The 113,142-nt window shown below is 71.5% G+C and carries 102 protein-coding genes and 3 rRNA genes (2 of these 105 only partly in view); 38 read left to right on the top strand and 67 right to left on the bottom strand.

Annotated elements, in window-relative coordinates:
• A protein-coding gene (locus Saso_RS21335) for a menaquinone biosynthetic enzyme MqnA/MqnD family protein (protein ID WP_189925452.1) crosses the window boundary here: on the bottom strand, window positions 1-603 show its 5' portion. The gene continues 246 nt to the left of window position 1, outside the view; 603 of the gene's 849 nt are visible here — the first part of the coding sequence; the start codon lies at window positions 601-603; its stop codon lies beyond the left edge, outside the window.
• A gap of 289 nt (window positions 604-892) precedes the next feature.
• Here Saso_RS21335 and Saso_RS21330 point away from each other — a divergent pair, with 289 nt between their 5' ends.
• The 5 genes from Saso_RS21330 to Saso_RS21310 all read left to right on the top strand — a co-directional run bounded on the left by Saso_RS21330 (window position 893) and on the right by Saso_RS21310 (window position 4,405).
• Window positions 893-1,096: a cold-shock protein gene (locus tag Saso_RS21330; protein WP_003974443.1), complete on the top strand. Its 204-nt coding sequence runs from the start codon at window positions 893-895 to the stop codon at window positions 1,094-1,096.
• Between the two features lie 130 nt (window positions 1,097-1,226).
• Window positions 1,227-1,901: a class I SAM-dependent DNA methyltransferase gene (locus Saso_RS21325; protein WP_189925454.1), complete on the top strand. Its 675-nt coding sequence runs from the start codon at window positions 1,227-1,229 to the stop codon at window positions 1,899-1,901.
• Window positions 1,902-1,953: 52 nt separating this feature from the next.
• Window positions 1,954-2,760, top strand: coding sequence for an alpha/beta fold hydrolase (locus Saso_RS21320; RefSeq protein ID WP_189925456.1), 807 nt, complete (start codon window positions 1,954-1,956; stop codon window positions 2,758-2,760).
• Window positions 2,760-4,055: a PP2C family protein-serine/threonine phosphatase gene (locus Saso_RS21315; RefSeq protein WP_189925458.1), complete on the top strand. Its 1,296-nt coding sequence runs from the start codon at window positions 2,760-2,762 to the stop codon at window positions 4,053-4,055. The genes Saso_RS21320 and Saso_RS21315 overlap by 1 nt, the downstream gene beginning before the upstream one ends.
• Window positions 4,052-4,405 carry an STAS domain-containing protein gene (locus Saso_RS21310; RefSeq protein ID WP_189925460.1) on the top strand — a complete coding sequence of 118 codons (354 nt, stop codon included), beginning with the start codon at window positions 4,052-4,054 and terminating at the stop codon, window positions 4,403-4,405. The genes Saso_RS21315 and Saso_RS21310 overlap by 4 nt, the downstream gene beginning before the upstream one ends.
• A 178-nt stretch (window positions 4,406-4,583) precedes the next feature.
• Here Saso_RS21310 and Saso_RS21305 read toward each other — a convergent pair whose 3' ends face one another.
• Window positions 4,584-6,518 carry an AMP-dependent synthetase/ligase gene (locus Saso_RS21305; RefSeq protein WP_189925462.1) on the bottom strand — a complete coding sequence of 645 codons (1,935 nt, stop codon included), beginning with the start codon at window positions 6,516-6,518 and terminating at the stop codon, window positions 4,584-4,586.
• Window positions 6,519-6,728: 210 nt separating this feature from the next.
• Entirely contained in the window at window positions 6,729-8,087 is a 1,359-nt protein-coding gene (locus tag Saso_RS21300) for an acetyl-CoA C-acetyltransferase (RefSeq protein WP_229901429.1), read from the bottom strand.
• Between the two features lie 101 nt (window positions 8,088-8,188).
• Here Saso_RS21300 and Saso_RS21295 point away from each other — a divergent pair, with 101 nt between their 5' ends.
• The 3 genes from Saso_RS21295 to Saso_RS38345 all read left to right on the top strand — a co-directional run bounded on the left by Saso_RS21295 (window position 8,189) and on the right by Saso_RS38345 (window position 12,292).
• Entirely contained in the window at window positions 8,189-9,538 is a 1,350-nt protein-coding gene (locus Saso_RS21295; protein ID WP_189925464.1) for a 3-oxoacyl-ACP reductase, read from the top strand.
• A 17-nt stretch (window positions 9,539-9,555) separates the two neighbouring features.
• Window positions 9,556-10,431 (top strand): MaoC family dehydratase, encoded by an 876-nt coding sequence (locus Saso_RS21290; protein WP_189925466.1) that lies wholly within the window; start codon window positions 9,556-9,558, stop codon window positions 10,429-10,431.
• 106 nt (window positions 10,432-10,537) lie between these two features.
• On the top strand, window positions 10,538-12,292 hold the full coding sequence (locus Saso_RS38345) for an eCIS core domain-containing protein (protein WP_229901430.1): 1,755 nt from the start codon (window positions 10,538-10,540) through the stop codon (window positions 12,290-12,292).
• A 28-nt stretch (window positions 12,293-12,320) separates the two neighbouring features.
• Here Saso_RS38345 and Saso_RS21280 read toward each other — a convergent pair whose 3' ends face one another.
• From Saso_RS21280 to Saso_RS21245, 8 genes are all read right to left on the bottom strand, one after another.
• Complete coding sequence (locus tag Saso_RS21280) at window positions 12,321-12,965, bottom strand: TetR/AcrR family transcriptional regulator (protein ID WP_189925468.1); 645 nt, start codon at window positions 12,963-12,965, stop codon at window positions 12,321-12,323.
• A gap of 48 nt (window positions 12,966-13,013) precedes the next feature.
• Complete coding sequence (locus tag Saso_RS21275) at window positions 13,014-13,334, bottom strand: DUF4229 domain-containing protein (RefSeq protein ID WP_189925470.1); 321 nt, start codon at window positions 13,332-13,334, stop codon at window positions 13,014-13,016.
• Window positions 13,335-13,421: 87 nt separating this feature from the next.
• Complete coding sequence (locus Saso_RS21270) at window positions 13,422-13,946, bottom strand: GNAT family N-acetyltransferase (RefSeq protein ID WP_189925472.1); 525 nt, start codon at window positions 13,944-13,946, stop codon at window positions 13,422-13,424.
• Window positions 13,947-14,003: 57 nt separating this feature from the next.
• Window positions 14,004-15,167, bottom strand: coding sequence for an aminofutalosine synthase MqnE (gene mqnE / locus Saso_RS21265; RefSeq protein WP_189925474.1), 1,164 nt, complete (start codon window positions 15,165-15,167; stop codon window positions 14,004-14,006).
• Window positions 15,168-15,275: 108 nt separating this feature from the next.
• Window positions 15,276-15,731, bottom strand: coding sequence for an Lrp/AsnC family transcriptional regulator (locus Saso_RS21260; RefSeq protein ID WP_054238669.1), 456 nt, complete (start codon window positions 15,729-15,731; stop codon window positions 15,276-15,278).
• 68 nt (window positions 15,732-15,799) lie between these two features.
• Complete coding sequence (locus Saso_RS21255) at window positions 15,800-16,456, bottom strand: UbiX family flavin prenyltransferase (RefSeq protein ID WP_189925476.1); 657 nt, start codon at window positions 16,454-16,456, stop codon at window positions 15,800-15,802.
• 66 nt (window positions 16,457-16,522) lie between these two features.
• On the bottom strand, window positions 16,523-17,425 hold the full coding sequence (gene mqnP / locus Saso_RS21250) for a menaquinone biosynthesis prenyltransferase MqnP (RefSeq protein WP_189925477.1): 903 nt from the start codon (window positions 17,423-17,425) through the stop codon (window positions 16,523-16,525).
• On the bottom strand, window positions 17,422-18,879 hold the full coding sequence (locus tag Saso_RS21245; RefSeq protein WP_189925478.1) for a menaquinone biosynthesis decarboxylase: 1,458 nt from the start codon (window positions 18,877-18,879) through the stop codon (window positions 17,422-17,424). The genes mqnP and Saso_RS21245 overlap by 4 nt, the downstream gene beginning before the upstream one ends.
• Window positions 18,880-18,967: 88 nt before the next feature.
• Here Saso_RS21245 and Saso_RS21240 point away from each other — a divergent pair, with 88 nt between their 5' ends.
• The gene (locus Saso_RS21240) at window positions 18,968-19,375 is read left to right on the top strand and encodes a PLD nuclease N-terminal domain-containing protein (protein ID WP_189925479.1); all 408 of its coding nucleotides are present in this window, start codon (window positions 18,968-18,970) and stop codon (window positions 19,373-19,375) included.
• On the opposite strand, the gene sigJ is transcribed toward Saso_RS21240, so the two are convergent.
• Window positions 19,357-20,313 (bottom strand): RNA polymerase sigma factor SigJ, encoded by a 957-nt coding sequence (gene sigJ / locus Saso_RS21235; RefSeq protein WP_189925480.1) that lies wholly within the window; start codon window positions 20,311-20,313, stop codon window positions 19,357-19,359. The genes Saso_RS21240 and sigJ overlap by 19 nt on opposite strands.
• Before the next feature lie 147 nt (window positions 20,314-20,460).
• Here sigJ and Saso_RS21230 point away from each other — a divergent pair, with 147 nt between their 5' ends.
• A complete protein-coding gene (locus tag Saso_RS21230; protein WP_189925481.1) occupies window positions 20,461-21,561 on the top strand; it encodes an LUD domain-containing protein in 1,101 nt (366 codons plus the stop codon).
• A gap of 10 nt (window positions 21,562-21,571) precedes the next feature.
• On the opposite strand, the gene Saso_RS38340 is transcribed toward Saso_RS21230, so the two are convergent.
• Window positions 21,572-21,688: a DUF397 domain-containing protein gene (locus Saso_RS38340; protein ID WP_229901431.1), complete on the bottom strand. Its 117-nt coding sequence runs from the start codon at window positions 21,686-21,688 to the stop codon at window positions 21,572-21,574.
• Entirely contained in the window at window positions 21,651-22,565 is a 915-nt protein-coding gene (locus Saso_RS21225) for a helix-turn-helix domain-containing protein (RefSeq protein WP_229901432.1), read from the bottom strand. Before Saso_RS21225 ends, Saso_RS38340 begins: the two co-directional genes overlap by 38 nt.
• Window positions 22,566-22,692: 127 nt before the next feature.
• Here Saso_RS21225 and Saso_RS21220 point away from each other — a divergent pair, with 127 nt between their 5' ends.
• Window positions 22,693-23,109 (top strand): hypothetical protein, encoded by a 417-nt coding sequence (locus Saso_RS21220; protein WP_189925482.1) that lies wholly within the window; start codon window positions 22,693-22,695, stop codon window positions 23,107-23,109.
• A 21-nt stretch (window positions 23,110-23,130) separates the two neighbouring features.
• Here Saso_RS21220 and Saso_RS21215 read toward each other — a convergent pair whose 3' ends face one another.
• On the bottom strand, window positions 23,131-23,589 hold the full coding sequence (locus tag Saso_RS21215) for a nucleoside deaminase (protein WP_189925484.1): 459 nt from the start codon (window positions 23,587-23,589) through the stop codon (window positions 23,131-23,133).
• Window positions 23,590-23,735: 146 nt separating this feature from the next.
• Between Saso_RS21215 and Saso_RS21210 the strand changes: the two genes are divergently transcribed.
• Window positions 23,736-24,521: a CDP-alcohol phosphatidyltransferase family protein gene (locus Saso_RS21210; protein ID WP_189925486.1), complete on the top strand. Its 786-nt coding sequence runs from the start codon at window positions 23,736-23,738 to the stop codon at window positions 24,519-24,521.
• Window positions 24,522-24,621: 100 nt separating this feature from the next.
• On the opposite strand, the gene ccsB is transcribed toward Saso_RS21210, so the two are convergent.
• The 7 genes from ccsB to hemL all read right to left on the bottom strand — a co-directional run bounded on the left by ccsB (window position 24,622) and on the right by hemL (window position 32,530).
• Window positions 24,622-25,698 carry a c-type cytochrome biogenesis protein CcsB gene (gene ccsB, locus Saso_RS21205; protein WP_189925488.1) on the bottom strand — a complete coding sequence of 359 codons (1,077 nt, stop codon included), beginning with the start codon at window positions 25,696-25,698 and terminating at the stop codon, window positions 24,622-24,624.
• The gene (gene resB, locus Saso_RS21200) at window positions 25,695-27,455 is read right to left on the bottom strand and encodes a cytochrome c biogenesis protein ResB (RefSeq protein ID WP_189925489.1); all 1,761 of its coding nucleotides are present in this window, start codon (window positions 27,453-27,455) and stop codon (window positions 25,695-25,697) included. Before resB ends, ccsB begins: the two co-directional genes overlap by 4 nt.
• A gap of 3 nt (window positions 27,456-27,458) precedes the next feature.
• Entirely contained in the window at window positions 27,459-28,229 is a 771-nt protein-coding gene (locus tag Saso_RS21195; RefSeq protein ID WP_189925491.1) for a cytochrome c biogenesis CcdA family protein, read from the bottom strand.
• A gap of 1 nt (window position 28,230) precedes the next feature.
• Window positions 28,231-28,860: a TlpA family protein disulfide reductase gene (locus tag Saso_RS21190; protein WP_189925493.1), complete on the bottom strand. Its 630-nt coding sequence runs from the start codon at window positions 28,858-28,860 to the stop codon at window positions 28,231-28,233.
• Between the two features lie 66 nt (window positions 28,861-28,926).
• Entirely contained in the window at window positions 28,927-30,240 is a 1,314-nt protein-coding gene (locus Saso_RS21185; RefSeq protein ID WP_189925495.1) for a polysaccharide deacetylase family protein, read from the bottom strand.
• Window positions 30,241-30,431: 191 nt separating this feature from the next.
• Window positions 30,432-31,079: a histidine phosphatase family protein gene (locus Saso_RS21180; RefSeq protein ID WP_189925574.1), complete on the bottom strand. Its 648-nt coding sequence runs from the start codon at window positions 31,077-31,079 to the stop codon at window positions 30,432-30,434.
• Window positions 31,080-31,210: 131 nt separating this feature from the next.
• Window positions 31,211-32,530, bottom strand: coding sequence for a glutamate-1-semialdehyde 2,1-aminomutase (gene hemL, locus Saso_RS21175; protein ID WP_189925497.1), 1,320 nt, complete (start codon window positions 32,528-32,530; stop codon window positions 31,211-31,213).
• Between the two features lie 302 nt (window positions 32,531-32,832).
• Between hemL and Saso_RS21170 the strand changes: the two genes are divergently transcribed.
• Together Saso_RS21170 and Saso_RS21165 are read left to right on the top strand one after the other, a co-directional pair.
• Window positions 32,833-33,531 (top strand): hypothetical protein, encoded by a 699-nt coding sequence (locus tag Saso_RS21170; RefSeq protein WP_189925499.1) that lies wholly within the window; start codon window positions 32,833-32,835, stop codon window positions 33,529-33,531.
• A 323-nt stretch (window positions 33,532-33,854) separates the two neighbouring features.
• Entirely contained in the window at window positions 33,855-34,709 is an 855-nt protein-coding gene (locus Saso_RS21165; protein ID WP_189925501.1) for an SAM-dependent methyltransferase, read from the top strand.
• Window positions 34,710-34,728: 19 nt separating this feature from the next.
• Here Saso_RS21165 and Saso_RS21160 read toward each other — a convergent pair whose 3' ends face one another.
• The gene (locus tag Saso_RS21160) at window positions 34,729-35,511 is read right to left on the bottom strand and encodes a PaaX family transcriptional regulator (protein WP_189925576.1); all 783 of its coding nucleotides are present in this window, start codon (window positions 35,509-35,511) and stop codon (window positions 34,729-34,731) included.
• Between the two features lie 350 nt (window positions 35,512-35,861).
• Window positions 35,862-37,229 carry an MFS transporter gene (locus tag Saso_RS21155; protein ID WP_189925503.1) on the bottom strand — a complete coding sequence of 456 codons (1,368 nt, stop codon included), beginning with the start codon at window positions 37,227-37,229 and terminating at the stop codon, window positions 35,862-35,864.
• A 241-nt stretch (window positions 37,230-37,470) separates the two neighbouring features.
• Here Saso_RS21155 and Saso_RS21150 point away from each other — a divergent pair, with 241 nt between their 5' ends.
• Together Saso_RS21150 and Saso_RS21145 are read left to right on the top strand one after the other, a co-directional pair.
• Window positions 37,471-38,082: a LuxR C-terminal-related transcriptional regulator gene (locus tag Saso_RS21150; RefSeq protein ID WP_189925504.1), complete on the top strand. Its 612-nt coding sequence runs from the start codon at window positions 37,471-37,473 to the stop codon at window positions 38,080-38,082.
• A gap of 123 nt (window positions 38,083-38,205) precedes the next feature.
• Complete coding sequence (locus tag Saso_RS21145; RefSeq protein WP_189925505.1) at window positions 38,206-38,583, top strand: hypothetical protein; 378 nt, start codon at window positions 38,206-38,208, stop codon at window positions 38,581-38,583.
• A gap of 69 nt (window positions 38,584-38,652) precedes the next feature.
• On the opposite strand, the gene Saso_RS21140 is transcribed toward Saso_RS21145, so the two are convergent.
• The 4 genes from Saso_RS21140 to Saso_RS21125 all read right to left on the bottom strand — a co-directional run bounded on the left by Saso_RS21140 (window position 38,653) and on the right by Saso_RS21125 (window position 42,842).
• Window positions 38,653-40,050, bottom strand: coding sequence for a sensor histidine kinase (locus Saso_RS21140; protein WP_189925578.1), 1,398 nt, complete (start codon window positions 40,048-40,050; stop codon window positions 38,653-38,655).
• Between the two features lie 87 nt (window positions 40,051-40,137).
• Window positions 40,138-40,884: a response regulator transcription factor gene (locus Saso_RS21135; protein WP_307822239.1), complete on the bottom strand. Its 747-nt coding sequence runs from the start codon at window positions 40,882-40,884 to the stop codon at window positions 40,138-40,140.
• Between the two features lie 207 nt (window positions 40,885-41,091).
• Window positions 41,092-41,727 carry an FMN reductase gene (locus Saso_RS21130; RefSeq protein ID WP_189925507.1) on the bottom strand — a complete coding sequence of 212 codons (636 nt, stop codon included), beginning with the start codon at window positions 41,725-41,727 and terminating at the stop codon, window positions 41,092-41,094.
• Complete coding sequence (locus tag Saso_RS21125) at window positions 41,724-42,842, bottom strand: LLM class flavin-dependent oxidoreductase (protein ID WP_189925508.1); 1,119 nt, start codon at window positions 42,840-42,842, stop codon at window positions 41,724-41,726. The genes Saso_RS21130 and Saso_RS21125 overlap by 4 nt, the downstream gene beginning before the upstream one ends.
• Window positions 42,843-42,956: 114 nt before the next feature.
• Between Saso_RS21125 and Saso_RS21120 the strand changes: the two genes are divergently transcribed.
• Complete coding sequence (locus Saso_RS21120; RefSeq protein WP_189925509.1) at window positions 42,957-43,796, top strand: AraC family transcriptional regulator; 840 nt, start codon at window positions 42,957-42,959, stop codon at window positions 43,794-43,796.
• 323 nt (window positions 43,797-44,119) lie between these two features.
• Here Saso_RS21120 and Saso_RS21115 read toward each other — a convergent pair whose 3' ends face one another.
• A complete protein-coding gene (locus Saso_RS21115) occupies window positions 44,120-45,019 on the bottom strand; it encodes an NADP-dependent oxidoreductase (protein WP_189925510.1) in 900 nt (299 codons plus the stop codon).
• A gap of 133 nt (window positions 45,020-45,152) precedes the next feature.
• Between Saso_RS21115 and Saso_RS21110 the strand changes: the two genes are divergently transcribed.
• Window positions 45,153-45,560: a winged helix-turn-helix transcriptional regulator gene (locus Saso_RS21110; RefSeq protein ID WP_189925512.1), complete on the top strand. Its 408-nt coding sequence runs from the start codon at window positions 45,153-45,155 to the stop codon at window positions 45,558-45,560.
• A 42-nt stretch (window positions 45,561-45,602) separates the two neighbouring features.
• Here Saso_RS21110 and Saso_RS21105 read toward each other — a convergent pair whose 3' ends face one another.
• From Saso_RS21105 to Saso_RS21090, 4 genes are all read right to left on the bottom strand, one after another.
• Window positions 45,603-46,463, bottom strand: a complete 861-nt coding sequence (locus Saso_RS21105; protein ID WP_189925514.1) for a TIGR03943 family putative permease subunit — start codon at window positions 46,461-46,463, stop codon at window positions 45,603-45,605.
• Window positions 46,460-47,491, bottom strand: coding sequence for a permease (locus Saso_RS21100; protein WP_229901433.1), 1,032 nt, complete (start codon window positions 47,489-47,491; stop codon window positions 46,460-46,462). The genes Saso_RS21105 and Saso_RS21100 overlap by 4 nt, the downstream gene beginning before the upstream one ends.
• A gap of 7 nt (window positions 47,492-47,498) precedes the next feature.
• The gene (locus Saso_RS21095; protein ID WP_189925516.1) at window positions 47,499-47,972 is read right to left on the bottom strand and encodes a MarR family winged helix-turn-helix transcriptional regulator; all 474 of its coding nucleotides are present in this window, start codon (window positions 47,970-47,972) and stop codon (window positions 47,499-47,501) included.
• A 93-nt stretch (window positions 47,973-48,065) separates the two neighbouring features.
• Window positions 48,066-48,587 carry a hypothetical protein gene (locus tag Saso_RS21090; protein ID WP_189925518.1) on the bottom strand — a complete coding sequence of 174 codons (522 nt, stop codon included), beginning with the start codon at window positions 48,585-48,587 and terminating at the stop codon, window positions 48,066-48,068.
• Between the two features lie 134 nt (window positions 48,588-48,721).
• On the opposite strand from Saso_RS21090, the gene Saso_RS21085 reads away from it, so the two are divergent.
• From Saso_RS21085 to Saso_RS21070, 4 genes are all read left to right on the top strand, one after another.
• Window positions 48,722-49,060, top strand: a complete 339-nt coding sequence (locus Saso_RS21085) for a YnfA family protein (RefSeq protein ID WP_189925520.1) — start codon at window positions 48,722-48,724, stop codon at window positions 49,058-49,060.
• Window positions 49,061-49,123: 63 nt separating this feature from the next.
• Window positions 49,124-49,900: an SDR family NAD(P)-dependent oxidoreductase gene (locus Saso_RS21080; protein ID WP_189925522.1), complete on the top strand. Its 777-nt coding sequence runs from the start codon at window positions 49,124-49,126 to the stop codon at window positions 49,898-49,900.
• Window positions 49,901-49,929: 29 nt separating this feature from the next.
• Window positions 49,930-51,186 carry a tyrosine-protein phosphatase gene (locus Saso_RS21075; protein WP_189925525.1) on the top strand — a complete coding sequence of 419 codons (1,257 nt, stop codon included), beginning with the start codon at window positions 49,930-49,932 and terminating at the stop codon, window positions 51,184-51,186.
• A gap of 147 nt (window positions 51,187-51,333) precedes the next feature.
• Window positions 51,334-52,167, top strand: coding sequence for a hypothetical protein (locus Saso_RS21070; RefSeq protein ID WP_189925526.1), 834 nt, complete (start codon window positions 51,334-51,336; stop codon window positions 52,165-52,167).
• Window positions 52,168-52,200: 33 nt separating this feature from the next.
• Here the strand turns inward: Saso_RS21070 and Saso_RS21065 are convergent, their stop codons facing one another.
• Window positions 52,201-53,394 carry an RtcB family protein gene (locus Saso_RS21065; RefSeq protein ID WP_189925582.1) on the bottom strand — a complete coding sequence of 398 codons (1,194 nt, stop codon included), beginning with the start codon at window positions 53,392-53,394 and terminating at the stop codon, window positions 52,201-52,203.
• Window positions 53,395-53,624: 230 nt separating this feature from the next.
• Here Saso_RS21065 and Saso_RS21060 point away from each other — a divergent pair, with 230 nt between their 5' ends.
• The 3 genes from Saso_RS21060 to Saso_RS21050 all read left to right on the top strand — a co-directional run bounded on the left by Saso_RS21060 (window position 53,625) and on the right by Saso_RS21050 (window position 56,941).
• Window positions 53,625-54,449 (top strand): DUF3558 domain-containing protein, encoded by an 825-nt coding sequence (locus tag Saso_RS21060; protein WP_189925528.1) that lies wholly within the window; start codon window positions 53,625-53,627, stop codon window positions 54,447-54,449.
• A gap of 118 nt (window positions 54,450-54,567) precedes the next feature.
• Complete coding sequence (locus Saso_RS21055) at window positions 54,568-55,566, top strand: DUF3558 domain-containing protein (RefSeq protein WP_189925530.1); 999 nt, start codon at window positions 54,568-54,570, stop codon at window positions 55,564-55,566.
• Window positions 55,567-55,642: 76 nt separating this feature from the next.
• Window positions 55,643-56,941, top strand: a complete 1,299-nt coding sequence (locus Saso_RS21050; RefSeq protein WP_203833536.1) for a DUF2637 domain-containing protein — start codon at window positions 55,643-55,645, stop codon at window positions 56,939-56,941.
• Window positions 56,942-57,027: 86 nt separating this feature from the next.
• Here the strand turns inward: Saso_RS21050 and lysS are convergent, their stop codons facing one another.
• Window positions 57,028-58,770, bottom strand: a complete 1,743-nt coding sequence (lysS, locus tag Saso_RS21045; protein ID WP_189928654.1) for a lysine--tRNA ligase — start codon at window positions 58,768-58,770, stop codon at window positions 57,028-57,030.
• A 141-nt stretch (window positions 58,771-58,911) separates the two neighbouring features.
• Here lysS and argS point away from each other — a divergent pair, with 141 nt between their 5' ends.
• Window positions 58,912-60,681, top strand: a complete 1,770-nt coding sequence (gene argS, locus Saso_RS21040; RefSeq protein ID WP_189928655.1) for an arginine--tRNA ligase — start codon at window positions 58,912-58,914, stop codon at window positions 60,679-60,681.
• 112 nt (window positions 60,682-60,793) lie between these two features.
• Window positions 60,794-61,609 (top strand): DUF4253 domain-containing protein, encoded by an 816-nt coding sequence (locus Saso_RS21035; protein ID WP_189928656.1) that lies wholly within the window; start codon window positions 60,794-60,796, stop codon window positions 61,607-61,609.
• A gap of 18 nt (window positions 61,610-61,627) precedes the next feature.
• Here Saso_RS21035 and Saso_RS21030 read toward each other — a convergent pair whose 3' ends face one another.
• Window positions 61,628-62,947, bottom strand: a complete 1,320-nt coding sequence (locus tag Saso_RS21030; protein ID WP_189928657.1) for an aminotransferase-like domain-containing protein — start codon at window positions 62,945-62,947, stop codon at window positions 61,628-61,630.
• A 233-nt stretch (window positions 62,948-63,180) separates the two neighbouring features.
• Here Saso_RS21030 and Saso_RS21025 point away from each other — a divergent pair, with 233 nt between their 5' ends.
• The gene (locus Saso_RS21025; protein WP_189928677.1) at window positions 63,181-63,393 is read left to right on the top strand and encodes a hypothetical protein; all 213 of its coding nucleotides are present in this window, start codon (window positions 63,181-63,183) and stop codon (window positions 63,391-63,393) included.
• 22 nt (window positions 63,394-63,415) lie between these two features.
• On the opposite strand, the gene Saso_RS21020 is transcribed toward Saso_RS21025, so the two are convergent.
• Window positions 63,416-64,810: a helix-turn-helix domain-containing protein gene (locus Saso_RS21020; protein ID WP_189928658.1), complete on the bottom strand. Its 1,395-nt coding sequence runs from the start codon at window positions 64,808-64,810 to the stop codon at window positions 63,416-63,418.
• A 188-nt stretch (window positions 64,811-64,998) separates the two neighbouring features.
• Between Saso_RS21020 and Saso_RS21015 the strand changes: the two genes are divergently transcribed.
• Window positions 64,999-65,757 carry a DUF4232 domain-containing protein gene (locus Saso_RS21015; RefSeq protein WP_189928659.1) on the top strand — a complete coding sequence of 253 codons (759 nt, stop codon included), beginning with the start codon at window positions 64,999-65,001 and terminating at the stop codon, window positions 65,755-65,757.
• A gap of 52 nt (window positions 65,758-65,809) precedes the next feature.
• On the opposite strand, the gene hemB is transcribed toward Saso_RS21015, so the two are convergent.
• The gene (hemB, locus tag Saso_RS21010) at window positions 65,810-66,802 is read right to left on the bottom strand and encodes a porphobilinogen synthase (protein WP_189928660.1); all 993 of its coding nucleotides are present in this window, start codon (window positions 66,800-66,802) and stop codon (window positions 65,810-65,812) included.
• A gap of 259 nt (window positions 66,803-67,061) precedes the next feature.
• Between hemB and Saso_RS21005 the strand changes: the two genes are divergently transcribed.
• Window positions 67,062-69,371 (top strand): peptidoglycan recognition protein family protein, encoded by a 2,310-nt coding sequence (locus tag Saso_RS21005; RefSeq protein ID WP_189928661.1) that lies wholly within the window; start codon window positions 67,062-67,064, stop codon window positions 69,369-69,371.
• An 83-nt stretch (window positions 69,372-69,454) separates the two neighbouring features.
• Here the strand turns inward: Saso_RS21005 and Saso_RS21000 are convergent, their stop codons facing one another.
• From Saso_RS21000 to Saso_RS20980, 5 genes are all read right to left on the bottom strand, one after another.
• A complete protein-coding gene (locus tag Saso_RS21000) occupies window positions 69,455-71,161 on the bottom strand; it encodes a bifunctional uroporphyrinogen-III C-methyltransferase/uroporphyrinogen-III synthase (RefSeq protein ID WP_189928662.1) in 1,707 nt (568 codons plus the stop codon).
• On the bottom strand, window positions 71,158-72,114 hold the full coding sequence (gene hemC / locus Saso_RS20995; protein ID WP_189928663.1) for a hydroxymethylbilane synthase: 957 nt from the start codon (window positions 72,112-72,114) through the stop codon (window positions 71,158-71,160). The genes Saso_RS21000 and hemC overlap by 4 nt, the downstream gene beginning before the upstream one ends.
• Before the next feature lie 5 nt (window positions 72,115-72,119).
• Window positions 72,120-73,841, bottom strand: a complete 1,722-nt coding sequence (locus Saso_RS20990; RefSeq protein WP_189928664.1) for a glutamyl-tRNA reductase — start codon at window positions 73,839-73,841, stop codon at window positions 72,120-72,122.
• Window positions 73,838-74,602, bottom strand: a complete 765-nt coding sequence (locus Saso_RS20985) for a redox-sensing transcriptional repressor Rex (RefSeq protein ID WP_189928665.1) — start codon at window positions 74,600-74,602, stop codon at window positions 73,838-73,840. Before Saso_RS20985 ends, Saso_RS20990 begins: the two co-directional genes overlap by 4 nt.
• A 259-nt stretch (window positions 74,603-74,861) precedes the next feature.
• Window positions 74,862-75,134, bottom strand: coding sequence for a glutaredoxin family protein (locus Saso_RS20980; protein ID WP_189928666.1), 273 nt, complete (start codon window positions 75,132-75,134; stop codon window positions 74,862-74,864).
• 102 nt (window positions 75,135-75,236) lie between these two features.
• Between Saso_RS20980 and Saso_RS20975 the strand changes: the two genes are divergently transcribed.
• The 3 genes from Saso_RS20975 (at window position 75,237) to Saso_RS20965 (ending at window position 78,872) form a co-directional block, all read left to right on the top strand.
• The gene (locus Saso_RS20975) at window positions 75,237-76,184 is read left to right on the top strand and encodes an HAD family hydrolase (RefSeq protein ID WP_189928667.1); all 948 of its coding nucleotides are present in this window, start codon (window positions 75,237-75,239) and stop codon (window positions 76,182-76,184) included.
• 410 nt (window positions 76,185-76,594) lie between these two features.
• Window positions 76,595-77,374 carry an ECF subfamily RNA polymerase sigma factor, BldN family gene (locus tag Saso_RS20970; RefSeq protein ID WP_189928668.1) on the top strand — a complete coding sequence of 260 codons (780 nt, stop codon included), beginning with the start codon at window positions 76,595-76,597 and terminating at the stop codon, window positions 77,372-77,374.
• Between the two features lie 256 nt (window positions 77,375-77,630).
• Window positions 77,631-78,872, top strand: a complete 1,242-nt coding sequence (locus tag Saso_RS20965; RefSeq protein WP_189928669.1) for a DUF5667 domain-containing protein — start codon at window positions 77,631-77,633, stop codon at window positions 78,870-78,872.
• A gap of 109 nt (window positions 78,873-78,981) precedes the next feature.
• Here Saso_RS20965 and Saso_RS20960 read toward each other — a convergent pair whose 3' ends face one another.
• The 12 genes from Saso_RS20960 to Saso_RS20905 form a co-directional block, all read right to left on the bottom strand.
• A complete protein-coding gene (locus Saso_RS20960) occupies window positions 78,982-80,061 on the bottom strand; it encodes a lysophospholipid acyltransferase family protein (RefSeq protein ID WP_189928670.1) in 1,080 nt (359 codons plus the stop codon).
• Window positions 80,062-80,075: 14 nt separating this feature from the next.
• The gene (locus Saso_RS20955; RefSeq protein WP_189928671.1) at window positions 80,076-81,152 is read right to left on the bottom strand and encodes an NAD-dependent epimerase/dehydratase family protein; all 1,077 of its coding nucleotides are present in this window, start codon (window positions 81,150-81,152) and stop codon (window positions 80,076-80,078) included.
• Window positions 81,153-81,453: 301 nt separating this feature from the next.
• Entirely contained in the window at window positions 81,454-81,552 is a 99-nt protein-coding gene (locus Saso_RS20950; RefSeq protein WP_003948845.1) for a 30S ribosomal protein bS22, read from the bottom strand.
• Between the two features lie 179 nt (window positions 81,553-81,731).
• Window positions 81,732-81,944, bottom strand: a complete 213-nt coding sequence (locus tag Saso_RS20945) for a helix-turn-helix domain-containing protein (RefSeq protein WP_004984898.1) — start codon at window positions 81,942-81,944, stop codon at window positions 81,732-81,734.
• A 134-nt stretch (window positions 81,945-82,078) separates the two neighbouring features.
• Window positions 82,079-82,894: a phosphatase gene (locus Saso_RS20940; protein WP_189928672.1), complete on the bottom strand. Its 816-nt coding sequence runs from the start codon at window positions 82,892-82,894 to the stop codon at window positions 82,079-82,081.
• A 182-nt stretch (window positions 82,895-83,076) separates the two neighbouring features.
• Complete coding sequence (locus Saso_RS20935; protein ID WP_189928673.1) at window positions 83,077-84,249, bottom strand: acetoin utilization protein AcuC; 1,173 nt, start codon at window positions 84,247-84,249, stop codon at window positions 83,077-83,079.
• A complete protein-coding gene (locus tag Saso_RS20930; RefSeq protein ID WP_189928674.1) occupies window positions 84,200-85,465 on the bottom strand; it encodes an MFS transporter in 1,266 nt (421 codons plus the stop codon). Before Saso_RS20930 ends, Saso_RS20935 begins: the two co-directional genes overlap by 50 nt.
• A 75-nt stretch (window positions 85,466-85,540) precedes the next feature.
• Entirely contained in the window at window positions 85,541-86,254 is a 714-nt protein-coding gene (locus Saso_RS20925; protein ID WP_189928675.1) for a VC0807 family protein, read from the bottom strand.
• A gap of 92 nt (window positions 86,255-86,346) precedes the next feature.
• Complete coding sequence (locus Saso_RS20920; protein ID WP_189928676.1) at window positions 86,347-86,991, bottom strand: HAD family hydrolase; 645 nt, start codon at window positions 86,989-86,991, stop codon at window positions 86,347-86,349.
• A 92-nt stretch (window positions 86,992-87,083) separates the two neighbouring features.
• Window positions 87,084-87,200: ribosomal RNA gene (rrf, locus tag Saso_RS20915) — 5S ribosomal RNA — on the bottom strand.
• Window positions 87,201-87,285: 85 nt separating this feature from the next.
• Window positions 87,286-90,409 (bottom strand): 23S ribosomal RNA (locus Saso_RS20910).
• Window positions 90,410-90,724: 315 nt separating this feature from the next.
• Window positions 90,725-92,250, bottom strand: a 16S ribosomal RNA gene (locus Saso_RS20905).
• Together the 16S, 23S and 5S rRNA genes form the textbook arrangement of a ribosomal RNA operon.
• Before the next feature lie 847 nt (window positions 92,251-93,097).
• Between Saso_RS20905 and trpS the strand changes: the two genes are divergently transcribed.
• Window positions 93,098-94,135 carry a tryptophan--tRNA ligase gene (gene trpS, locus Saso_RS20900; RefSeq protein ID WP_189926877.1) on the top strand — a complete coding sequence of 346 codons (1,038 nt, stop codon included), beginning with the start codon at window positions 93,098-93,100 and terminating at the stop codon, window positions 94,133-94,135.
• Here trpS and Saso_RS20895 read toward each other — a convergent pair.
• Complete coding sequence (locus tag Saso_RS20895) at window positions 94,063-95,070, bottom strand: GlxA family transcriptional regulator (RefSeq protein WP_189926879.1); 1,008 nt, start codon at window positions 95,068-95,070, stop codon at window positions 94,063-94,065. The genes trpS and Saso_RS20895 overlap by 73 nt on opposite strands.
• A gap of 75 nt (window positions 95,071-95,145) precedes the next feature.
• Between Saso_RS20895 and Saso_RS20890 the strand changes: the two genes are divergently transcribed.
• On the top strand, window positions 95,146-95,733 hold the full coding sequence (locus Saso_RS20890; protein ID WP_189926881.1) for a cysteine hydrolase family protein: 588 nt from the start codon (window positions 95,146-95,148) through the stop codon (window positions 95,731-95,733).
• 42 nt (window positions 95,734-95,775) lie between these two features.
• Here the strand turns inward: Saso_RS20890 and proC are convergent, their stop codons facing one another.
• From proC to Saso_RS20860, 6 genes are all read right to left on the bottom strand, one after another.
• The gene (gene proC / locus Saso_RS20885; protein ID WP_189926883.1) at window positions 95,776-96,588 is read right to left on the bottom strand and encodes a pyrroline-5-carboxylate reductase; all 813 of its coding nucleotides are present in this window, start codon (window positions 96,586-96,588) and stop codon (window positions 95,776-95,778) included.
• Between the two features lie 100 nt (window positions 96,589-96,688).
• Window positions 96,689-97,504 (bottom strand): ABC transporter permease, encoded by an 816-nt coding sequence (locus tag Saso_RS20880; protein ID WP_189926885.1) that lies wholly within the window; start codon window positions 97,502-97,504, stop codon window positions 96,689-96,691.
• Entirely contained in the window at window positions 97,501-98,394 is an 894-nt protein-coding gene (locus Saso_RS20875; protein WP_189926887.1) for an ABC transporter ATP-binding protein, read from the bottom strand. The genes Saso_RS20880 and Saso_RS20875 overlap by 4 nt, the downstream gene beginning before the upstream one ends.
• 102 nt (window positions 98,395-98,496) lie before the next feature.
• Window positions 98,497-99,276 (bottom strand): class I SAM-dependent methyltransferase, encoded by a 780-nt coding sequence (locus Saso_RS20870; RefSeq protein WP_189926889.1) that lies wholly within the window; start codon window positions 99,274-99,276, stop codon window positions 98,497-98,499.
• Between the two features lie 573 nt (window positions 99,277-99,849).
• Window positions 99,850-100,437, bottom strand: a complete 588-nt coding sequence (locus Saso_RS20865) for an EamA/RhaT family transporter (RefSeq protein WP_189926891.1) — start codon at window positions 100,435-100,437, stop codon at window positions 99,850-99,852.
• 615 nt (window positions 100,438-101,052) lie between these two features.
• Window positions 101,053-101,370, bottom strand: coding sequence for an SH3 domain-containing protein (locus Saso_RS20860; protein WP_189926893.1), 318 nt, complete (start codon window positions 101,368-101,370; stop codon window positions 101,053-101,055).
• Window positions 101,371-101,551: 181 nt separating this feature from the next.
• On the opposite strand from Saso_RS20860, the gene Saso_RS20855 reads away from it, so the two are divergent.
• Entirely contained in the window at window positions 101,552-103,795 is a 2,244-nt protein-coding gene (locus Saso_RS20855) for a serine/threonine-protein kinase (RefSeq protein ID WP_189926895.1), read from the top strand.
• A gap of 90 nt (window positions 103,796-103,885) precedes the next feature.
• Here the strand turns inward: Saso_RS20855 and ilvD are convergent, their stop codons facing one another.
• The 4 genes from ilvD to Saso_RS20835 form a co-directional block, all read right to left on the bottom strand.
• Complete coding sequence (gene ilvD / locus Saso_RS20850; RefSeq protein WP_189926897.1) at window positions 103,886-105,739, bottom strand: dihydroxy-acid dehydratase; 1,854 nt, start codon at window positions 105,737-105,739, stop codon at window positions 103,886-103,888.
• A gap of 125 nt (window positions 105,740-105,864) precedes the next feature.
• Entirely contained in the window at window positions 105,865-106,470 is a 606-nt protein-coding gene (locus Saso_RS20845) for a TetR/AcrR family transcriptional regulator (RefSeq protein WP_189926899.1), read from the bottom strand.
• The gene (locus Saso_RS20840) at window positions 106,467-107,315 is read right to left on the bottom strand and encodes a sugar phosphate isomerase/epimerase family protein (RefSeq protein ID WP_189926900.1); all 849 of its coding nucleotides are present in this window, start codon (window positions 107,313-107,315) and stop codon (window positions 106,467-106,469) included. The genes Saso_RS20845 and Saso_RS20840 overlap by 4 nt, the downstream gene beginning before the upstream one ends.
• 327 nt (window positions 107,316-107,642) lie before the next feature.
• A complete protein-coding gene (locus Saso_RS20835) occupies window positions 107,643-108,575 on the bottom strand; it encodes a Ppx/GppA family phosphatase (protein WP_189926902.1) in 933 nt (310 codons plus the stop codon).
• A 135-nt stretch (window positions 108,576-108,710) separates the two neighbouring features.
• On the opposite strand from Saso_RS20835, the gene Saso_RS20830 reads away from it, so the two are divergent.
• Window positions 108,711-109,649 carry a hypothetical protein gene (locus Saso_RS20830; RefSeq protein ID WP_189926904.1) on the top strand — a complete coding sequence of 313 codons (939 nt, stop codon included), beginning with the start codon at window positions 108,711-108,713 and terminating at the stop codon, window positions 109,647-109,649.
• 59 nt (window positions 109,650-109,708) lie between these two features.
• Here the strand turns inward: Saso_RS20830 and Saso_RS20825 are convergent, their stop codons facing one another.
• A complete protein-coding gene (locus Saso_RS20825; RefSeq protein WP_413790180.1) occupies window positions 109,709-111,580 on the bottom strand; it encodes a BACON domain-containing protein in 1,872 nt (623 codons plus the stop codon).
• Between the two features lie 273 nt (window positions 111,581-111,853).
• Here Saso_RS20825 and radA point away from each other — a divergent pair, with 273 nt between their 5' ends.
• Window positions 111,854-113,142, top strand: partial view of a DNA repair protein RadA gene (gene radA / locus Saso_RS20820; protein WP_189926907.1) — the 5' portion only. The gene runs 121 nt beyond the window's last position; only the first 1,289 of its 1,410 coding nucleotides appear in the window; the start codon lies at window positions 111,854-111,856; its stop codon lies off the right edge, out of view.

The following is a 113,142-nucleotide window of genomic DNA, read 5'->3' as shown; positions in this document are numbered from 1 at the left end:
GACCGGCTCGCGCTCCAGGTAGTCGCGGCGCGCCGCCCACACGGCGAAGACGAACGGCAGGCCGGTCCACTCCTTCCAGAGCGCCCCGAGGTCGTGCACCTGGAGACCGAACCTGGGCCCGTCCAGCAGGTTGGCCCGCAGCGCGGCGTCGCCGATGAGGACGGCCGCCTCGGCCTCCTGCATCATCAGGCTCAGGTCGGGCGGGCAGGTGTAGTAGTCGGGGCGGACGCCGAAGCGGTCGGCCAGCAGCAGCTGGGCCAGGCGCACGGAGGTCCGGGAGGTCGAGCCGAGGGCGACCCTGGCGCCGTCCAGCTCCTCCAGCGGGACCTGGGAGACGATCACGCAGGACATCACCGGGCCGTCGCAGCCGACGGCGATGTCGGGGAAGGCGACCAGGTCGTCGGCGTTCTTGAGGAACTCGACGAGGGTGACCGGCCCGATGTCGAGCTCGCCCCGGACCAGCCGCTCGCTGAGCTTCTCCGGGGTGTCCTTCGTCAGCTCGAAGTCGAGGAGGGTGCCGGTTCTCGCGAGCCCCCAGTAGAGGGGCAGGCAGTTGAGGAACTGGATGTGGCCGACGCGCGGCCGGGTGCGAGAATTGTCCACATCGCGAGGCTAGACCCCATCGGATACGGTGGGCACTCCACCCCCTCGGTCAAGACCTTCCACCGATCTTCAAACATCCGGGTGACGTGATCTTGACCTCTGTTGCTTTCGGCTGCCCGCATGCTAGGCTCGCCCGCAAGTTGCAGTTTGGTTTCCCTTGCAGTACAGAGCCTGCGGAGCATGTAACCGCGGGCTCTCGTCGTTTTCAGACGTATGCAGTTGTGCGGCACTTGCTTTCACGCTTGCAGGGTTCTGGAGCAGGGCAACCCTTTGGGCCCAAGGAGGGCTTATGGCTACCGGAACCGTGAAGTGGTTCAACGCCGAAAAGGGCTTTGGCTTCATCGCCCAGGAAGGCGGCGGCCCCGACGTCTTCGTCCACTACTCCGCGATCAACGCGCAGGGTTTCCGCTCGCTCGAGGAGAACCAGCAGGTCTCCTTCGACGTGACGCAGGGCCCGAAGGGTCCCCAGGCGGAGAACGTCACCCCCGTCTGATCTCCACACCCTGAGATCGCAAGTCTGAGAGCAGTACCCAAGGAGCCCCGTGCCGTACGGCACGGGGCTCCTGCCTTGGGTCCGCCGGGCACGGCCGGCCTGTCGGTGGGCACCGCTAGGGTCCCCGCCCATGACCGACACCACGGACACCACCCCCGGTTTCGTCACCGCCACCCGCACCTTCTACGACGCCGTCGCCGAGGACTACGCCGAGCAGTTCCGCGACGGGATCACCGCGAAGCCGCTGGACCGGGCGGTCCTCACGGCCTACGCCGAACTCGTCGGGCCCGGCGGCCGGGTCGCCGACCTCGGCTGCGGTCCCGGCCGCACGACGGGGTTCCTCGCCGCGCTGGGCCTGGAGATGTCCGGGGTCGACCTGTCGGAGTCGATGCTGGCGATCGCCCGGCGCGAGAACCCGGGGATCCCGTTCGCCCAGGGCTCCATGCTCGACCTGGACCTGCCCGACGGCGCCCTGGCGGGAGTCGTCTCGTACTACTCCTCCATCCACACCCCCGTGGAGGAGCTGCCCGCCCTCTTCACCGAGTTCTACCGGGTCCTCGCACCCGGCGGTCATCTCCTCCTCGGCTTCCAGGTCGGCGACGAGCCGCGGCACTACGACCGCCCCTGGGGCCGTCCGGTCGCCATCGACTTCGAACGCCGGCGCCCGGAGCGGATGGCCGCGCTGCTGACGGCGGCGGGCTTCGCGATGGTCTCGCGCACCGTGCGGGAGCCGGACACCGAAGGCGGCGAGGCGGTTCCGCAGGCCCTGCTGATCGCCCGCAGGCCGGCGAGGCCGCACGCCTAGGGCGCACCACGTGCGAGGGGTACCGGCCGGGGAGTTTGCGAGGATGGGGGGCATGGACATCGCTCGCAGGAACAACGTCACCGTCACCGGCGATCCGGGCGGGCGGACGGTGGTGCTGGCGCACGGGTTCGGCTGTGACCAGAACATGTGGCGGCTCACGGCGCCCGCCCTGGTCGCCGCGGGCCACCGCGTGGTGATGTTCGACTACGTCGGCTCCGGCCGCTCGGACCCGTCCGCCTTCTCGGCGCGGCGCTACGCCTCCCTCGAGGGCTACGCCCGCGACGTGGTGGAGATCTGCGAGGCGGCCGACCTGCGTGACGCGGTCTTCGTGGGGCACTCGGTGAGCGCGATGATCGGGGTGCTGGCCCTCGGCCGGGCTCCGGAGCGCATCGGGGCCCTCGTGATGGTGGCCCCCTCACCGCGTTACATCGACGACGAGGGCTACCGGGGTGGATTCAGTGCACAGGACATCGACGAGCTGCTGGACTCCCTGGAGTCCAACTACCTCGGCTGGTCGGCGGCGATGGCTCCGATGATCATGGGAAACCCCGAGCGCCCCGAACTCGGCGCCGAGCTGACGAACAGCTTCTGCGCCACCGACCCGGAGATGGCGCGGGTCTTCGCCCGGGCCACCTTCCTGTCGGACTCCAGGGACGACCTGAAGCGGGTGGACGTGCCGACGCTGGTGCTGGAGTGCACCCAGGACGCCATCGCGCCCCGGGAGGTCGGCGCCTTCGTCCACGGGGCGGTCCCCGGTTCGACCCTGATCACCCTCGACGCCACCGGGCACTGCCCGCACCTGTCCGCGCCCGAGGCCACCAACGCGGCGATCACCGGCTTCCTGGCAGGCCTGCGGTGATGAGCCGCACCGGGCAGCAGCCCGGACCGGGCGATCCGGGGGACGCCGACGGCCGCAGGACCTCGGACGCCGCGTTCGCCGCGCTGCTGGAGGACAGCGCCGAGGACCTGTACGAGAGCGCGCCCTGCGGATACCTGTCCACGCTGATGGACGGCACCATCGCGAAGATCAACGAAACGCTGCTGAACTGGCTCGGCCTGGAGCGGGAGGCGGTGGTCGGGCAGCTGCGCTTCACCGACCTGCTGACCGTGGGCGGCAAGCTCTACCACGAGACGCACTTCGCGCCGCTGCTGCGGATGCAGGGCCGGATCGGCGGCGTCGCCCTGGAGATGAGGCAGACCGGCGGTGACCGGATACCCGTGCTGGTCTCCTCCGTGGTCAAGCACGGCGACACCGGCGAGCCGCTGCTGATCCGCACCACCGTCTTCGACGCCCGCGACCGCCGGGCCTACGAGGCGGAGCTGCTGCGCGGCCGCAAGGAGGCCGAGGAGGCCCGCCGCCGGGCCGAGGCCGACCGCGCCAGGCTCCAGGAGGCGCTGGCCGTCCTCCAGCAGTCGCTGCTGCCCGCCGACCTGCCGCCGGTACCCGGCGTGGAGACGGCCGCCTACTACCACGCGGCCTCCCCCGACCGGCTCGGCGGCGACTTCTACGACGTCTTCCCCGTCGACGGCAAACGCTTCGCCTTCTTCCTCGGCGACGTGTGCGGCAAGGGGCCGCAGGCCGCCGCCGTCACCTCGCTGACCCGCTACACCCTGCGGGCCGCCGCACTGCACGACCCCGACCCGGTCGCCGCCCTGTCGACCCTCAACAAGGTGCTGCACGAGCGCTACTCCGGCGGCGGCGACCCGCGCTACTGCACGGCCGTCTTCGGCGTCCTCGAACCCGACCCCGGCACCGGGCAGACGGCCGTCCGGATCGCCTCGGGCGGCCACCCGCCGGCCCTCGTCCTGCGGGCCGGCGGCACGGCCGACTTCCTGCCCACGCCGGGCGGTCTGCTCGTCGGGGTGCTGCCCGAGGCGCGCTTCGTCGGCGCGACCACCGTCCTCGCTCCCGGGGACACGCTGCTGCTCTACACCGACGGCCTCACCGAGGCCCGCACCGGCGCGGACCGCGACAGCCTCTACGGGGACGAGGCCCTGCGGGAGTTCGTCACCCGGCACGCCGGTCGGAGCCCCCGGGACGTCGTCACCGCCCTGACCGGACTGCTGGCCGGCTTCGGCGACGGCCTCGACGACGACACCGCCCTGCTCGCCCTCGGGGTCCCCGCCGGCCAGGCCGCGGAGGGCACCCCGTGAACACCCTCGGCATCACCACCCGGGACACCCCGGCCGGCCCCGTCCTCGAGATCCTCGGCGACCTCGACTACGGCCACGCCGACCGGCTGCGCGAACTGCTGCCCACGATCGCCCTGCGGCCGGGCCAGCGCCTCGTCCTGGACCTGAGCGGCATGGAGTTCTGCGACTCCAGCGGCATCACCGCGCTGATCGCCACCCACCAGCACGCACACGCCGCCCAGGCCGACATCGCCCTCGCCGGGGTCCCGGCGAACACCCTGCGCATCCTGCGCATCGTCGGCCTGGACCAGATCTTCCCCCTGCACCCCGACAGCGACAGCGCCCTCCGGGACGGCCGGCCGAGCCGCTGACGACGGCCCCGGCCCGCGGGCCGGACACCGGCACGGCGGCAGCCACAGGAGCGCCGGACAGGAGTTCGGGAGCACGGACGGGTCCGTGTAGTAGTGGTCGTAGAACTCGATGCCGTTCACGAGCCGTATGTTCCCCGTCCGGGGGCCGCCGCGCGAGCCGTTCGCGCGGCGGCCGCCGTCATCGGGTCTCGTGCGCGTACAGCCCTTCCACCTGGTCCGCGAAGTCCCGCAGAACGACCTCCCGGCGGAGTTTCATCGACGGGGTGAGGTGGCCGGTGAGTTCGGAGAAATCGGTCGGCAGGACGGCGAAGCGGCGGATCGACTCCGGGCGGGACACCAGTTTGTTGGCCTCGTCGATCGCGCGCTGGAGCACGGCGTGCAGTTCGGGGTCGTCGACGAGCAGTTCCGCCGGGACCGGGTGCTTGCCGTTCATCTGGCGCCAGTGGGTGAGGCCGTCCGGGTCGAGGGTGAGCAGGACGGAGACGTAGGGGCGGCCGTCGCCGAGGACCATGGCCTGGGAGATCAGGGGGTGGGAGCGCAGCCAGTTCTCCAGCGGGGCGGGGGCGACGCTCTTGCCGCCCGCCGTGATGATCATTTCCTTCTTGCGGCCGGTGATCGTGAGGTAGCCCTCGTCGTCCAGTTCGCCGAGGTCGCCGGTGGGCAGCCAGCCGTCGGGGGCGGCGGGGACGACTCCTCCCGCCGCCGGGTCCCAGTAACCCCTCAGGACGTGTTCGCCGGCGATCAGGATCTCGCCGTCGGCGGCGATGCGGATCTTCGTGCCGGGCAGGGGCCAGCCGACGGTGCCCAGCCGGGGCTTGAGCGGCGGGGTGACCGTGGACGCGCCCGTCGTCTCGGTCAGGCCGTAGCCCTCGTAGATCTCGATGCCCGCGCCGAGGTAGAAGGCGGAGAGGCGGCGGCCCAGGGGGGAGCCGCCGCAGATGGCGTGCCGGACGCGGCCGCCCATGGCGCCGCGGATCCGGCGGTACACGAGCGGGTCGTAGAGGGCGCGGGCCGCGCGCAGGGTGGCCGCCGGGCCTGATCCGGTGCCGGTCTTGTGCGCCTCCACCGCCTCGCCGTAGCGGCGCGCGACGCCGGCCGCCCGGTCGAAGGAGGAGAGCTTGCCGCTCGCCTCCGCCTTCGCCCGGGCGGTGTTGAAGATCTTCTCCAGCATGTACGGGATGGCCAGCAGACAGGTGGGTCTGAAGGCCGCCAGGTCCGGGAGAAGTTCGTCGGCCTTGAGGCTCGGGGCGTGGCCGAGGCGGACGCGCGCGCGGACGCAGGCGATGGCGACCATCCGGCCGAAGACGTGGGACATGGGCAGGAAGAGCAGGACCGAGAGGTCCTCGCCCTCCGACTTGAAGACCGGGTAGAGGAGTTCGATCGCGTTGTCGACCTCGGCGAAGAAGTTGCCGTGGGTGAGCGCGCATCCCTTGGGGCGGCCCGTGGTGCCGGAGGTGTAGATGAGGGTGGCGAGCGTGTCGGGGACCAGCATCCCCCGGCGGATCTCCACCTCGGCGTCCGGGACGTGCTCGCCCGCCTCGATGAGCCGGTCCACGTGCCCCTTGTCCATGACCCACAGGTGCCGCAGGTCGGGCAGCCGGTCGAGTTCGGGGCCGAGGGTCGCGGCCTGGGCGGTGGCCTCGGTGACCAGGGCGACCGCGCCCGAGTCGTGCAGGATCCAGCGGGTCTGGAAGACGGAGGAGGTCGGGTAGATCGGCACGGTGACCAGGCCGGCCGCCCAGGCCGCGAAGTCGAGGAGCGTCCATTCGTAGGTCGTGCGGGCCATGATGGCGAGCCGGTCGCCGGGGACGAGCCCTTCCGCGATCAGTCCCTTGGCCACCGCGTGGACCTGGGCGGCGAAGCGTTCGGCCGTGATGTCCGTCCACTCGCCGTCCGGGCCCTTGCGGCTGAGGACCACCGCACCGGGGTCGGCGGCCGCGTTGTCGTAGGGCAGGTCGGCGAGCGAGCCGTAGGTGACCGGCCGCGCGAACGCCGGTACGGAGGCCTCCCGTACCGCGCCGTCCAGCCGTCGTGTCTCGGGTTCCACCAGGGCGGGGGGAGCGTCCGGGTCGGCGTACGCCGGACCGGCATCTGGATACGACGGCGTGGACACGGGCGGCTCCCTGGGCGTGCAGCGACGAAACTGCTTGCTGCATGACGTACGTGCCTCGCGCACCGAGGCGTTCAACCGGGATGCCCCCGAAGACAGGGGTTACCGCCGGTTAGGTAGGGGATCGTACGGCGCGCACGTGTGGGGCTTGTGCGTGTTCGGGAATGTTCCGGGGCTGGGGATGTGCAATCTCGGGGGTTATATGAGGAATCTTCAGGTTCGTTCGAGGATCGCGGTCACGCCCTGCCCGCCCGCCGCGCAGATCGAGATCAACCCGCGCGCGGGGCCCTCCCGTTCGGCGAGCAGCTTGGCCAGGGTGGCCACGATACGGGCGCCGGTCGCGGCGAAGGGGTGGCCGGTGGCGAGGGAGGAGCCCGCCACGTTCAGCCGGTCGCGGTCCACCGGCGCAAGCCCTCTCTTCTCCCAGGCCGCCAGGGTCGCCAGCACCTGGGAGGCGAAGGCCTCGTGGACCTCGACCAGGTCGAAGTCCTCGATGCCCAGACCGGCCCGCTCCAGCATCCGCGGGACGGCGTACGCGGGCGCCATCAGCAACCCGTCCTCGCCGCCCGCCACATCGCCGCGCACGAAGTCCACGGCCGCCGTCTCGTACGCCGTCAGGTAGGCGAGCGGTTCCAGGCCCCGCGCCTCGGCCCACTCCTCGGAGGCGAGGAGCACCACCGCCGCCCCGTCGGTGAGCGGTGTCGAATTGCCCGCCGTCATGGTCGGTTCGGGGCCGTCGGTGCCGAACACGGGCCTGAGCGCGGCCAGTTTCTCCACCGTGGAGTCCGGGCGCAGGTTCTGGTCGCGGTCCAGTCCGCGGAACGGGACGACCAGGTCGCCGAAGAAGCCGCGCTCGTACGCGGCCGCGAGGCGCTGATGGCTCGTGGCCGCCAGTTCGTCCTGGTCCGCGCGGCCGACGCCCCAGGCGCGGGCGGTGACCGCCGCGTGCTCGCCCATGGACAGACCGGTGCGCGGCTCGGCGTTGCGCGGGATCTCCGGGATCAGATGGGAGGGGCGGATCCGTGCGAGGGCGCCGAGGCGGGCGCCCGTGGACTTCGCCCGGCGGGCCTCCAGCAGGATCCTGCGCAGACGGTCGTTGACGCCGAGCGGGGCGTCGCTCGCGGTGTCGGCGCCGCCCGCGATCGCGGACTCGGTCTGACCGAGGGCGATCTTGTTGGCCGCGGCGACGACGGCCTGGAGACCCGTGCCGCAGGCCTGCTGTATGTCGTAGGCGGGGGTGCGGGCGTCGAGCCGGGAACCGAGGACGGTCTCCCGGGCGAGGTTGAAGTCACGGCTGTGCTTGAGGACGGCTCCGGCGACGAACTCGCCCACGACGCCGGGCACGTCGAGCGCGTAACGGTTCACGAGCCCGTTCACGGCCGCCGTCAGCATCTCCTGGTTGGAGGCGGTGGCGTAGGGACCGTCGGAACGGGCGAAGGGGATCCGGGTGCCCGCGACGATCGCCACGCGGCGCACGCGGGGCAGTTCCGGGCGGGGCTGCGGCGCCGCGCTCCCCGCGACTTTCAGATGGCTGGTGCGCCGGCTCGTCCGTGACGGCTCCGAGGTACTCATCTCGACCTGCTCCTCACCCGTGACCTAGACTTACCCACGGTAACCTTACTTCAGAGTAAGCACCCGGTACGACGTGTGCGCCGAGCCCGTGGGAGATCATCATGGCCGACCGCTATCTGAGCTTCACCGCCACCGCGCCAGGCCGCCTCCTCACCCGGCGGCTCGGACTCCCGCAACCGGCGGCGCTCAGGCGCTGGACGCCCGAACACCCCACCCTGGAAGGCCACTTGCTGCACCTGACGGCAGGCGGCCCGTCGGCGCTCGACCTCGCGCCGGTCCTGGCCCGCACCGGCCTGCCCACCGGACCCGAAGGACCGGCGGCGCCGACGGGATCCCCGGCCGCCGTCGTCCTCGACGCCACCGGTGTCCGTGACGTCGACGCGCTCGCCGGGGTGCACTCGGCGCTGCACCCGGTCGTGCGGTCGGTGGCGGCCGGCGGGCGGATCGTCGTGCTGGGCGCCCCCCTGGACGCCTCGGACCACCACCAGGCCGCCGCGCAACAGGCCCTGGAGGGGTTCGTGCGGTCCCTGGGCAAGGAGATCGGGCGGGGCAGGACGGTGAACCTCGTCCGGCTGACCGACGCCCGGGCCGCCGGGTCCACCCTGCTCTTCCTCCTCTCCCCCAAGTCGGCCTACGTCAGCGGCCAGGTGATCACCGTGGGGGCCGCCGGGGCCGGGGGAACCGGGCCCGGGGACGACCAGGGGCCCGACGGCCCGTCGCTCCCCCTCGCCGGCCGCACGGCGCTCGTCACCGGCGGCGCCCGCGGTATCGGCGAGGCCGTCGCCGAGACGCTCGCCCGGGACGGCGCCCATGTCGTCGTCCTCGACGTACCGCAGGCCGAGGAGGACGCCCGCCGGGTCGCCGCGCGGCTGGGCGGCAACGCCCTGACCCTCGACATCACCGCCGCCGACGCGGGCGAGCGGATCGCCGCCGGGCTGCCCGGCGGACTGGACGTGCTGATCCACAACGCGGGCATCACCCGCGACCGGCGGCTGGCCAACATGCCTGCCGAACGCTGGAGTTCGGTCCTCGACGTCAATCTGGCGAGCGTGCTGCGGACCACGGACGCGCTGCTCGCCAAGGGCGTCCTGCGACCGGGAGGCCGGATCGTGGCCACCGCCTCCATCGCCGGACTCGCGGGCAACGCGGGGCAGACCAACTACGGCGCGAGCAAGGCGGGCGTCGCCGGACTGGTCAGGTCCCTCGCACCGCGCGCCCTCGCCGGGCACGGGGTCACGGTGAACGCGGTGGCGCCGGGCTTCATCGAGACGAGGATGACCGCCGCGGTGCCCCTGTTCATCCGGGAGGCGGGCCGCCGGATGAACTCCCTCGCGCAAGGCGGCCTGCCCGTCGACGTGGCCGAGACGACCGCCTGGCTCGCCCATCCGGCGTCCGGCGCGGTGAACGGCCAGGTCGTGCGGGTGTGCGGCCAGAGTCTGCTGGGGGCGTAGTGAGCGGCGTCGTGATCATGCTGTCCGGACCCCCCGCCCTCGGCGTGCGGCTCGCCCTCGGCGCGCTGCGCTCACCGCTGCGGCGGCCCCGGCCGGGGGTGCGGTTCGCGGGCGCCGGTGACCGGCTCGTCCTGCCCGGCCTGCGGGTGGACGTGGACCGGCTGGCCGCCTACGAGCGGGTGTGCGGCTTCCCGACCGGCGAGGACTCCCTGCCGCTCACCTATCCCCATGTCCTGGGCTTCCCGCTGGCCATGCGGATCATGAGCGGCCGAGGCTTCCCCCTCCCGCTGCTCGGTCTCGTCCACACGTCGATCGACATCACCCGGCACACCGCCCTGGCGGCCTCCGGGACCTACGAACTCACGGTGTTCGTCGACCGGTTGGCACCGCACCGGCGCGGGACCGAGGCGGTCGTCGTCACGGAGCTGCGGGACGGCGGCGCGCTCGTGTGGGAGTCGACGAGCACCTATCTCTCCCGGCACCGCACCGAGCCCGCCCCTGGCGACCCGGAGCCCGGCAGCGCGCCGGCGGCGCCGGACCCGTGTCCGCTTCCCGTGCTCGACGAGTGGCGGCTCGCCGCGGACGTCGGACGGCGCTACGGCGCCGCGTCGGGCGACCGCAACCCCATCCACCTCCACCCGCTCACCGCCCGCCTCTTCGGGTTCCCCCGGGCCATCGCCCACGGCATGTGGACCGTGGCCCGCTGTCTCGCGGCCCACGGCACGCCCCAGGCGGTACGGATCCACGCGGAGTTCCGGGCACCGGTCCTGCTGCCGGGGACGGTGGCCTTCGCGGCGGACGGCGCGCGCTTCGAGCTGCGCGGGACGGGCGGCGCGGCCCGGGTCCATGTGAGCGGCCGGGTGGATCCGCTCCCGGGCGGGCGGCCCCGGTGATCCTGCACGATCGGCCCCCGACACTGCCCTCCAGGCCCTTACCCCGGTCGCGTCCGGTCGAGCACAGTGGTGGGTTCACATGGATCCGTCGCTGAGAGGAGCGTCCATGCGCGCGCAGGACCAGGAGAACGACCTGGGCGGTATCCGCCGGCCCAAAGCCGGAAAGGGGCCGACACGGTCGCCGCTCCCGGGGCCGGCGGCGGGGCTGCTCGCCCTCCAGCGCTCGGCGGGCAACGCGGCGGTGACGCGAGCCATCGAGGAACAGCGGCACGAACACGGCCCCGGCTGCGGCCACGCGGACCGGTCGGTCCAGCGGGACGCGCGGGCCGCGGACACGGAGCAGGACGCGGTGCAGCGCCGGGTGTCGCTGACCGAGGTGACCGGCTCCGGCGGCAGCAGCCTGGACCCGCGCATCCAGGCCAAGGCCGAGCAGGCCTACGGGATGCCGCTCGGCCATGTGCGGGTGCACAACGACGCGACCGCCCAGCGCGCGAGCGCCGACTTCAACGCGCACGCCATGACCATCGGCCACCACATCGTGCTGGGCTCGTCCCGGGTGGACGACGAGACGATGTTCCACGAACTCGACCACGTGCGGCAGCAGTCGCAGGGTCCGGTGGCGGGCACCGACAACGGCTCGGGCGTGAAGGTGTCCAGCCCCGGCGACTCCTTCGAGCGTCAGTCGGCCTCCAACGGCCGCCTGGTGGCGCAGGGTTCGGCCCCCGACCTCTCGCTGCCCGGCTCGGCGGGCCGCGGGGCCCCGGTCCAGCGGGCGGCGGCCGGGACCGGTGAGCGGCAGAACGTGCAGCGGATGCCCAAGGAGGCGACCAAGTCCAAGGCCGGCCGGAGCGGCAAGAAGGCGACCGTGGCGCAGGCGATCACCAAGGCGCTGGTGCAGAACCACGGCTGGAAGGAGTACGGCGGTCAGCAGAACAAGACCGTGCACTTCCCCGTCGCCTCGGCGAACGCCCCCGCGCACGCGATGAGCGAGGGACTCAAGGGCGCCGCGCTGAGCGCGATGTACCACGGCACCGACAACATCAGCACGAAGCGCTCCTACGCCACGGAGCGCGCCGAACAGGCCCTGCGCTGGATCTCCACCGTCACCTTCGCCTACCTCAACGACCTGCGCAAGCAGCCCGAGGAGGTGCAGGCGGGCGTGAGCGGGGTCCAGCAGGACGGGCCGGACGCGGGCGCCGCCATGAGGTACCAGCTGTACATCTCGTCGAACAAGGACGGCGCCAACAAGGCCCTTTCCGACCTGTACGAGGGCAAGGACAACGCCAAGGCGTTCCTCGCCGCGGTCCTGGAAGCCGGCGAGCCGAACCTCTCCAGCCGTACAGCGCGCGAGCAACGGCACGCCCAGAAGGTGGCCTCACGTCTGCTGGCCGACCGGGCGGGCATGGAGGCCTACGGCACGGTTCTCCAGGCGCTGGGCGGCTCGGTGAACGTGCCCGCGAAGCAGGAGGACGCCGCCAACGACGGTCTGCACGCCGAGCGCCGCATCGTGGAGAGCGCCCCGGAGGGCAGCGTCACCGCGATCGCCGGGGTCAAGCGGCCCTGCATGGTCTGCTACATGGAACTCTTCGTCGGCGACGACTCCAAGCGTCCCGGCCCCTACTGGCCGAGCAAGGCCTCCAACATCGGCGAGTCCGACTACACCGTCGCGAACGCCGACATGCTCGCGCTGCGCATCCACACGGCGGCGGAGAAGGGCGGCGGCACGCACGTCAGCCTCCGGGTCGACTGCGAGGGGCAGGAGCGGGTGGACACCGGGTACGGCTCCGAGTCCGACACCTCGGCCTCGGACAGCGAGCAGGCCCCGGCGCTGATCCCCGCGGAGGCGATGGACCTGAGCTGAGGCGGTCGCCCGGGCCCGCCGGAGGCGCTCAGTCCTCCGGCGGGGTCCAGGACCGGCCGTCCATGAGGTCGCCGAGGCCGGCCCAGGCGAAGTTCATCAGGGTCGTCGCCGTCTGGCGGGCGGTGGTGCCCGCGGCGGTGTTGGCCCACGCGGCGAGGGACTCGGCGGCGCCGACCAGTGCCTCGGCGAGTCCGGCGACCTCGCGTTCGGGCAGGTCGGGGTCGCGGTGGGCCTCCCGGGCCGCGACCACGATCAGCTGGGTGACGAACGCGACGATCTCCTCGCGCATCGCCGCGACCTCGGCGGCGAACGGCTCCCCGTGGGTGCGGGCCTGGAGGTGCAGGACGGACCAGGCGTGGGGATGCTCTGCGGTGTGCGCGAAGAACGCCAGCAGGCCGTCCCACAGCTGCCGGTCGGCGGGCAGGTCGGTGCGCACACCGGTGCGCACCGCCGCGACGAGCGCCTTGGCCTCGCGCCGGATGCAGGCGGTGAAAAGGTCTTCCTTGGAGTTCAGGTACAGGTACACCAACGGCTTGGACACGCCCGCGAGTTCGGCGATCTCGTCCATCGACGCGGCCATGTACCCGCGGCGGCCGAAGGTCTCCACGGCGGCGTCCAGCATCTGCTGCTCACGGACCGCACGCGGCATCCGCTTGGTCTTCACGGCACCCATGGACACAGCGTAGTTGGGCCCGTCCGGGCCCGCGCCGCGCGATACGGGTCAGGAAGCCTGCGCCTGGCCCTGCGCCTGGCCCTGGGCGTGCGCCGCCTCGTCGGCGGTGGCGTCCTCCTGGGAGCGGTTGGCGTCCAGGTTGGCCTTCATCCGGTCCACCCGCTGCACGACCTGCACCGAGGCGCGGTCGCGCTCCTTGCGCAGCACCACGAAGCTGATCGGCGCGGAGATCACCAGCGACAGCAGCAGGATCCACATCAGGTTGGAGTCACCGAGGCCGCGGGGGACGACGCCCGAGTAGACGAGGCCCCAGACGACCACGAAGCAGCCGGCGAAGACACCGAGGCGCATCAGTGTGTAGCGGAGCATGTCAATCCACTCTTCCGATTCCAAAAGGGGCCAGCATCCAGTGAAGCACGCCGGGACCCCGATCTTGCAGCGGGGTGCGAGCGGGTGTCAGGCCAGCGGCAGCAGCATGACGACGTCGTCGCGGTCGTCCCCCGGCGCGACCCGGATGGCGCCGGGGATCCGTCCGACCTCCTTGTAGCCGCAGGAGCCGTAGAAGCGCTCCAGGCCGAGCCCGCCGCGGCAGGTGAGGCGGATCGCCTCGATGCCGTCGAAGGTGCGGGCCTGCTCGGCGGCGGCCGCCAGCAGGTCGCGGCCGTAGCCCTTGCCCTGGTGCCGGGGGTGCACCATCACCGTGTACAGCATCACCCAGTGGGTCTGGAGCCGGTGCGTGTTGAAGGTGAGGAACGCGGTCGCGGCGACCTCGCCGGCCGGGTCGTGCCCGACGAGCAGCCGGGTGCGGCCCTCGGCCATCTGGACGAGGTGGCGGACCAGTTCGGGCCGTACGGTCTCCCGCTCCACCGGCGGCACGAAGCCGACGGCCCCGCCCGCGTTGGAGACGTCCGTCCACAGGTCGAGGATGCCGTCGCGCAGCGCGGGGGTGACGGCGGGGTCGAGAGTGAAAGTAAGGGCCACGAAAGGATGGTAGTCCTTACGTGACCCTGGCTTCCAAGCCCCCGCCCCCGTGCGCGCTCAGACCCGCATCGGCTGCGGCGACTCACGGCGGGCCGGGTCGGGACCGTCGTACTCGCGGATGATCTCGTACCGCGTGTTGCGCTCCACCGGGCGGAAGCCGGCGTCCCGGATGAGGTCCAGCAGGTCGTCGCGGGTCAGCTTGTTGGGCGTGCCGTAGTTGTCGGCGTCGTGCGTGATCTTGTACTCGACGACCGAGCCGTCCATGTCGTCGGCGCCGTGCTGGAGCGCGAGCTGCGCGGTCTGGACGCCGTGCATGACCCAGAAGACCTTGACGTGCGGAACGTTGTCGAACAGCAGCCGCGACACCGCGAAGGTCTTGAGGGCCTCCGCGCCGGTCGCCATCTGGGTGCGCGCCTGGAGCCGGTTGCGGACCTTGCCGTCCTGCATGTCGACGAAGTCGTGCTGGTAGCGCAGCGGGATGAAGACCTGGAAGCCGTTCGTCTCGTCCTGGAGCTCACGCAGCCGCAGGACGTGGTCGACCCGGTGCCGCGGCTCCTCGATGTGCCCGTACAGCATGGTGCACGGGGTCTTGAGGCCCTTCTCGTGCGCCAGCCGGTGGATGCGCGACCAGTCCTCCCAGTGGGTGCGGTGGTCGACGATGTGCTGCCGGACCTCCCAGTCGAAGATCTCGGCGCCGCCGCCGGTCAGCGACTCCAGGCCGGCGTCGATCAGCTCGTCGAGGATCTCGGAGGCGGACAGCCCGCTGATCGTCTCGAAGTGGTGGATCTCCGTCGCCGTGAACGCCTTCAGGGAGACGTCCGGGAGCGCGGCCTTCAGCTCGCGCAGCGAGCGCGGGTAGTAGCGCCACGGCAGGTTGGGGTGCAGGCCGTTGACGATGTGCAGCTCGGTGAGGTTCTCGCCCTCCATCGCCTTGGCGAGCTTCACCGCCTCCTCGATGCGCATCGTGTACGCGTCCTTCTCGCCCGGCTTGCGCTGGAAGGAGCAGTAGGCGCAGGACGCGGTGCACACGTTCGTCATGTTGAGGTGCCGGTTGACGTTGAAGTGCACGACGTCGCCGTTCTTGCGGGTCCGCACCTCGTGCGCCAGGCCGCCCAGCCACGCCAGGTCGTCCGACTCGTACAGCGCGATGCCGTCCTCACGGGTCAGCCGCTCACCGGCCCTGACCTTCTCCTCGAGCTCGCGCTTGAGTCCGACATCCATGCCCGCACCTCTCTGTGACTTCCTGCGACGACACCGCCGACGCCGACGACCAACCGTACGCCCCCGCCCCTCGGGCCGGGGGCACCCCCGGACCGCCCTGAAGCGGACCTATACCTCTTCGGGCAGTTCCCCCACCCGGTTCTCCCACTTGGTGGAGAGCACGATCGTGGTGCGGGTGCGGGAGACCCCCTTGGTCCCGCTGAGCCGGCGGATGATCCGCTCGAGGCCGTCGACGTCGTTGGCCCGCACCTTGAGCATGAAGGAGTCGTCGCCGGCGATGAACCAGCAGTCCTCGATCTCGCTGAGGTCCTTCATCCGGTTCGCCACGTCCTCGTGGTCGGCGGCGTCGGAGAGGGAGATGCCGATCAGGGCGGTGACGCCGAGACCGAGCTGGGCGGCGTTCACCGTGGCGCGGTAACCGGTGATGACACCGGCCGCCTCCAGCCGGTTGATGCGGTCGGTGACGCTGGGTCCCGACAGACCGACGAGGCGCCCCAGCTCCGCGTAGGAGGCCCGGCCGTTCTCCCTCAGGGCCTGGATGAGCTGTCTGTCCACCGCGTCCATGCGAATCGAAGCCTTCCGATCAGAGTTCCTGAAAGAGATGAGAGGTACTGCGGTGTGCCCGAAGGCGCTCAGGTGCCCCGCGTTCCGTTCGCGCCGCCCAGTTCGCCGTCCCACCGGCGGTAGAGCCCGTGCGCGACCCCCGCCGCGTCGAGCACGCGGCCGGCCACGAAGTCGACCAGGTCCTGGATGTGGGTCGCCCCCGCGTAGAAGGCGGGCGAGGCGGGCACGACGCTCGCACCCGCGTCGTCCAGCGCGACCAGGTGACGCAGCGTCTGCCCGTTCAGCGGCGTCTCGCGCACGGCCACGACCAGCGGCCGGCGCTCCTTGAGCGTGACGCTCGCGGCCCGCTGGAGCAGGTCCTTGGACAGCCCGAGGGCGACCCCGGCGACACAGGCCGTCGAGGCGGGGACGATCAGCATCCCCTTGACCGGGTACGACCCCGAGGACGGCCCCGCCGCCAGGTCCCCGGCTCCCCAGTAGCGGACGCCCCCGAGGTCGACGTCGAAGGTGTCCGGCTTGCCGTCGGCCCCCCGGGCCAGCCATTCCCGCAGGTCGTCGCGCCAGTGCGCGTCCCGGAAGGAGATGCCGGTCTCGTCGAGCAGGGTGAGCCGCGAGGCCCGGCTCACCACCAGGTCGACGCTTTCGCCCCCCGCGAGCAGCGCGCGCAGCACGGCGGCGGCATAGGGCGTACCAGACGCCCCGGACACCCCCACGATCCAAGGCACGCGCTGCGTTTCTCCTGCGTTCACACCTTGAGCGTACCGGTGGGCACGGAGGTCTTCAGGACCGGACTACACCGTGAGCCCGCGCACCAGCAGGTCGACGAGCGCGCAGACGAACAGGCTGATGCCGATGAACCCGTTCGTCTGGAAGAACGCCCTGTTCAGCCGGGACAGATCGTGCGGCCGCACGATCGTGTGCTCGTACAGGAAGGCGCCCGCGACGATCACCAGACCCAGCCAGAAGAACGCGCCGGCGTCCGTGGCCAGCGCGTACCAGACGAACAGGGCCGTCGTGATCGCGTGGCAGACCCGCGCGCCCCACACGGCCGCCGGGATGCCGAAGCGGGCCGGCACCGACATGACGCCGATCTCACGGTCCGTCTCGACGTCCTGGCAGGCGTAGATCAGGTCGAAGCCGCCGATCCAGACGCCGACCGCCAGACCCAGGATCACCGCGTCCCAGGACCACTCGCCGGTGATCGCCAGCCAGCCGCCGATCGGGCCCATGGCCTGCGCCAGCCCCAGGATGGCCTGCGGGAAGTTGGTGAACCGCTTGCCGTAGGGATAGACCACCATCGGGATCACCGCGATGGGGGCGAGCGCCAGGCACAGCGGGTTCAGCAGCGCCGCCGCGCCCAGGAAGATCACCAGGGCGATCAGCGCGCCGGTCCAGGCGTGCCGCACCGACATCGCGCCCGTGACCAGCTCGCGCTGCGCGGTGCGCGGGTTACGGGCGTCGATCTCGCGGTCGATGATCCGGTTGACCGCCATGGCGAAGGTGCGCAGGCCCACCATGCAGACGGTGACCAGCAGCAGCCTGCCCCAGTGGATGTTGCCGTCCGTCTCGAACATCGCCGTCAGCGCGGCGATGTAGGCGAAGGGCAGCGCGAAGACCGAGTGCTCGATCATCACCAGGCGCAGGAACGCCTTGGTGCGTCCCGGCTGCGGCAGCGCCGCGGATGCCGAACTCACAGCCCGTACTCCTTCCAGCGGCGGTCGACCTTCGCCGCCGTCTCGGGGTCGGACAGCACCATCTCCGGCCAGCCGCCGTCCCGCGTGTACCCCTCCTCGGGCCACTTGCGGGTCGCGTCGATGCCCGCCTTGCCGCCCCAGAACTGCTGGTAGGAGGCGTGGTCGAGATGGTCGACCGGGCCTTCGACGATCGACAGGTCCCGGGCGTAGTCGGTGTTGCCGAGCGCCCGCCAGGCCACCTCGTGCAGGTCGTGGACGTCACAGTCGGAGTCCACGACGACGATCAGCTTGGTCAGGGACATCATGTGGGCGCCCCAGACGGCGTGCATGACCTTCTGCGCGTGCTTGGGGTACTTCTTGTCGATCGAGACGATCGCACAGTTGTGGAAGCCGCCGGCCTCGGGCAGGTGGTAGTCCACGATGTCCGGGACGATGACCTTCAGCAGCGGCAGGAAGAAGCGCTCCGTGGCGCGGCCGAGCGGGCCGTCCTCCGTCGGCGGCCTGCCGACCACGATCGACTGGAGCAGCGGCCGCTTCCGCATCGTCACGCAGTCGATCTTCAGCGCGGGGAACGGCTCCTGCGGGGTGTAGAAGCCCGTGTGGTCGCCGAAGGGCCCCTCCGGCAGCATCTCGCCCGGCTCCAGCCAGCCCTCGATCACCACCTCCGCCTGCGCGGGCACCTGGAGGGGCACCGTCTTGCAGTCGACCATCTCGATCCGCTTGCCGGCGATGAACCCGGCGAAGAGGTACTCGTCGATGTCGCCGGGCAGCGGGGCGGTGGAGGCGTACGTCACGGCGGGCGGGCAGCCGAAGGCGATCGCCACGGGCAGCTTCTCGCCCTTGCGCGCGGCGACCTGGTAGTGGTTGCGGCTGTCCTTGTGGATCTGCCAGTGCATCCCGATCGTGCGCTTGTCGTGCCGCTGGAGGCGGTACAGACCGAGGTTGCGGATCCCGCTCTCGGGGTCCTTGGTGTGCGTCAGACCGAGGTTGAAGAAGGAGCCGCCGTCCTGCGGCCAGGTGAAGAGCGCGGGCAGGACGTCGAGGTCGACGTCGTCGCCGTGCAGGACGACCTCCTGGACGGGCGCGTCCTGCTGCTTCACCTTCTTCGGCGGCACGTGCGTCATCGCGCCGAGCTTCCCGAACGCCTCGCGCACACCGACGAAGCCGTGCGGCAGCTCGGGCCGCAGCAGTCCGCCGATCTTCTCGGAGATCTCGCCGTACGACTTCAGCCCGAGGGCCTTCAGCAGCCGCCGGTCGGTGCCGAAGACGTTCATCGCGAGGGGCATGGCGGAGCCCTTCACGTTCTCGAAGAGCAGCGCGGGGCCCCCGGACTTCTGGACCCGGTCGACGATCTCCCCGACCTCCAGATACGGATCGACCTCAGCCTTGACGCGCTTGAGGTCGCCTTCGCGTTCCAGTGCCCTGAGCAGGGAACGAAGATCGTCGTAAGCCATGTGTACCAGTATCGGCCACCCGCTACCCTGACCCCGTCACCGGGGCTGCCCCACGCTCCGCCACCGTCTTCCGGGAGAGCCCGCCACCATGCTCAGGTATCTGCCGTTCCTGCTGGTCCTGGCACTGTGGATCTATGCCTTCATCGACTGCCTGAACACCCCCGAGGAGGAGGTGCGCGGGCTGCCGAAGGTGGTCTGGGTCATCATCATCCTGCTCTTCGGCGAGGTCCTCGTCGGCCCGGTCGCCTGGCTGGTGGCCGGCCGGCCCCGCCGCGTGCCCGCCGGCGGCGCCGCGGCCGCCGAGCAGCAGCCCCGCGCCCGGCGCACCGAGTGGGTGGCGCCCGACGACAACCCCGAGTTCCTCAAGTCCCTCAAGGACGAGACGGCCAGGAACGAGGAGAAGCTCCTCAAGGACTGGGAGGCCGACCTGCGCCGCCGCGAGGACGAGCTGAAGCGGCGCGAGTCGGGCGAGGAGCCTCAGCCTCCGCAGGACTGAGACCCGATCCGCCAGGGCCGGAGTTTCTCCGGGTTGCGCACCGCCCAGATATGTCTGATGCGGCCGCCCGCGATCCCGAACGCGAACACGGTCGCGATCTCGCCGTCCTGCTGCGCCACCAGGCCGGGCACCCCGTTGACCGTGCACTCCAGGAACGTCCTGCCGTCGCCCGCCACCCGGGCGATCCTGGCGTAGGCCCGCGCGATCCGCTCAGCGCCCACGATCGGGTGCGGGTGGGTGACGGCCAGCCCGCCGCCGTCGGCGGTCGCGGTGGCAGCGGGGTCGAGCAGGCCGATCAGGGCGTCGATGTCCTTGGCCTCCCACGCCGTTCTGAACTGCCTGACGATGCGGGCCTGTTCGGCGTCCGGTCCCTCCGGGGCAGCCGCGCCGCGGACGCGGCGACGGGCGGACGAGGCCAGTTGGCGGCAAGCCGCGGGCGTGCGGCCCACGATCTCGGCGACCTCGCCGAAGGGGTAGCGGAAGACGTCGTGCAGGACGAACGCGACGCGCTCGGCCGGGGTCATCGCGTCGAGGACGACCAGGAAGGCCATCGTCACCGACTCGTCGAGGGTGATCCGGTCGACCGGGTCGGTGCCGCCGGCCCCGGAGTGCCCGGCGATCCACTCCGTGGGCTCGGGCAGCGGTTCCGGGATCCAGTCGCCCACGTACGTCTCCCGTCTGACCCGCGCCGAGCCGAGCAGGTTCAGGCAGATGCGGCCGGCGACCGTCGTCAGCCAGGCACCGGGCGACTCCACGGCCCGCCGCTCCGATGGGGACATGGCGTACCAGCGGGCGTAGGTCTCCTGCACGACGTCCTCGGCGTCGGCGAGGGACCCGAGGAGCCGATAGGTGAGATTCATCAGCCGGCGCCGCTCGCCCATGATCACGCCGGGGCCCGGGTCGCTCCGGATGTCACCGGGCTCGCCTCTGCTGGTCATGTCCGGCCGTCTCCCTCGCTCGCCCTGCGCCGCCACCCATTACGACAGGACAGCCCACCGGAATGTGAGGCCGGCGTTCGCCTCACATTCCGAAGGGCTGCGCTGTCGTAACGGTGAGGACGACGACAAGACGGAGGAGAGGCTTCGATGAACGACTTCCAGGCCATCGCGGACCGTGTCGAGATCGAGGCGCTGCGCGGCGAGTTCACCGACGCGGCGATGATGCGCGACCGGCCCCGCCTGGCGTCGCTGTTCACCCCGGACGGCGCCCTGCGCATGCCGAACATCCCCGTGGAGCAGGTCGGCCGCGAGGAGATCCTCGCCGGGGGCGAGCGGTTGCAGAGCCAGTGGGACTTCTTCGTGCAGACCACACACCCCGGCACCATCGTGCTCGACGGCGACACAGCGACCGGGCGCGCCTACATCCAGGAACTGGCGCGCGCCCTCGACGGACGCCAGGGCCTGAACTTCGCCGTCTACCACGACCGTTACCGGCGCACCGAGGAGGGCTGGAGGTTCGCCGAGCGGGTGTACGAGGTCAGGTACCTCGACACGTCCCCCCTGGCGGGCACGGCGCCCCGGTCGGCCCGAAGCGCCGGGACCGGCCCGGCGAGAACCGCGGCCACCCCGCCTTCGGCCGCGTCCTTCGCGGACCCCGCGCCGGCCGAACGACTGGAACGGGCAGCGAGCGCGCTGCGGGCCAACGGCTTCGCCGCCGAGATCCTCGACGACGCCGCGGCCGCGCGCGCCCGCGTCGAGGACCTGCTTCCCGAGGGCGCCGTCGTGCTCACCGGCGCCAGTGAGACGCTCCGGCTGTCCGGCATCGACGAGGACATCAACACCGGCGGCCGGTACGACGCCGTCAGGCCGCGCGTCCTGGCCGTCGACCGCGCCACCGGCGCCGACGAGATCCGCAGGCTGGTCGCCGTCCCCGAGTTCGTCGTCAACAGCGTCGCCGCCGTCACCGAGACCGGGTCGCTCGTCCTCGCCTCCGGCAGCGGCAGCCAACTCCCGGCCAACGCGGGCGGCGCGGCCCACGCGGTCTGGGTCGTCGGCGCGCAGAAGGTGGTGCCGGATCTGGACACGGCGCTTCGCCGCGTCCATGAACACGCCCTCCCGCTGGAGAACGTCCGCGCCCGGGCGGTGTACGGAAGGCCCAGCGCGGTGAACCGCCTACTCATCCTCAACGCGGAACCCCAGCCGGGGCGCGGCACCGTGCTGCTTCTGCGGGAGGCCATCGGATACTGACGCGCGGCGTTCAGCGGCGGACGGACTCCACGAACGCGTCCCAGGCGCTCCGCGCGACGACGACGACCGGGCCGCCGGGCCTCTTGCTGTCACGGACGGGGACGACGACGGAGGATCCGGGGGCCACCTCGATGCAGTTGCCGCCGTTGTCGCCGCTGTAGCTGCTTTTGATCCAGGTCGTCGCTGTGAACTCGTGCCTGTTCATAGTGCTCGTACCCTTCCATCGCGTCGCTGATCAGTGCGGCGGACTCGGCGGCTGACGGCGCGTCGGCCCTGAGCACATGATAGGTCCGGTTATGACGCGCGAAAGCGGCCGGATCATCGTTGAAATGACCCTGGTCCAGGGATTCCGAGTACACCCACTCATGTCCGTCGGGCAGCTTGATCAGTGACATCGACGTGTTGGGCCGGACGAGCCCGCGATCGCCCGAAGGGGCTACCTGGACACGGACGTTGGCGAGCTGTCCCACCTTGAGCAGGTGGGCGCACTGCTCCCGCATCACGGCCGCCCCGCCGATGACCGTACGCAGACAACTCTCGTCCAGAACGGCCAGGTAGAGAGGGCCGCCTTCGGCAAGGAAACGCTGCTGCCTGCTGAGTCGCTCCCGAACGCGCTCCTCCGCCTCCGCCGGGCTCAGCACGCGGGCGAACAGCGCCCGGGCATAGTTCTCGGTCTGCAACAGACCCGGCATCACACGCTCCTGGTATTCCTGAAGACAGACCGCCTCCCCGTCCATCTCCGCCCGGCGTCTGAACCAGTCCGGATGTTCCACCTGTGGGTACCAGTCCACGCGCCCCCACAGCCGCGCCAACGCCCCGCCCGTGCGGAGCACTTCGTCGCATTTCTTGGCGAACGGCTCCTGCGGGACCCGCGTTCCCGCCTCCACCCGGGCGACCAGTGACCGGTCGCAGGGGATCGCCTTCGCCAGCGCCTCCTGCGTCAGCAGGGCCCCCTCGCGGAAGTGCCGCAACAACTCGCCGAACAGGGCGGCGTTGGTCGTCACGGCCGTCCCCCTCCTCCGTGACAGGCGCCCACTGGCACGCGTCGGACATTGATACGCACCGTGCCCGCACGCGACGCTCGACACACCCAGAGTCACCAAGTCGGTACGGAGAGGGCACGGACGGGGCATGACCGAAAACACCGAGACCACCGAGAGCCGGTTCGAGACAGGAACGGTCCTCTACGACCCCGCGTCGGACAGGGTCGGCGAGTACCGCGGCAAAGCGGGGCCGTACGCGCTGCTGCGCCCCCTCGGAGGCGGCCGGGAGTGGGAGGCGCGTCCGGAGTCGCTCCGGCCGGCCGACCCGGGCGAACGGCTCAGCGCGGGCGTCCGCGCGGCCAACTCCCGTTCGACGCAGGGGCCGCCGGCATCGGGCGTCGGCCCCGCCGCCCCGGTGCGGGACTGCGCGGCCTGCGCCGATCTGGCCGCCCTGCGCGACGAGGCCCGGGCCCGTCATGACGGCAGCGCCGAGACCGACGCGGACGTCCTGCTCCGCCGCCACCAACTCCGCTACCACGCGGCGCTGCTGGGGCTGCGGGACTAGACGGCCGGGGCGGCGGCCGGGTCATTCGCCGATGTCCTCGTTCCACAGGGCCGGGTTCGCCGCGATGTACTCGCGCATCATCGCGGCGCACTCGGCGTCGTCCAGGAGCATGATCTGCACCCCGTGCTCCGCCAGCCAGTCGTGACCGCCGTGGAAGGTCGCCGCCTCGCCCACGACCACCCGGGAGATGTTGAACTGGCGCACCAGACCGGAGCAGTACCAGCACGGGGAGAGGGTCGTGACCATCGTCGTGCCCCGGTACGACCGCTGCCGGCCCGCCGAGCGGAACGCGGCCGTCTCCGCGTGCGTGGAGGGGTCGTCGTCCTGGACGCGCCGGTTGTGGCCGCGGCCGAGGAGCGTGCCGTCCGCGCCGTACAGGGCCGCGCCGATCGGGATGCCGCCCTCGGCGAGCCCCGCCCGGGCCTCGGCGACGGCGGTGGTCAGCCAGATCCGTGCCGTCGCCCGGTCGAGAAGGTCCATGCCCTCATGCTGGCGCCGAGGGCGGGCGGGGGCAATGCCGGACCACCCGATCGGGGGTGCCCGCACGCCGAACCGCCCGGCCGGTGCGGCCACTTGAGCGATCTGTAACCTGGCCCGATCATTCGTGGGCTATGGGAGGAACGTTCATGGTTGCTGCTCCGGTACTGGAGGAGCTGCGGGAGGTCTGCCAGCCGCAGGCCAAGCTGGCGAGCCGCAACGGCGAACACTGGGCGGGCCGGCTGTACATGCGGCGGGTCTCCCTGCGGTTCACCCGCCAGCTGGTGCGCACCCGGGTCACCCCGGACCAGCTGACCTGGACGATGGTGGTGTGCGGGGTGCTGTCCGGCGCCGCGCTGCTGATCCCGGGCCTGGCCGGAGCCCTGCTGGCGGCCCTCCTCATGCAGCTGTTCCTGCTCTTCGACTGCGTGGACGGCGAGGTCGCCCGCTGGAAGGGCCAGAACAGCGCGACCGGCATCTACGTCGACCGGCTCGGCGCCTACCTCGCCGACGCGGCGCTGATGACCGGCTTCGGTTTCCGCGCCGCGGAGTCCGGGCTCGGCGGCTGGGCCGGGTTCAACGGGTGGGTGTCCCTCGGTCTCGTGACCGCGCTCGGTGTCGTGCTGCTGAAGGCCTCGACGGACCTGGTGGACGTGGCCCGGGCCCGGCGCGGGCTGGCCGTCGCCGACGACGAGGCGACCGCACCGCGCTCCCAGGGAGTCGCCTCGGTGCGCAGGCTGGCCGCCGCGTTCAAGATCCACCGGGTGACCAACGGCATCGAGGCCTCCCTGGTCCTCGTCGTCGTGGCGTTCGCCGACGCGGCGAGCGGCTCCGTCGGCCCGACCCGCTGGGCGCTGGCCGCGATCGCCGTCATCACCTGGCTGATGGTCCCGGCCCACCTGCTGTCGATCCTCTCCTCCTCCCGCCTGCGCTGACCCCTGCGGGCGGCGCGGGGACGTCCGGGCGGTCCGCCCGTACGCCGAAGGCCGGTTCCCGTGACCTCAGTCACGGGAACCGGCCTTCGGTGCGCGGCGGTCAGACGCCCGCGTACGAGTGCTTGCCGGAGACGAAGATGTTGACGCCGTAGTAGTTGAACAGCCAGCAGCCGAACGCGATCAGGGCCAGGTAGGCGGCCTTGCGGCCCTTCCAGCCGGCCGTGGCGCGGGCGTGCAGGTAGCAGGCGTAGGCGACCCAGGTGATGAACGCCCAGGTCTCCTTGGGGTCCCAGCCCCAGTAGCGGCCCCACGCGTCGCCCGCCCAGATCGCGCCGGCGATGATCGTGAACGTCCAGAGCGGGAAGACGGCCGCGTTGACGCGGTAGGCGAACTTGTCCAGGGAGGCGGAGGCGGGCAGCCGGTCCAGGACCGAGTTCGCGAAGCGGCCGGGCTTGCCGCCGCTCGCCAGCTTGTTCTCGTACGCGTCCCGGAACAGGTAGAGGATCGTGGCGACCGCGCCGACGTAGAAGACCGCTCCGCACAGGATCGCCGTCGAGACGTGGATGTACAGCCAGTACGAGTGCAGCGCGGGAACCAGCTGGTCGCTGGCGGTGTAGAGGACCGTGACGGCGATGCCGAGGTCGAGCAGGACCGTCGTGATCAGGAACAGGCCGAGCCAGCGCACGTTCTTGCGCAGCGCCAGCAGCGTCAGGTAGACGCCGACGGCCACCGTGGAGAAGGTGATGTTGAACTCGTACATGTTGCCCCACGGCGCCCGCTCCACGGAGGCCGCGCGGGCGATCACACCCCCCAGCTCGACCAGGAACGCGAGCACCGTGAGGGAGACGGCGATCCGGCCGTACATGTCGCCCTGGACGTCACCGCCGTGCGCGCCGGGCCCGTCCGGCACGTCCCGCGCGCCGGCGGCGGAGCGCACCACGACCTGCGGCCGCTCCATGACGGCCGTGCCGCCGTTCTTCCGGACGGTGACGGCCGGGCCCTGGGCGCCGGACGGGGCGGTGAGCGCGGCGGCGGTACGGCCGACCTTGCTGCGGCTGCCGAGGAGCCATTCGGCGATGTACGCGAAGAAGGCCAGGGTGTAGACGGCCATCGCGGAGTAGATCAGCGTGTTGCTGATGCTCGCGAGGTTTTCGTTGGTGGCGGCGGCGAGATTCACTTCTCAGCCCCTTCGGCAGGTACGGCTCGGGGTTCGGAGGGTTCGGGGGAAGCGGGGGTGTCCGCAGCGTCCGGGTCGGGGTCCGCGGCGGACTCCGGGACGGGCTCCGGGGCCGGGGCCGCCCGGTCGTACAGGGTTCCGGCGAGTTCGCCCAGTTCCTCGGGCACCTTGGCGGACTCGCTGCGGCCGAGACCGCCCATCTCGACGACGGTCACCCCGTCGTCGCCGCGCACCGCCCGCACCCACACCCGGCGGCGCTGGAGGAACAGGGAACCGGCCAGACCGAAGATCGCGGCGATGGACCCGCCGAGCGCCCAGCCGCTCGCGGGCTGCTGGGTGACCTGGAAGTTCGCCCATTCCTTGGTGCCGTCGTAGGTGATCGAACCGGCGCCGTTCGGCAGGGTCATGGTCTCGCCCGGCTTGAGGTTGTCCCGCAGCTGGAGGCCCTTGGAGTCCTTGAACTCCTTCATGTGCGCCTTGTCGAGCTGGTACACGCTCTGCGGGATGCCCGAGTCGACCCCGAGGTCCCCGTGGTACGGGGCCAGGTTCAGGACCGGGTTGTCCAGCGCCGGGAACTGCGAGACGACCGCGCTGTCGGGGCCGCCGTAGGTCGGCAGGAAGAAGGCCTGGAAACCGAGCTGTTCCGAGAGGCCCTTGGCGTCCTTGTAGCCGTCGAGGACCTTGACGACGCCGGAGGAGGTGATGTTGGAGTCGAGCGGCAGCAGCGGCACGGCGTCGTGGTAGACGACCTCGCCCCTGCCGTTCCGGACGGTGACGACCGGCGCGTAGCCGTGGGCGGTGAGGTAGACCTTCGAGTCGCCGATCTCCAGCGGCTCGTTGACCTTCACGACCGTCTTCTTGTCCTTGCCGTAGGCGCCCACGCTGTAGGTGAGGGCCGCCTGGAAGGTGCGCGCGGTGCCCTTGTTGGGGCCGCTCGTCTCGTACGTGCCCTTGAAGTCGTCCAGGGTGAAGCTGAACGGCTCCAGGTCGTCGGTGCCGAAGAGGTTGCCCGACTTGAAGTCGTTGTACTGGGTGAGGGTGTTGGAGAAACCGTCCCCCTCGACGACCAGCTTGTTGCCCTCGGACTTGTAGAGCTGCCCCCAGGCGAAGGCGACCAGCATCACGATCAGCGCGATGTGGAAGAGCAGGTTGCCGACCTCCCGCAGGTATCCCTTCTCCGCGGCGACGGCGTCCCCGACGACGTGGGCGCGGAAGCGGCGCCTGCGCAGCAGGACGAGCGCGGCCTCACGGACCTGCTCCGGCTCGGCGCCGGTGCGCCAGGCGGTGTGCGCGGGCAGCCGGGTCAGCCGCCTGGGCGCGCCCGGCGGGCGGCTGCGCAGCTGGCCGACGAACTGCCAGGTGCGGGGCACGATGCAGCCGATGAGGGAGACGAACAGCAGGATGTAGATCGCGGAGAACCACACCGAGCTGTAGACGTGGAAGAGGCCGAGCCGGTCGTAGAGCGGCGCGAGTGTCCCGTGGGCCTTGCGGAAGTCGGCGACCTTCGTCTCGTCGGTGCCGGACTGCGGGATCAGGGAGCCGGGGATCGCGCCGAGCGCGAGCAGCAGCAGGAGCAGCAGGGCGACCCGCATGGAGGTCAGCTGCCGCCAGAACCAGCGGGCCCAGCCGATCACTCCCATGCCGGGGTTGGACGGCGCCTCCACCGGGGCGGTGGAGAGCTGGGAGCCGGCGGCGCCGAGGTCCTGCTCGTCGGTGGCGGCGGACCCGGCCGGGGCGCCGGAGGTGGTGTTGCTCATCGGTCAGATCCCCACATCGAAGCCTGCGGACCAGGACTGCACGTCCTGCACGAGTCGGTCCCACGCACCGGTGAGCAGCATGACACCGGTCAGGATCATCATGACGCCGCCGATCCGCAGCACCCAGACGTAGTGGCTCTTGACCCAGCCGAAGGCGCCGAGCGCCTTGCGGAAGGCGACGGCGGCGAGTACGAAGGGCACGCCGAGGCCGAGGCAGTAGGCCACGGTCAGCAGGGCGCCGCGGCCCGCGCTGCCCTGCTGGGAGGAGAGGGCCAGCACGGAGGCGAGGGTCGGGCCGATGCACGGCACCCAGCCGATGCCGAACAGGGCGCCCAGGACCGGGGCGCCGACCAGACCGGTCACGGGCTTCTTGTGGATGCGGAACTCGCGCTGGGTCATCCACGGCATCAGGCCCATGAAGAAGGCGCCCATGAGGATCATGAGCACCCCCAGCACCTTGGACAGGACGTCCTGGTTGGCCTTGAGCGTGTCCCCGAAGTACCCGAACAGGGCCCCGCTGGAGACGAAGACGAAGGTGAAGCCGAGGACGAAGAGGGAGGCGCCGGCCACCATCCGTCCGCGGCGCGCGTCGGCCAGGTCGGTGCCGGCGACACCGGTGACGTACGAGAGGTAGCCGGGCACGAGCGGCAGGACGCAGGGGGAGAAGAAGGAGACGAGTCCGCCGAGCAGCGCGATCGGCAGGGCGACCAGCAACGCGCCGTTGAGCACGGTGTCGTTGTAGCCCGTGGCGGCGAGCGTGGTGACGGCGCTCACGTCACTTCTCCGCGAGGACGGGGTCGATCATCTTGCGCAGCTTCTCCTCGCTGAGCGCCGCCAGCGAGCGCGCGGCGATCTTCCCCTCCCGGTCTATGACCAGCGTGGAGGGAATGGCCTGGAGGCTGAGCGTGCCCTTCTTGAAGCGCAGCAGCAGCTTGCCCTTGGGGTCGGACAGGCTGGGGTAGGTGACACCCTGCTGCTTCTCGAAGGCGAGGGCGTTGTCGTTGCTGGTGTCGAGGGTGTTGATGCCGACGAACTGCACGCCCCGGTCCTTGAGGTCCGTGGAGACCTTCTGGAAGTTGGGCGCCTCGGCACGGCACGGCGAGCACCAGGAGCCCCAGACGTTGAGGACGACGATCTTGCCCCGGTAGCTCTTCAGGTCGAGTTGTCCGCCGGCGACGGTCTTGCCCGACAGGTCGGGGACCGCGTCCCGCTTTCCCTGCTCGACGGTGGAGATGCCGTCCTTGCCCATGACGAAGTTGGTGTCGCCGCCCCCGGACGTGCCTCCCGAGGTGCAGGCGGACAGCAGCAGGGCGGCGGCGGCCGCGCCGGCGGCCGTCGTCAGGGCGTCACGGCGCGAGCGGATCCGGCTGGTCGAGCACAGGGGGGCGCGGCTGGCGGCACTCATGTGAAAAGTTTCGCATGCCCGTTCCGGGGATCTTGCGCGCCCCCCTTGCGGGGAGAAAACCCCATATCAGGCGGCGTCGGAGCCGGACGCGGTCGCGGAGCCCGAGGGGGACGAGGAGGGGGTTCCCGCGCCCAGGAAGGTCTTCCAGCCCCCGGCCGGCTGCTGGCCGACCTCGAGGGTGCGCAGCTTCTCGAGGACCTCCGGCTTCTGGACGTCGATCCAGTCCACGAACTGCCGGAAGGAGACCAGCCGCACGTCCGCGCCCTTCTCCTTCTCGCGCGCGATGTGCTTGAACGCCTCCTCGACGGCGTCCATGTAGATGCCGCCGTTCCACTGCTCGAAGTGGTTGCCGATGAAGAGGGGCGCCCGGTTCGACTCGAATGCCCGCTTGAATCCCTGTATGTACGCCTGGGCGGACTGCTGCCGCCAGCCCGGGTAGTTGTGGGCGGGCGCCTTGGTCGAGTTGACCGACTGGTTGGCGAGCATGTTGTAGTCCATCGAGAGCACCTCGAAGGAACGGCCGGGGAACGGTATCTGCTGCAACGGCAGGTCCCAGATGCCGTCCTTCTTCTTCGGCCACACCTGGCGCCCGCCCGGCGAGGACGCGTCGTAGCGCCAGCCCAGGGCGCGGGCGGTGGGCAGCAGGTTGTCCTGGCCCAGCAGGCAGGGCGTACGGCCGCCGACGAGTTCCTTGTCGTAGTCGAAGGGCAGCGAGGGCAGGTCGCTCCAGCCGGTGTTGGTCCGCCACTCCTTCACGAACTTCTTCGCCTGGTCTATCTCGCTGCGCCACTGCGCGGGCGTCCACTTGCCGACCGAGCCGTGGCCCTCGCCGCAGAAGTGGCCGTTGAAGTGGGTGCCTATCTCGTGGCCTTCGAGCCAGGCCCGGCGCACGCCCGCCAGGGTCAGCTTGACGTGGTCGTCGGTGAGGTAGCCGATGTCGGAGGCGCCCCGCGGGTTGTTCGGCGGGTCGTAGAGCCGCTTCTTCGACTCCGGCAGCAGGTACAGCCCGGAGAGGAAGAAGGTCATGCTCGCGCCGTGGGCGTTGGCCAGGTCGAGGAAACGGGTGAAGAGCCCGTTGCCGACCTCGCCGGCCCCGTCCCAGGAGAAGATGACGAACTGCGGCGGCTCCTCGCCGGGCTGGAGCGGCACGGGCTTGGCGGGCTGGTGGGGCTGCTTGCCGGTGAACGAGGTGGAGCCGTCGCCGATGGGGCGGGCGCTCGCCTTCGGGCTGGGGCTGCCGGAGGGCTTGCCCGAGCCGCTGGAACCGCCGTGGGCGCTGGGCCCGTCGGAGTCCGTGAGGCTGCCGCAGCCCACGAGTCCGGCAGCGGCGGCGGCCCCGGCGCCCAGTCCGAGTGCTCCCCTGCGGGTGATGGCGCGCATGTGGCAACCCCGTTCGTCACGTTCTCTGGTGGTCACATAATCAGAGGACATGGCGAACAACGGGGTTCCGCCGTTACTTCCGGATTCCGTAACAGAGCGGCAGATATCAGCCACCCCGCCGGCCGGCGGGACCGGGCGGCGGGGTGAGCGGGGCGGGCGCGGGCCGGGGTGGGCCCGGGCGGGGCGGGTGGTTACGCCCCGAAGGCCTTGCTCTTGCCCTGCACCGGCTTGGCGCCCGCGCGCAGGTGCGCGGGGACCAGGTCGATGGCGGGCTCGCTGTAGCCGACGGACACGATCCGGTCGCCCTGGTACGTGAACGTCGTCAGCGAGGCGAGCGTGCACTGCCGCTTGCGCGGGTCGTGCCACAGCCGCCGCCGCTCGACCCAGGACCGCACGATCCAGATCGGCAGCTGGTGGCTGACCAGCACCGCCTCGTGCCCGCGGGCCGCCTCCTTCGCCGCGTCCAGCGCGCCCTTCATCCGCACGACCTGGTCGACGTACGGCTCGCCCCAGGACGGCCGGAACGGGTTGACGAGATGCTTCCAGTTCTCGGGCCGGCGCAGCGCGCCGTCACCGACGCCGAACGTCTTGCCCTGGAAGACGTTCTCCGCCTCCAGCAGGCGCGGGTCGGTCGCCAGGTCGAGCCCGTGCACCTTGGCGATCGGCGTCGCCGTCTCCTGCGCCCGCTCCAGCGGCGAGGCGACGACGTGCGTGATGTCACGCCGGGCGAGGTGCTCGGCGACCCGGTCGGCCATCTGCCGGCCCAGCTCGGAGAGGTGGTAGCCGTCGAGACGGCCGTAGAGGACTCCGTCGGGGTTGTGGACCTCGCCGTGCCGCATCAGATGGACGACGGTGAGGTCCTTCTCGCCCTTGTTACCGCCCCGGTCGGCCAGGGCGTTCTCGAGGTCGCTCGCGAAGGCCTCGTCGGCCGCCTTCTCGGTCGCGTTCTCGGGGGCGTTCTCCGGGGTGGTCATGCCGCTGTGGCCTCCGCAGCCGCTCGGGCCGCCGCCGGAAGGGCGTCGGCGATGATCTGGACGGCCCGGTCGTCGTGGGCCGTGGACACGAACCAGGACTCGAAGGACGACGGCGGCAGGTAGACGCCGTTCGACAGCAACGAGTGGAAGAAGGCGGTGAAGCGGAAGGACTCCTGCGCCTTGGCGTCCTCGTAGTCACGCACCGGCCGGTCCGTGAAGAAGACGGAGAACATGGTGGAGGCGCTCTGGAGCGTGTGCGCGACACCCTCCTTGGTCAGCGCCTGAGTCACCAGGGACTGGATCCGGCGGGAGACGTCGTCGAGCTTGACGTAGGCCGCGTCGTCGAGGAGCCGGAGCTGGGCGAGCCCGGCGGCGGTCGCCACGGGGTTCCCGGAGAGCGTGCCGGCCTGGTAGACGGGCCCGGCGGGGGCGAGGTGCGCCATGACGTCCGCCCGGCCGCCGAAGGCCGCGGCGGGGAAGCCGCCGCCCATGACCTTGCCGAAGGTCATCAGGTCGGGGCGTACGCCGTCGATCCCGTACCAGCCGGCCCGGCTGGTACGGAAACCGGTCATGACCTCGTCGGAGATGAAGAGCGCGCCGTTGGTCTGGCAGGCGTCCTTGAGACCCTGGTTGAAGCCGGGCAGCGGCGGCACGACCCCCATGTTGCCCGGCGAGGCCTCGGTGATCACGCAGGCGATCTCCCCGGGGTGCCGGTGGAACGCCTCCTGCACGGCCTCGAGGTCGTTGTACGGCAGCACGATCGTGTCGCCGGCCTGGGCGCCCGTGACACCGGGCGTGTCGGGAAGCGCGAAGGTGGCGACCCCGGAGCCCGCCGCCGCGAGCAGCGAGTCCACGTGACCGTGGTAGCACCCGGCGAACTTGATCACCTTGGTGCGGCGGGTGAAGCCGCGGGCGAGCCGGATGGCCGACATGGTGGCCTCGGTGCCGCTGGAGACGAGCCGCACCTCCTCCAGGGGCTCGATCCGGGCGACCATCTCCTCGGCGAGCGCGACCTCGCCCTCACCGGGCGTGCCGAAGGAGGTACCGCGCGCGACGGCCTCCTGGACGGCGGCGATCACCTCGGGGTGCGCGTGCCCCAGGATCATCGGCCCCCAGGAGCAGACCAGGTCGACGTACTCCCGCCCGTCGGCGTCCGTCAGGTACGGGCCGGTGCCGGACACCATGAACCGGGGTGTGCCGCCCACGGCGCGGAACGCGCGCACCGGCGAGTTCACACCCCCCGGCGTGACGGCGGACGCGCGGTCGAACAGCGCCTGTGAGACAGGCGCATCGTATGAATAGGGCAGTTCGCTCATGACCTGCGGCTTCTCCGACCTTTTCCGACTTGCTGGGACTCCGGTTGCCAGTGACCTCCCAGAGTAGGCCAGCCGGCCCCGGAGCCCGCGGGGCCGTCGTCGGCTTCACCATCTGCGAAACTGAGTCGTAACGGGCCTGCTGGACGTAGCTCACACCGACCGTGTGTCCAGTGGCTGCGAAGATCCTGCGGACAGGTGTTTCACCGCACGTTTCGGCGGGCGGCCGTGGGGGAGGTCACTGACACGATGATCGGGTTGCGCGGCGGGGGCCACGCGTCCTAGAAAAGCAGTCGGGTGGAGATATGCATCGCGGTGGCGGACTGGGCGAGGGGACTGACGACCTGGGTCCTCGACGTGCCCGGCGGGGAAGGCACCGGCGCGACGCGGAGGAAGCGAACGAAGCACGGCAGGCACAGGCACAAGGTGTACCGAGTGAGCCCGAGCGGATCGACCGCATCGATCAGATCGACCGGCTCGACCGGCTCGAGGGGTTGGACCCGGTCGAGCGGCGGGTCGACCAGCGCGTCGATCCCCTTCGGGCGGCGAGCAGGAATGGTGGTCGGGTGGGGGTGACGTACAAGTACTTCGGGGCGCCCGACGGCGCGACCGCGGCCCGCGTCCCGATCTCGATGCGCCCTGAGGAACTCGGCGGCGACGAGCTCGGCATGAACGGCATGTTCACCAAGATCAAGCCCGAGACGATGGCCGCGATGGTGCTGACCGGCATCCAGGGCGTCCCGCTCAGCAAGGTGCCCCCGCTGGAGCTGGTCGTCCTGCACCCCGACTACGCCGTGGTGAAGCTCCCCATGACGGTCGTGGACCCCCTGCGGGACATAGGCGAGGAAGCGGTGGGCGCGGCGGCCTTCATCTGGTCGACGGTCCCCGACCGCGGCGGCCCGCGGGACGCGTTCAACGTCTACCAGCTGCTGCACGAATGGCAGGACTTCTCGCACCGACTGCACGAGGCGGGGCATCAGCCGTACTGCCTGGTGTGGCCGTGACGGCGGTCGCGGGAGAACAACCGCCGAGGGCGGTTGGAGATGGCGGGCGAGGCCTTCGGGTCTCGCCCTTCTCCGTTTCCGGGGGCCGTCGGCGGCGGTCGGCGTGCGGGGCGGGAACTCGCTTGGTGGGTGCGGGCGTTGGGTCGGCGAGTGGGGCGGGCGCGAAGGGTGGGGGGCGGCGCGCGAGCGGCTCCGTATGGTGAATGATGATCCGACAGATCTGATGGATCGGATGGGCCGAAGGGGCCGGACGAGTCCGGCGGTCGCTCACGCACGGCGGTCATCCGGTGGCGGGACGCGAGTCCAGGACGGAGCCAGGCAGCATGACCTCCCCCCTCAGTGGCGGCGCTGACACCGGTGGCAGCGGCGGCACCGGCAGCCCCTTCTTGAAGATCGACACGAGCAGGCCCCATCCCGCCCGTATGTACGACTACTTCCTCGGCGGCAAGGACCACTACGAGGTCGACCGGGACGCCGCCGAGCAGTTCATCAAGGCGGCCCCGGAGGTGCGCGACGGCGTCCGCGCCAACCGGCACTTCATGCACCGGGCGGTCCGGCACGTCGTCGCGGAGGGCGGCGTCCGGCAGATCCTCGACATCGGCACGGGTCTGCCCACCGAACCCAACGTGCACCAGATCGCGCACGCCGTCGCCCCGGGGACGCGCGTCGCCTACGTCGACAACGACCCGATCGTCAGCACCCACTCGATGGCCCTGATGGCCGACAGCGACACCGGCAGCGACACGGCCGTGGTCCTGGCGGACCTGCGCGATCCCCGCGCTGTCCTGGACCATCCCGACGTCCGCCGGCTCATCGACTTCGACGAGCCCGTGGCCCTGCTGCTGGTGGCGGTCGTGCACTTCCTCGCCGAGGCGGACGACCCGGACGCCGTCGTCGCGACGCTGCGGGACGCGCTGCCGACCGGTTCCTATCTCGTGCTGTCGCACGCCACGGGGGACTTCCACGAGGACCGGCGCGAGGGCGCGGCCTCCGTCTACGACAAGGCCAGCGCCTCCATGAACCTGCGCAGCCACGCGCGGGTGCTGGACTTCTTCGGCGACTTCACGCTCCTCGACCCGGGTCTGGTCACGGTCCCGCACTGGCGCGCGCCGGAGCCGCCGCACGCGGACGCCCCGCCGATCGGGATCTACGGCGGGGTGGCCCGCAAGGACGGCTGACCGGCGGGCGCCGGGCCCCTCACCTGAGGGGCGCCGTCTCCAGGAGGGCGTGGGCCAGGTCGGCCGCGGGGGCGGCGGTCTGCTCCGCGACCCGGCGGAAGGTGTCCTGGGCGGCGCGGGCCGGCCAGTCCGGCGGAAGGTGACGGGCGGGCAGCCGGGGGTCCGCCCGGATCGTCCGGAGCCATTCGCCGACCAGGAGCAGGCGGGTGGCGAGCGGGTCCTCGCCCGGACCGGCGGCAGGCCGGGCCGTCCAGCGCTTGTCGAAGGAGACGTAGCGGGCGGCGACGCTCTCCAGGTCCCAGGTGTCCCGGACCATGAGGCCGATGTCGGTGGCCTCGTCGGCGGAGGCGTGGAAGATCTTGACGTGGGCGGTCAGGCCCAGTTCGGCGACGACCGCGGCGACGTCGACCCGGCCCGGCGCGATCCACAGCCCGCTGTAGAGCGCGCCGAACCCGGACCAGGCGAGCCGTGAGCGCAGGTCGTGGCGGTCGCGCTGGCGGGACTCGGGGAGCGAGAAGCCGAGCAGGGTCCAGTCGCCGTCCCAGTCGTCGTTGACGGCGCCCTCGCGCCAGATACGGGTACGGCCGTCCTCCAGGACGCGGGTCGCCTGCCCGGTCAGGCCGAAGTACATCCGGCGGCCCTCGCGCTGCCGCCGCAGCAGGCCGCGGCCGACCATGCGGGTCAGCGTGGACCGTACGGCCTGTTCGCCGACACCGACCCGGCCGAGCACGTCGATGATGCTGCCCGAGTAGACGCAGAGGTCACCCTCGTCGAGCACGTGGTTGCCGAAGAAGGCGAGCATGAGCGACTGGGGGCGCAGCTGCGGGGTGCCGCCGTCCGAGGTGCCCGGCAGGTCGTCGGACAGGCCGACGGGAAGGTCGTCCCGCAGGTCGTGCGGCAGGGTGTCCGGGATGTCGTCGTCCTCCACGAAGCAAAGGGTACGGCCGCCCGCCAGGAGCGCGGCGGGCGGCCACGGGGGCCGTCGGGCCCTGTGACCACGGGGCCCGGGGGCCGGGAGGCCAGGGCCAGGAGGCCGGGGCCAGGGCCTGGGCCTGGGCCGGGAGGCCGGGGCCGGGGGCGGGGCCCGGAGGCCGGGGGGTTGGCGGCGTCCGGTGTGGGGGCGTGTACCGGGGGCGCGGCGCGGCCGGGGCGTCAGGCGGAGATCTCCTGCGTGCGGGAGGCCTCGGCGGTCGCGGCCGGACCGCTGAGGGACGTCCGGCTGGTCTCGCGCACGAAGAGGACGGTCACCGCGGTGACAGCGGCGCCGCCGCAGAGCAGCAGCGAGACGGGGGTGCTGCTGCCGGTCCCCGCCACCAGGCTGCCCGCGATCATCGGGGAGAACCCTGCACCCACGAGGGTGGCGCCCTGGTAGCCGAGGGAGGCGCCGGTGTAGCGGACCCGGGTGCCGAACATCTCGGTGAGCAGGGCGCCCAGCGGGCCGTACATCAGGGACTGGGCGATGCCGTGGCCGAGGACGACGGCGAGGATCAGCAGCCCGGGCGACTTCGAGTCGACCAGCGCCATCACGGGGAAGGCGAGCGCGGCCGAGGCGATCGCTCCGGCCAGGACCACCGGACGGCGGCCCACCCGGTCGGAGAGCACGCAGGCACAGGGCAGCACGACCAGCGCGACCGTGGCGGACACCGTGAGCGCGGTGAGCACCTGCGGCCGGGCGTAGCCGATGCCGGTCGCGTAGGCGATCAGATAGCTGGTGAGCAGCGACTGCGCGGTGAACGCCCCGATGCCGACCCCGCAGGCCAGCAGCACGGGACGGGGACGCCGCAGCACCTCGGCGATCGGCAGCCGCGCCTCGGCGCGGTCCTTCTTCACCTCGGCGAACAGCGGGCTCTCGACGACCTTGAGACGGACGAACAGCCCGACGCCGAGCAGCACCGCGCTCAGCAGGAACGGCACCCGCCAGCCCCAGGCCGTGAACTCGTCCTTCGGCAGGGCGACGACGACCGTGACGACGGCGGTGGAGAGCAGGGAGCCGAGCGGGGCCCCCGACTGGGTGAAGCCGGACCACAGTCCGCGCCGGCGCTCGCCCGCGTGCTCGACGACCATCAGGGTGGCGCCGCCCCACTCACCGCCGATGGCGACGCCCTGGACGACGCGCAGGGTGATGAGCAGCACCGGCGCCCAGACGCCGATCGTGGCGTAGGTGGGCAGCAGCCCGACCAGGAAGCTCGCGCCGCCCATCAGCCCCATGGTGAGCAGCAGCATCGACTTGCGGCCGAGCCGGTCGCCGAAGTGCCCGAAGAGGATGCCGCCGAGCGGGCGGGCGACATAGCCGGCGGCGAAGGTGCCGAACGCGGCGATCGTGCCGACGGCGGGGTCCGCGCCGGGGAAGAACAGTTCGCCGAAGACCAGGGCGGCGACGGTTCCGTAGACGAGGAAGTCGTAGAACTCCACGGCGGTGCCGAGCAGTCCGGAAGCGGCGACCATGCGCAGCTGCCGGGTTCGTCCGGCGGCCGAGGAGGGGGATCCGAGGGGTGCGGGTGACGTGGGGGACGGGGGCATCGCGGTCTCCCTTGACCGGGGGAAGGAGGAGCTGACCGCGAAGTTAGGCCTTCGAGTAACTGCCGTCAATAAAGTGCACAACATTGGCCCATGACGCGGGCCGCCGCCCGCCTCACCCCGCCGACCACGGCGCGGCGTTCGCCCGTTGAGTCCAGTCCACCGCGCCGGAGGCGCCCACTCCGCCGAATCTGGGGACGGGGCGCGTCCGTCGCGCCCCGCCCATCGAGCAGCGGAGGTCCCGGTGAGCGGTTGCGCCGAACGCGTGCGGATCGCGGTCATCGGGGACTGCCCCGTCTTCCGGCACGGCATCTCGAACCTGATCGGCACCGCTCCCGACCTCCACCTGGTCGCGACCGCGCCGTCGGTCGAGAGCGTGGACGGCGGTCTGCGCGGCGCGCACGTCGTCCTGATGGACCTCCAGCAGTCCGCCCCGAGGCTCGCCGCGACGGTGACGAAGCTGCGGAGGAGGGGGCATTCCGTCCTCGTGGTGTCGTCCTCACCGCACCTGGACGCGGTGCAGGCGATCCAGGCGGGCGCGAGCGGCTATCTGAGCCGGCAGGCGGAGGCGCACGAAATGCTGACCGCCATCCGGACCGTGGGCGCGGGCCGCAGTTATGTCTCCGCGCCCGCCAGCGACCTGGTAGGGAATTCTCCCCGTTTCACCGACCGGGAGCAGGAAATCCTGCGGCTTCTCGCCAATGGTTCAACGGACCACGAAATCGCCGCCGAATTGGGCATCAGCAAACACACCGTCCATTCGCATCTCGACCGGATCGGCGAGAAAACGGGCTGCCGACGCCGGCCCGACCTGACCCGGATCGCCCTGGAAAACGGCCTCACTGACCCCTCATGATTCCCAGTGTGGGCATTTCTACCCCGTTGGCCCTGGGTAATCGTCACCCTTGACCCAGGTGAGGCGGAGCGAGACCTTTACAGAGGATCATTCACACATGCGGGAATCAGCTGGGAGAGGTTCATGCTTAATCGTCTCGCAATTCTCACCGTCGCGACACTACTTCCTCTGGGGGGAGGCGCCTCGCTTGCGATGGCCAGTCAGGCAGCCCCTGCCCCTCTTGCCCCCGTCACCATCACAGGGACAGTCGACGACTGCGATAGCGGCTCTTCGCCCACCAAGGTAACGGTGTCGACGACCCATGGCTCCCAGACCGACGCCAAGGGAGTCAAGAACTCCAATGAATACTCCGTAACCTTCAAGAACATCCCCAAGAAGGGCAGAGATGCGAAGGCTACCGTGACCTGCGCAGACAAGACCAAATACACGCAGGAATTCCGCATCGACGGAGGACCTGACGCAACCCCGGTGACGCAGGAAGTAAATCTCGAGCCCGAGTAGGACTGGACCGGTTGCGGCCGGGCCGGGTTTCGCTACGGTGTAACCCGGCCCGGCTGGCTGCCCGCCCCGTCACAACCCCCCGCCCACCGTGAACCCGATGACCGAGCCGCCTCCCGCCCGCCGGTGTGCGAACGGCGCGCCCTCGTGGGCGAGGGCCACCTCGCGGACGATCGACAGGCCCAGGCCCGAGCCGGGCAGGGAGCGGGCGTCGGCCGCGCGGTAGAAGCGGTCGAAGACGCGGGTCAGGTCGGACTCGGCGATACCGGGACCCCGGTCGAGGACCTCGACGCGGACGACCCCCGGCCGCGACGGCCCGGTGACGGCGATCTCGACGGGCGCCCCGCCCCCGCGGTCGAACTTGGTCGCGTTCTCCACGAGGTTGGACACCGCCCGCTGGAGCATGGCCGGCCGCCCGTAGAGGGTGGTGTCCCCGCTCGCCCGGACCAGGACCGGCCGTCCGGTGCGGCGCCGGGCGAGACCGGCGACCTCCTCCGCGAGGTCGGCGAGATCCAGCTTCCGCGGCGGTTCCGTGTCGGACTGGCCGGCCGCGAGGTCGACCAGCTCGTTGACCAGGTCGGTCAGCTCGCGGGCCTCCTGGCTCAGGTCCGCCACCAGTTCGTCGCGGGTGTCCGGGGGCAGTTCGTCGATGCGGCGCAGCAGCGAGATGTTGGTGCGCAGCGAGGTCAGCGGGGTGCGCAGTTCGTGCCCCGCGTCCTGGACCAGCCGGCGCTGGTCCTCCTCCGACTGGGCGAGCCGGCCGAGCATGCGGTCGAAGGCACGGCCCAGCCGGCCCACCTCGTCATGACCGGTGACCGGCACCTGCACACCGAGCCTTCGGGTGCGGGCGACGTCCTCGGCGGCGGTGGTGAGGATCACCAGGCGGTGGGTGATGCGCCGGGCCAGCCACCAGCCGAACAGGCCCGCCGCCGTCACCACCGCGATCATCAGAATGAGCGTGCGCTGCTGGAGCGCCCTCAGCAGGTCCTCGGTGTCGCTGAACTCCTGGGCCACCTGCACCGCGCCCCGGCCGCCGCCCAGGGAGACCGTCGCGACACGGTAGACGTCGCTGCCGACGTCGACGTCCTTGTGGACGACGATCCGCCCGGCCTGCGCCGCCGTCGCGATCGTGCGGTCGGCGGGCACGACGGGCAGTCCGGGGCTGCCGCGGTCCACGACCGAGCCGTCCGGGCCGAGCACCTGCACGTCCGTGCGGGCCGGCCGCACGATGTCGTGCCCCGGAGCCGACGAGGAGAAGTCCTCCGCCGCCATCCGGTGGTCGCGCACCTCGTCCCGCAGGTCCTGCACGACCTCGTCGAAGACCGACTCCTGGTCGACCCGGACCAGCCGCGCGGCGGCCGAGTACGACAGCACGCCGACCAGCACGGTGACCGCGGCGGTCACGGCGGCGAAGGACACCGCGAAGGTGGTGCGCAGCGACACCAGCTTCGGCCGCGGCCGGGCCAGCAGCCGGCGCAGGCGATGCGCGGGACGCGCGGGATCGGCGGGGCGCGGCGGCTCCGGTGAACGCGTACGCCTCACGCGCGTCCCCGTCCCTCAGTCCTCCCGCAGCACGTAACCCACCCCGCGCACGGTGTGGATCAGCTGCGGGGCGCCGGGCTGGTCGAGCTTGCGGCGCAGGTAGCCGACGTAGACGGCGAGGTTCTTGGAGCCGGGACCGAAGTCGTAGCCCCAGATGCGGTCGTAGATCGTGGAGTGGTCCAGGACTATCCCGGCGTTGCGCGCGAGCAGTTCCAGCAGCTCGAACTCGGTCCGGGTCAGCTCCAGCTCCCGCTCGCCCCGCCAGGCCCGGCGCGCCTGCGGGTCCATCCGCAGTCCGGCCGCCTCGATGTGCCGTTCGGGCGCCCGCTTCGGCACGTCGGGCACCGGTGCGGGGGTCTCGGGGACACCGTCGGGGTTGGTGCGGCGCAGCAGCGCCCGCAGCCGGGCGAAGACCTCCTCGACGTCGAACGGCTTCACGACGTAGTCGTCGGCGCCCGCGTCGAGCCCGGCGATCCGGTCGGCGGTCTCGACCAGCGCGGTGAGCATCAGGATGGGTGTGCGGTCGCCCTCGGCACGCAGCACCCGGCAGACCTGGAGGCCGTCGATCCCGGGCATCATCACGTCGAGGACGAGCACGTCGGGCGGGTTCTTGTGGGCGTGCGCGAGCGCCTCGACGCCGTCGGCCACCGCGGTGACCCGGTAGCCCTCCAGGGCCAGGGCCCGCTCCAGGGCGTTGCGGATGGCACGGTCGTCTTCGGCGAGCAGCACGGTGGGAGGCACCCGGCCAGTCTGCCAAGGCATCCGGCGGTTGGGCCGGGGGGAGGGTCGTACGGTCACCCTTCTTACTGGGCTCTCACCGTTCGGGTGAACGTGTTCCGGGGGCTGCCGCCCCCGGGCCCCGGCATCGGCCCTGGACGGGCCTCGTCCTCAATCGCCGCACGGGCTGGAGGGGGCTGCCCCGGACGGGCTGGAGGGCCCGTCCGGGGCTCGGGAGGCTCCGGTCGGGGGTTACCGGGTGGCCAGGGCCGCCAGCTGGTCGGCGAAGGGGACCACCGTGAACCCGCCGTCCCCGGCCTTCTCGGCGCTCCCGTCCCTGTCGTCGCCGTCGTGCCCGTCGTGCTTCGGCGGTGCGGACAGGCCCGTCATCAGGGTCGCCAGCTCTCCCGCCGCCCGCTCGATCCGCTCGGGCAGGCCCTCCGCGCCCCAGTCCTCCGAGGCGGCGTAGACCGCGGTGGGGACGACGACCGCGCGCAGGTAGGAGAAGAGCGGCCGCAGGGCGTGTTCGAGCACCAGCGAGTGCCGGGCGGAGCCGCCCGTGGCCGCGATCAGCACCGGCTTGCCGGTCAGCGCGTCCGGGTCGAGCACGTCGAAGAACGACTTGAACAGGCCGCTGTAGGAGGCGGAGAAGACGGGCGTGACGACGATCAGCCCGTCCGCCTCCGTCACCGACTCCAGCGCGGCCGCCAGCTTCCGGCCGGGGAAGCCGTTGGTGAAGTTGTGGGCGATCTCGACGGCGAGGTCGCGCAGCTCCACGACCTCGACCCGCGCCGGGGTCCGCCCGGCGGTCGCGGCCGCGAGCCGGTCGGCCAGCAGCCGGGTCGACGACGGGACGCTCAGCCCCGCCGAGACGACGACGAGCTTCATGCGACGTCCCCTCCTTCCCCGGAGGTCCCGGCGGTCCGCGCGGTCCGCGCGGCCGCGAGCAGAGACTCGTGGGTCGGCGCGTCCGGCACCTCGGCCGGCCGTCCGACGGCGAACTCCTTGCGCAGCACCGGGACGACCTCCTCGCCGAGCAGGTCGAGCTGCTCGAGCACGGTCTTCAGCGGCAGCCCCGCGTGGTCCAGCAGGAACAGCTGGCGCTGGTAGTCGCCCGCGTACTCACGGAACTTGAGCGTCTTCTCGATGACCTGTTCCGGCGTGCCGACGGTCAGCGGGGTCTGGTCGGTGAAGTCCTCCAGGGAGGGCCCGTGACCGTAGACCGGCGCGTTGTCGAAGTACGGCCGGAACTCGCGCACCGCGTCCTGCGAGTTCTTCCGCATGAACACCTGCCCGCCGAGTCCGACGATGGCCTGCTCGGGCGTGCCGTGGCCGTAGTGCGCGTACCGGGCGCGGTACAGCTCGACCATCCGCTTGGTGTGGTCGGCCGGCCAGAAGATGTTGTTGTGGAAGAAGCCGTCGCCGTAGAACGCGGCCTGCTCGGCGATCTCGGGCGAGCGGATGGAGCCGTGCCAGACGAACGGCGGCACGTCGTCCAGCGGGCGGGGGGTGGAGGTGAAGCCCTGGAGGGCGGTGCGGAACTTGCCCTCCCAGTCGACGACGTCCTCACGCCACAGCCTGCGCAGCAGCGCGTAGTTCTCGATGGCGAGGTTGATGCCCTGCCGGATGTCCTGGCCGAACCAGGGGTAGACCGGCCCGGTGTTCCCGCGGCCCATCATGACGTCGACCCGGCCGTCGGCCAGGTGCTGGAGCATCGCGAAGTCCTCCGCGATCTTCACCGGGTCGTTGGTCGTGATGAGGGTGGTGGAGGTGGAGAGGACCAGCTTCTCCGTCCGCGCGGCTATGTAGCCGAGCATCGTCGTCGGGGACGACGGGACGAAGGGCGGGTTGTGGTGCTCACCGGTGGCGAAGACGTCGAGGCCGACCTCCTCGGCCTTCAGCGCGATGGCGACCATGGCCTTGATCCGCTCGCGCTCGGTCGGCGTACGGCCCGTGGTGGGGTCCGGCGTGACATCGCCGACGCTGAAGATCCCGAACTGCATGGTCGCTCAACCTCCAAAGTTGTTGACCGTTAAACTATACCGCCCCAACGGCATCCCCTCTCCGTCTATTCCGCCGCGCACCCGGCTGTCGGTACCCCGTTCTACGATCCGGAGATGGGCACCCCACGCCGTGACGCCTCCCCCCGTGACGCCTCACCCCGGGACACCCCACGCCGTGACACCCGGGGCATCGTCGACGCGGCTGACTTCCTCGCGCGCGTGCGCTTCCGGCGCCCCGAGGCGGCAGCGGCCCTGCGCCCATGGGTCGAGCACTACTGGCTGATCGACTGGGACCTGACCGAGCCGTACGTCTCCCACGTGGTCCCGCACCCCGCGGTGCACCTCGTGTTCCAGCGGTTCGAGGGCCAGGAGCCCTTCGCCGAGATCGCCGGCGTGCAGCAGGGCCTGTTCGCCCAGAAACTGGAGGGGCGCGGGCGGGTCTGCGGCGTCAAGTTCCGGCCGGGCGGCTTCCGCCCCTTCGCCCCGGACCACCCCGTCTCGCACTGGACGGGCCGCCGGATCCACCTCACCGGCACCGATCCGGCGCGGGTCCTCGCCCCGGCGGACGAGAGCGAGCGGGTGGCCGCCCTCGACGCCCACCTGCTGGCCCTCGCCCCCCGCCCCGACCCGCAGGCGGACCTGGCCATGACCCTCGTCGCACGGGTGCGCGCCGACCGCGCCGTGCGCAGGGTGGCCGACCTGGCGGACGACGCGGGTCTTTCGGTACGGCTGCTCCAGCGCCTGTTCGCCGCCTACGTGGGGGTCGGCCCGAAGTGGGTGATCCTGCGCTACCGCATCCACGAGGCGCTGGAGCGGGCGGAGACACAGGAGGCCGTGGACTGGGCGGCCCTGGCCGCGGACCTGGGCTACGCCGACCAGGCACACCTGGTGCGCGACTTCACCGCGACGGTCGGCGTCCCCCCGGCGACCTACGCACGACACCGCACCGCCTAGACCCGGCACCACCCGGAGCCCGCACGGCCCAGCCCCGGCCCGGCCCGCACCCGGCACAGCACGGCACGGCCCGGACCCGGCACCACCCGCACCCGGCGCGGCCCGACACCGCTATCACCCGGCACCGCCCGGCCCCGGCCCGGCCCGCACCCGGCACAGCACGGCACGGCGCGGCGCGGACCCGTCCAGCCCCGGCACGGCACGGCACCGCCCGGCCCCGGATTCGGCACGGCACGGACCCGGCAAGGCACGGCACGGCCCGTCGCCGCCCAAGCACCCGCCGTGCCCCGGGCGCACCGCACCGGAACCCGTGCGGGCGGGCGCTACGGGACGATGACCAGCCGTCCGCGCAGGCCGCCCTCGGCCAGCCGGGCGTGCGCCTCGGCGGCGTCGGCCAGCGCGTAGGTGCCGGCGACCCGCAGGGTCAGTTCGCCCGCGTCGACCGCCCGCACCAGTTCCGCGAGCCGCACGCCGTCCGAGGCCACCTCCACCGCGGTGGTCCGCACCCCCCGCTCCGCGGCGGGCTGCGCCTGCGGGATCACCCCCGCGTACGCGCCCCCGTCCCGCACGGACGCGAGCGCCTCGGAGCCGAGCACCGCCGCGTCCAGCACGGCATCGAAACCGCCCGCGCCGTCCGCGCCACCCGCGCCGTCCACCAAGCGCGTGGCTCCCAGCGAACGGACGAACTCCTCGTCCTGCGCCCTGGCCAGCGCGGCGACCTTCACACCCCGGCGCGCGGCGATCTCGACGGCGTATCCGCCGACCGCTCCCGCGCCCCCGGTCACCAGCAGCGAGTCCCCGGGCGCCAGGTCCAGCAGGTCGAGCGCCTGCACGGCGGTCAGCGCGTTCAGCGGGAGGGTCGCCGCGTGCACCGCGTCCACCGAGCCGGGGGCGAGCGCCACCGCGTCCGTGTCGACGACGACGTACTCCGCGTGCGCGCCGAGCGGGGCGGCCACCCCGTGGGCGAGCGCCACGACCTCCTCCCCCGCGCTCCACGCGGCGGCCGGCCCCACCGCGTCGACGGTCCCGGCCACGTCCCAGCCCAGCCCGATCTGCCGGCCCGCACCACCGAAGATCCCGGCACGCACCCCGGCGTCCACCGGGTTCAGCGCGGACGCCGTCACCTTGATCCGGACCTGGCGCGCGCCCGGCTCCGGCAGTTCCACGTCGACGATCTCCACGGCCTCGGGTCCACCGAACGCCCGCACCACTGCTGCTCGCATGCCAACTCCCCTGTATTGATGGCTAGTTGGGGGAACCTTCCGGCTCCCTCCGATGGCCACAACACTAGGAAGAGCTACTATCCAGGGGGAAGTAGTTACCTGAAGGTGCCTACGTCACCCGGAGGAGAGCGCCATGGCGACCAGGACCGCCGCCCAGCAGCGTGAGCAGGCCCGTAGCGCGTACGACGCGTTCCTGCGCGACTGCCCGACCAACCAGCTCCTGGACCGCCTCAGCGACAAGTGGGTCAGCCTGGTCGTCTCGGCCCTGGCCCCCGGCCCCCTGCGCTACAGCGACCTGGCCCGCAGGATCGCCGGCGTCAGCCCCAAGATGCTGACCCAGACCCTGCGCACCCTGGAGCGCGACGGCATCCTGACCCGCACGGTCACGCCGTCCGTCCCGGTCCGCGTCGACTACGAACTGACCCCCCTCGGCCGCAATCTCGCGCTGCTGCTGACGGCCGTCAAGGACTGGGCGGAGAACCACTTCGACGAGGTCCACGCGGCCCGCCTGCGCTACGACGCGGACAACACCGGCGCCTGACCCGCGCCGCCCGCCCGGCGGCACGCGGCACGCGGCACCGCCTCAGCCGCTGCCGAGCGGCAGGGCGTCCATGTAGCTGTTGGAGGGCTTCGCGACCTTCGTCACGCCGTGCGCCGTCAACGAGACCGCCGCCGAGGACGTCCCCAGCGTCCCGCTGCCGTGCCAGGTTCCCGTGACGTTCACCCAGGTGTCGGCCTTCGGCGCCGCGACGCCCTGGACCAGCACCTTCACGGACGAGGCGTCCGCGGCGCAGCAGCTGACGACGATCCGGGTCAGGTACCAGCCGTCCTGTCCCCGCGCGGCCGGGCTGACGAAGCCGGTCATCACGACCGCGCGGCCGCGCAGGGCCAGCGAACGGTCCTGCTGCACCCGCATCGTGAAGTCGGTGAGCGTGATCGGCAGCGGGGAGGTCGCGGGAAGCGGGTCGAAGGCGTCCTCCTGCACGGCGACGGCCTTCGCGGGCTCCCGGGAAGCCGTGTACGAGCCCAGCGCGGGAGGCGCGTAGAAGAGCAGGCTCAGCACCGGCAGGAACAGCAGCCACGCGACCCGCGGAACACGCGAGTGGTCGTGCCCGTGCCCGTGCCCGTCCCCGGACTCCTGCCCGTGCCCGTCCCCGAGCTCCTGCCCGCCCCCGGTGTGTCCCGTGTCGCCGTCCGCCCGGTGGCGGTGGCCCGCGTCGGCACGCGCCGTGCGGCCGGGCCCCGTGTGCCCCGCGTGCTCCGTCTCCGGCGGTGCGGCCCACGCCTCCGCGACGCCCAGGGCCACCAGGAGCAGCCCGGAGGCGACCAGCAGGGGCCGCATCCCCTCCTTGACGAACCGCAGGTACTCGTCCGTGAACAGCGAGGTGTGCAACAGCCCCAGCCCGGCCAGCACCAGCAGGCCCACCTGCACGAACCGCCTCACAGCAGCACCCCTCCGATCAGCGCGCTGCACGCCACGGCGACCACCGCCGTGGCCGACGAGAACCGCACCGCGAAGGCCCGTCCGAACGTCCCCGCCTGGAGCGCGATCAGCTTCAGGTCGACCATCGGCCCCACCACCATGAACGCCAGCCGCGCGACCGGCGAGAACCCCGTCAGCGAGGCCGCCACGAACGCGTCCGCCTCGCTGCACACCGCCAGCACGACCGCCAGCGCCGCCAGGAACAGCACCGACAGCCACGGCGAACCCGCGAAGGTGTCGAGCAGGGTGCGGGGCACCGCCACGTTGAACGTGGCCGCCGCCATCGCTCCCACCACCAGGAATCCCCCCGCGTGCAGGAAGTCGTGCTGGAAGCCGCGGCGGAACTCCGTGAAGCGGCTGCGCCCCGCGATGTGGCCGGTGTGGCGCGCGACGGTGGGCCGCAGCCACTCCTCCCGGCCCAGCCAGAGCCACAGCCAGCCCATCGCCGCGGCGGTGACCAGCGAGGCGAGGAGCCGGGCGAGGACCATCTCCGGATCGCCCGGGAAGGCGACGGCCGTGGCCGTCAGCACCACCGGGTTCACGGCGGGCGCCGACAGCAGGAACGCGAACGCGGCCGCCGGTGTGACCCCCCGTCCGATCAGGCTGTTCGCCACCGGCACCGACGCGCACTCACAGCCCGGCAGCACCACACCGGCCACCCCCGCGACCGGCACGGCCAGCGCGGCCCGCTTCGGCAGCAGCCGGCCGAAGACCCGCGCCGGCACGAACGCGTTGATCGCCCCCGAGAGAGCCGTGCCCAGCAGCAGGAACGGCAGTGCCTGCACGGTCACGGCCAGACACACCGTCCGCCAGGCCTGCACCGCCGGCTCGTCCAGCGAGCGGCCCACGAGCACCAGCAGCAGACCCGGCACCACCGCCGCGCCCAGCAGCAACAGCGGCCAGTGCCGGGGCAGTTCACGCCCCGGGCGGGCGTCCTGCGCCGTCCCCGCCCCGGCCGCCGCCGCGGACGGCCGTATGTCCGTCTCCATCGCGCCCCTACACCCGGCCTTCCCGCAAACGCGTGACCTGCTCCGCGCCGAACTCCACCGTGCGCCGCATGTGCCGCACGATCACCGCGAGTTCGGTGTCCGTCAGATCCTCGAACAGCGGCATCCAGTCGCCGCCCAGCCGCTCCCACATCCGCCCGAGCTCGGCGATCCGCTCGGGCACCGTGACCACCAGCACCCGCCGGCGGTCGGCCGCGTCGCGCTCCCGGACGACGTAACCGGCTCGCTCCAGCCGGTCCACCAGCCGCGTCGCCGACCCGGTGGTCAGCCCCGTCAGCCCGGCGATCCGGCCCGTCGTGACCGGATCCCGCTCCAGCGTCAGCAGGTTCAGGCACTGGAGATCGGTGGGATGCAGCCCGAGACGGTCGGCTAGGGCCTGGTTGAACAGGGCGTACGCGGCCACGTACCGGCGCGAGACGACGGCCAGCTCGTCCAGCAGCCGCGACCGTACGTTTCCGGACATCGCACCCCTTCGTCGGCCCCGGCGTCGGCGCCGTCCGCAGATCGTACGACGCTCCGGCAGGACCGGGGTCCGGAGGATCCGGCGGGGCCGCGGTCAGAAGAAGTAGGCGTCCCCGGTGTCGAGGACCAGCACCCGCTGACGGTCGTTCGCCCGGTTGCGGTCCACCGCCCCGCCGCCCCACAGCGTGTCGACGTCCATCGTCATCTCCGCCGGCCGCCCCCGCAGCCGCACCCGCAGCACGATCGCCTCGCCCGGTCCGTCCGCGGGCAGCGCCCCCGTCCCGCACACCACCTCCTGGCGGCCCGTCCGCGCACAGCCGGCCGGCAGCCGCTGCGCCCCGGCCGCCAGCGGCACGGACCAGCGCAGCCGCACGGTCGCGTCCGAGACGTCCCCCGGCCCGTGGTTGCGCGGGGTCAGCCTGACGTCGACCCGGCCGCCGCGCAGCACGGCAAAGCCGTGGTACGACAGGTCGGCCTCGGTCGCCGCCACCGCCTCCCCCGCCTCCCTCGCCGTCCCCGCGTCCCCCGCCGCGCCCTCGGCCCGGGCGGGGACGACCCCCGCGGCCACCGCCGTCAGCACCGCGCCCCACAGGGCGAGACCCCGCATCCTGCGCATGCCACACCACTCCTCGAACAGAATCGATCACAGACCGCCCGGGCCGGGTCGTACGAAGGGGATGTATCCCCCGCCCGGCACCCGGCAGGCGCCCTCCAACAGGTGACAGCGCGCCGCCGTGCGAAGCTGCGGCCATGCCGATCCTCCGCTCCGCCGCCCTGTTCGTCGTCGCCGCGCTCTTCGAGATCGGCGGCGCCTGGCTGGTCTGGCAGGGCGTGCGCGAGCACCGCGGCTGGCTCTGGGCGACCGGCGGCGTCCTCGCGCTCGGCGCGTACGGCTTCGTCGCCACCTTCCAGCCCGACGCCCACTTCGGCCGCATCCTCGCCGCGTACGGCGGCATCTTCGTGGCGGGCTCCCTGCTCTGGGGCATGGTCGCCGACGGCTACCGCCCCGACCGCTGGGACCTGGCCGGCGCCGCGGTCTGCCTCGCCGGGATGGCCTTGATCATGTGGGCCCCGAGGAACGGCGGCTGACCCCGATACGCTGGGCGGCAGCCGATCGTACGAACGAACGCCCCCGTGCATGAGGAGCAGCCCATGGCCACCGCCGCACCGTCCGCCGCCTCCCGCATCGCCGTCGTGACCGGTGCGAGCAGCGGCATCGGCGCCGCCACCGCCCGGCAGCTCGCCGCGGCCGGCTACCGGGTCGTCCTGACCGCCCGCCGGGGGGACCGCGTCGAGGCGCTGGCCGAGGAGATCACCCGCTCCGGCGGGTCCGCGACGGCCTACCCGCTGGACGTCACGGACCGCGCGGCGGTCGACGAGTTCGCCGGCGCGTTCCGCACGATCGGCGTCCTCGTGAACAACGCGGGCGGCGCGCTGGGCGCCGACCCCGTCGCCACCGGCGACCCGGCCGACTGGCGCACGATGTACGAGACGAACGTCCTCGGCACCCTCAACGTCACCCAGGCCCTGCTCCCCAAGCTGGTGGCGAGCGGCGACGGCACGGTCGTGGTGGTCTCCTCCACCGCCGGGCACGGGACGTACGAGGGAGGCGGCGGCTATGTCGCCGCCAAGCACGGCGCCCACGTCCTCGCCGAGACCCTGCGCCTGGAGATCGTCGGCCTGCCGGTGCGCGTCATCGAGATCGCGCCCGGCATGGTCAAGACCGACGAGTTCGCCCTCACCCGCTTCGGCGGCGACGAGACGAAGGCGGCCAAGGTCTACGAGGGCGTCGCCGAACCCCTCACCGCCTCCGACGTCGCCGAGACGATCGCCTGGGCGGTCACCCGCCCCAGCCACGTCAACGTCGACCTCCTCGTCCTGCGCCCCCGCGCCCAGGCCTCCAACACGAAGGTCCACCGCGAGCTGTGACGGCGGCGGACGAGACCACGGGGGCGCACATGGACCGGCACATACCGTTCGAGACCCTGCACAACTTCCGTGACCTGGGCGGATACCCGGCCGCGGACGGTCTGCGGGTGCGCCCGGGGCGGCTCTTCCGGGCGGACTCGCTCGGCAAGCTGCGACCGGACACCGCGGACTGGGACCGCTTCCTCGCCCTGGGGATCGGCACGGTGATCGACCTGCGCCACCCGTGGGAGGCGCGGGACCGGGGCCGCATCCCCGAGCACGACTCCTTCGCCTACCGCAACCTCAGCATCGAGCACCGGCCCTACGACCAGCCGTCGCTGACCCCGGACGTGGAGCCGGGACCGTACCTGAGCGCACGCTTCATGGAAGTGGCCGAGGACGGCACGAAGGAGCTGGCGGCCGCCCTGGAACTGGTGGCCGGGGCGAAGGAGGGGCTGGTCTTCCACTGCGCCTCCGGCAAGGACCGCACCGGGCAGTTCGCCGCCCTGGTCCTCGGTCTGCTGGGGGTCCCCGACGAGGTGATCGTCGAGGACTTCACCCTGACGGAGCTGGCGACCCCGGCGCTGCTCGCCGACTGGCGTGCGCGCAACGGCGGCCGCTCGCCGGTGTGGCCGTCCTTCGGACGGGCGCCCGAGGCGGTGATGCGCCTGTTCCTGGCCGCGCTGCGGGAACGCCACGGCTCCCTCGATGCGTATGTGTCGCAGGCCCTCGGCATGGACGTGGAGGCCCTGAAGAGCGCCCTGCGGGCCCGCCTCCTCGAACCGGTCCCCACCGGCCGGCCCGAGCCGGTCCTGCGGCGCGCGACGCCGGGGGACGCCGCCCTCCTCGTCCGGCTGCGGGACACGGCCGCCCTGTGGCAGCTGGCCCGCGGCATCCGGCAGTGGCAGCCGGGCGAGAAGACCGAGGCGCACTTCGTCGACCGCATGCGCGAGGGCGAGGTCTGGCTGTCGTACTCGGGGGGCGCGGTGACCGGGGCCTACGAGCTCTGGTGGGACGACCCGGCGGCCTGGGGCCCCCGCCCGCCCGAGGCCGGGTACGTCCACCGGCTGATGACGACCCCGCACACCGCCCCGCCGGGCACGGGCCGCGCGCTGCTCGCGCACGCCGAGGCCCGCATCGGCGCGGCCGGCCGGCCCTACGCCCGCCTCGACTGCCTCTCCGCCAACTCCCGGCTGCGGGCGTACTACGAGGCGGCGGGCTACACGGTCGTGGGCGAACAGCGCGCCAAGGAAGGCGGCACGGGCAGCCCCTACGCGGTGACCCTGATGGAGAAACGGCTCGCCTGAACCCACATGAGTGAACATCGCCGATCACCTCATCGGCGGGCGAACTGGCGATCTAGGCTCGCGCCACAAACGTGGACCACGACGGCCCTCGTCCGGGACCGGTATTCCTGACGAGGGCCTGACCAGCATGGAAGGAAACACTTCCGCATGGCTGACTGCGAGCCTGAGGGTCACCAGTTCATGGACCTCAGGGTCCCGGAGTACGCGTACATGTTCGGCTTCCTGCAAGCGGACGGGCATCTCTACCAACAGTCGCGGCAGCGAGGGCGGTTGACTGTCGAGCTCAACGCACGAGATGTCGAGCTGCTTCGAAGATTCCAGAAGCTGACGCCGTACAACAGCAGCATCACCGCGCGCACCCGATCCACCAATTTCGCCGAAGTTCACAGTTCGAATACCTGGAGCCTCTGTTCACTCGAAGCCAGGACCACGCTCAACGAACTCGGCCTGCCCTACGGACACAAGTCGAGGACTGTCGCTCCGCCTCACGGTGACTTCTCACCCCGCGACTACCTCCGGGGCGTCATCGATGCCGACGGTTCGGTGGGCTACACGAGCAAGGGTTTCCCCTTCCTCTCCCTGACGACGGCAAGCACGGCCATCGGCACGTATCTATGCGGGTACGCGCGGGAAATCACCAAGGCTGAGCGCAACATCAAGCGAAACGCCCGGGACGCGATCTACAACATCCTCTACACGAACGAGAACGCCCAGAAGCTCGCAGCCGACCTCTACTACAGCGACTGCCTGGCTCTGGAGCGCAAGAAGAGCGCAGCCGACTCACTGCAAAGTTGGGCCCGGCCGGCCGGTATGAAGGTCGCGCCTGAACGCCGTCGCTGGACAGCGCACGAAGACAGCGTCCTACTGCGGCTGAACAACGATGCTGCGGCAGCGCAGGAACTCGGCCGAACCGAGAACAGCTGCTGCATCCGTCTCTGGCGACTACGTACAGGCCGAGTCCCGGATCGGGCCGGGCGATAGCCGACGAGGCCCCGTCCCACGGGGCCTCGTCGGTCAGCCCTTCACACAGATGAACTGCTTCAGCTTCGCCACGACCTCCACCAGGTCCCGCTGCTGATCCATCACCTGGTCGATGTTCTTGTAGGCGCCCGGAATCTCGTCGAGCACTCCGGAGTCCTTGCGGCACTCCACGCCCCGCGTCTGCTCCTCCAGGTCCCGCACCGAGAAGCGCCGCTTTGCCGCGTTCCGGCTCATACGCCGGCCCGCTCCGTGCGAAGCCGAGTTGAAGGCCTTCTCGTTGCCGAGACCCTTCACGATGTACGAGCTGGTACCCATCGAACCGGGAATGATCCCGTACTCACCGGAACCTGCGCGAATCGCACCTTTACGCGTGACCAGAAGGTCCATGCCCCCGTACCGCTCCTCCGCCACATAGTTGTGGTGGCAGGAGATCTCGGTGCCGAAGGTCGGCTTGGCCTTCTTGAACTCCTTGAGGACAACGTTCTTGAGCAGCGCCATCATGATCGCCCGGTTGTACTTCGCGTACTCCTGAGCCCAGTACAGATCGTTCCTGTATGCGGCCATCTGCGGAGTGTCCGACACGAAGACCGCCAGGTCGCGGTCGATCAGGCCCTGGTTGTGCGGAAGTTTCTGAGCAACACCGATGTGATGCTCGGCCAGCTCCTTGCCGATGTTCCGTGAACCTGAGTGCAGCATGAGCCAGACCGAATCTGCCTGGTCGAGACAAATTTCGATCATATGGTTGCCACTTCCGAGCGTTCCCATCTGCTTTCCGGCCCGCTCCGCACGGAACTTCACCGCGTCCGCGATCCCGTCGAACCGGCCCCAGAAGTCGTCCCAGCCCGTGGTCGCGAAGCCGTGGAAGCCCGCCGGGTCCACCGCGCTGTCGTGCATCCCGCGGCCGACCGGGATCGCCTCCTCGATCTTCGACCGGAGCCGGGACAGGTCCCCCGGCAGGTCGTTGGCCGTCAGCGACGTCCTGACCGCCGACATCCCGCACCCGATGTCGACCCCGACCGCCGCCGGGCACACGGCGCCCTGCATGGCGATGACCGAGCCGACCGTCGCGCCCTTGCCGTAATGGACGTCCGGCATGACCGCCAGGCCCTTGATCCACGGCAGCGTCGCCACGTTCCGCAGCTGCTGGAGCGCACCCTCCTCGACCGACGCCGGGTCGGCCCACATCCGGATGGGCACCTTCGCGCCCGGCATCTCCACGTACGACATAACGTCCTCATTCCCCCGGAACCGATACAGAAGTCTCAAGTCGCAAAACTGGCGCCAAGGTCGATGAAAAGGACAGCGGACCGGCATCCACAGCTCCACGTGCGATACACATTGTCTCCAGGGACCGCCCTCGCCCGGCAAGCGAATAACCAGCGGGGACACCGGCCCGCCGCCCATCACCCCGACCGTCGCCCACGGCGGACGAACCTGACCGTCGAGAGGAGCCGACCGTGCAGCGGAAGGCATACGTACCCGGCGTCGTCGCGCTCCTCGCGGCGCTGCTGGCCGGCTGCACCGGCGGTTCGGACGAAGGCGGTTCGACGGACGACTCCAACCCCGGCCAGGCGGGTACGGCGACCGCCGCGGCCCAGCCCGGCAAGTACGCGACGCTGCCCGAGGCGTGCGGGGTGGTGAGCCGCTCCACGCTGGACTCGCTGCTCCCCGGCATCAGGCAACTCGCCGACGAGACACAGCGCGACACGGCCTATGCCGGCGAGGCGACGCTGACGTACGACACGGACCGCAAGGTGGGCTGCCGATGGAAGGTGGAGTCGGCGGACGCCACCGACCATCTCCTCGTCGACTTCGAGCGCGTCGTCTCCTACGACAACGCCGTGAGCGACGACAACCAGGCCGAGGCGCTCTTCGCCAAGCGGGTCGCCGCGGCCGACCTCCCGGCGCCCGCCGTCTCGACGAGCGGTTCGCCCTCGCCGAGCGGGAGCCCCTCCGGCTCCGCGACGGCCTCCGCGTCCCCGTCCGCCACCGCCTCCGCGACGGCGTCGGCGTCGGCCTCCTCGACCGTCGCGCCGGCCGAACTCCAGCCCCGCCTCCTGGAGGACCTGGGCGACGAGGCGTTCATCGACGACGCGCTCGGCAGCTCCGGTTCGACGGCCGAACAGCGCACGGTGACTGTGGCGTTCCGCACGTCCAACGTCCTCGTGACCATCGCGTACGAGGAGCAGCCGGCGACCGTCGGCGTGGTGCCGGACAGTGAGGAAATGCAGGACAAGGCCCGGAAACTGGCCGCACAGCTGGACGACTCGCTGGCCGGCTGAGGGCACTTCGGCCCGGTTCGCACCCGCCCCGCGAAGCCGTCGAAGCGGAGCCGCACAGCTTCTTCACCGACTACGGTGGCCCCTCGGACCCGATCCGACCGCAGGAACCACGAGCGTCATGAGTGAAGGAACCATGCAGCGACGAGCCCAGCGAGACGGCCAGTTTGACGAGCGCGAGCAGCGTGCCGAGCGAGTGAGGCGGACCGGCGGAGCAAGCCGCCTGCTGGCCGCGGTGGTCGCCGTCCCGGTGATGCTGATCGCCGCCGGCTGCTCCTCGGACTCCGGCTCGGGCGACGACACGAAGGACTCCGCCGCCTCCACCGGTGCCGGTTCCGGCGCCGACGCCGGCTCCGCGGCGAGCGCCGCACCGACCGTGCAGGCGGCGGCGTACAAGAAGCTGCCCGAGGCGTGCGCGGTGGTGTCGAAGAAGACGCTGACGGAGCTGGTGCCGAAGGGCGCCGCCAAGGGCAAGGAGGGGACGTCCAGCGACACCGCCGCCCGGGCCAGCTGCTCCTGGTCCAGCCTGGCCAACAACGGCGTCAAGGGCTCGCAGTTCCGCTGGCTGAACGTCTCCCTGCTGCGTTTCGAGTCGGACGCGACGACCGGCGACGGCGAGACCCAGGCGAAGGCGTACTACGCCAAGCAGGTCAAGGACTCCCAGGCGGTGTCGGGCGCCAAGAACGTGAAGTCGGAGCCGGCCGCCGCGACGGGCGACGAGGCCACCTCGGTGCACTACGACCTGAAGAAGTCGGAAGGCGCCTTCAAGCAGCAGACGGTCGTGGCCCGCGTCGAGAACGTCGTGGTCACGCTCGACTACAACGGAGCCGGACTCGCGGGTGACAAGTCGCCGAGCGCGGACACCCTGACGAAGGCCGCGGAGAAGGCGGCCAAGGAGGCGGTGGCTGCCGTGCAGTCGGCCAACGGCGAGGGTGGCGGCGGCAGTTCGGACACCTCGGGCAAGAGCCCGGCGAGCCCGTCCCCGTCGGGGTCGGCGTCCTCCGCGCCGTCGGCGTCGCCGTCCAGGACGGCTTCCGGTTCGGCCTCGGCGACCCCCGGGGCGACGGCGTCCAAGGCGGCGGCAGCGGCCCCGAAGACTTCCGCTTCCGCGAAGAGCTGACAGACCGGCAACACGTGCGCCGCACACATGTGCCACCCTGTTGCGCGCAAGAACACGCAAGGGGAGGGGAGTACGGGTGTCCGCGCCAATACAGCTGACCCGGATGCACCGCGTTCTCATCGGCGTGGTCGTGACCGGCGCCGTGATCATCGCCGGCATCGGCTTCGCCGGTTCGTACGCGGCCGTCCGGGAGCTGGCCATCGAGAAGGGCTTCGGGAACTTCTCGTACGTGTTCCCGATCGGCATCGACGCGGGTATCTGCGTCCTGCTGGCCCTGGACCTGCTGCTGACCTGGATCCGCATCCCGTTCCCGCTGCTGCGGCAGACGGCCTGGCTGCTGACGGCGGCGACGATCGCCTTCAACGGCGCGGCGGCCTGGCCGGACCCGCTGGGCACGGGCATGCACGCGGTGATCCCGATCCTGTTCGTGGTGGCCGTCGAGGCGGCCCGGCACGCGATCGGCCGGATCGCCGACATCACGGCGGACAAGCACATGGAGGGCGTGCGCATCACGCGCTGGCTGCTCTCCCCGCTCCCCACCTTCCTGCTGTGGCGCCGGATGAAGCTGTGGGAGCTGCGCTCCTACGACCAGGTGATCAAGCTGGAGCAGGAACGTCTCGTCTACCAGGCGAGGCTGCGCTCGCGCTTCGGCCGTGCCTGGCGCCGCAAGGCCCCGGTGGAGTCGCTGATGCCGCTGCGGCTGGCCCGCTACGGCGTCCCGCTCGCGGAGACGGCCCCGGCGGGGCTGGCGGCGGCGGGCATAGAGCCGCCCGTGCTCCCCGCGGCCCAGGTGACGGCGGCCGTGCCCCAGCAGCAGCTGGCGGCGGCCGACCCCGGTATCCGGGCCGTCGAGGCGGCTCCCGCGGCGCAGCAGGCCCGGCAGGCGCAGCCGCTGCGGCAGCAGCCGGCGCAGGCCGGCTACGCGCCCGCTCCCGAGGAGGAGCAGAGCCCCTGGTTCCAGGCGCCGCACGAGGTGGCGTACCAGGGGGGCTACGACCCCACGTACGACCCCTCGGAACAGTACGACCGGTGGTACGAGGAGCAGCGGCAGGCCGAGCAGTACCAGGACCAGTACCTGGAGGAGCCGCCCGTCCAGGAGCCCTCCCCGGAGGAGACCGGCTCGTTCCCGATCCCGGTGGTCCCGGGCCGCAGCCGCGAGCTCGGTGAGGGCGGCGGCCCGCCCGAGCCCGACGACGATGCCTACTACCAGGTGTTCCGTCAGTCGATCGACGGCAGCTACCCCACGCCGCGCGTCCTCGGCGACAACATCCAGGCGACCTACGGCACGACCATGAGCCCCAGCGAGCTGAAGAACCTCGCGGAGCGTTTCCAGCAGCGCCACACGGCGGAGCTGGAGGAGGACCACATCGCGTAGCCCGGCCCGGTCACACGGCGCACGGCACACAGCACGAATGGGGCCCCCGCACCGGTCGGTGCGGGGGCCCCTTCTTTTGCCGTGTCCTAGTCCCCGAGCAGGGTCCGCACCCGGTCCTGGCCCACGGCCAGCAGCAGGGTGGGCAGGCGCGGGCCGGTGTCCCGGCCGACCAGCAGGTGGTAGAGCAGGGCGAAGAACGTCCGCTGGGCGGTCTTGATCTCCGGCGGCAGCTCCTTGGGGCCCGCGTCGGCGGAGAAGCCCGCCTGCACCTTCGGGACGCCGTAGACGAGGTGGGACAGGCCGTCGAGGGACCAGTGGGAGGCCAGGCCGTCGAGCAGGAGCCGCAGGGACTGCCGGGAGGCCTCGTCGAGGGACTTCAGCAGTTCGGCGTCGGGCTCGCCGCGCACGATGGTGCGCTGGTCAGCAGGGACATGGGTGTTGATCCACGCCTCCGCCCTGTCGTAGCGCGGACGGGCCTCGCCGAGGGAGCCGAGCGGGTGCTCCGGATCGAGCTCGGAGAGGATCCGCAGCGCCTGGTCCTCGTGTCCGGCGGTGATGTCGGCGACGGAGGCCAGCGTGCGGTACGGCAGCGGGCGGGCGGTGCGCGGCAGCTCGCCGGCGGCCGTGCCGACGGCGCGGGAGTGGGCGGCCGCGTCGGCCGGGAGGGCCGTGCCCTCGGCGACCTTGGCGTCCAGCTTGTCCCACTCGTCGTAGAGCCGCTGGATCTCCTGGTCGAAGGCGATCTTGAAGGACTGGTTGGGACGCCGGCGGGCGTAGAGCCAGCGCAGGAGCTGCGGCTCCATGATCTTCAGCGCGTCCGCGGCGGTGGGCACACCGCCCTTGGACGAGGACATCTTGGCCATGCCGCTGATGCCGACGAAGGCGTACATGGGCCCGATGGGCTGCTTGCCGCCGAAGATCCCGACGATCTGGCCGCCGACCTGGAAGCTGGACCCGGGCGAGGAGTGGTCGACGCCGCTCGGCTCGAAGACGACGCCCTCGTACGCCCAGCGCATCGGCCAGTCGACCTTCCAGACCAGCTTGCCGCGGTTGAACTCGTTGAGCCGGACGGTCTCGGCGAATCCGCAGGCGGTGCAGGTGTACGACAGCTCGGTGGTGTCGTCGACGTAGGAGGTGACCGTGGTGAGGTCCTTCTCGCAGTTGCCGCAGTAGGGCTTGTACGGGAAGTAGCCGGCCGAACCGGACGAGCCGTCGTCCTCGCCCGCCGCGCCCGACCCCTCCGCCGCCTCGAGCTCGGCCTCGTCCAGCGGCTTCTGCTGCTGCTTCTTCGCGGGGGCCTTCTTGGTGCGGTACTGGTCGAGGATCGCGTCGATGTCACCGCGGTGCCGCATCGCGTGCAGGATCTGCTCGCGGTAGACGCCGGAGGTGTACTGCGCCGTCTGGCTGATCCCGTCGAACTCCACACCGAGCTCGGCCAGCGAGCCGACCATCGCGGCCTTGAAGTGCTCGGCCCAGTTCGGGTACGCCGAACCCAGCGGCGCCGGCACGGAGGTCAGCGGCTTGCCGATGTGCTCGGCCCACGACCCGTCGACACCGTCGATGCCCTGCGGGACCTTGCGGAAGCGGTCGTAGTCGTCCCAGGAGATCAGGTGCCGGACCTGGTGGCCGCGCCGGCGGATCTCGTCGGCGACCAGGTGCGGGGTCATGACCTCGCGGAGGTTGCCCAGGTGGATCGGCCCCGACGGGGAGAGTCCGGAGGCGACGACGACCGGTTTCCCCGGGGCCCGGCGCTCCGACTCCTCGATGACCTCATCCGCGAAACGGGAGACCCAGTCGGTGGTCTCGGTGCTCAGAGCCACGATCGGCACGTCCTCTTGTTCTGAAGGCTTCCGGGTTTGAAGTGCGTTTCATTGTCCCAGACGGCCCCGCGCCCGGGAAAACCGCTTTACCCCCCATGGGATACTGGCTGTGCCCATCCATCCCCACGAGGAGAAACGGCACCCACTCCTATGGCCCCGGTCACGTCCCTCAGCCACTCCGTCGAACAGCACCTGACGTCCGCCCTCTCGGCCACCCTGCCGGAAGCCGCCGGCGCGGACCCGCTGCTGCGACGAAGCGACCGGGCCGACTTCCAGGCCAACGGCATCCTGGCGCTGGCCAAGAAGGCGAAGGCGAACCCGCGGGAACTGGCGACGCAGGTCGTCTCCCGGGTCGTCACGGGTGACGTGATCAAGGAGGTCGAGGTCTCGGGCCCCGGCTTCCTGAACGTGACGGTCACCGACCGGGCGATCACCGAGAACCTGGCGGCGCGCTACGCGGACGCGGACCGCCTGGGCGTGCCGCACGCCGGGCACCCGGGCACGACGGTCATCGACTACGCCCAGCCGAACGTGGCGAAGGAGATGCACGTCGGTCACCTGCGCTCGGCGGTCATCGGCGACGCGACGGTGCAGATCCTCGAGTTCACCGGCGAGAACGTGGTGCGCCGGCACCACATCGGCGACTGGGGCACCCAGTTCGGCATGCTCATCCAGTACCTGGACGAGCACCCGCACGAGCTGGACCACAAGGAGTCCCGGGTGAGCGGCGAGGAGGCGATGTCGAACCTCGACCGCCTCTACAAGACCGCGCGCAAACTGTTCGACGCGGACGAGGAGTTCAAGACGCGTGCCCGGCGCCGGGTGGTGGACCTCCAGGCGGGCGACCCGCACACGCTCGCGATCTGGCAGAAGTTCGTCGACGAGTCGAAGATCTACTTCTACTCGGTCTTCGAGAAGCTGGACATGGAGATCCACGACGAGGACATCGTCGGCGAGTCGGGTTACAACGACATGCTCGCCGAGACCTGCCGGCTCCTGGAGGAGTCCGGGGTCGCGGTCCGCTCCGACGGCGCCCTCTGCGTCTTCTTCGACGACGTCAAGGGCCCGGACGGCAAACCGGTCCCGCTGATCGTCCAGAAGTCCGACGGCGGCTACGGCTACGCGGCGACCGACCTGTCGGCGATCCGCGACCGGGTCTTCGGCCTCAAGGCGAGCACGCTGCTGTACGTCGTGGACGCCCGCCAGTCGCTGCACTTCAAGATGGTCTTCGAGACGGCGCGCCGGGCCGGCTGGCTGAACGACGGTGTCAAGGCGCACCAGTTGGCGTTCGGCACGGTCCTCGGCAAGGACGGCAAGCCGTTCAAGACCCGTGAGGGCGAGACGGTCAAGCTGGTCGACCTCCTCGACGAGGCGGTGGAGCGCGCGACGGCCGTCGTCGGCGAGAAGCGCGACAAGGTGGGCCTGACCGACCAGGAGGTCGCCGAGAACGGCCGGTACGTGGGCATCGGCGCGGTGAAGTACGCCGACCTGTCGACGTCCGCCGTCCGGGACTACAAGTTCGACCTGGACCAGATGGTCTCGCTGAACGGCGACACGTCGGTCTACCTCCAGTACGCGTACGCCCGGATCCAGTCGATCCTGCGCAAGGCGGGCGAGGCCCGTCCGGCCGCCCACCCGGAGCTGGAACTGGCCCCGGCCGAGCGGGCGCTGGGCCTGCACCTGGACCAGTTCGGCGAGACGGTGCACGAGGTGGCGGCGGCGTACGAGCCGCACAAGCTGGCCGCGTACCTGTACCAGCTGGCCTCGCACCTGACGACGTTCTACGACCAGTGCCACGTGCTGTCCCCGGACAACGCGCCGGAGGTCGTCGAGAACCGGCTGTTCCTGGTCGACCTGACGGGCCGCACGCTCCACCGGGGCATGGCCCTGCTCGGCATCCGGACGCCCGACAAGCTCTGAGCCGGACGGCTTGCGGAGGGCGGCATCCCGGCCGGGGTGCCGCCCTCCGGCATGGAGCGGGCCGTCCGTCGGCGGGCGGCCGTTGTCGGTGGCTGCCCTTACAGTCACCGGCATGGCGACTCTTCCCAACCCGCTGCCCGGGCTCACGACCGACCCGAGCGGCCGCTCCCTGGGGCTGCAACTCCCCCCGGGGAGCCTGATCGACGAGACCGAGGACGGTCCCTGGCACGAGCCGCTGCTGTGGCACGCGCAGCAGCCGGCCTCGCCCGGCACCTGGCGGGCCCTCGGCGCGCAGGCCGCCCGTGCGGGCCTGCTTCCGGTCCTCGTCGACCTGGGCGGCTCCCAGGGCGGTCCCGCGCGGTGGGAGCTGATGCCGGGCGACATGTCGTACCCGGGCGATCATGACGCCGACGAGGTCCTCGCGGAGTACTGGGAGGGCGACGCGGAGGACGAACTGCCCGCGCGTTTGGAGCCGTTCGGCCCTGACTGGCCCGGCCTGGCCCCCGCCGCCACGCCGACCGCGACCCCCGCCGCCCGCGCGGCCTCCGTCGCCGACTCCCTGACGGACGGCACCCGGCCCTGGCCGAAGGAGCCGCATCTCGCCCTGGTCGCGGCCCGGCGCTCCGCCGACATCCCGGCGGCGATCGGCTGGACCGGCCCGCTGAACCACGAGAACGACGTCGCCCGGCTGTGCGCGGTGCTCCGCTCCTGGGAGGACCGCTTCGGCATACGGGTGGTGGCACTCGGCTTCGACACGCTGGTCGTGTCCGTCGCGGCTCCGCCGACCACCCCGGCCGAGGCCGAGCGGGTGGCGGCGGAACACTTCGCGTTCTGCCCGGACACCGCCACCGCGCACGGCCCGGACACCCTGCGCGCCTATGCCGCCGAACTGGTCGACGCACCCCTGTGGACCTTCTGGTGGGACTGACCCCGGCCCCGCCCCCGGCTACCCGAGGACACCGAGCCCCCGTCCCAGCCTGCGCAGGCCCTCCTCGATCTCGGGCGGGGTCTGGGTCACGAAGCACAGGCGCAGGGTCGCGCGGTCCGGTTCCCCGGCGTAGAAGGGGGCGCCGGGGACGTACGCCACGTCCTGGGCGAGGACCTGCGGGAGCAGGGCCGTGGTGTCGTACGCCTCGGGGAGGCGGGCCCAGACGAACATGCCGCCCTCGGGACGGGTCCACACCGACCCCTGCGGCAGGGCGTCCGCCAGTCCGGCCAGCAGCGCGTCCCGGCGCTCCCGGTACACGGCGGCCACCCGGGCCACGTGCGCGTCGAGGTCACAGGCGGTCAGATAGCGGGCCGCGGCGAGCTGGTTGACGGTCGGCGTGTGCAGGTCGGCGGCCTGCTTGGCGACGGCACAGGCCCGGCGCAGCTCGGCCGGAGCGCGCAGCCAGCCCAGCCGCAGGCCGGGGGCCATGACCTTGGAGAAGGAGCCGAGCAGCACCGTACGGTCGCGGGCGTCGGGGTGGGCGGCGATCCAGTCGACGCGCTCGCCCTCGTAGCGGAGTTCGCCGTAGGGGTCGTCCTCGACGATCCACAGGCCGTGCCGGGCGGCGACGGACGCGAGGGCCGCGCGGCGCCCGGCGGAGAGCGTGCGGCCGGTCGGGTTCTGGAAGGCGGGGACGGTGTAGAACAGCTTCGGCCGCTCCCGGACGACCAGCTCAGCGAGCGCCTGCGGGTCGGGGCCGTCCTCGTCGCAGGGCACGGCGACGATCCGCGCTCCCGCCAGTCCGAAGGCCTGGAGGGCGGCCAGGTAGCAGGGGGCCTCGACGAGGACGGTGTCGCCGGGGTCGACGAGTGCCGTGGCCAGCAGGGACAGGGCCTGCTGCGATCCCGTGGTGACGAGGAGGTCGTCGGCGCCCGTGGGCAGCCCCCGTGCCGTGGTCCGCGCCGCCAACTGCTCGCGCAGGACCGGTTCGCCCTCGGTGGTGGCGTACTGGAGGGCCTGGGCCGGGGTCTCCTGGAGCGCGTACCGGAACGCGTCGGCCACGCCCTCGCGGTCGAACAGCTCGGGAGCGGGCAGTCCGCCCGCGAAGTTGATCACCTCGGGACGGGCGGTCACCGCCAGGATGTCCCGCACGGGCGAACCGCCGGTCACCCGGACCCGGGCCGCCAGCGCGGGCAGGGCGGCCCGCCCGGGAAGGGGAACGGGCACGGGAGCGGAGGCGGCGACGGCCGCGGGCGAAGGGCCGGGCGCGGGGACGGAGGCGGAGGCGGGAACAGGGCCGGAGGTGGAGGCGCTCGGCGACGCGGCTGCGACAGTCATGCCCGCACCCTAGGGAGATACATGCCCTCTACACGCGGGATTCTGCCATGTGGACAGCGGGCCGGAAGGGGTCCGGACCGGGTCCCGAAGGAAGGTGCACGACGGACCGCCGTCCCGGATCCCGTCCCGGCCCGTCGACGTTCCCGCAGCTCAGAGACCATGGGACCGCCGGGGCGTCCCGACTTGCGCGGCGGATCTGGAAGCCGGGCGTCCGCGCACCCCAGGCTGACCCCATGCCCACACGCCCCACGAACCCCGACCGCCCCCTATGCCCCAGCCCCAGCCGCAGCCGCAGCCGCAGGGGCGGAAACGGCCGCGCAGGCGGACGACTCCGTCTGATCGCCGCCGCGCTGACCGCCGTGGCGGCGCTCACCCTCACCGCGTGCCACGACGGCCAGGGCCTGCGCGACGAGGGCCCGTCGGGCTCCAGCACCCTGAAGCGGTGAGGCGTCCTGCCGGGCAGTGCCGTCACGGCGTCGCGGTGGCGGCCCCCACCCGGTTCCACGCGAACCCGCCGAGCGGGAACTCGTAGTCCGGCCGTCCGTTGTTCCCGCTGGTGCGGAAGGGCTTCCCCTCGTCGTCGATCGTCACCGTGCCGTGCCGCGAGCCGCTGGACCAGGCGAGCTCCAGGTACCAGCGCACGTCGTACGCGGAGGCGTCGGCGGTGACGTAGTAGACCTCCGGGTCGGACTCGCTCACCGTGAACGGGAAGTCCCTGTGCCCCGCTTCGGGCACCAGCGACGGCCGGGCCGCGTCGAGCGCGACGGAGAAGGCGCGCGTCGGCATACCGCCGCCGCAGCCGACGCCCGGGTATCCCATGGCGTAGTCGTTCCAGGCGAGCGGCGCGGCCTTGGCGACGGTCCGGACCGTGAGGCTCTCCACCACGACGGTCTTCTCGCCGGTCCCCTGCACGGTGATCTGCACGAACTGCTCGCCCGCCGACACCGCTCTGTGCCGGGCCACCCAGGCGGGCGCGTCCTGCTCCACGGGCGGCGGCTTGACCCCCTCCGGCCCCCGCTCGATCAGGTAGTGCTGGCTACAGGGGTCGATCCAGGCGTAGGGGCGGGTGCTGACCGTCAGCGGGACGGAGTCACCGGCCCCCGCGTCCGTACCCGGCGCCGCCGAGGAGGCTGCCGCGGAGGCGGACGGCGAGGCGGGCCCCGCCGCCGGGGCCGAGGCGGACGGCTTCACCGACACGGAGGCGGAGGCGGACGCAGGCGAGGAGGGGGTGCCCTGCGCTCCCCTGCCCTGCACGGACGTCCCGTTCCCCGCCGGGCGGCCGTCGTCCCCGTCGCCGGACCCGCCGCCCGGCAGGGTCAGGGCGAGCGCCAGTACGACGGAGCCGAGGGCGGCCGCGGCACCTGCCCCGGCGAGGACCAGGGACCGCCGGACCCGACGACCACCCCCACCCGCCGCCCCCCCGGCTCCCCCGGCTCCCCCGGCTTCCGCACCCTCCGCTCCCCCGGCTCCTCCCGCTTCCGCGCCCTCGGCTCCCCCGGCTCCCCCGGCTCCCGCGGCTCCCGCGCCCTCGGCTTCCGCCGTGGGCGTGGCGTGGGCGTCGGGCGTACCGGGTCCGGTCCCGGCGGCGCCGGTGCCCGCCGTGCCCCTCGGCTCCGGTTTCCTGCCCCGCACCGCGTCCGCGAGCACCCACCGCCGGTGCAGCTCGACGAGCTCCTGCGGCGATGCCTTGCAGAGCCGGGCGAGCCGCTCGACGGGCGCGTAGTCGGTGGGGACGGCGTCCCCGTTGCAGTAGCGGTGGAGCGTCGACGTACTCATGTGGAGCCGTTTCGAGAGCGTCCCGTAGCTGAGCCCGGACCGTTCCTTCAGCTCCCGCAGCAGCTCCGCGAACTCGGTCGCCGACACCGTTCCTCCACTCCCCGTGTCCCGTCCCCGCGTTCCAGGGACGGTCTGTTCTCCCAGGTCGGACCCGGTGCCGGCATTCCAGCGTCCCTGATCGTCCGCCGGTCGTGGCGGACGGGACGGATCCCCCCACAAGCTTTGGCCATCCAAGCACGCCGCTTCAACCCGGCTTTCCGGAGAGGGACTTCACCATGCGTATCCGCCGCACCCGCCACCTGCTCGCCGTCACCGCCCTGACCGCCCTCGCGCTCACGGCGTGCCAGAACGGGACGGGCGTCCAGGACGAGGGCGCGTCACAGCCGGCGTCGGACTCGTCGACGGCCACCGCACAGCAGACGGGGCCCGGCGCCGCGTCCGGTTCCGCCGCCGGCTCGGCGACCGGCGCGGACACGAAGCCGGCCGGCACCTCCTCGGACCTGGCTGACGGCACGTCCGGCTCGACCGGCAAGGGCATCGGCAAGGGCACCGCCACGAGCACGGGAAAGAGCACCGGGAAGGGCACGGGCACCGGCGGCACCGCGTCCCGTGTCCTGTGCAACGGCTCGAACACCAAGGTCACCGCACAGCCGTTGGCCCGGCCGCTCAACCACATGCTGATCACGGTGACCAACACCGGCAGCAAGCTGTGCGACCTGACCTACTGGCCGGTGCTGCGCTTCGACGAGATGCAGTGGGCGCCGCAGGCCGCCGAGGAGACGCAGCCGCAGGCGGTGACGAGTCTCGCGCCCGGTGAGTCCGGCTACGCCGGGGTCCTGCTCTCGGCCGCCGACGGCAGCGGCGACGGGGGCACGACGGCGAAGAAGCTGGCCGTCGCCTTCCAGGGCTACACCCCGAACAGCGACGGCGGTGCCTCCGCGATGCCGTCCCTGCCCGCCAAGGGCGTCTACTACGACAGCTCGCTGACGGTGACGTACTGGCAGCAGGACCGGGACGACGCGCTCAGCTGGTGAGCCCCGGCCGGAACGGCCCGGCCGGACCACCGGAGCGGGCCACCAGGGCCGGCTACCGCAGCTTCAGGGCCGCTTCGGTGGCCCAGTAGGTGAGGATGTTCCGCGCCCCGGCCCGCTTGATGCCGGTCAGCGTCTCGAAGATCGCCCGGTCGCGGTCGACCCAGCCCTTCTCGGCGGCGGCCTCGACCATCGAGTACTCGCCGGAGATCTGGTAGGCGGCGACCGGCACGTCCACGGCGTCGGCGACCCGGGCCAGCACGTCCAGGTAGGGTCCGGCCGGCTTCACCATGACCATGTCGGCGCCCTCCTCCAGGTCCAGCGCCAGTTCGCGCATCGACTCACGGAGGTTGGCGGGGTCCTGCTGGTACGTCTTGCGGTCGCCCTTGAGCGAGGACCCGACGGCCTCCCGGAAGGGGCCGTAGAAGGCGGAGGAGTACTTGGCCGTGTAGGCGAGGATCGAGACGTCCTCCCGCCCGATCTGGTCGAGGGCGTCGCGGATCACCCCGATCTGCCCGTCCATCATCCCGCTGGGCCCGACGACATGGGCGCCGGCGTCGGCCTGGACCTGGGCCATCTCCGCGTACCGCTCGAGGGTGGCGTCGTTGTCGACGCGCCCCTCGTCGTCCAGCACCCCGCAGTGCCCGTGGTCGATCGTCTCGTCCAGGCACAGGTCGGACATGACGAGCAGGTCGTCCCCGACCTCGGCCCGCACGTCGCGGATGGCGAGCTGGAGGATGCCGTCCGGATCCGTCCCCGGCGTCCCGAGCGCGTCCTTCTTGGACTCCTCCGGCACGCCGAAGAGCATGATCCCGGAGATCCCCGCCTGCACGGCCTCCAGCGCGGCCTTCTTGAGGCTGTCCCGGGTGTGCTGCACGACGCCGGGCATGGCCTGGATCGGCACGGGCTCGCTCACGCCCTCCCGCACGAACGCGGGGAGGATGAAGTCGGCCGGGTGCAGCCGGGTCTCCGCGACCATGCGCCGCATGACGGGGGTGGTGCGCAGCCGCCGGGGACGCGTACCGGGGAAGGATCCGTACTTCGTCATGCCCCCTACGCTACGCCCGCCCCGGCACCCCCTTTGCCGACGCCCCGTCGGCCCTCGGCACCCCCCGCACCCCGCCTTGCGCGGCGCTCCGCACGAGCGGGATCCGGCCAGGTGTGATGTTTTCCGGCCGGACACCGCTTGCTTTACGTGGGCCGTACAAGTGTCAAGCGGCCCCGTCCGATCGTTGCCGGTTGCTTACAGGGGTGGGGTTTTCGTCGTGGGTCGACGTGGTCGCAGCACAACGCGTGCGTACAGACCGATGGGATTGCGCAGAAGGGCCTGGCTGACGCTCGGCGCGGTGCTCGTGGGCGGCGGCGGGGTGGTGACCTACGCCGTGGCCCACCCGTCCGCCCGCCCGCAGGCCCGGCCCGAGCGGCCGGTGAAGGTCTACGACCTCACGCTGAAGGGGGCATCGCCGGGCCGTCTGGAGCTGCCCCGCACGGACACCGAGCCCTTCTCCCTGCTCGGCGTCACCTGGAACGGCGGTGCCGAGCGGCTCTCCGGCACCGCGCAGGTACGCACCCGCGGCGTCGCCACCGGTGAGTGGAGCGCCTGGCACGACCTCGGGCTCGACGCCGACCCGCTGGACACACCGGGCCCGAAGGTGCGCGGCGCCTCCGAACCGGTCTGGGTCGGCCCCTCCGACGGCGTCCAGGTACGGGTCGCCCGCGAGGACGGCGGCACGGCCCCCCTGCCCGAGGGCCTGCGGGTCGACCTGGTCGACCCGGGCGTGGCCGGCGGTACGACGGCGACCGGCACCGCGGGCACCGAGCCCGCGGGCTTCGTCACCGAGCCGAGCCCCGGCGCGACGGACTCCGCGTCCGCCGAACCCTCCGCCTCGCCGGCCGGGCCCACCGACCCGGCCCCGCCCTCCCCGTCCGACACGGTCACCACCGTGCCGACGGACTCCGCGGAACCCACCGGCGCGGTCACCGCCTCCCCGGCCGACCCCACGCCCCCGGCGACCGGGACCGACCCCACGGGCTCCGCGTCCCCGACCGCGAGCCCGACGCCCACCGCCGCGCCCGCGCCCGCCGAGCCGCCGTCCACCGTGCCCCGGCCGCCGATCCGCTCGCGCGCCGAGTGGGGCGCCGACGAGTCGATCAGCCCCGACGCGCCGGAGTACAACAAGGACGTGCAGGTGATGTTCGTGCACCACACGGACGGCACCAACGACTACACCTGCGACCAGACGCCGTCGGTCATCCGCAGCATCTACGCGTACCACGTGCAGGTCAGCGGCTGGAAGGACATCGGCTACAACTTCCTCGTCGACAAGTGCGGCACGCTGTACGAGGGCCGCAAGGGCGGCGTCGGCCTGCCGGTGCTGGGCGCCCACACCTACGGCTGGAACCGGGAGTCCGCGGCCGTCGCCGTGATCGGTGACCACACGAAGACGGCCGGCACCGACGCCGCGCTGACCTCCATCGCGCGGCTCGCCGCCTGGAAGCTGGGCCAGTACGGCATCGACCCGGCCGGCACCGGCCGGCTCACCGCGGGCGCCACCCAGAAGAACCTGTCCGGCACGAGCTTCACCGCGGGCACCTCGTATGCCTTCGACCGGATCTCCGGCCACCGCGACGGCTACAACACGGAGTGCCCCGGCGGTCTGCTCTACGACCAGCTGCCCGCCGTCCGCGCCCTCGCGGCAGGCCCGGTGCAGGGTCTGAAGATCACCTCGGTGGCCGGCGGCGCGACCCTGTCGGGCTCGGCCTACCACACCCGCGGCGCCGTCACCGTGAACTGGTCGGCGACCACCCCCTCCGCGCTGGTCTCCCGCTTCGAGCTGCTGGCCGACGGCAAGGCCGTGGCCACCACGGCGGGCACGGCGACCTCGGCGAGCGCCACCCTCCCGGCGGGCGGCCACACCCTCGCCGTGCGGGCGGTGCACCAGTCGGGCCGGACGGCGACGACCGCCGCACTGACCGTCGTCGCGGACACGACGCTCCCCGTCTTCACCACCGCCCCGAAGCTCTCCCTGCGCACCGGCACCATCGACGCCACCGCCGTACCGGTCACCCTCGGCTGGAAGGCCACCGACGACAAGGCGCTGCGTTCCGTGCAGCTGCTGACGCCCTCCGCCGCGACCTTCGGCCCGACGGTGACCACCTCCAGCCGTACGGCCAAGCCCGGCGCCGCGACCACCTGGTCGATGCGGGCCACCGACTACGCGGGCAACGCGCGCACGGCCTCGTCCTCCTTCACCCCCGTGATCCTCCAGGAGACCTCGGCCACCAGGTCCGGCAGCTGGACCGCCCGCTCCTCCACGAGCTACCTCGGCGGCAAGTCCTACTCCAGCGGCACCAAGGGAGCCGCCCTCACCTGGACCTTCACCGGCCGTTCCGTCGCCTGGGCGGTCTCGCGCGCCGGCACCTCCGGCCAGGCCTACGTCTACGTCGACGGCGCGAAGGCCGCCACCGTCGACCTGAAATCGGCCACCACGCTGTACCGCCAGGCGGTCTGGACGAAGACCTGGACCACCGCGGCCAAGCACACGGTCAAGATCGTCGTCGTGGGCACCGCCGGACGCCCGACCGTCACGACCGACGGCCTGGTGTACCTCAAGTAGTCCGCGCCACGGCCCGGACGCACAGCGGCCCCGTACCCGGTCCAGCCGGGTACGGGGCCGCACGCGCGTGGTCGGCGCGAGGGTCAGGTGGCGCGCCTGCGCCGCGCGCCCGGGCGCCGCTCGCTCGGCCGGCTGACCGGGTCACCGGCCTCCCGGGCCGCGGCCCGCCGGCGCAGCCCGAAGTCGGCCAGCGCCTCCGCCAGCTTGAGCGCCGAAGGCTCGGGCGCCATGACGTCGACCCGCAGCCCGTGCTCCTCGGCCGTCTTGGCCGTGGCCGGGCCGATGCACGCGATGACGGTCACGTTGTGCGGCTTGCCGGCGATGCCCACGAGGTTGCGCACCGTGGACGACGACGTGAAGAGCACCGCGTCGAAGCCGCCGCCCTTGATCGCCTCACGGGTCTCGGCCGGCGGCGGCGAGGCGCGCACGGTCCGGTAGGCGGTGACGTCGTCGACCTCCCAGCCCAGTTCGATGAGCCCGGCGACCAGGGTCTCGGTGGCGATGTCGGCGCGCGGCAGGAACACCCGGTCGATCGGGTCGAAGACCGGGTCGTAGGGCGGCCAGTCCTCCAGCAGCCCGGCGGCCGACTGCTCACCGCTCGGCACGAGGTCCGGCTTCACGCCGAAGGCGATCAGCGCCTTCGCCGTCTGCTCGCCCACCGCGGCGACCTTGATGCCCGCGAAGGCACGCGCGTCGAGCCCGTACTCCTCGAACTTCTCGCGCACCGCCTTGACGGCGTTCACCGAGGTGAAGGCGATCCACTCGTAGCGGCCCGTCACCAGGCCCTTGACCGCCCGCTCCATCTGCTGGGGCGTACGCGGCGGCTCGACGGCGATCGTCGGCACCTCGTGCGGCACGGCCCCGTACGACCGCAGCTGGTCGGAGAGCGACACCGCCTGCTCCTTCGTACGCGGCACGAGGACCTTCCAGCCGAAGAGCGGCTTGGACTCGAACCACGACAGCTGGTCGCGCTGGGCGGGGGCGGAACGCTCACCGACCACGACTATCACCGGCCGGCCGCCCTCCGGGGAGGGCAGCACCTTCGCCTGCTTCAGCGTCTGGGCGATCGTGCCGAGGGTCGCCGTCCACGTCCGCTGCCGTGTCGTCGTACCGGCCACCGTGACCGTCATCGGCGTATCGGGCTTGCGCCCCGCCGAGACCAGTTCCCCGGCGGCCGAGGCCACCGAGTCGAGGGTCGTCGACACGACGACCGTGCCGTCGGACGCCCCGACCTCGGTCCAGCAGCGGTCCGAGGCGGTGCGCGCGTCCACGAACCGGACGTCCGCGCCCTGCGCGTCCCGCAGCGGCACACCGGCGTACGCGGGCACGCCGACGGCGGCCGCGACACCGGGTACGACCTCGAAGGGAACACCGGCCGCGGCGCACGCGAGCATTTCCGCGGCCGCGTACGTATCCAGTCCCGGGTCCCCGGTCACCGCACGGACGACCCGCCTGCCGCCCCGCGCGGCCTCCATGACAAGATGTGCGGCATCGCGCACAGCGGGTACCTCAGCGGTTGTTGACGTGGCGTCAACGAGCGTCGGGAGGGGCGCGCCCGTGCCCGGAAGCGGGTCCGAGGAGGGACCGGTTTCCGTGTTCACGACGGCGACGCCCGGCCTCGCGTGCGTCCGTACGACGTCGAGCACCTCGTGCTCGGCGACGAGGACGTCCGCGTGTGCCAGTGCCTCCACGGCGCGCAGAGTCAGCAGTCCCGGATCCCCGGGTCCGGCACCCAGGAAGGTGACGTACCCGTGTTCAGGACCAGCGGCGGGAAGAGTGGTGGGGCTCACAGTGCTCGCTCCCCCATCAGACCGGCCGCGCCCTGGGCAAGCATCTCGGCGGCGAGTTCGCGACCGAGCGCCATTGCCCCGTCGTGTGTCTCGGGCACGGGACCGGTGGTGGACAGCTGCACCGTACGGGTGCCGTCGGGGGTTCCGACGACTCCGCGCAGGCGCATTTCGTTGACAGTCTGCCCGTCGGCCAGAAGGTCGGCCAGCGCGCCCACAGGGGCGGAGCAGCCGGCCTCCAGGGCGGCGAGCAGGGACCGTTCGGCGGTCACGGCGATCCGGGTGAAGGGATCGTCGAGCTCACCGAGCGCGGCGATCAGTGACGCGTTGTCCGCGGCACACTCGATCGCCAGTGCTCCCTGGCCGGGAGCGGGCAGAACCGTGTCCACCGACAGGAAGTCGGTGACCTCGTCGATGCGCCCGATGCGGTTGAGGCCGGCCGCGGCCAGCACCACCGCGTCGAGCTCTCCGTCGTGCACGTACCCGATCCGCGTGTCGACGTTCCCGCGGATGGGCACGGTGTGTATGTCCAGCCCGTGGCTGCGCGCGTACGAGTTCAGCTGCGCCGCGCGGCGCGGCGAACCCGTCCCGATGCGCGCCCCGCGCGGCAGGTCGGTGAACTTCAGCGCGTCCCGGGCGACGATCACGTCACGGGGGTCCTCGCGCACCGGTACGGCGGCCAGGACCAGTTCCTCGGGCTGCGTGGTCGGGAGGTCCTTCAGCGAGTGAACCGCGAAGTCGACCTCACCCTTGACCAGCGCGTCGCGCAGCGCGGTCACGAACACACCCGTGCCACCGATCTGCGCGAGGTGCTCGCGGGAGACGTCACCGTAGGTGGTGATCTCGACGAGTTCCACGGGCCGTCCGGTCACCCGGCTCACGGCGTCCGCGACCTGCCCGGACTGGGCCATGGCGAGTCTGCTCCGCCTCGTCCCCAGCCTCAGTGCCTTACTCATGCCGCTCATGCCGGCCCTCGGTTCTCTGCGTTCTTCTCGGTGCTTTCCTCGGCCCGGGACACGGCGGCCACCGTCTCCGGGTCGAGGTCGAACAGGGTCCGCAGCGCGTCCGCGTACCCGGCGCCGCCGGGCTCGGCCGCGAGCTGCTTGACGCGTACGGTCGGCGCGTGCAGCAGCTTGTCGACGACCCGTTTCACGGTCTGGGTGATCTCGGCGCGGTGCTTGTCGTCCAGGCCGGGCAGCCGTCCGTCGAGCCGGGCGATCTCGCCGGCCACGACGTCGGCGGCCATGGTGCGCAGGGCGACCACGGTCGGCGTGATGTGCGCGGCCCGCTGCGCGGCGCCGAAGGCGGCGACCTCGTCGGCGACGATCCGCCGCACCTGGTCGACGTCGGCGGCCATCGGCGCGTCGGCCGAGGCCTCCGCCAGCGACTCGATGTCCACCAGCCGCACCCCGGCGAGCCGGTGCGCGGCCGCGTCGACGTCCCGCGGCATCGCCAGGTCGAGCAGGAACAGGACCGGCTCCGGCCGCACGGGCGCGGCGACCGGCTCGGGCCGCCGGCGCTCGGGGATGCGGCCGACGGTGGCGGCGAGCGCGGCGAGCGCGGTGATCAGCTCGGTGTCGGTCTCGGGGCTGCGCCGGGCGGACGGCCTGCGGTCCACACCGGCGTTGTCGACCCAGGCGGCGTGCTGCTCCAGCGTCGCGGCGTCCATGCCGGCGACGGCGGCCTCCCCGAGCACGGAGAAGCCGGGCTGCTGGACCGCGGCCTGCTGCGGCACGGCGGCGAGGTCGAGGGGGCAGTTCTCGTCGGTGCCGACGGAGGTGGGCGGCAGCGGCCGTACGCCGGCCGGCGCGCCCTGCTCGGCGAAGGCGGCGGGTGCCCCGGTGCGGTCCTCGACCGCCGCGGCGACCGCCTCGGCCGTCAGGACCAGGCCCGTCGCCCCCGTACAGGAGACGGCGACGTCGGCACGTGTCAGCTCGGCCGGCACCGACTCCATCGGGACCGCGCGGGCCGACACGTCCGTGCCGTCGGCCTCGGTCAGTATCTGGGCCAGCCGCTCGGCCCGGTCGAGCGTGCGGTTGGCGACGACGATCTCCGCGACCCCGGCGCGCGCGAGGGTGGCGGCGGCCAGCGAGGACATCGATCCCGCGCCGATGACCAGCGCCGTCCTGCCCCGCGCCCACGCGGTCACGTCCCCGCCCGCGGCGAGCTGTTCCAGACCGAAGGTGACGAGGGACTGTCCGGCGCGGTCGATGCCGGTCTCGGAGTGGGCGCGCTTGCCGACCCGCAGGGCCTGCTGGAACAGGTCGTTCAGCAGCCGTCCGGCGGTGTGCAGCTCCTGCGCCCGGGCCAGGGCGTCCTTGATCTGCCCGAGGATCTGGCCCTCGCCGACGACCATGGAGTCGAGACCGCAGGCCACCGAGAAGAAGTGGTGGACGGCGCGGTCCTCGTAGTGCACGTAGAGGTAGGGGGTGAGCTCCTCGAGCCCGACCCCGCTGTGCTGGGCGAGGAGCGTGGACAGCTCGGCGACGCCCGCGTGGAACTTGTCCACGTCGGCGTAGAGCTCGATCCGGTTGCAGGTGGCGAGCACCGCGGCCTCGGCGGCCGGCTCGGCGGCGACGGTGTCCTGGAGCAGCTTGAACTGGGCGTCGACGGACAGCGACGCCCGCTCCAGCACGCTGACGGGGGCGCTGCGGTGGCTCAGCCCCACGACGAGGAGACTCATGCCGGCATCACGGCGGGTACGTCCCCGTCGGGTCCCTGCTCGGTGGAGTCGGCGCGGGCGGCGGGGGCCGGGACGGCGTTCTCGTTAGCCGCGGCCTCCTCGCCGGCCTTGCGCTGCTCGTGGAAGGCGAGGATCTGGAGCTCGATGGAGAGGTCGACCTTGCGCACGTCGACGCCGTCCGGAACGGCCAGCACGGTCGGCGCGAAGTTCAGGATCGAGGTGACGCCGGCGGCCACGAGCCGGTCGCAGACCTGCTGGGCGACGCCGGGCGGGGTGGTGATGACGCCGATGGAGACCCCGTTGTCGGAGATGATCTTCTCCAGGCCGTCGCTGTGCTGGACGGCGATCCCGGCGACCTGCTTCCCGGCCATCGCCGGATCGGCGTCGATGAGCGCCGCGACCCGGAAGCCGCGCGAGGCGAACCCGCCGTAGTTGGCCAGGGCCGCGCCGAGGTTTCCGATGCCGACGATCACGACGGGCCAGTCCTGGGTGAGCCCGAGCTCACGGGAGATCTGGTAGACGAGATACTCGACGTCGTAGCCGACCCCGCGTGTCCCGTAGGAACCGAGGTAGGAGAAGTCCTTGCGCAGCTTCGCGGAGTTGACCCCCGCGGCGGCCGCGAGCTCCTCGGAGGAGACCGTGGGAACCGAGCGCTCCGACAGTCCGGTCAGCGCGCGGAGGTACAGCGGAAGGCGGGCGACGGTGGCCTCGGGAATCCCTCGGCTACGGGTCGCCGGTCGGTGAGTTCGGCCAGTTGCCACGGTGCTCCTGCGGGTAGAGCGGGGCTGTAGGCGGTCACACGTACCCAGACCGCCCCGTCGACAGCAGGCTATGTCTTTGTGAACGCGTGCACAAAGATGGTGTCCGATTTGCCCGGCCAACGTGACCGGGGTCACGCACATCATTCCAGGGGGCAAAACCGCCACTCTCCTCGTGAATCCCGCCCCCGAGACAAAACCGCCATCGATCCTAAGCGACCTTCCGTACAAGCTTGTACTTCTCGGCCGCCGCCGTACGTCCCTATCCGGCCAGTTCTTTGCGCAGGCGGCCCTCGTCCACCCGCCAGAAGGTGTGCTGCCTGCCGTCGACCAGCACGACCGGGATCTGCTCCCAGTACTGGTCGTACAGCTCCTGGTCGTCGGCGATGTCCTTCTGCTCCCAGGACACCCCCAGTTCCCCGCAGACTCGCTCGATGACACGCTCCGCGTCGTCGCAGAGATGACAACCGGACTTGCGGATGAGAGTGACCGACCGCGCGCCCGGGGCGGCCTTACGTCCAAAGAGGGGAGTCATACCGCCATTCTCCCGCTTCTTTCACGGTGCGGTCGCGGAGAGTTCACACCGTCCGAACCTCTCGGCTCCGGAACCACCGGACACAATGGCTATGCTCACGCCATGGCCGCTCTAGGATGGCTCACTCCCCGTAGGCGTTCCGCCACGGCGCGGAGCGTGTTGGCAGGCGAGGCCTCGGCGGAGGCAGCCCGCAAGTCCACCCAGGAAGCCCTGGGCTCGCAGGAGACCCTGGCAGCCCTGGACACTCCCGACCGGGAACCGCAGTTCCCCGTGCACGGCGACGCGCTGGCCGCCGCCTTCTTCGACCTCGACAACACGGTGATGCAGGGCGCCGCGCTCTTCCACTTCGGCCGGGGCCTGTACAAACGCAAGTTCTTCGAGACCCGCGACCTGGTCCGCTTCGCCTGGCAGCAGGCCTGGTTCCGGCTCGCCGGCGTCGAGGACCCCGAGCACATGCAGGAGGCCCGTGACTCGGCCCTCTCCATCGTGCAGGGCCACCGCGTCTCCGAGCTGATGTCGATCGGCGAGGAGATCTACGACGAGTACATGGCGGAGCGGATCTGGCCGGGCACCCGCGCCCTCGCCCAGGCCCACCTGGACGCCGGCCAGCGGGTGTGGCTGGTCACGGCCGCCCCGGTGGAGATCGCCCAGGTGATCGCCCGCCGCCTCGGCCTCACCGGCGCGCTGGGCACCGTCGCGGAGTCGGTCGACGGCGTGTACACGGGCAAGCTGGTCGGCGAGCCGCTGCACGGCCCCGCCAAGGCGGAGGCGGTGCGCGCGCTGGCCGCGGCGGAGAACCTGGACCTCTCCCGCTGCGCCGCCTACAGCGACTCGCACAACGACATCCCGATGCTGTCGCTCGTCGGCCACCCCTACGCCATCAATCCCGACGCCAAGCTGCGCAAGCACGCGCACACCCTCGACTGGCGGCTGCGCGACTACCGCACGGGCCGCAAGGCGGCGAAGGTCGGCATCCCGGCCGCGGCCGGGGTGGGCGCGGTGGCCGGCGGCACGGCGGCGGCGATCGCGCTGCACCGACGGCGGCGCTGACGAGAGCGGACCGCAAGCGGCACGGGCACGGAGGAGCGGCCGGGGCGACACGCCCCGGCCGCTCCTCCGCTTTTTCGGACAACACCGCACACGGCCCGCCGAACCCGGCCAATCCGACGGTCTTACCCCCGTAACCCCCCGTCCAGTCCTGTTGTCCGCGCACAGCCACAAGACGTCCCGGACCAACCCGAAACACAAACCGTTTCGGTCAAAAATCGCTCACACCATGCAACTTGATCGAGCGCCAATAGGTCACAGAAGCGACGTAATCGATGATTTGAGCAACTCGGTGTAGCAGGCCCTGTACGAAGCGTTATTCTCCTCAGACGCAATCCGGTACCCCTTCCGTCGCTACGACGGGTGAATGGTTCCGTACTGCACGTGATGCAAGCTCTGCCTCTGGGAGTCCCGTGTACCCACACGTCGGGGTTGACACCTCGGGCCTGGCTACGCTGCGCGCAACGGTCGCTACGGTCCATGACCTCTTGCGCGGCGTCGTCCCCACCGCGTACGCCGTCCCCGCGTTCGCCACCACCGCACCGCTCGGCCCGTGCTACGCCTTGGCCGAGAGCGGCGCCGCGGTGGGCAGACGAGGACGCCCGGCCGGTGCGGCCACCGCCCGTCGGCCGGCCGCCGACAGTGACAGCGCCCGGATGATGGACCTCGTCGAGCGCGCCCAGGCCGGTGAGGCCGACGCCTTCGGGCGGCTGTACGACCAGTACAGCGACACGGTCTACCGCTACATCTACTACCGGGTGGGCGGCAAGGCGACCGCCGAGGACCTCACCAGCGAGACGTTCCTGCGCGCCCTGCGCCGCATCGGGACGTTCACCTGGCAGGGCCGCGACTTCGGCGCCTGGCTGGTCACCATCGCCCGCAACCTGGTGGCCGACCACTTCAAGTCCAGCCGGTTCCGGCTGGAGGTCACCACCGGCGAGATGCTCGACGCCAACGAGGTCGAGCGCTCCCCCGAGGACTCCGTCCTGGAGTCCCTCTCCAACGCCGCGCTGCTGGACGCCGTGCGCCGGCTCAACCCCCAGCAGCAGGAGTGCGTGACGCTCCGGTTCCTCCAGGGGCTGTCCGTCGCCGAGACCGCGCGCGTGATGGGCAAGAACGAGGGCGCCATCAAGACCCTCCAGTACCGGGCCGTGCGCACCCTCGCCCGTCTCCTGCCGGAAGACGCCCGCTGAACCCGTCCCCCCGCCCGCGACCGACGCCACACACTCCGTGACGCCAACTCACCTTCAGTGAAAGTCCGTTGCCTTCCCGATCCGATCATCCGCAGTCCGTAACCCAAGTGCCGCGCCAGTCGTTGTGCGGGATACAGGCTCCCTGTGGTCACTTCCTGGCCGCCCCCGATCACTCGATCGTGTGGAACAGGTCCAGGGCGTGCAACCGTCAGGACCTCAGGGGAGTCGACCGTCATGACGAGAGGAGGTGCCGCCAGTGATCGCGAACGTATCGGCGCACCGGCGGGCGAGCGCCTTCGCCCAGGCCCTGGAGGAGCAGTCCGACCAGGGCACGGCGGCCGAGCAGACCGAAGGATCACCGCCGGCACCGGCCGCTGCGGACCGGACCGGGCAGGGCCAGCTGCTGGCCCTCGCCACGAGTCTCGCCGAGCTGCCCAGACCGGAACTCGATCCCGAGGTGAAGGTCGTCCAGCGGGCCCAGTTGGTCGCCGCCATGGAGGCCATGCTGAAGGCGGGCACCGCGGGAGGCGAAGCGGCGGACCCGGCGGTGCCGGAACAACGCTCCCACCGGGCCAAGGGCGCTCATCGGGCCGGCCCGCTGGGCAAGTTCCGACCGCGTTCCCGCCTTGCCAAGGGCCTCACCGCGGGCGGCCTCAGCGTCGGCGTCGCGGCGGGCGCCTTCGGCGGGGTCGCCGCCGCGAGTTCCGACGCCCTCCCGGGTGACGGGCTCTACGGGCTGAAGCGCGGCATCGAGGACTTCAAACTGAACTACCTGTCCGACGGCGACGACGAGCGCGGCCGGACCTATCTCGACCAGGCCTCCACCCGGCTCAGCGAGGCCCGCCGGCTCATGGAAAGGGGCCGCAGCGGCGACCTCGACCACGAGTCCCTCGGCGAGATCCGGCGTGCCCTGAACGGTATGCAGCACGACGCGTCGGAAGGGCACCGCCTCCTCCACGAGGCGTACGAACGCGACCCGAACTCCCTGGGCCCCATCCAGGCGCTCGACGCGTTCTCCCGCTCGCACCGCGAGGTCTGGGGCGCCCTGCGCGACCGCCTGCCGGTCCAGCTCGGGGACGTCAGTCAGCAGGTCTCGTCGGTCTTCGAAGCCATAGACGAAGAGGTCGCGCCGCTCCAGTCCCTGCTCCCGCAGCCTCCCGCTCAGGGCGGCGGCGGCACCCGGCAGGGCTCCGGCTCGGCGTCCGCGGGCACCACGGACCCCGGCCGGTCGGCCGCCCCCGGCAAGGGCAGCGGCCACACCCCGACCGACGGCACCGGGGGGCACAGCTCCGGCAGCCCCAGCAAGTCGTCCACCGCGGGCACCGGCGACGACGGTCTGCTCGGCGGCAGCACCGGCGGCCTCCTCGATCCCCCGAAGGAGACCGGCAGCACCGCCCCGAACCCCCTCGTCCCCAGCACCCAGCCGGACGTCACCCTCCCGCCCCTCCTCCCCGGCCTGCTCCCGGGCCTGGGCATCGACAGCGAGGACGCGGAGTAGTTCTTCGGTTCGGCGGTGGGGGCGCTCCCCGGAAGGGGCGCCCCCACCGCCGTACCCGGAACCGGTCCCTGCCGTCGGACGGGCGGACGGGCTGCCTCGGACGGGCGGGCTAGAAGAACACCGACCGACGCTGCACCAGGAGCTTGTACAGAGTGTGCTGGATCTGCTCACGCACCTGGTCCGTGAGGTTGAACATCAGCATCGGATCCTCCGCGGCCTCCGGCGGGTAGCCGTCCGTGCGGATGGGCTCTCCGAACTGGATCGTCCACTTCGTCGGCAGGGGGATACCGCCCAGCGGTCCCAGCCACGGGAAGGTCGGCGTCAGCGGGAAGTACGGGAAACCGAGCACCCGCGCCAGCGTCTTCGCGTTGCCGATCATCGGGTAGATCTCCTCCGCCCCGACGATCGAGCAGGGGACGATCGGGGCGCCCTGGCGCAGCGCCGTGGAGACGAAGCCGCCCCGCCCGAAGCGCTGGAGCTTGTAGCGCTCGCTGAACGGCTTCCCGATGCCCTTGAACCCCTCCGGCATCACCCCGACCAGCTCACCCTGGGCGAGGAGCCGCTCGGCGTCCTCCGCGCAGGCGAGGGTGTGCCCGAGCTTGCGGGCCAGCTCGTTGACGACCGGCAGCACGAAGACGAGATCGGCGGCCAGGAGCCGCAGGTGCCGGTCCGCCGGATGGTGGTCGTGGACGGCGACCTGCATCATCAGCCCGTCCAGCGGCAGCGTCCCCGAGTGGTTGGCGACGATCAGCGCGCCCCCCTCCGCCGGGATGTTCTCGATGCCCTTGACCTCGACCCGGAAGTACTTCTCGTACACCGGGCGCAGCAGGGACATCAGGACCTGGTCGGTGAGTTCCTCGTCGTAGCCGAAGTCGTCGACCTCGTAGTCGCCCGTGAGACGCCGGCGCAGGAACGCCAGCCCGCCCGCGATCCGCCGCTCCAGGCCGCCGCCGTCCTCGACCTGCCGTTCCTCACCCGTCACAGGAACATCATCCTGCCCGGCCGCCCTGGTGGGCAGGGGCTGGATCGCACCGGCCCCGACCGCCTCACCGGCCTCACCGAGCTCCCGGACCGGCGCGGGCTCGCCGTTGCGACGCCGGCTCACCGCGCCCCGGCGCCGGGACGGACGCGCTGCCGCGCTCCCCCGGGACCGGTCGTCGTCGAACGGAATGACCTTGGCATCCGCCATCGTTGATGCGCTCCTCAGTTGGCGCTCTGCGTCGGGAGGTGGACCGGGCCGCGGCCGCCACCGCCGGCCAGGGGCAGCGCGGCGATCCGGTCGACGGCCCCGGCAACGGCCTCGGGCGGCAGGAGCCCGGGTCCGTGACTGCGCGCGAAGTCGGTGAAGGTCTCGGCCGTGGAGTACCGCGGCGTGAACCCCAGCGTCTCGCGCATCTGGTCCGTGGACACGACCCGGCCGTGGGTGAGCAGCCGGATCTGCTCGGGCGAGAAGTCCGTCATGCCCAGCGTACGCACGAGTGACCCCGCCCAGGTGACGGCGGGCAGCAGCAGCGGCACGGTGGGCCGTCCCAGCCGCCGCGAGCACTGCGACAGCAGCAGCACCCCGTCACCGGCGATGTTGAAGGTGCCGCTGTTGAGCGTGCCGCGCCGCGGTTCGTGCGAGGCGATCCGCAGCACCTCGATGACGTCGTCCTCGTGCACGAACTGGAGCCGGGGGTCGTAGCCCAGGACGGTGGGCAGCACCGGCAGCGCGAAGTACGCGGCGAGCGGTGTCTCGGCGGTGGGCCCGAGGATGTTGGCGAACCGCAGCACGCACACGGCGACGTCGGGCCGGCGCCGGGCGAACCCGCGCACGTACCCCTCGACCTCGACGGCGTCCTTCGCGAAGCCACCGCTGGGCAGCGACTTGGCCGGGGTCGTCTCGGTGAACACGGCGGGGTCGCGCGGCGCGGAGCCGTAGACGTTGGTGGAGGACTTGACCACCAGCCGCTTCACGTTCGGCGACTTCTGGCAGGCGCCGAGGAGCTGCATCGTCCCGATGACGTTGGTCTCCTTGACCACGGTCCTGCTGCCCCGGCCCAGCGCGGTCGCCGTCACGTCCAGATGGACGACGGTGTCGGCGCGGGTCTCCGCGAGCACCCGGGCGATGGTGGGCTGCCGGATGTCGGCCTCGATGAAGTCGGCGCCCCCGAGATGGTGTTCGGGCCGCACCGCGTCCACGGCGATCACCCGCTCGACCTCCGGGTCACGCTGGATCCGCCGGACGAACCGGCCCCCCAGCTGACGGGCCACTCCGGTAACGAGCACGACCTTTCCCAAGACCAGCGCCTTCCTTCCGTCCTGGAACCGCCGGATGCCCTGCGGGTTCCCGTCTGCGGGCCAACCTAGCGTGTCGGTGTTGCGCTGTGATGACCCCCCGATGCACGAAGTGACGGGATCCCTCCGGTCGTACGAGCAGTTCAGCCCTGGTGCACGTCCAGGCATGCGCACGGCGTTCAGCCGACCGCACGGTGCCTGGATATGCGTGTGGCCCCCCACCGATAACACGGTGGGGGGCCACACGACGCCTCTGCGGCTCGCGTCGCGCGAAGCAGGTGCCTGCGGGTGATCCCGCCTGCGCCTACTTCTTGTTGCGACGCTGAACGCGCGTGCGCTTGAGCAGCTTGCGGTGCTTCTTCTTGGCCATCCGCTTGCGCCGCTTCTTGATAACAGAGCCCACGACTACCCTCGCTCACTTCTCATCACTCGGTGCTGGGCGCCATGGGCCCATACGACCTACGAGGGGTCAGCCTACCCGCCCGAGCGCTGAGGTCGTAATCGAGGGGCGGGAGGGGGGCCCGGGACGGCGCTGAGGCCGGGCCCCACCCCGGGCCTGTCCTGCCGGACAGGCCCCGGCCGTCAGGCGGTTTCCACCCCCACGTAGCTCTCGCGGAGGTACTCGTGAACCGCTTGCTCGGGGACGCGGAAGGACCGCCCCACCCGGATCGCGGGCAGATGACCGCTGTGCACCAGCCGGTACACGGTCATCTTCGACACTCGCATCACCGAGGCGACTTCCGCCACGGTAAGGAACTGAACCTCGTTCAGAGGCCTCTCGCCAGCTGCAGCCATGACACACCTGAACCTTCCGCACTCGACTCGACGGCCACCGGCTTCCCCTTCCGGTGACTCTTCGTCGCTGCGTGCTCACTCCCCAATGTAGGGGCGGGTGATGCGAGTGGGGAAGAGGTGCACCCATCAGCGGCCTACTGTGACAGACACGCTCGATTGAGTACGTAGCGGGTCAGCGGCCTGTAGTAAGAGGACCGCACGCCGTCATCAAGTGGAACGACGACGGAGACGACCCCTTCGGCCTCCCCGACGAACGGCGCGGGGTCGTCGGTGTCCGCCAGCCCGATGGCCTCGAACCCCAGCTGACCTGCCCCGCAGACCCAGCCGTGGTCCCCGATGACCATCTCGGGCAGCGGCCCGCCGCCGGCGGCCGCGGCCGCCAGGGCGACCCGAACCGGGAGCGGCGAATGGCTGTGCGCACCGGTCGCACTACCGGCGCGTTCGGCACCGGTCTCCCGGACGAGCGCGACGCCTCGTACGTAGTCGAGGTTGTACGTGCGTAGACCGAACCGGGTCGTTATGTCGACACAGCGACCCTTCGCCGGGGTGAGGACATCACATCCTGCCGTCGACAAAGCGTCCGCGACCGCGGCGTAGAACCCCAGGAGCCGATGCGGGTGGCCGGTGCCCAGCAGCACCGGCGCGCCACGCTGGGCTACCGAGGCGAGCCGCGCGGCGAACCCGTCCAGCGCGGCCAGCGTCCGTTCGGGATCGATCACATCATGCCCGGAAACACAGTCGGGATCGGCCGAAACTCCACACTTGTCTGCCATCAACGCGATCAGGTCCCGCTGCCGCCAGCTCCGTTCGGGGTCGAGCCCGAGCAGCAGCCGCGGATCACGGGCGGCGAAGAGCCGGTAGCTGTGCAGGCTCTCCTCCCGGGTGGTGGCCACCACCCCGGCCAGCCGCGCGGCCAGCAGATGCGCCCGCAGCTCATCGGTACTCAACACGAAGGCGATGCTGACGGACGGAGCACGGCAGCGGGCCACAACCCCACCAGAACCCCACAGTTGGCCTACACCCCACCACCAGCCCGGACCACAGGCCGCGGGTCGCGAGGCCAGGGCCTCCGGGCAAGTGCCCTGCGGGCGGGAGTGGGCAAGGTGCGGGGCGGGGTGTCGCGGGGGTGTGGCTACGCCAGCAGGCCCCGCAGGGGGTACACCGCGCGACGGGTGGCCAGGACCGCCTGGTCCAGGCGGTCGGCGGGGTCGTAACCGGCCTCCCACTCCGCCCACGCCACGGGCCACCGCCCGTCGGTCATCCGCACCGGCCCCAGCTGCCGGGTCCGCGCGAAGACCTCCTGCCGCCACCCCTCGGGAATCACCGTCTCCGGCGCCACGGGCACACCCGCCGCGATCCCCACCAGATGCGTCCACGACCGGGGCACCACGTCCACCACGGCGTAGCCGCCCCCGCCCAGCGCGACCCACTTGCCCCCGGCGTGTTCGTGCGCCAGCTCATGACAGGCCACCTGCACGGCCCGCTGCGCGTCGAGGGAGACCGCGAGATGCGCCAGCGGATCCTCGAAGTGCGTGTCGGCCCCGTGCTGGGTCACCAGCACGTCCGGCCGGAAGTCGGCGATGAGCTCCGGCACGACCGAGTGGAACGCCCGCAGCCACCCCGCGTCCCCGGTCCCGGCCGGCAGCGCCACGTTCACCGCCGACCCCTCCGCCCCGTCCCCACCGGTCTCCTCGGGCCACCCGGTCTGCGGGAACAACGTACGAGGGTGTTCGTGCAGGGAGATCGTCAGTACCCGCGGGTCCTCCCAGAACGCGGCCTGCACACCGTCCCCGTGGTGCACGTCCACGTCCACGTAAGCGACCCGCTCGGCCCCCAGCTCCAGCAGCCGGGCGATGGCCAGCGACGCGTCGTTGTAGACACAGAACCCGGAGGCGCCGCCCGGCATCGCGTGGTGCAGCCCGCCGGCGAAGTTCACCGCGTGCAGTACGTCTCCCCGCCACACCGCCTCGGCGGCCCCCACGGACAGCCCGGCGATCAGCGCCGACACCTCGTGCATCCCCGCGAAGGCCGGATCGTCGATCGTCCCCAGCCCGTACGACTGATCCGCCGCGGCGGGCTCCGCGGACGCCGCCCTGACCGCCTCGACGTAGTCCTGCCGGTGCACGAGCCGCAACGTCGACTCCCCGGCGGGCTTCGCCCCGACGACGTCCAGCTCACGGTCGAGCCCCAGGGCGCCGACCAGCCTCCGGGTCAGATCCAGCCGGACCGGATCCATCGGATGCTCGGGCCCGAAGTCATAGCCCGTTACTGCCTCGTCCCACATCAGCTGTGCGCGGCCGCTCATGCCCGCCACCGTATCGGTCCGGTTGAGCGGCGAACGACCGGGCGTACACCAACGTCACCAGCACCAACACCATCGGCACCACCATCGCCCCCCGGTAGCTCCAGGCGTCTCCCATCGCCCCGACCAACGGCGAACCGATGAGGAAACCCACGTAGTTGAAGATGTTGAGACGAGCGATCGCCGCGTCCGACGCCCCCGGGAACAGCCGCCCCGCCGCCGCGAACGTCTGCGGAACCAGCACGCACAGGCCGAGCCCCACCAGCGTGAACCCGAACATCCCGACCCACGCCCCGGGTGCGAAGGCGACCACCGCGAACCCCGCGGCCGCCACCAGCGCCCCGAGCCGCACCACCGCCGCAGCACCGAACCGCCGCACCCCGAAGTCCCCGATGGCCCGCCCTGCCAGCGTGGTCACCATGTAGACGTTGTACGGAACGGTGGCCAGCTGCTCACTGCTGCCCAGCACGTCCTGGAGGTACTTCGCGCTCCAGTTGGAGACCGTCGAGTCCCCGATGTAGGCGAAGGTCATCACCAGACACAGCGGCAGCAGCACCTTGAAGACGACCCCCGGAGCACCGCTCCCGGCGCCCCCGTCCACCGGACCGCCGTCCGCAGAACCGCCGTCCACGCCCCCGGTCCCGGCCCCGGCGGCCGCGGTCCCGCCGTCGACGTACCACCGGCTCCCCACCAGGGCGGCCGGCAGCAGCACCGCCACCACCGGCAGGTAGGACACCCAGAGCGCGAGATGCCAGTGCGCCCCCGCCCACGCCAGCGAGGCCCCCACGATCCCGCCCAGGCTGTACACGGCGTGGAAGCTGAGCATGATGCTGCGCCCGTACGCCCGCTGAAGGCTCACCCCGAGCATGTTCATCGAGGCGTCCAGCGCGCCCACGGCCAGACCGAACACCGCCAGGGCGGCCCCCAGTTGCGCCATCCCGTGTCCCGCCCCGACCCCGAGGAGCGCCAGCAGCACGACCGGCTGGGACCAGCGCAGCAGCACACTGGGCGGGATCCGCTTCACCAGCTGCTCGGTCGTCACGCTCCCGACGCCGGCCAGCACGGGCACGGCGGCGAGGAAGACGGGCAGCAACCCGTCCGAGACGCCGTACCTGTTCTGGATGGCCGGGATCCGGGTCACGAGCAGAGCGAAGGCCGCCCCCTGCGCGAAAAAGCTGAACGCCAGAGAGGCCCTACCGCGCCGCAGCACTTCTGTCATGGCGGCGAGCGTAGAGCCCCTGCGTACTCGTGGGTAGATCCAGCCAAAGATGAGTTCTCCTCAGCTTTCCCGGCCCTACCGGGCGAGCGCGACCTCCGGCACCCGGATCTCGGCCGCGGCTTCCGCCTCGACGGCCTTCGTCTCGAAGGCGACCATCGCCGCCATCGGTCCGGCGCCGAGCGCCCCGCCCACGAGGATGCCCAGCCCGATGGCGACGACCATGATGACGGACCCGAGCCACACCATGGTGTCGACCGGCACGGTGTAGGCCCCCACGACCCGCACGACGCACTCCGCCAGCAGGACGACGCCCCACACCGCCGAGAAGGCGCGCTCCCGCCCGCGGAAGTCCGCCGAGGCGGACGAGGCACCGCTCTCCAGCCGGGCCCAGGCCGCCTCCCTGGCCGCGTCGCCCTTCACCAGGAACGGCTTGAGCCCGGCGGTCATCATCGGCTTCCCCAGCAGGACGGAGACCAGGATCCCGATGCCGACCGTGCTGCTGACCGCGCTGTCCTTGGCCAGCATCAGCCGGGGGTCACCGGCAACGAAGCTGAGCGCCAGCCCCACGACGTTGACGACGAGGATGAGCCCGGCGAGCCCGTTCAGGGTCCGCTTGCCGACCGCGCTCCACAGGGTCCGCGCCGCCGGCACCACGCTGCTCCAGGCCAGAGCCGCGAAGGTGCTCATCCCGAACGCGCCCTTGAACAGGTAGTACGAGCCGAGCGGCACCGCCACGTCCATGAGCAGCGGAGCGAAGGCGTTCTGCTTCTTGTGCTGGTTCGTCGTCATGCCCTCAGCTTCGCCGCCGGGAGGGGTCCTCCGACAGAAACGATCGTCCGGAGCTAGGCATGACAAATGTCAGCGCGGGACCGGGCCGACCGTCAGACCAGCAGGTCGGGCAGGCCCGCCAGTTCGGAGAAGAGCCGGGTGGCACCGGCGAGCCGGTCGGCCGGTGTCATCGCCGTGAACCCGTACACGTCCATCCCGGCCGCCACGGCCGCCCGTACCCCCAGCGGACTGTCCTCGACGACCGCACACCGCTCCGGCGCCACCCCCATCCGCCGGGCAGCGTGCAGGAAGAGATCCGGCGCCGGCTTGCCCTTCCCGACGTCCTGCGAGCTGAAGATCCGGGCGTCGTCGAAGAACCGGTCCAGTCCGGTCTTGTGATGGCCCACCCGGATCCGCTCATGGCTGCCGGAGGACGCCACGCAGTACGGCACCCCGTCCGCGGCCAGTTTCGCCAGCACGTCCACGGCGCCCTCCACGGGCTCCAGCTCCGCTTCGAAGGCGGCGAACACCCGCCGGTGGAAGGTGTCGTCGAAATCCGCCGGCAGCCGCTGTCCCGTGCGCTCCTGGACCAGGTCGTGGATGCGGTGCATCGCCGACCCCATGTAGTCCCGGATGGAGTCCTCGTAGGAGGTGGGATGCCCGAGCTCCGTCAGATAGGCGGCCAGCAGCCGATTGGAGATCGGCTCGCTGTCCACCAGGACACCGTCGTTGTCGAAGATCACCAGGTCGTAGCGCATGACTAGACCCTAAGCGAACGCTGAGCGCAAGAATCTCCCCGGAATGCAGAAAACCCCCGCACCATCAGGTGCGGGGGTCTCCCATAAAATTTGTTCGGCGGTGTCCTACTCTCCCACAGGGTCCCCCCTGCAGTACCATCGGCGCTGTAAGGCTTAGCTTCCGGGTTCGGAATGTAACCGGGCGTTTCCCTCACGCTATGACCACCGAAACACTATGAAACTGTCCAGCCGCACCATGTGTGGCACATGGGGCTGTTCGTGGTTTCAGAACCAACACAGTGGACGCGAGCAACTGAGGACAAGCCCTCGGCCTATTAGTACCGGTCAGCTTCACCCATTACTGGGCTTCCACATCCGGCCTATCAACCCAGTCGTCTACTGGGAGCCTTAACCCCTCAAAGGGGGTGGGAATACTCATCTCGAAGCAGGCTTCCCGCTTAGATGCTTTCAGCGGTTATCCCTCCCGAACGTAGCCAACCAGCCATGCCCTTGGCAGAACAACTGGCACACCAGAGGTTCGTCCGTCCCGGTCCTCTCGTACTAGGGACAGCCCTTCTCAATATTCCTGCGCGCGCAGCGGATAGGGACCGAACTGTCTCACGACGTTCTAAACCCAGCTCGCGTACCGCTTTAATGGGCGAACAGCCCAACCCTTGGGACCGACTCCAGCCCCAGGATGCGACGAGCCGACATCGAGGTGCCAAACCATCCCGTCGATATGGACTCTTGGGGAAGATCAGCCTGTTATCCCCGGGGTACCTTTTATCCGTTGAGCGACGGCGCTTCCACAAGCCACCGCCGGATCACTAGTCCCGACTTTCGTCCCTGCTCGACCCGTCGGTCTCACAGTCAAGCTCCCTTGTGCACTTACACTCAACACCTGATTGCCAACCAGGCTGAGGGAACCTTTGGGCGCCTCCGTTACTCTTTAGGAGGCAACCGCCCCAGTTAAACTACCCATCAGACACTGTCCCTGATCCGGATCACGGACCCAGGTTAGACATCCAGCACGACCAGAGTGGTATTTCAACGACGACTCCACAACCACTGGCGTGGCCGCTTCAAAGTCTCCCACCTATCCTACACAAGCCGAACCGAACACCAATATCAAACTGTAGTAAAGGTCCCGGGGTCTTTCCGTCCTGCTGCGCGAAACGAGCATCTTTACTCGTAGTGCAATTTCACCGGGCCTATGGTTGAGACAGTCGAGAAGTCGTTACGCCATTCGTGCAGGTCGGAACTTACCCGACAAGGAATTTCGCTACCTTAGGATGGTTATAGTTACCACCGCCGTTTACTGGCGCTTAAGTTCTCAGCTTCGCCACACCGAAATGTGACTAACCGGTCCCCTTAACGTTCCAGCACCGGGCAGGCGTCAGTCCGTATACATCGCCTTACGGCTTCGCACGGACCTGTGTTTTTAGTAAACAGTCGCTTCTCGCTGGTCTCTGCGGCCACCCCCAGCTCATGGAGTAAATCCAATCACCAGTGATGGCCCCCCTTCTCCCGAAGTTACGGGGGCATTTTGCCGAGTTCCTTAACCATAGTTCACCCGAACGCCTCGGTATTCTCTACCTGACCACCTGAGTCGGTTTAGGGTACGGGCCGCCATGAAACTCGCTAGAGGCTTTTCTCGACAGCATAGGATCATCCACTTCGCCACAATCGGCTCGGCATCAGGTCTCAGACTGTATGGCGTGCGGATTTGCCTACACACCGTCCTACACCCTTACCCCGGGACAACCACCGCCCGGGATGGACTACCTTCCTGCGTCACCCCATCACTCACCTACTGCAAGTCTGGTTCGTCGGCTCCACCACTTTCCTTTCCCCGAAGGGTCCGGAACGGCTTCACGGACTTAGCATCGCCTGGTTCGATGTTTGACGCTTCACAGCGGGTACCGGAATATCAACCGGTTATCCATCGACTACGCCTGTCGGCCTCGCCTTAGGTCCCGACTTACCCTGGGCAGATCAGCTTGACCCAGGAACCCTTAGTCAATCGGCGCACACGTTTCTCACGTGTGTATCGCTACTCATGCCTGCATTCTCACTCGTGAACCGTCCACAACTACCTTCCGGTGCTGCTTCACCCGGCACACGACGCTCCCCTACCCATCCACACAGGCGTTGGCCCTGTTGTGTGAATGACACGACTTCGGCGGTACGCTTGAGCCCCGCTACATTGTCGGCGCGGAATCACTAGACCAGTGAGCTATTACGCACTCTTTCAAGGGTGGCTGCTTCTAAGCCAACCTCCTGGTTGTCTCTGCGACTCCACATCCTTTCCCACTTAGCGTACGCTTAGGGGCCTTAGTCGATGCTCTGGGCTGTTTCCCTCTCGACCATGGAGCTTATCCCCCACAGTCTCACTGCCGCGCTCTCACTTACCGGCATTCGGAGTTTGGCTAAGGTCAGTAACCCGGTAGGGCCCATCGCCTATCCAGTGCTCTACCTCCGGCAAGAAACACACGACGCTGCACCTAAATGCATTTCGGGGAGAACCAGCTATCACGGAGTTTGATTGGCCTTTCACCCCTAACCACAGGTCATCCCCCAGGTTTTCAACCCTGGTGGGTTCGGTCCTCCACGAAGTCTTACCTCCGCTTCAACCTGCCCATGGCTAGATCACTCCGCTTCGGGTCTTGAGCGTGCTACTGAATCGCCCTGTTCGGACTCGCTTTCGCTACGGCTACCCCACCCGGGTTAACCTCGCAACACACCGCAAACTCGCAGGCTCATTCTTCAAAAGGCACGCAGTCACGAGACGAAGAGCAAGCTCTCCGTCCGACGCTCCCACGGCTTGTAGGCACACGGTTTCAGGTACTATTTCACTCCGCTCCCGCGGTACTTTTCACCATTCCCTCACGGTACTATCCGCTATCGGTCACCAGGGAATATTTAGGCTTAGCGGGTGGTCCCGCCAGATTCACACGGGATTTCTCGGGCCCCGTGCTACTTGGGTGTCTCTCAAACGAGCCGCTGACGTTTCGACTACGGGGGTCTTACCCTCTACGCCGGACCTTTCGCATGTCCTTCGTCTACATCAACGGTTTCTGACTCGTCTCACAGCCGGCAGACTGTGAAAGAGAGATCCCACAACCCCGTACACGCAACCCCTGCCGGGTCTCACACGTATACGGTTTGGCCTCATCCGGTTTCGCTCGCCACTACTCCCGGAATCACGGTTGTTTTCTCTTCCTGCGGGTACTGAGATGTTTCACTTCCCCGCGTTCCCTCCACACTGCCTATGTGTTCAGCAGCGGGTGACAGCCCATGACGACTGCCGGGTTTCCCCATTCGGAAACCCCCGGATCAAAGCCTGGTTGACGACTCCCCGGGGACTATCGTGGCCTCCCACGTCCTTCATCGGTTCCTGGTGCCAAGGCATCCACCGTGCGCCCTTAAAAACTTGGCCACAGATGCTCGCGTCCACTGTGCAGTTCTCAAACAACGACCAGCCACCCATCACCCCCAACCTGAGCTGGAGTGCACTGGGGCCGGCATCAGAAGGACGACCTCACGGCCGCACCCTCAGACACCCAACAGCGTGCCCGGCACCCCCGCCACTCGTGATCAGCTTTCCACGCTCCGAAGAGCAGTACTTACAGCCCGAGATGACTGAGAATGCCGAATAATCAACGTTCCACCCATGAGCAACCAGCATCGAACATTCGCCGATGTACTGGCCTCTGACCTCACCCCGAAAGGATCGGTAAGAAGTGCTCCTTAGAAAGGAGGTGATCCAGCCGCACCTTCCGGTACGGCTACCTTGTTACGACTTCGTCCCAATCGCCAGTCCCACCTTCGACAGCTCCCTCCCACAAGGGGTTGGGCCACCGGCTTCGGGTGTTACCGACTTTCGTGACGTGACGGGCGGTGTGTACAAGGCCCGGGAACGTATTCACCGCAGCAATGCTGATCTGCGATTACTAGCAACTCCGACTTCATGGGGTCGAGTTGCAGACCCCAATCCGAACTGAGACCGGCTTTTTGAGATTCGCTCCACCTCACGGTTTCGCAGCTCTTTGTACCGGCCATTGTAGCACGTGTGCAGCCCAAGACATAAGGGGCATGATGACTTGACGTCGTCCCCACCTTCCTCCGAGTTGACCCCGGCAGTCTCCTGTGAGTCCCCATCACCCCGAAGGGCATGCTGGCAACACAGAACAAGGGTTGCGCTCGTTGCGGGACTTAACCCAACATCTCACGACACGAGCTGACGACAGCCATGCACCACCTGTACACCGACCACAAGGGGGGCACTATCTCTAATGCTTTCCGGTGTATGTCAAGCCTTGGTAAGGTTCTTCGCGTTGCGTCGAATTAAGCCACATGCTCCGCTGCTTGTGCGGGCCCCCGTCAATTCCTTTGAGTTTTAGCCTTGCGGCCGTACTCCCCAGGCGGGGAACTTAATGCGTTAGCTGCGGCACCGACGACGTGGAATGTCGCCAACACCTAGTTCCCACCGTTTACGGCGTGGACTACCAGGGTATCTAATCCTGTTCGCTCCCCACGCTTTCGCTCCTCAGCGTCAGTAATGGCCCAGAGATCCGCCTTCGCCACCGGTGTTCCTCCTGATATCTGCGCATTTCACCGCTACACCAGGAATTCCGATCTCCCCTACCACACTCTAGTCTGCCCGTATCGAATGCAGACCCGGGGTTAAGCCCCGGGCTTTCACATCCGACGCGACAGACCGCCTACGAGCTCTTTACGCCCAATAATTCCGGACAACGCTTGCGCCCTACGTATTACCGCGGCTGCTGGCACGTAGTTAGCCGGCGCTTCTTCTGCAGGTACCGTCACTTTCGCTTCTTCCCTGCTGAAAGAGGTTTACAACCCGAAGGCCGTCATCCCTCACGCGGCGTCGCTGCATCAGGCTTTCGCCCATTGTGCAATATTCCCCACTGCTGCCTCCCGTAGGAGTCTGGGCCGTGTCTCAGTCCCAGTGTGGCCGGTCGCCCTCTCAGGCCGGCTACCCGTCGTCGCCTTGGTGAGCCATTACCTCACCAACAAGCTGATAGGCCGCGGGCTCATCCTTCACCGCCGGAGCTTTCGACCCCCACCCATGCGAGTGGAAGTGATATCCGGTATTAGACCCCGTTTCCAGGGCTTGTCCCAGAGTGAAGGGCAGATTGCCCACGTGTTACTCACCCGTTCGCCACTAATCCCCACCGAAGTGGTTCATCGTTCGACTTGCATGTGTTAAGCACGCCGCCAGCGTTCGTCCTGAGCCAGGATCAAACTCTCCGTGAATGTTTACCGGTAATCCGGTGCACACACACGAGAGCGGAACAGCCAGGCGGAATAAGCCCGGCCGTTCACAGCGTCCTCGCTGTGTTTATTTCAAAGGAACCTCATCCTCGGCTATCACTGCCGGGGACGGGGTATCAACATATCTGGCGTTGATTTTTGGCACGCTGTTGAGTTCTCAAGGAACGGACGCTTCCTTTGTACTCACCCGAACTTCTTCGGGCTTTCCTCCGGGCGCTTCCCTTCGGTCTTGCGTTTCCGACTCTATCAGATCTTTTCTCGACCCGATTTCCTCGGTGCTTTCCAGGTTCTCGCTTTCGCGTTTCCCTTTCCGGCGGTTCCGACTCTATCAGATCCTTTCGGGCCTGATTCCCAGTCAGAGGGGGCTTGTCTTCCCGGCTGTTGGGCCGTTCCGACGAGTGAGACTTTAGCGGATTCCCTGGCCCCGAAGCCAATCGGGGCTGCGTCCTTTCGAACGCGGATTCCTCATTTCGCGAATACACATGCCGACGACACGACGGCAGACGAATCGACTGCGCGTCGAGAAGTGGTGGGTACTGCGGAATGGCTGCCCGGGGACCGACCGGAGTCGGCGCTCACGTCGGACAACTCGGAGAACACTACGTATCGGGCCGGGGTGTGTCAACCCATGTCCCCGCGGCAGCCTCCGGGCGTACTCTGGCGCCCATGACTACGCGTACGTGCACCCAGCTGTGGTGGGCCGCCTGACGGCGGCCGTACTCACGTATGTACCCAACGGCCGCCGCTTCGGCGGCCGTTCTCGTTTCTCCCTCCAGGGATGCAGGGGGTCGGCCGGCCGGAACGGCGGTCTCGACCAGGAGGTGGAGAGATGAAGCGGGTCTTCAGCGGGGTCAAGCCGACCGGGCATCTGACGCTGGGGAACTACCTGGGCGCCCTGCGGCGGTGGGCCGAGGTGGACCAGCACCGGGCCGACGCGCTGTTCTGCGTCGTCGATCTGCACGCGCTGACCGTGGACCACGATCCGGCGAGGGTGCGCCGGCTCAGCCGGCAGGCGGCGACGCTGCTGCTGGCGGCGGGACTGGATCCCCGGTCGTGCACCGTGTTCGTACAGAGCCATGTGGACGAGCACGCGCGGCTGTCGTACCTGCTGGAGTGCGTGGCCACGGACGGCGAGATGCGGCGGATGATCCAGTACCGGGAGAAATCCGCGCGCGAGCGGGAGCGCGGCGGCAGTGTGCGGCTCTCCCTGCTGACCTATCCGGTGCTGATGGCGGCGGACATCCTGGCCTACGGGACCGACGAGGTGCCGGTGGGTGACGACCAGACCCAGCACGTCGAACTGACCCGGGACCTGGCGGTGCGGTTCAACCAGCGGTACGGGCACACCTTCGTCGTGCCGCGGGCCACGCATCCGCCGGTGGCGGCGCGGGTGATGAACCTCCAGACGCCGACGTCCAAGATGGGCAAGAGCGACGACTCCGGGCCGGGCATCGTCTACCTGCTGGACGAGCCGGAGGCCGTACGCAAGAAGGTCATGCGGGCCGTCACCGACAGCGGGCGGGAGGTCGTGTACGACCGGGAGGAGCGGCCCGGGCTCGCCAACCTCCTGGAGATCCTCGCGGCGTGCACGGGCGGGGACCCGGAGGCGCTGGCCGGTGCGTACGGGTCGTACGGGGCCCTGAAGAAGGACACGGCCGACGCGGTCGTCGAGGTGCTGCGGCCCGTGCAGGCCCGGCACCGGGAGCTGGCCGCCGATCCCGTCGAGGTGGAGCGGGTGCTGCGGGACGGGGCGGAGAAGGCCCGGGCGATGGCACGGCCGGTCGTGGACCGTGCCTACCGCGCGATCGGCCTGCTCGCGCCGGCTGCGGAGGCGGCCGCGGATCCGGTGCCGAACGCGGCCCGGTAGGCGCGGGGGCTGGTGGCGAGGCGCGAGGCGAAGTGCTGGCGCATCGTGACCTCGCTGCCGAAGCCGGAGCGCCTGGCCACTTCGGGCATCGGCAGGTCGGTGCGCTCCAGGAGCTTCTGGGCCGCGGCGATGCGCTGGTCGAGGAGCCAGCGCAGGGGTGTGGTGCCGGTCGCGGCGGTGAAGTGGCGGGCGAAGCTGCGGGGGGACATGCCCGCGTGCGCGGCCAGGCCGGCCACGGTGAGCGGTTCGTGCAGGTGGCGCAGGGCGTGCTCGCGTACGGCGGCGAGGGTGTCGGCGTCGCGGTCCGTGTGCGGGGTGGGGTGCTCGATGAACTGGGCCTGCGTGCCGGTGCGGAAGGGGGCGGTGACCATCGAGCGGGCGATGGTCGCGGCCGCTTCGGCGCCGTGGGAGCGGCGGACCAGGTGGAGGCAGAGGTCGATGCCGGCCGCGGTGCCCGCGGCGGTCCAGATGTTGTCGTCCTCGATGAAGAGGGCGTCGGGGACGACGGTGACCCGGGGGTGGCGGGTGCGCAGGAGGTCGATCAGGCCCCAGTGGGTGATCGCCCGGCGGTTGTCGAGGAGCCCCGCCTCGGCGAGGGTGAAGGCGCCGCCGCACAGGGCCGCGAGGGTGGTGCCCCGGGCGTGGGCGCGGCGCAGGGCGTCCAGGACGGGGGCGGGCGCGGGGGTGAGGTGGTCGTCCAGGCCGGGGACCAGGATCAGGTCGGCCCGGGAGAGCCAGTCCAGGGTGCGGTCGGGGTGGAGCGCGAGGCCGCCGCGCATCGGGACGGGAGCGCTGTCGGTGGCGGTGCGGCGCAGGTCGAAGGCCGGGGCGCCGCGAGGCGTGCGGTCGGTGCCCCAGACCTCGGTGATCACGGAGACGTCGAAGGCGCGGATGCCGGGGAAGGCGACGAGGGCGACCCGGTACGCAGGCTTCATGGGTGGCAGTAAACCATCGATCGATGTCTTTCGGCCCTCTGGGGCGCGGGTGTCCGCGGCGGCAGGATCGACGGCATGGAGATAGCGGAGAACGCAGCGCTGGTGGTCGTCGACGTGCAGAAGGGCTTCGAGGAGCTGGACTTCTGGGGGGTGCGCAACAACCCCGGGGCCGATGACAACATCGCCGCCCTGATCGACGTGTGGCAGGGGTCGGGGCGGCCCGTCGTGTTCGTGCGGCACGACTCGGTGAATCCCGGGTCGCCGTTGCGGCGGGGGTACGAAGGGAACGGGTTCAAGGAGTACGTGGAGGAGCGGCGGGGGAAGGGCGCGGGCGCCGAGCTGCTCCTCACGAAGACCGTGAACTCGGCGTTCCTCGGGACGCCGGACCTGGGGTCCTGGCTGACGGACCGGGGGATCGCGCAGATCGTGGTGGCCGGGATCCAGACGAACATGTGCGCGGAGACGACGGCGCGGATGGGCGGGAACCTCGGGTACGACGTGCTGTTCGCGTTCGACGCGACGTACACCTTCGGCCTGGAGGGTCCGTTCGGCTGGCGGCGGAGCGCGGAGGAGCTCGCGCAGGCTTCGGCGGTGTCCCTGCACGGGGGCGGGTTCGCCCGGGTGGTGACCACGAAGGAGATCGTGGACGCGGCCGGCGGCTGAACCCGCTCCCCCGGCCGTGCCCCGCGTCTTCCCTGGCGGGGGTCAGTCCTTCTTGCCGGAGGCCAGTTCTCGACTGCGGTCGCGGGCGGCCTCGAGGGCGGCGATGAGTGCGGCCCGCACGCCGTGGTTCTCGAGCTCGCGGATGGCGTTGATGGTGGTGCCGGCGGGGGACGTGACGTTCTCGCGGAGCTTGACCGGGTGCTCGCCGCTGTCGCGGAGCATGGTCGCGGCGCCGATCGCGGACTGGACGATGAGGTCGTGCGCCTTGTCGCGGGGCAGGCCTAGCAGGATCCCGGCGTCCGTCATGGCCTCGACCAGGTAGAAGAAGTACGCGGGGCCGGAGCCGGAGAGCGCGGTGCAGGCGTCCTGCTGGGACTCGGGGACGCGCAGGGTCTTGCCGACGGCGCCGAAGATCTCCTCGGTGTGGGCGAGGTGGGCGGCGGTCGCGTGGGTGCCGGCCGAGATGACGGACATCGCCTCGTCGACGAGGGCGGGCGTGTTCGTCATGACGCGGACGACCGGCGTGCCGGTGGCGAGGCGCTCCTCGATGGAGGCGGTGGTGATGCCCGCGGCTCCGCTGATGACCAGGCGGTCGGCGGGGACGTGCGGGGCGAGCTCGTCGAGGAGCGTGCTCATGTCCTGCGGCTTGACCGTGAGGATCAGGGTGTCCGCGGTCTTGGCGGCTTCGGCGTTGCCGACCGGGGTGACGCCGTGGCGGCTGCGGAGTTCCTCGGCCCGTTCCGGGCGGCGGGCGGTGACCAGGAGGTCGGCCGGAGGCCAGCCGCCCCGGATCATGCCGCTGAGGAGGGCTTCGCCGATCTTGCCGGTGCCGAGGACTGCGACTTTCTGGGTCATGGCTGAGGGGTCCTCCGGAAGGGGTGCGTCGTCCGTGGTCATCCTCGCACCGGCGGTGCCGTCCGGGTCCGGATGTCCGGTGGGCGGACGGGCCCGGAGGTCACGCCGTACGGCGTCGCAGGGTCGCCGCTCCCAGGCACAGGACCAGCAGGGCGCAGCCGCCGACGATGAGGACGTCCCGTACGAAGGTGGCCGTCATGTCGGTATGGGTGAGGACCTCGTTCATGCCGTCGACCGCGTACGACATGGGCAGGACGTCGGAGACGGCCTCCAGGGCGGGGTGCATGGTGTCGCGCGGGGCGAAGAGCCCGCACAGGAGCAGCTGGGGGAAGATCACCGCCGGCATGAACTGGACCGCCTGGAACTCCGAGGACGCGAAGGCCGAGACGAACAGGCCGAGTGCGGTGCCGAGCAGGGCGTCGAGGAGGGCGACCAGGAGCAGGAGCCAGGGGCTGCCGGTGACGTCCAGGTCGAGGAACCACACCGCGAGGCCGGTGGCCAGGGCCGACTGGACGACCGCGAGGATGCCGAAGGCGAGCGCGTAGCCGGCGATGAGGTCGCCTTTGCCCAGGGGCATGGCGAGGAGGCGTTCGAGGGTGCCCGAGGTGCGTTCGCGCAGGGTGGCGATGGAGGTGACCAGGAACATCGTGATGAGCGGGAAGATGCCCAGGAGGGACGCGCCGATGTTGTCGAAGGTGCGCGGGCTGCCGTCGAAGACGTAGCGGAGCAGGAACAGCATCACGCAGGGGATCAGGATCATCAGGGCGATGGTGCGGGGGTCGTGGCGCAGCTGGCGCAGGACCCTCGCCGCGGTGGCGGTGGTGCGGGAGGGGCTCAGCGGGCCGGTGGGACGCGGGTCGGGTGTGAGGGCGGGCGCGGGGGCGGGGGTGCGCGCGGGGGGCGTGCGGGTGCTCATCGGGTCGTCTCCTTCGTACGGGTCTCCTCGGGGCCGGTCTTCCGTGGGCCGGCCCCCTTCGTGCGGGCCGCTTCCGCCGCCTCGTCCACCAGGTGCAGGAAGGCCGACTCGACCGTGTCGGCGCCGGTGCGGGTGCGCAGGGCCTCGGGCGTGGCGTCGGCGAGGAGCTCGCCCTCGCGCATGAGCAGGAGGCGGTGGCAGCGCTCGGCCTCGTCCATGACGTGGGAGGAGACGAGCAGGGTCGCGCCCCGGTCCGCGGCGATGTCGTGGAAGAGGTTCCACAGGTCGCGGCGGAGCACCGGGTCCAGGCCGACGGTCGGCTCGTCGAGGACCAGGAGCTCGGGCGTGCCCAGCAGGGCCACGGCCAGGGAGACGCGGTTGCGCTGGCCGCCGGAGAGGTTGCCGGCGAGGGCGTCGGCGTGGGTGGTGAGGTCCACGTCGGCGATGGCCCGGGTGACGTTCTCGTGGCGGCGGTCCGCGGCCGCGCGGCCCGGGTCGAGGATCGCCGCGAAGTAGTCGAGGTTCTGGCGGATCGTCAGGTCGTCGTAGACGGACGGGGCCTGGGTGACGTAGCCGATCCGGGTGCGCAGGGCGGGGTGGCCGGCGGGGCGGCCCAGGACGTCGAGGGTGCCGGTGACCTTGGCCTGGGTGCCCACGATCGAGCGCATGAGGGTCGACTTGCCGCAGCCGGAGGGGCCGAGGAGGCCCGTGATCTGGCCGCGGGGGACGGTGAAGTCGAGGGAGCGCAGGACCGTGCGGGGGCCTCGGGCGACGGTGAGGCCCTCGGCCCGTACGGCGGGGGCGGGCGAACCGTCGGGCGGGCCGGCGGGTGAGGCCTGGTCCCCCGCCCCCTCGCCGGGCGGGCGGGAGCCGTCATTGAAATTCATCATGTGATGAATAATGCTCGGCACGGGGTGGGCCGTCAAGTGCCGCGGCGGCGGGAGGGGCGGGGGGCGCGGGGGCGGTCGGTCGGGGGCCGGGGTGCGGTGGGGTCAGGGGCGGGGGGCGAGGAGGAGTTCGACGTCGTAGGTCTCCTCGACGGTGCCGTCCGGGAAGGCGCGCAGGAGGTGTTCGCGCTCCCGGGCGAGGAAGGTCCTGCTCGCCTCCTCGTCCTGGACCAGGAAGGCGGAATGGCTGCCGATGTTCGCCAGGTGCGTGTCGACCGGGACGCGCCGGCTCCAGCGGACCCGGCGGCGGACGCAGGCCAGACGGCCGGCCAGGCCGTGGGCGGCCCGGTCGGTGCCGCCGGTCTTCTCCGCGGCGGGGTCGACCCCCAGGTGCTCGTGGATACGGTCCGACTGCGCGGCGATCCACGGCACGTCGCCGGCGTCGGTGTTCCACCACAGCGCCAGCGCGCCGCCCGGACGCAGCACGCGCAGCGCCTCCGGCACCGAGCGGGCCGGGTCGGTCCAGTGCCAGGACTGGGCGTAGGTGAGGAGATCGAGGGAGCCCGCGGCCAGCGGGAGGTGGTTGCCGTCGCCCCGGACGATCGGCACGTCGGGCAGGGTGCGGCGGAACTGTGCGGCCATGCCGTCCCCCGGCTCGACGGCGACGACCTCGGCGCCGCGTGCGTGCAGGAGGGCGGTCGCCAGGCCGGTGCCCGCCCCGACGTCCGCGACCCGGGCGCCGGCGAGGGGGCGGCCCGTGAGGTCCTCGATCATGTCGAGGAGGGCCGCCGGGTAGGAGGGGCGGTTGGCGGCGTACTGGGCCGCGGCGGCGTCGAAGGAACGGGCTCGGACGCTGGACGGGGCGATGCGCGAGGAAGAAGTCATCCGCCCATGCTGTCCGGCCCGGGACGGACGGGGAACGGACGGGGCGGGGATTCGGGGGCGTCGGGCGCGGGCGCGGGTCCGCCGGTCACGGTGACGGCCGGACGCAGGCGCGCCGGTCACGGCGACGGCGGGTCGTGCAGACCACCGGGCGCCGCGACGACCGGGCTCGGCGACGACCGGGCTCGGGCGCGTCGGACAGACGACGGTCGGACGCGGGCGCGTCGGTCGTGGTGACCACTGGACGCAGGCACGGGCGGCTCGGGCAGGCTGGCCGTGACCGGCGGACGGGCACGGTCGGCGGACGGGCACGGTCGGTCGTGAGCGCGGCCGGGCCGCAGGCACGGCGGGTCCCAGACACCACCGGTCGCCGGGACGGTGAGGTCCCGGGCTCAGCCGATCTCGGGCACGCCGGGCACGGGCAGACCACGTCGCAGGCGCGACCGCGCACGATCGGCTGCCGGCCCGGGCAGACCGCAGGCGGGAGGGGTCGGCCGCGCACCCCGGGCACGGCGACGCTCGGGCGCGGGCACGGTCCGGCCGCGGGCACGCCGGATCGGCGACGGGCGGGCGGGGTCAGTTGCGGCGGCGCTTCTTCGACGGGTTGCCGGTGCGGCGGGTGGACCGGCGTTCGTACTGGCGGAGCGCCGCTTCGTGCTCCGCACGGTGGAGTTTCTCGCCGGGCGCCTCGGTGAAGGTGCGGAAGAAGTAGGCGAGCAGCGAACCGACGAAGCCGACAGCCAGCAGGCCGCGCAGGGAGGCCTGGCGGTCCGGGTCGGGGCGCTTGGCGAAGCTCTCCCAGGTGTGCCGGAAGGCGAGTGCGGTGCAGATCGTGAACATCACGACGACCAGGAGGGTCACGAAACCGCCGAGTCCCGCGATCGCGATCCCCTGGTAGGCGAAGCGCAGGACGAAGCAGGAGCCGACGACGGCGCCGAGGGAGCCGACGGCCGCGGCGGCGCGGCGGGCCGCGTAACCCTGGAGGCCGGGGTCGTGGTCCACCCAGGTGGTGCCGAAGAAACGGAGCGGTTCCGGTCGGGGCCCGGTGCCGGGGGCTTCCGCCCGGCCCGCGGCGGCCGCTTCGGCGCGGGGCTCCGCCGGTTCGGCGGCAGGGGTGCCCCGGGAGCCCGCCGAAGTGTCCCGGGTGCCGTTTTCGTCGCTCACGGGACGATTATGGCTCCGCCCGGGGACGGTCCGGCGGGTGGGGCGCCCGCGGGCCACCCGGAAACGGCCCCCGGGTCACCCTGAGGCCGAGCCGAGCCAAGCCGTGCACGCCCCGTCCGCCCGGGCCTGGCTCGCCCCCGGGTCGCCCGGACCAGGAAACGGCCCCGGGTCATCCCGAGGCCGCCCGCCCGTGCGCCCCGTGCGCTCAGCTCGGGCTCACGTCCACGGCGTCCGGACTCGGGCCGACGCCCCAGGCGCCCGCGCTCGGGCTCACGGCGTGGGCTCACCGGATCGGGCTCACGGCGTGGGCCCGATCCGGCCTCACGGCTCGGGCTCAGGACGGCCCCGGGGCCGTACCCCCCCCCCGATTCCCCGGCCCGGACGGACCGCACCCCCGGACTCGCGGCCCCAGGGCCGCACCCCCGGACTCGCAGGCCTGGGACGCGCAGTCCCAGGACCACGCCCCCGGACTCGCCGGCCCGGACGGGCGGCGCCGGGATCCGGTGTCCCCGGGACCGAACGGCCCGGGGACACCGGATCATCGCCCGCGACGCCCATCACGCCGGCCACGCCAGCCCCGCCGGCCACAAGCCACGACCGCGGGCCCCCGCGCCCTCAGGCGCAGCGGGACGTCACATAGCCGTCGCTGCCCGTCCGGACGTACGAGTCCGAGACGAACTGGCCGTCGGCGATGTTGTCCCAGATGTTCGTCGTGCCGTACGGGCCGGTCACCGAGGTGCCCGGGGTCTGGCAGTAGATCGGGACCTTGGCGCCCTCGGCCAGGACCCTGACGACCGGGTATCCGGTACCGGGGCCGCTGCGGACGTTCAGCCGGACGCCCGGCGCTATCGGGTAGTAGGTGAGAGCCGCCGCCGTCGTGACGGCCTCCGCCGTCCCCCCGCTCGCGACCTCTTCGACACGGTCCACCGACATGAAAAAACCTCCCCCGTTCCACCCCATGACTGCCATGGGGCCACGTTGATTCCCTCAAAACACGCAATGAAACACATGTACATGATTCGCACACGAGGCTGGCAAGCCGCCTCGGTCCCGTAACCGTCATCGACTAGGCTCCGTGCGTCGCGCGCGCGGTTGAACAGCACGGGGGTGGTCCATGACGCCACAGCGCAACACCGGAGCGGGCGCGGAAGCGGAACTTCCCGAGTACGCCGGTCACTACCGCCTTCAGGAGCGCCTGGGTTCCGGCGGGATGGGCGTGGTGCACCTGGCCCGGAGCACCTCCGGGATGAAGGTCGCGGTGAAGGTCGTACACGCCCAGTTCGCCCTGGATCCCGAGTTCAGGGGCCGGTTCCGGCAGGAGGTGGCCGCCGCCCGGCGGGTGAGCGGGGCGTTCACCGCGCCCGTCGTCGACGCCGACCCGGAGGCCGAACGGCCGTGGATGGCGACCCTGTTCATCCCGGGACCGACCCTCGCCGAACAGGTCAAGCGGAACGGCCCCCTGCGCACGGGTGAGTTGCGGCGGCTGATGGCCGGACTCGCCGAGGCGCTGCGGGACATCCACCGGGTCGGGGTCGTGCACCGGGATCTCAAGCCGAGCAACGTGCTGCTCGCCGAGGACGGGCCGAAGGTCATCGACTTCGGCATCTCCCGGCCGAAGGACAGCGAACTGCGCACCGAGACAGGCAAGCTGATCGGCACGCCGCCGTTCATGGCGCCGGAGCAGTTCCGCCGGCCCCGGGAGGTGGGGCCGGCCGCCGACGTCTTCGCGCTCGGGTCGGTGATGGTGCACGCGGCGACCGGGCGCGGGCCGTTCGACTCCGACAGCCCGTACGTCGTCGCCTACCAGGTCGTGCACGACGACCCGGATCTGACCGGTGTGCCGGAGAACCTGGCGCCGCTGGTGGTGCGTTGTCTGGCCAAGGAGCCGGAGGACCGGCCCACGCCGGACGAGTTGATGCGTGAACTGCGGTCGGTGGCCGCCTCCTACGACACGCAGGCGTTCATACCGTCTCAGCGGGTGCTGGAGGAGGAGACCGGCGCGGGGCACGCCGCCGCCGCGGAGGCGTCCGGGGCCAAGAGGTCCCTGGGGCGGAAGGGCGCGGCGGAGCGGTCCGGGGCGCAGGGGTCCGGGGCGGAGCCTTCGGCACCGGAGTCCGGCCGGGCACCGGGTCCCGGGCCGGAGCGCGGGGGCCGGCGCCGGTGGGTGCTTGCGGCGGCCGGTGTCCTGTCCGCCGTCCTCGCGGGCGGCGCGGTCCTCGCCGTCCAGGGACCCGGCGCGCAGGACCCGGGCAAGGGCGCGCGCAACCGTGCGGGCGGCTCGTCGTCCGCCGCCGCCTTCACCCCGTGGAGCGTGCGGCCGGCGAAGAGCGCGACCGGCGCCGCCGCGGGCACCGGTGCGGCCGGCCTGCCCCTGTGCACGTACGACGCGCGACGGCTGCTCTGCGCCCAGTCGGGGCTGGTGTCGGCGCTGGACGCGGCCGACGGGCGGGTGCTGTGGCGGCACGCGCTCACCGACGACGACCGGCCGGTCGGGGCGCCGGTGCCGTCGGGCGGTCTGGCCCAGGTGATCACGCACTCGGGCCGACGGCTGGAGGCGCTCGACCCGGCGTCGGGCGCCACGCGCTGGCAGCGCGACCTGTCGGCCTTCCCGGGCGTCAGGACCGTCGGCGGCACCGTGCTGCTCACCGGGACCGACGGCCGGGTGACCGGGGTGGACGCGGCCACCGGCAGGTCCTCGTGGACCCGGCGGATCCCGGGGCTGGGCCAGCCGTACTTCGTGTCGTTCCCGCAGGACCCGCTGGCGTACGCGCAGAGCACGACGCCGGACGGGCGCACCCGGATCACGGCCGTGGACCCCGCGACCGGGAAGGTGCGCTGGGACGAACGGCTCGCCGGGACGCTGGATCTCGTCGGCACCACGGACGGCAGCCTCGTCCTGCTGTCCCGCGACGACGACCGCGGCACGGTCGACGCCGTGGTCCGCTACCGGCCGCGGGACAAGGCGGAGCGGCGGGTGAGGCTGGGCTTCGCGCTCCAGGAGCCGCAGACCACCGTGCACGGGGACCGGGTCTACCTGCTGGCCTTCGACGGATCGCTCGCGGCCGTCGACCTGGCCGGGGGCAAGCAGGTGTGGTCGCTCCAGACGGCCGTGAGCCGGGGCTCGGCTCCGGCCGCGGACGGCCGGCGCGTCTACTTCAGCGCCGCCGACGGGCGGCTGCTCGCCGTCGACGCCGCGAAGGGCAAGCTGCTCGGGCAGACGGCGCTGCGGCTCGGCGCCGACTCGGACAAGGTGGTCGCGACGCTGCCCGCGCCCGAGGCGGTCGACGGCCTGGTGTACGCCGCGGCTCCCGACGGGACCGTCTTCGCGGTCGACGGAGGAGACCCGGCCGGCTGGTGACGGCGGCCCGCGGCGAGAGACGCGCGGAGGGCCGCCCCCGCGCACGGGGACGGCCCTCACGGGCGGCGGCCGGGACGACCGCGCAGGGCGTCAGCCCAGCTTGGACACGTCCCGCACCGCGCCCTTGTCTGCGCTCGTGGCCATCGCGGCGTAGGCCCGCAGGGCGGCGGACACCTTGCGCTCACGGTTCTTCGGGGCGTGGACGCCGCCGAGGGCCGCCTCGCGCCGGGCGAGTTCGGCGTCGTCGACGAGGAGCTCGATCGTGCGGTTCGGGATGTCGATGCGGATGCGGTCGCCGTCCTCGACGAGGGCGATGGTGCCGCCGGAGGCCGCCTCGGGCGAGGCGTGGCCGATGGACAGGCCCGAGGTGCCGCCGGAGAAGCGGCCGTCCGTGACCAGGGCGCAGGTCTTGCCGAGGCCGCGGCCCTTGAGGAAGGACGTCGGGTAGAGCATCTCCTGCATGCCCGGGCCGCCCTTGGGACCCTCGTAGCGGATGACGACGACGTCGCCGTCGGTCACCTGCTTGTTGAGGATCTTCTCGACGGCCTCCTCCTGCGACTCGCAGACGACGGCCGGGCCCTCGAAGGTCCAGATGGACTCGTCGACGCCGGCCGTCTTGACCACGCAGCCGTCGACGGCGAGGTTGCCGCGCAGGACGGCGAGACCGCCGTCCTTGCTGTAGGCGTGCTCGGCGGAGCGGATGCAGCCGCCCTCGGCGTCCTCGTCCAGCGCCTCCCAGCGCTCGGACTGGGAGAAGGCCTCGGCGGAGCGGACGCAGCCGGGGGCCGCGTGCCACAGTTCCACGGCCTCGGGGGACGGCGAGCCGGCGCGGACGTCCCACGTCTTCAGCCAGTCCCCGAGCGACGGGCTGTGGACCGCGTGCACGTCCTCGTTGAGCAGGCCGGCGCGGTGCAGCTCGCCGAGCAGGGCGGGGATGCCGCCGGCGCGGTGCACGTCCTCCATGTAGTACGTGCGGTCCTTGGCGACGTTGGGCGCGACCTTCGCCAGGCAGGGCACCCGGCGCGAGACCTCGTTGATCTCCTCCAGGCCGAAGGGGACGCCCGCCTCCTGCGCGGCGGCGAGGAGGTGCAGGATCGTATTGGTCGAGCCGCCCATCGCGATGTCGAGGGCCATGGCGTTCTCGAAGGCCGCGATGGTGGCGATGTTGCGGGGCAGGACCGTCTCGTCGTCCTGCTCGTAGTAGCGGCGGGTGATGTCCATCACCGTGCGGCCCGCGTCCTCGTACAGCGCCCTGCGGGCCGTGTGGGTGGCCAGCACCGAGCCGTTGCCGGGCAGGGAGAGGCCGATGGCCTCGGTCAGGCAGTTCATCGAGTTGGCGGTGAACATGCCGGAACAGCTGCCGCAGGTCGGACAGGCGTTCTCCTCGATGCGGAGGATGTCCTCGTCCGAGATCTTGTCGTTCACCGCGTCGGAGATCGCGTCGACCAGGTCGAGCGTGCGGACGGTGCCGTCGACGAGCGTGGCGCGGCCGGACTCCATCGGACCGCCGGAGACGAAGACCGTGGGGATGTTCAGCCGCAGGGCCGCGTTCAGCATGCCCGGGGTGATCTTGTCGCAGTTGGAGATGCAGATCAGGGCGTCGGCGCAGTGCGCCTCGACCATGTACTCCACGCTGTCGGCGATCAGGTCCCGGGAGGGCAGGCTGTAGAGCATGCCGCCGTGGCCCATCGCAATGCCGTCGTCGACGGCGATCGTGTTGAACTCGCGCGGGATGCCCCCGGCCGCGGTGATCGCCTCGCTGACGATGCGGCCGACCGGCTGGAGGTGCGTGTGTCCGGGCACGAACTCGGTGAAGCTGTTCGCCACGGCGATGATCGGCTTCCGGCCGATGTCCGCACCGGGTACACCGGAGGCGCGCATAAGGGCGCGGGCGCCCGCCATGTTGCGACCGTGGGTGACTGTGCGGGACCTCAGCTCGGGCATCGTCGCTCGCTCCTTCAGAGACTGCGATCAGAGACTTCTGACTGCTAACGAGCGTACGCCGGTCATCCAGAGGGCGGACACGGTGTCCGCATACCGGGACGGATGTCTCACCCCGGGTCCCGCTCTCACGGACCGGTGAGGTGCCCCTGCACGACCGGCGCCACGCGCGCGATGATCGCCTCCAGGTCCGCCGAGGCCAGCGGCTCCACCCGGATCACGTACCGCAGCATGGCGCAGCCGACCAGCTGCGCCGCGGCCAGCTCCACGCGCAGTTCGGCGTCCGGCAGGTCGAGCCGGGCGGCGACGCGGCGCAGCAGCTGGGAGACGACGAGGCCCCGGAAGACGGCGGCCGCGGTCTCGTTGTTGACGGCGGAGCGCACGATCGCCAGCAGCGGCTTGCGGGTGGTGGGGTTCTCCCAGACACCGAGGACGAACCGGGCGAGCCGTTCGCCGACCTCGTCCAGCGGGCCGTCGGCGACGGCGTCGGGGGCATCGAGCGCGGGCGCGAAGGCGACCTCGACCGCCGCCTCGAAGACCTGCTCCTTGGTGCCGAAGTAGTGGTGCACGAGTGCCGAGTCCACCCCGGCCGCCTTCGCGATACCGCGCACGGACGTCTTCTCGTAGCCCCGCTCGGAGAACTCCTCGCGGGCGGCCGTCAGGATGCGGTCGCGGGTGTCCCCCGACTCGGCACGCGGGGGGCGGCCGCGCCGGCGGGCGGTGACGCCGGTCATCGCCGGGGCACCTTCGCGTCGGAGGACGGCCGCGGGGACGACGCGGAGGCCAGGTGCAGACGGGTGAAGGCCAGGGCCTCCGCCAGGTCGGCCTCACGTTCGGCGCTCGACATCGCGCGCCGCGTGTTGACCTCGATGACGACGTGCCCGTCGAAGCCGGTCAGCGCGAGCCGTTCGAGCAGCTCGGCGCAGGGCTGGGCGCCGCGGCCGGGGACCAGGTGCTCGTCCTTCGCCGAACCGTTTCCGTCGGCGAGGTGGACGTGGCCCAGCCGGTCGCCCATGCGGTCGATCATCTGCATCGCGTCCGCGCGGGCCGTCGAGGCGTGGCTGAGATCGATCGTGAAGTGCCGGTAGTCGTCCTTGGTGACGTCCCAGTCCGGCGCGTAGGCGAGCATCTCGCGGTCGCGGTAGCGCCAGGGGTACATGTTCTCGACGGCGAACCGTACGTCCGTCTCGTCCGCCATCCGCCAGATGCCCGTCACGAAGTCGCGCGCGTACTGGCGCTGCCAGCGGAACGGCGGGTGGACGACGACGGCGCTCGCGCCGAGTTTCTCCGCCGCGGCCCGGGCCCGCTGGAGCTTGGTCCACGGGTCGGTCGACCACACCCGCTGCGTGATGAGCAGGCACGGGGCGTGGACGGCGAGGATCGGGACGCGGTGGTAGTCGCTGAGTCTGCGCAGCGCGTCGATGTCCTGGCTGACGGGGTCGTTCCAGACCATGACCTCGACGCCGTCGTACCCGAGGCGTGCGGCGATCTCGAAGGCCGTCGCCGTCGACTCCGGGTAGACCGAGGCAGTCGACAGGGCGACCTTCGCATCCGGGATCCGCACGACTGGCTCTGCCATGGGGGACAGGTTACGGGGTGCGGTCACCCGGGTGCGGGGCCCCCGGGTGCCGTTGTGGCCTTCGCCACGGGGGCGCATACAGGACGACGGCCCGCGCCCCCGCGCCCGGACACGCCCCGCGGGCCCGCGTGCGCCGAGGGACCGATCCGCCCTGCCAGGGCCGGGCACACCGCGGTACCGATCCGCCCGGCCAGGGCCGGTGGCGGAGGCGGCGGGACACATCCGCCCGGCCGGAGCCAGGTGCACCGCGGGACGCCTACGCCCTATCGGGGCCCAGCGCACCGCGGGACCCATCCGCCCGGCCGGGCCCGGCGCACCGCGGAGCCGTCAGGTCGATGCCATGTGGTCGAGCTTGCGCAGGATGACGCCCTCCCTGAGCGCCCAGGGACAGATCTCGAGCTCCTCCACGCCGAAGAGGTCCATCGCCCCCTCCGCCACCAGCGCGCCGGCGAGGAGCTGGCCGGCCCGGCCCTCGGACACCCCGGGGAGCTCCGCCCGCTGGGCGGCCGTCATGCCGGCCAGGCGGGGCACCCAGGCTTCGAGGGACTCGCGCTTGAGCTGCCGCTGCGCGTACGGGCCCTCCACGGAACGGGCGGCACCGGCGATGCGGGCGAGCTGCTTGAACGTCTTCGACGTGGCGACGACGTGGTCGGGGGTGCCGAAGCGCTTGAACTCCCCCACCGTCCGGGCGATCTGCGCGCGGGCGTGACGGCGCAGCGCCCTTATGTCCTCGGCCTCGGGCGGGTCGCCCGGCAGCCAGCCCGCGGTGAGCCGGCCCGCGCCCAGCGGCAGCGAGACGGCCGCGTCGGGCTCCTCGTCGATGCCGTACGCGATCTCCAGGGAGCCGCCGCCGATGTCCAGGACCAGCAGTTTCCCGGCGGACCAGCCGAACCAGCGGCGGGCGGCGAGAAAGGTGAGCCGGGCCTCCTCGGCGCCGGTGAGGACCTGGAGCTCGACACCGGTCTCGGCCTGCACGCGCGCGAGGACGTCGTCGGCGTTGCTGGCCTCGCGCACGGCGGAGGTCGCGAACGGCAGAAGGTCCTCGACGCCCTTGTCCTCGGCTGCCTGGAGCGCGTCCTTGACGACGGCGATCAGCTTGTCGACGCCCTCGGGGCCGATCGCTCCGTCCCCGTCGAGGAGTTGGGCGAGGCGCAGCTCCGCCTTGTGCGAGTGCGCGGGTACCGGGCACGCGCCCGGGTGTGCGTCCACCACCAGCAGATGCACCGTGTTCGATCCCACGTCGAGGACACCGAGTCTCATGCAGGGAACGCTACTGCCCGCGGGGCCGTCTGGGTGGTGCGGGGCGAAGCCCCACGTCGCGGACGGTGGCGGACGGCGGTCGGGTCGGCGGTCGGGACGGCCCTGAAGTGGCTCCCGGCGACTTACCCTGGACGGGTGCCAAAGACGAACAAGGCGAAGACCGGCAAATCAACCGAAGGTCCTTCGCGGGCGAAGCCGGTGAAGCCGGCGAAGAAGTCGGACCGGGCCCGGGCGGCGGACGCGAAGGCCCTGGCGGCGAAAGCCCTGGCCGCGGACGAGAAGGGCCTGGACTTCGCGCGCGCGTGGGTGGAGTTCCCCGACCCGGCGGACGACGAACAGGTCTTCCGGTGCGATCTGACCTGGCTGACCTCCCGCTGGAACTGCATCTTCGGCAGCGGCTGCCAGGGCATCCAGCCGGGCCGCGCGGCCGACGGCTGCTGCTCGCTGGGCGCCCACTTCTCCGACGAGGACGACGAGAAGCGCGTCGCCGGACATGTGGCGCGGCTCACGCCGGACATCTGGCAGCACCACGATGAGGGCACCCGCAACGGCTGGGTCTCCGAGGACGACGAGGGCTCCCGCCAGACCCGCCCGTTCGACGGCTCGTGCATCTTCCAGAACCGCCCCGGTTTCGCGGGCGGCGCGGGCTGCTCGCTGCACATCCTCGCCCTCAAGGAGGGCCGCGAGCCGCTGGAGACCAAGCCGGACGTCTGCTGGCAGCTGCCGGTGCGGCGCACGTACGACTGGATCGACCGGCCCGACGACACGCGGGTGCTCCAGGTGTCGATCGGCGAGTACGACCGCCGCGGCTGGGGGCCGGGCGGCCATGACCTGCACTGGTGGTGCACGTCCGCGACCTCGGCACACGGCGCGGGCGACCCGGTGTACGTCTCCTACCGCCCGGAGCTCACCGAGCTGATGGGCAAGGCCGGGTACGACCGCCTGGTCGAACTGTGCGAACAGCGTCTCGCCTCGCAGCTGCCCCTGGTCGCCCCGCACCCCGCGGATCCGACCGGACCGGCCGGACCCTCGGGCGCGGCAGGCGCGGCGGGCGCGGCGGGCGCGGCGGGCTGACGCTGCTGCCGGGGGCCGAGGGCGGAGCCGCGGCCCGCGGTCCCAGGTCTTCAGGGCGTCTACGGCGTCTGCGGGTTCGGCGGGTCGTTCCCGTCGGGCGGAGGCGTGTTCTCCGAGGCGGTCGGCGACGGGTCGCCCGGGGTGGGTCCCGGATCGGCGGAGGTCGGCGGGTCGGTCGGCGTGGGGTCCGGTGAGGACGGGCCGGTCGGTGTCGGAGCCGGGGCGGACGGCGTGGCCGGGCCCCCGGGACCCGGCCCGGGGCCGTGGCCGGGGCCCGAGGGGCCGGGTGCGGTGCCGTGCCCCACGATGGAGACGATCGCGCCCGCGGGCGCGATCGCCACACGCGCGTGCCAGTGCCCGGAGGGCTCGCGCAGATGGTCGACGCGCACCTTGACCGTCACCGACTCGCCGGGCTCCAGGCTTCCCGAGGACCGGCTCAGTGAGAGCCAGGACGCCGCCGTGGTGGCCGACCAGCGGACCGGCCCGTCGCTGTGGGCGTCGGCGGTGAGGGTGACGAGGGTCGTGTCGCCGACACTGGCCGCCGTCACGGACAGCCGGCCGGCGGCGCTGCCGAGCCCGGAGACGCCGACGACCTCCACGGAGACGTCCGGTCCGCCCTTCCCGCGGGAACCGGCGCCCGGGCGGGTGCTGGCGTTGCCCGCGTTCTCGTAGCCGCCGACCGTCTCGTCGTAGCTCTCGCGGCCGTGCGCCTCGCTCGTGCCGGTCGCGCGGCCCTCGACGCCCTCCCCCGTCGGTGTGCCCCGGTAGGCGGCCCAGAGTGCGAGCACGGGGGCGGCGACGACGGTGGCGACGACGGTGGTCGTCACGGCACGCGCGCGGAGCCGCTCCCGGCGGGCGGCGTGGTCCTTGGGGTCCATCGGGAAGCCCCGCCGGTCGAAGCGCGGTGCGGCGGCGCCCCGCGCGCGGGTGAAGCGGCTCATGGCCGTGTGCAGCTCCGCGCGGGGCGCCTCCAGCACGGGCAGCTCGGCGGGGGTGACGCCGGCGCCGGGCCAGCGGCCCGGTACGGCGCGCTCGGCGGCCCGGCGGCAGCGCGGGCAGTCGTCGACGTGCCGGACGAGTTCACGGCGCAGGGCGGCGCTGAGCACGAGCCGGCGTTCGCCGGTGAGACGGGCCACACCGGGACAGCCCCCGGTCTCGACGACGGCGAGCGCCGCGCGCGTGCGCTCGACCTCGCAGGCGGCCGAGGCGAGGAGTTCACGGGCGGCCGCGAGGTCCTTGCCGAGCACGGCGGCGACCTCGTGGGCGGCGAGCTGGTGGCGTACGGCGAGTTCGAGCGCCTCGCGCTGCTCCGGGGTCGTCCCCGCGGCCTCCGGCCAGGCGAGCAGGGTGAGTTCGCGCCGTCGCCGCTCGGCGGCCTCGTCGACGGCGGCCGGGGACTCCGGGGCCGCGCACTCCGACCCGGGCAGACCGAGCGAACCAGGCGAACCGGGCGACACGGACGACACCGGTGAGGGCTCCGAGGTGGACGTGGAGGGGGCGTGCGGGGCGGGGGCGTGCGCGGCCGAGGGGGCGGGCACGACCGGCCCGGCGGGGCCCACGCCCGGCTTGCGGCGGGATCCGCCCCGGGCCGCCGCGTGCGTGCCCTGAGGTTTCTGCCGGGCCTCGGTGAGCCTGCGCAGACAGGACCAGCGGGCCAGCGCGTACAGCCAGGCCCGGCGGCCGCCGGGCGCGTCGGGGACACGCTGGCCGCGCCGCTCGGTCAACGCCAGGACGTCGCCGAGGGCGGCGGTGGCCGCGTCGTGGTCGCACAGGACGGACAGGCAGTAGGTGAACAGGCCGTCCAGGTACGGCTCGTAGCGCGCCGGAGGCCGCTGCGCGAGCGTGCGCGCAGCGGCGCGGTCGCGCGCCTCCCGGTGCGCCCGGTGTGCACCGGTCGTGCGGGGCGAAATTTGCGGGCTGCTGCTCATCACCCGTGCGACCGTAGGCGGCCCGGAACCAGGTCTTCTTGTCCCTTGAGTCCTTTTAATCCGTACGGGTGAAACGATCCCTCATAAGGGCACAGGGGAGGGGGGTCCGATGGCCCGTTCGTGACGGGCGGTGGCCGGTTCACGGGGTTGCGCGGCCTTTGCGCGCGGGTCCGGGCGGGTGCCGGGGCCGCCACCGGGCGGGCGGATCGGGTGCCCGGCGGCTCCCGCCGTCCACAGGGACCTCCGGCTGTCGGTGGCGGCGGTTACGGTTTCCCCATGGCTGCCCGTACGAAGACCACCAAGGACCGTCCGTCCTACCGCTGCACGGAATGCGGCTGGCAGACGGCCAAGTGGCTCGGCCGCTGCCCCGAGTGCCAGGCCTGGGGGACGGTCGAGGAGTACGGCGCGCCCGCGGTCCGTACGACGGCCCCGGGGCGCGTCACCACCTCCGCCCTGCCCATCGGACAGGTGGACGGCCGGCAGGCCACCGCCCGCCCGACCGGCGTGCCCGAGCTGGACCGGGTCCTCGGCGGCGGGCTCGTGCCGGGCGCGGTCGTGCTCCTGGCCGGCGAGCCCGGCGTCGGCAAGTCCACGCTCCTGCTGGACGTGGCGGCCAAGTCGGCGAGCGAGGAGCACCGCACGCTCTATGTGACCGGTGAGGAGTCGGCCTCCCAGGTGCGTCTGCGGGCCGACCGCATCGGCGCCATCGACGACCACCTCTACCTGGCCGCCGAGACCGATCTGGCGGCCGTCCTCGGGCACTTGGACGCGGTGAAGCCGTCGTTGCTGATCATGGACTCGGTGCAGACCGTGGCCTCTCCGGAGATCGACGGGGCGCCCGGCGGCATGGCCCAGGTCCGCGAGGTCGCGGGCGCCCTGATCCGTGCCTCCAAGGAGCGCGGCATGTCCACGCTCCTGGTGGGCCATGTCACCAAGGACGGCGCGATCGCCGGCCCCCGCCTCCTCGAACACCTCGTGGACGTGGTCCTGAGCTTCGAGGGGGACCGTCACGCGCGCCTGCGCCTGGTGCGCGGCGTCAAGAACCGTTACGGCGCGACCGACGAGGTCGGCTGCTTCGAGCTGCACGACGAGGGGATCACGGGCCTGGCCGACCCGAGCGGCCTCTTCCTGACCCGTCGTGACGAACCGGTCCCCGGGACGTGCCTGACGGTCACCCTGGAGGGCCGTCGTCCTCTGGTCGCCGAGGTGCAGGCCCTCACCGTCGACTCGCAGATCCCCTCGCCCCGCCGCACCACGTCCGGCCTGGAGACCTCCCGGGTCTCGATGATGCTGGCCGTCCTGGAGCAGCGCGGCCGCATCAGCGCGCTGGGCAAGCGGGACATCTACTCGGCGACGGTCGGCGGGGTGAAGCTCTCGGAGCCCGCCGCGGACCTCGCGATCGCCCTCGCCCTGGCGTCGGCCGCGAGTGACACCCCGCTGCCCAAGAACCTCGTGGCCATCGGCGAGGTGGGCCTCGCGGGCGAGGTCAGACGGGTCACGGGCGTTCAGCGCAGGCTCTCGGAGGCCCACCGTCTGGGCTTCACGCACGCGCTCGTACCGGGCGA

It is taken from the genome of Streptomyces asoensis (genome assembly GCF_016860545.1).
Taxonomy (GTDB): domain Bacteria; phylum Actinomycetota; class Actinomycetes; order Streptomycetales; family Streptomycetaceae; genus Streptomyces; species Streptomyces asoensis.
Note: the sequence above shows the minus strand (reverse complement) of the source record. Positions and strands in the feature narration are given on the sequence as shown.

Coding starts and splice junctions, on each gene's coding strand:
- Saso_RS21090 (WP_189925518.1), bottom strand. CDS start 48,587: ATGCGCAGGATGCGGGGTCTCGCCCTGTGGGGCGCGGTGCTGACGGCG.
- Saso_RS20845 (WP_189926899.1), bottom strand. CDS start 106,470: ATGACCGGCGTCACCGCCCGCCGGCGCGGCCGCCCCCCGCGTGCCGAG.
- Saso_RS21215 (WP_189925484.1), bottom strand. CDS start 23,589: ATGGACCTTCTCGACCGGGCGACGGCACGGATCTGGCTGACCACCGCC.
- Saso_RS21095 (WP_189925516.1), bottom strand. CDS start 47,972: ATGTCCGGAAACGTACGGTCGCGGCTGCTGGACGAGCTGGCCGTCGTC.
- Saso_RS21135 (WP_307822239.1), bottom strand. CDS start 40,884: ATGCCTTGGCAGACTGGCCGGGTGCCTCCCACCGTGCTGCTCGCCGAA.
- Saso_RS21230 (WP_189925481.1), top strand. CDS start 20,461: ATGAACGACTTCCAGGCCATCGCGGACCGTGTCGAGATCGAGGCGCTG.
- Saso_RS21240 (WP_189925479.1), top strand. CDS start 18,968: ATGCTCAGGTATCTGCCGTTCCTGCTGGTCCTGGCACTGTGGATCTAT.
- Saso_RS21210 (WP_189925486.1), top strand. CDS start 23,736: ATGGTTGCTGCTCCGGTACTGGAGGAGCTGCGGGAGGTCTGCCAGCCG.
- hemB (WP_189928660.1), bottom strand. CDS start 66,802: ATGACGAAGTACGGATCCTTCCCCGGTACGCGTCCCCGGCGGCTGCGC.
- Saso_RS21065 (WP_189925582.1), bottom strand. CDS start 53,394: ATGTCGTACGTGGAGATGCCGGGCGCGAAGGTGCCCATCCGGATGTGG.
- Saso_RS21035 (WP_189928656.1), top strand. CDS start 60,794: ATGGCGACTCTTCCCAACCCGCTGCCCGGGCTCACGACCGACCCGAGC.
- Saso_RS21100 (WP_229901433.1), bottom strand. CDS start 47,491: ATGGAGACGGACATACGGCCGTCCGCGGCGGCGGCCGGGGCGGGGACG.
- Saso_RS21125 (WP_189925508.1), bottom strand. CDS start 42,842: ATGCAGTTCGGGATCTTCAGCGTCGGCGATGTCACGCCGGACCCCACC.
- Saso_RS21260 (WP_054238669.1), bottom strand. CDS start 15,731: ATGGACGCGGTGGACAGACAGCTCATCCAGGCCCTGAGGGAGAACGGC.
- Saso_RS21330 (WP_003974443.1), top strand. CDS start 893: ATGGCTACCGGAACCGTGAAGTGGTTCAACGCCGAAAAGGGCTTTGGC.
- Saso_RS21155 (WP_189925503.1), bottom strand. CDS start 37,229: ATGCCCCCGTCCCCCACGTCACCCGCACCCCTCGGATCCCCCTCCTCG.
- Saso_RS21110 (WP_189925512.1), top strand. CDS start 45,153: ATGGCGACCAGGACCGCCGCCCAGCAGCGTGAGCAGGCCCGTAGCGCG.
- Saso_RS21170 (WP_189925499.1), top strand. CDS start 32,833: ATGCATCGCGGTGGCGGACTGGGCGAGGGGACTGACGACCTGGGTCCT.
- Saso_RS21185 (WP_189925495.1), bottom strand. CDS start 30,240: ATGCGCGCCATCACCCGCAGGGGAGCACTCGGACTGGGCGCCGGGGCC.
- Saso_RS20920 (WP_189928676.1), bottom strand. CDS start 86,991: ATGCGCTACGACCTGGTGATCTTCGACAACGACGGTGTCCTGGTGGAC.
- Saso_RS20930 (WP_189928674.1), bottom strand. CDS start 85,465: ATGACAGAAGTGCTGCGGCGCGGTAGGGCCTCTCTGGCGTTCAGCTTT.
- Saso_RS21085 (WP_189925520.1), top strand. CDS start 48,722: ATGCCGATCCTCCGCTCCGCCGCCCTGTTCGTCGTCGCCGCGCTCTTC.
- Saso_RS21120 (WP_189925509.1), top strand. CDS start 42,957: ATGGGCACCCCACGCCGTGACGCCTCCCCCCGTGACGCCTCACCCCGG.
- Saso_RS20990 (WP_189928664.1), bottom strand. CDS start 73,841: ATGAGTCTCCTCGTCGTGGGGCTGAGCCACCGCAGCGCCCCCGTCAGC.
- Saso_RS21245 (WP_189925478.1), bottom strand. CDS start 18,879: ATGGCTTACGACGATCTTCGTTCCCTGCTCAGGGCACTGGAACGCGAA.
- argS (WP_189928655.1), top strand. CDS start 58,912: ATGGCCCCGGTCACGTCCCTCAGCCACTCCGTCGAACAGCACCTGACG.
- hemL (WP_189925497.1), bottom strand. CDS start 32,530: ATGAGCGAACTGCCCTATTCATACGATGCGCCTGTCTCACAGGCGCTG.
- proC (WP_189926883.1), bottom strand. CDS start 96,588: ATGACCCAGAAAGTCGCAGTCCTCGGCACCGGCAAGATCGGCGAAGCC.
- Saso_RS20935 (WP_189928673.1), bottom strand. CDS start 84,249: ATGAGCGGCCGCGCACAGCTGATGTGGGACGAGGCAGTAACGGGCTAT.
- Saso_RS21080 (WP_189925522.1), top strand. CDS start 49,124: ATGGCCACCGCCGCACCGTCCGCCGCCTCCCGCATCGCCGTCGTGACC.
- Saso_RS20855 (WP_189926895.1), top strand. CDS start 101,552: ATGACGCCACAGCGCAACACCGGAGCGGGCGCGGAAGCGGAACTTCCC.
- Saso_RS20860 (WP_189926893.1), bottom strand. CDS start 101,370: ATGTCGGTGGACCGTGTCGAAGAGGTCGCGAGCGGGGGGACGGCGGAG.
- Saso_RS20840 (WP_189926900.1), bottom strand. CDS start 107,315: ATGGCAGAGCCAGTCGTGCGGATCCCGGATGCGAAGGTCGCCCTGTCG.
- Saso_RS21115 (WP_189925510.1), bottom strand. CDS start 45,019: ATGCGAGCAGCAGTGGTGCGGGCGTTCGGTGGACCCGAGGCCGTGGAG.
- Saso_RS20875 (WP_189926887.1), bottom strand. CDS start 98,394: ATGATGAATTTCAATGACGGCTCCCGCCCGCCCGGCGAGGGGGCGGGG.
- Saso_RS20925 (WP_189928675.1), bottom strand. CDS start 86,254: ATGACGACGAACCAGCACAAGAAGCAGAACGCCTTCGCTCCGCTGCTC.
- Saso_RS21005 (WP_189928661.1), top strand. CDS start 67,062: ATGGGATTGCGCAGAAGGGCCTGGCTGACGCTCGGCGCGGTGCTCGTG.
- Saso_RS20960 (WP_189928670.1), bottom strand. CDS start 80,061: ATGGCGGATGCCAAGGTCATTCCGTTCGACGACGACCGGTCCCGGGGG.
- Saso_RS20945 (WP_004984898.1), bottom strand. CDS start 81,944: ATGGCTGCAGCTGGCGAGAGGCCTCTGAACGAGGTTCAGTTCCTTACC.
- Saso_RS21070 (WP_189925526.1), top strand. CDS start 51,334: ATGGCTGACTGCGAGCCTGAGGGTCACCAGTTCATGGACCTCAGGGTC.
- Saso_RS21320 (WP_189925456.1), top strand. CDS start 1,954: ATGGACATCGCTCGCAGGAACAACGTCACCGTCACCGGCGATCCGGGC.
- Saso_RS20835 (WP_189926902.1), bottom strand. CDS start 108,575: ATGAGACTCGGTGTCCTCGACGTGGGATCGAACACGGTGCATCTGCTG.
- Saso_RS21055 (WP_189925530.1), top strand. CDS start 54,568: ATGAGTGAAGGAACCATGCAGCGACGAGCCCAGCGAGACGGCCAGTTT.
- Saso_RS21295 (WP_189925464.1), top strand. CDS start 8,189: ATGGCCGACCGCTATCTGAGCTTCACCGCCACCGCGCCAGGCCGCCTC.
- Saso_RS20870 (WP_189926889.1), bottom strand. CDS start 99,276: ATGACTTCTTCCTCGCGCATCGCCCCGTCCAGCGTCCGAGCCCGTTCC.
- Saso_RS20975 (WP_189928667.1), top strand. CDS start 75,237: ATGGCCGCTCTAGGATGGCTCACTCCCCGTAGGCGTTCCGCCACGGCG.
- Saso_RS21160 (WP_189925576.1), bottom strand. CDS start 35,511: ATGCTCGCCTTCTTCGGCAACCACGTGCTCGACGAGGGTGACCTCTGC.
- hemC (WP_189928663.1), bottom strand. CDS start 72,114: ATGAGTAAGGCACTGAGGCTGGGGACGAGGCGGAGCAGACTCGCCATG.
- Saso_RS20890 (WP_189926881.1), top strand. CDS start 95,146: ATGGAGATAGCGGAGAACGCAGCGCTGGTGGTCGTCGACGTGCAGAAG.
- Saso_RS21220 (WP_189925482.1), top strand. CDS start 22,693: ATGACCGAAAACACCGAGACCACCGAGAGCCGGTTCGAGACAGGAACG.
- Saso_RS21315 (WP_189925458.1), top strand. CDS start 2,760: ATGAGCCGCACCGGGCAGCAGCCCGGACCGGGCGATCCGGGGGACGCC.
- Saso_RS21025 (WP_189928677.1), top strand. CDS start 63,181: ATGCCCACACGCCCCACGAACCCCGACCGCCCCCTATGCCCCAGCCCC.
- Saso_RS21290 (WP_189925466.1), top strand. CDS start 9,556: ATGCTGTCCGGACCCCCCGCCCTCGGCGTGCGGCTCGCCCTCGGCGCG.
- Saso_RS21030 (WP_189928657.1), bottom strand. CDS start 62,947: ATGACTGTCGCAGCCGCGTCGCCGAGCGCCTCCACCTCCGGCCCTGTT.
- Saso_RS21190 (WP_189925493.1), bottom strand. CDS start 28,860: ATGAGTGCCGCCAGCCGCGCCCCCCTGTGCTCGACCAGCCGGATCCGC.
- mqnE (WP_189925474.1), bottom strand. CDS start 15,167: ATGGATGTCGGACTCAAGCGCGAGCTCGAGGAGAAGGTCAGGGCCGGT.
- sigJ (WP_189925480.1), bottom strand. CDS start 20,313: ATGACCAGCAGAGGCGAGCCCGGTGACATCCGGAGCGACCCGGGCCCC.
- Saso_RS21165 (WP_189925501.1), top strand. CDS start 33,855: ATGACCTCCCCCCTCAGTGGCGGCGCTGACACCGGTGGCAGCGGCGGC.
- ilvD (WP_189926897.1), bottom strand. CDS start 105,739: ATGCCCGAGCTGAGGTCCCGCACAGTCACCCACGGTCGCAACATGGCG.
- Saso_RS20980 (WP_189928666.1), bottom strand. CDS start 75,134: ATGACTCCCCTCTTTGGACGTAAGGCCGCCCCGGGCGCGCGGTCGGTC.
- Saso_RS21145 (WP_189925505.1), top strand. CDS start 38,206: ATGCTTAATCGTCTCGCAATTCTCACCGTCGCGACACTACTTCCTCTG.
- resB (WP_189925489.1), bottom strand. CDS start 27,455: ATGAGCAACACCACCTCCGGCGCCCCGGCCGGGTCCGCCGCCACCGAC.
- trpS (WP_189926877.1), top strand. CDS start 93,098: ATGAAGCGGGTCTTCAGCGGGGTCAAGCCGACCGGGCATCTGACGCTG.
- Saso_RS21075 (WP_189925525.1), top strand. CDS start 49,930: ATGGACCGGCACATACCGTTCGAGACCCTGCACAACTTCCGTGACCTG.
- Saso_RS20895 (WP_189926879.1), bottom strand. CDS start 95,070: ATGAAGCCTGCGTACCGGGTCGCCCTCGTCGCCTTCCCCGGCATCCGC.
- Saso_RS21275 (WP_189925470.1), bottom strand. CDS start 13,334: ATGCTCCGCTACACACTGATGCGCCTCGGTGTCTTCGCCGGCTGCTTC.
- Saso_RS21180 (WP_189925574.1), bottom strand. CDS start 31,079: ATGCGGCACGGCGAGGTCCACAACCCCGACGGAGTCCTCTACGGCCGT.
- Saso_RS21300 (WP_229901429.1), bottom strand. CDS start 8,087: ATGAGTACCTCGGAGCCGTCACGGACGAGCCGGCGCACCAGCCATCTG.
- Saso_RS21280 (WP_189925468.1), bottom strand. CDS start 12,965: ATGGGTGCCGTGAAGACCAAGCGGATGCCGCGTGCGGTCCGTGAGCAG.
- Saso_RS20880 (WP_189926885.1), bottom strand. CDS start 97,504: ATGAGCACCCGCACGCCCCCCGCGCGCACCCCCGCCCCCGCGCCCGCC.
- Saso_RS21130 (WP_189925507.1), bottom strand. CDS start 41,727: ATGAAGCTCGTCGTCGTCTCGGCGGGGCTGAGCGTCCCGTCGTCGACC.
- Saso_RS21015 (WP_189928659.1), top strand. CDS start 64,999: ATGCGTATCCGCCGCACCCGCCACCTGCTCGCCGTCACCGCCCTGACC.
- Saso_RS21325 (WP_189925454.1), top strand. CDS start 1,227: ATGACCGACACCACGGACACCACCCCCGGTTTCGTCACCGCCACCCGC.
- Saso_RS38345 (WP_229901430.1), top strand. CDS start 10,538: ATGCGCGCGCAGGACCAGGAGAACGACCTGGGCGGTATCCGCCGGCCC.